Origin of the sequence: Microbacterium sp. LMI13-1-1.1 (assembly GCF_040815625.1) — a bacterium.
In the GTDB taxonomy this organism is placed as follows: domain Bacteria; phylum Actinomycetota; class Actinomycetes; order Actinomycetales; family Microbacteriaceae; genus Microbacterium; species Microbacterium forte.
Genome location: NZ_JBFPNL010000001.1, coordinates 734,259 through 845,962, shown reverse-complemented (window position 1 = coordinate 845,962; position 111,704 = coordinate 734,259). Strand labels below are relative to the sequence as shown.

111 protein-coding genes and 4 tRNA genes (1 of these 115 only partly in view) are annotated in these 111,704 nt (G+C 66.7%); 50 read left to right on the top strand and 65 right to left on the bottom strand.

The annotated features are described in order from the left end of the window. On the top strand, nt 1–169 hold the 3' portion of the coding sequence (locus MRBLMI13_RS04100) for a formylglycine-generating enzyme family protein (protein ID WP_414685947.1). It extends 572 nt beyond the left edge of the window; only the last 169 of its 741 coding nucleotides appear in the window; its start codon lies off the left edge, out of view; it ends in the stop codon at nt 167–169. A gap of 2 nt (nt 170–171) precedes the next feature. Here the strand turns inward: MRBLMI13_RS04100 and MRBLMI13_RS04095 are convergent, their stop codons facing one another. Continuing rightward, the gene (locus MRBLMI13_RS04095; protein ID WP_367820232.1) at nt 172–597 is read right to left on the bottom strand and encodes a GNAT family N-acetyltransferase; all 426 of its coding nucleotides are present in this window, start codon (nt 595–597) and stop codon (nt 172–174) included. 20 nt (nt 598–617) lie between these two features. Then, nucleotides 618–1,943 carry an MFS transporter gene (locus MRBLMI13_RS04090; protein ID WP_309688536.1) on the bottom strand — a complete coding sequence of 442 codons (1,326 nt, stop codon included), beginning with the start codon at nt 1,941–1,943 and terminating at the stop codon, nt 618–620. A 94-nt stretch (nt 1,944–2,037) separates the two neighbouring features. Here MRBLMI13_RS04090 and MRBLMI13_RS04085 point away from each other — a divergent pair, with 94 nt between their 5' ends. The 6 genes from MRBLMI13_RS04085 to MRBLMI13_RS04060 all read left to right on the top strand — a co-directional run bounded on the left by MRBLMI13_RS04085 (nt 2,038) and on the right by MRBLMI13_RS04060 (nt 6,552). Beyond that, complete coding sequence (locus tag MRBLMI13_RS04085; RefSeq protein WP_042536660.1) at nt 2,038–2,406, top strand: VOC family protein; 369 nt, start codon at nt 2,038–2,040, stop codon at nt 2,404–2,406. A 111-nt stretch (nt 2,407–2,517) separates the two neighbouring features. After that, nucleotides 2,518–2,967 carry a GNAT family N-acetyltransferase gene (locus MRBLMI13_RS04080; RefSeq protein ID WP_367820235.1) on the top strand — a complete coding sequence of 150 codons (450 nt, stop codon included), beginning with the start codon at nt 2,518–2,520 and terminating at the stop codon, nt 2,965–2,967. A 27-nt stretch (nt 2,968–2,994) separates the two neighbouring features. Then, entirely contained in the window at nt 2,995–3,327 is a 333-nt protein-coding gene (locus MRBLMI13_RS04075; protein ID WP_367820237.1) for an ArsR/SmtB family transcription factor, read from the top strand. A gap of 95 nt (nt 3,328–3,422) precedes the next feature. After that, nucleotides 3,423–3,983: a GNAT family N-acetyltransferase gene (locus MRBLMI13_RS04070; RefSeq protein WP_367820239.1), complete on the top strand. Its 561-nt coding sequence runs from the start codon at nt 3,423–3,425 to the stop codon at nt 3,981–3,983. A 250-nt stretch (nt 3,984–4,233) separates the two neighbouring features. Further along, complete coding sequence (locus MRBLMI13_RS04065; RefSeq protein ID WP_367820241.1) at nt 4,234–5,079, top strand: class I SAM-dependent methyltransferase; 846 nt, start codon at nt 4,234–4,236, stop codon at nt 5,077–5,079. 81 nt (nt 5,080–5,160) lie between these two features. Continuing rightward, a complete protein-coding gene (locus MRBLMI13_RS04060) occupies nt 5,161–6,552 on the top strand; it encodes a serine hydrolase domain-containing protein (RefSeq protein ID WP_367820243.1) in 1,392 nt (463 codons plus the stop codon). A gap of 12 nt (nt 6,553–6,564) precedes the next feature. Here MRBLMI13_RS04060 and MRBLMI13_RS04055 read toward each other — a convergent pair whose 3' ends face one another. From MRBLMI13_RS04055 to MRBLMI13_RS04045, 3 genes are read right to left on the bottom strand one after another with little or no spacing between them, the layout of a single operon-like run. Next, complete coding sequence (locus MRBLMI13_RS04055) at nt 6,565–8,916, bottom strand: ATP-binding cassette domain-containing protein (RefSeq protein WP_367820245.1); 2,352 nt, start codon at nt 8,914–8,916, stop codon at nt 6,565–6,567. Nucleotides 8,917–8,941: 25 nt separating this feature from the next. Then, a complete protein-coding gene (locus MRBLMI13_RS04050) occupies nt 8,942–9,352 on the bottom strand; it encodes a VOC family protein (protein WP_367820247.1) in 411 nt (136 codons plus the stop codon). A gap of 5 nt (nt 9,353–9,357) precedes the next feature. After that, the gene (locus MRBLMI13_RS04045; protein ID WP_367821335.1) at nt 9,358–9,756 is read right to left on the bottom strand and encodes a helix-turn-helix transcriptional regulator; all 399 of its coding nucleotides are present in this window, start codon (nt 9,754–9,756) and stop codon (nt 9,358–9,360) included. A gap of 182 nt (nt 9,757–9,938) precedes the next feature. On the opposite strand from MRBLMI13_RS04045, the gene MRBLMI13_RS04040 reads away from it, so the two are divergent. Then, on the top strand, nt 9,939–10,538 hold the full coding sequence (locus MRBLMI13_RS04040; RefSeq protein WP_367820249.1) for an HdeD family acid-resistance protein: 600 nt from the start codon (nt 9,939–9,941) through the stop codon (nt 10,536–10,538). Between the two features lie 66 nt (nt 10,539–10,604). Here the strand turns inward: MRBLMI13_RS04040 and MRBLMI13_RS04035 are convergent, their stop codons facing one another. Next, complete coding sequence (locus tag MRBLMI13_RS04035; protein ID WP_042536668.1) at nt 10,605–11,369, bottom strand: SDR family oxidoreductase; 765 nt, start codon at nt 11,367–11,369, stop codon at nt 10,605–10,607. Between the two features lie 120 nt (nt 11,370–11,489). Between MRBLMI13_RS04035 and MRBLMI13_RS04030 the strand changes: the two genes are divergently transcribed. From MRBLMI13_RS04030 to MRBLMI13_RS04015, 4 genes are all read left to right on the top strand, one after another. Next, nucleotides 11,490–11,963, top strand: a complete 474-nt coding sequence (locus tag MRBLMI13_RS04030) for an NfeD family protein (protein WP_056376841.1) — start codon at nt 11,490–11,492, stop codon at nt 11,961–11,963. Between the two features lie 9 nt (nt 11,964–11,972). After that, nucleotides 11,973–12,899: an SPFH domain-containing protein gene (locus MRBLMI13_RS04025; protein ID WP_042536670.1), complete on the top strand. Its 927-nt coding sequence runs from the start codon at nt 11,973–11,975 to the stop codon at nt 12,897–12,899. After that, entirely contained in the window at nt 12,896–13,669 is a 774-nt protein-coding gene (locus MRBLMI13_RS04020; RefSeq protein ID WP_367820252.1) for a glycerophosphodiester phosphodiesterase family protein, read from the top strand. The genes MRBLMI13_RS04025 and MRBLMI13_RS04020 overlap by 4 nt, the downstream gene beginning before the upstream one ends. A 125-nt stretch (nt 13,670–13,794) precedes the next feature. Further along, nucleotides 13,795–14,178: an RNA polymerase-binding protein RbpA gene (locus tag MRBLMI13_RS04015; RefSeq protein ID WP_042536672.1), complete on the top strand. Its 384-nt coding sequence runs from the start codon at nt 13,795–13,797 to the stop codon at nt 14,176–14,178. On the opposite strand, the gene lnt is transcribed toward MRBLMI13_RS04015, so the two are convergent. From lnt to MRBLMI13_RS03970, 9 genes are read right to left on the bottom strand one after another with little or no spacing between them, the layout of a single operon-like run. Then, nucleotides 14,175–15,698 carry an apolipoprotein N-acyltransferase gene (gene lnt / locus MRBLMI13_RS04010; protein ID WP_367820254.1) on the bottom strand — a complete coding sequence of 508 codons (1,524 nt, stop codon included), beginning with the start codon at nt 15,696–15,698 and terminating at the stop codon, nt 14,175–14,177. The two genes, MRBLMI13_RS04015 and lnt, sit on opposite strands and share 4 nt — an antisense overlap. 11 nt (nt 15,699–15,709) lie before the next feature. Next, nucleotides 15,710–18,187: a DEAD/DEAH box helicase gene (locus tag MRBLMI13_RS04005; RefSeq protein WP_367820256.1), complete on the bottom strand. Its 2,478-nt coding sequence runs from the start codon at nt 18,185–18,187 to the stop codon at nt 15,710–15,712. Further along, on the bottom strand, nt 18,184–18,942 hold the full coding sequence (tatC, locus tag MRBLMI13_RS04000) for a twin-arginine translocase subunit TatC (RefSeq protein WP_309694281.1): 759 nt from the start codon (nt 18,940–18,942) through the stop codon (nt 18,184–18,186). The genes MRBLMI13_RS04005 and tatC overlap by 4 nt, the downstream gene beginning before the upstream one ends. Before the next feature lie 54 nt (nt 18,943–18,996). Further along, complete coding sequence (gene tatA, locus MRBLMI13_RS03995) at nt 18,997–19,254, bottom strand: Sec-independent protein translocase subunit TatA (RefSeq protein ID WP_367820258.1); 258 nt, start codon at nt 19,252–19,254, stop codon at nt 18,997–18,999. 27 nt (nt 19,255–19,281) lie between these two features. After that, nucleotides 19,282–20,271 (bottom strand): helix-turn-helix transcriptional regulator, encoded by a 990-nt coding sequence (locus MRBLMI13_RS03990; RefSeq protein WP_367820260.1) that lies wholly within the window; start codon nt 20,269–20,271, stop codon nt 19,282–19,284. Then, the gene (locus MRBLMI13_RS03985; RefSeq protein WP_367820262.1) at nt 20,268–21,263 is read right to left on the bottom strand and encodes a helix-turn-helix transcriptional regulator; all 996 of its coding nucleotides are present in this window, start codon (nt 21,261–21,263) and stop codon (nt 20,268–20,270) included. Before MRBLMI13_RS03985 ends, MRBLMI13_RS03990 begins: the two co-directional genes overlap by 4 nt. Further along, on the bottom strand, nt 21,263–22,180 hold the full coding sequence (locus MRBLMI13_RS03980; RefSeq protein ID WP_367820264.1) for a hypothetical protein: 918 nt from the start codon (nt 22,178–22,180) through the stop codon (nt 21,263–21,265). Before MRBLMI13_RS03980 ends, MRBLMI13_RS03985 begins: the two co-directional genes overlap by 1 nt. 10 nt (nt 22,181–22,190) lie before the next feature. Next, the gene (locus tag MRBLMI13_RS03975; RefSeq protein WP_309688445.1) at nt 22,191–23,210 is read right to left on the bottom strand and encodes a tRNA (adenine-N1)-methyltransferase; all 1,020 of its coding nucleotides are present in this window, start codon (nt 23,208–23,210) and stop codon (nt 22,191–22,193) included. Next, complete coding sequence (locus MRBLMI13_RS03970; RefSeq protein ID WP_367820266.1) at nt 23,207–23,890, bottom strand: HAD family hydrolase; 684 nt, start codon at nt 23,888–23,890, stop codon at nt 23,207–23,209. Before MRBLMI13_RS03970 ends, MRBLMI13_RS03975 begins: the two co-directional genes overlap by 4 nt. 91 nt (nt 23,891–23,981) lie before the next feature. Between MRBLMI13_RS03970 and MRBLMI13_RS03965 the strand changes: the two genes are divergently transcribed. Next, the gene (locus MRBLMI13_RS03965) at nt 23,982–24,830 is read left to right on the top strand and encodes a PAC2 family protein (protein ID WP_042536682.1); all 849 of its coding nucleotides are present in this window, start codon (nt 23,982–23,984) and stop codon (nt 24,828–24,830) included. A 24-nt stretch (nt 24,831–24,854) separates the two neighbouring features. Here the strand turns inward: MRBLMI13_RS03965 and MRBLMI13_RS03960 are convergent, their stop codons facing one another. Further along, on the bottom strand, nt 24,855–25,679 hold the full coding sequence (locus MRBLMI13_RS03960; RefSeq protein WP_367820268.1) for an undecaprenyl-diphosphate phosphatase: 825 nt from the start codon (nt 25,677–25,679) through the stop codon (nt 24,855–24,857). 45 nt (nt 25,680–25,724) lie between these two features. Continuing rightward, nucleotides 25,725–27,020 (bottom strand): M20/M25/M40 family metallo-hydrolase, encoded by a 1,296-nt coding sequence (locus MRBLMI13_RS03955; RefSeq protein WP_042536684.1) that lies wholly within the window; start codon nt 27,018–27,020, stop codon nt 25,725–25,727. 113 nt (nt 27,021–27,133) lie between these two features. On the opposite strand from MRBLMI13_RS03955, the gene MRBLMI13_RS03950 reads away from it, so the two are divergent. After that, nucleotides 27,134–27,216: transfer RNA gene (locus tag MRBLMI13_RS03950), tRNA-Leu, on the top strand. A gap of 121 nt (nt 27,217–27,337) precedes the next feature. On the opposite strand, the gene MRBLMI13_RS03945 is transcribed toward MRBLMI13_RS03950, so the two are convergent. Then, entirely contained in the window at nt 27,338–28,435 is a 1,098-nt protein-coding gene (locus tag MRBLMI13_RS03945; RefSeq protein ID WP_367820270.1) for a VIT1/CCC1 transporter family protein, read from the bottom strand. Between the two features lie 124 nt (nt 28,436–28,559). After that, complete coding sequence (locus MRBLMI13_RS03940) at nt 28,560–30,302, bottom strand: DEAD/DEAH box helicase (protein WP_042536686.1); 1,743 nt, start codon at nt 30,300–30,302, stop codon at nt 28,560–28,562. A gap of 145 nt (nt 30,303–30,447) precedes the next feature. Between MRBLMI13_RS03940 and MRBLMI13_RS03935 the strand changes: the two genes are divergently transcribed. Then, on the top strand, nt 30,448–31,275 hold the full coding sequence (locus MRBLMI13_RS03935) for an SGNH/GDSL hydrolase family protein (protein ID WP_079112780.1): 828 nt from the start codon (nt 30,448–30,450) through the stop codon (nt 31,273–31,275). A gap of 13 nt (nt 31,276–31,288) precedes the next feature. Here MRBLMI13_RS03935 and MRBLMI13_RS03930 read toward each other — a convergent pair whose 3' ends face one another. After that, a complete protein-coding gene (locus MRBLMI13_RS03930; RefSeq protein ID WP_367820273.1) occupies nt 31,289–32,092 on the bottom strand; it encodes a TrmH family RNA methyltransferase in 804 nt (267 codons plus the stop codon). Between the two features lie 97 nt (nt 32,093–32,189). On the opposite strand from MRBLMI13_RS03930, the gene MRBLMI13_RS03925 reads away from it, so the two are divergent. Further along, nucleotides 32,190–33,029, top strand: coding sequence for a Sir2 family NAD-dependent protein deacetylase (locus MRBLMI13_RS03925; RefSeq protein ID WP_367820275.1), 840 nt, complete (start codon nt 32,190–32,192; stop codon nt 33,027–33,029). Next, complete coding sequence (locus MRBLMI13_RS03920) at nt 33,026–33,613, top strand: histidine phosphatase family protein (protein ID WP_042536690.1); 588 nt, start codon at nt 33,026–33,028, stop codon at nt 33,611–33,613. The genes MRBLMI13_RS03925 and MRBLMI13_RS03920 overlap by 4 nt, the downstream gene beginning before the upstream one ends. A 26-nt stretch (nt 33,614–33,639) precedes the next feature. Here the strand turns inward: MRBLMI13_RS03920 and MRBLMI13_RS03915 are convergent, their stop codons facing one another. Genes MRBLMI13_RS03915 through MRBLMI13_RS03895 form a run of 5 tightly spaced genes read right to left on the bottom strand, consistent with a single transcriptional unit; the run spans nt 33,640 to nt 39,568 of the window. After that, nucleotides 33,640–34,446 carry an HpcH/HpaI aldolase/citrate lyase family protein gene (locus MRBLMI13_RS03915; protein ID WP_367820277.1) on the bottom strand — a complete coding sequence of 269 codons (807 nt, stop codon included), beginning with the start codon at nt 34,444–34,446 and terminating at the stop codon, nt 33,640–33,642. Beyond that, nucleotides 34,443–34,928, bottom strand: coding sequence for a MaoC family dehydratase (locus tag MRBLMI13_RS03910; protein ID WP_367820279.1), 486 nt, complete (start codon nt 34,926–34,928; stop codon nt 34,443–34,445). The genes MRBLMI13_RS03915 and MRBLMI13_RS03910 overlap by 4 nt, the downstream gene beginning before the upstream one ends. 10 nt (nt 34,929–34,938) lie before the next feature. Further along, nucleotides 34,939–36,087: an acyl-CoA dehydrogenase family protein gene (locus MRBLMI13_RS03905; protein ID WP_367820281.1), complete on the bottom strand. Its 1,149-nt coding sequence runs from the start codon at nt 36,085–36,087 to the stop codon at nt 34,939–34,941. Nucleotides 36,088–36,089: 2 nt separating this feature from the next. Then, nucleotides 36,090–38,009 carry an acetyl/propionyl/methylcrotonyl-CoA carboxylase subunit alpha gene (locus tag MRBLMI13_RS03900; protein ID WP_367820283.1) on the bottom strand — a complete coding sequence of 640 codons (1,920 nt, stop codon included), beginning with the start codon at nt 38,007–38,009 and terminating at the stop codon, nt 36,090–36,092. A 5-nt stretch (nt 38,010–38,014) separates the two neighbouring features. Beyond that, nucleotides 38,015–39,568, bottom strand: a complete 1,554-nt coding sequence (locus MRBLMI13_RS03895) for a carboxyl transferase domain-containing protein (protein ID WP_367820285.1) — start codon at nt 39,566–39,568, stop codon at nt 38,015–38,017. Between the two features lie 112 nt (nt 39,569–39,680). On the opposite strand from MRBLMI13_RS03895, the gene MRBLMI13_RS03890 reads away from it, so the two are divergent. After that, nucleotides 39,681–40,274: a TetR/AcrR family transcriptional regulator gene (locus MRBLMI13_RS03890; RefSeq protein WP_367820287.1), complete on the top strand. Its 594-nt coding sequence runs from the start codon at nt 39,681–39,683 to the stop codon at nt 40,272–40,274. On the opposite strand, the gene MRBLMI13_RS03885 is transcribed toward MRBLMI13_RS03890, so the two are convergent. From MRBLMI13_RS03885 to pdhA, 3 genes are read right to left on the bottom strand one after another with little or no spacing between them, the layout of a single operon-like run. Beyond that, nucleotides 40,267–41,631, bottom strand: a complete 1,365-nt coding sequence (locus MRBLMI13_RS03885; protein WP_367820289.1) for a dihydrolipoamide acetyltransferase family protein — start codon at nt 41,629–41,631, stop codon at nt 40,267–40,269. The two genes, MRBLMI13_RS03890 and MRBLMI13_RS03885, sit on opposite strands and share 8 nt — an antisense overlap. Continuing rightward, complete coding sequence (locus tag MRBLMI13_RS03880; RefSeq protein ID WP_367820291.1) at nt 41,628–42,638, bottom strand: alpha-ketoacid dehydrogenase subunit beta; 1,011 nt, start codon at nt 42,636–42,638, stop codon at nt 41,628–41,630. Before MRBLMI13_RS03880 ends, MRBLMI13_RS03885 begins: the two co-directional genes overlap by 4 nt. A gap of 2 nt (nt 42,639–42,640) precedes the next feature. Continuing rightward, entirely contained in the window at nt 42,641–43,756 is a 1,116-nt protein-coding gene (gene pdhA / locus MRBLMI13_RS03875) for a pyruvate dehydrogenase (acetyl-transferring) E1 component subunit alpha (RefSeq protein WP_367821337.1), read from the bottom strand. 168 nt (nt 43,757–43,924) lie between these two features. Here pdhA and MRBLMI13_RS03870 point away from each other — a divergent pair, with 168 nt between their 5' ends. Next, nucleotides 43,925–44,398: an Lrp/AsnC family transcriptional regulator gene (locus tag MRBLMI13_RS03870; RefSeq protein WP_042536698.1), complete on the top strand. Its 474-nt coding sequence runs from the start codon at nt 43,925–43,927 to the stop codon at nt 44,396–44,398. Here the strand turns inward: MRBLMI13_RS03870 and MRBLMI13_RS03865 are convergent. Continuing rightward, nucleotides 44,370–45,269 carry an alpha/beta fold hydrolase gene (locus MRBLMI13_RS03865; protein ID WP_079112771.1) on the bottom strand — a complete coding sequence of 300 codons (900 nt, stop codon included), beginning with the start codon at nt 45,267–45,269 and terminating at the stop codon, nt 44,370–44,372. The genes MRBLMI13_RS03870 and MRBLMI13_RS03865 overlap by 29 nt on opposite strands. 80 nt (nt 45,270–45,349) lie before the next feature. Here MRBLMI13_RS03865 and MRBLMI13_RS03860 point away from each other — a divergent pair, with 80 nt between their 5' ends. The 6 genes from MRBLMI13_RS03860 (at nt 45,350) to MRBLMI13_RS03835 (ending at nt 49,821) form a co-directional block, all read left to right on the top strand. Then, entirely contained in the window at nt 45,350–46,102 is a 753-nt protein-coding gene (locus tag MRBLMI13_RS03860; protein WP_367820293.1) for an exonuclease domain-containing protein, read from the top strand. Next, nucleotides 46,083–47,021 (top strand): AraC family transcriptional regulator, encoded by a 939-nt coding sequence (locus MRBLMI13_RS03855; RefSeq protein WP_367820295.1) that lies wholly within the window; start codon nt 46,083–46,085, stop codon nt 47,019–47,021. Before MRBLMI13_RS03860 ends, MRBLMI13_RS03855 begins: the two co-directional genes overlap by 20 nt. A gap of 86 nt (nt 47,022–47,107) precedes the next feature. Continuing rightward, the gene (locus tag MRBLMI13_RS03850) at nt 47,108–47,440 is read left to right on the top strand and encodes a hypothetical protein (protein ID WP_042536702.1); all 333 of its coding nucleotides are present in this window, start codon (nt 47,108–47,110) and stop codon (nt 47,438–47,440) included. A gap of 79 nt (nt 47,441–47,519) precedes the next feature. Then, nucleotides 47,520–48,353, top strand: coding sequence for a glycosyltransferase (locus MRBLMI13_RS03845; protein WP_367820297.1), 834 nt, complete (start codon nt 47,520–47,522; stop codon nt 48,351–48,353). After that, on the top strand, nt 48,350–49,183 hold the full coding sequence (locus MRBLMI13_RS03840) for an endonuclease/exonuclease/phosphatase family protein (RefSeq protein WP_367820299.1): 834 nt from the start codon (nt 48,350–48,352) through the stop codon (nt 49,181–49,183). The genes MRBLMI13_RS03845 and MRBLMI13_RS03840 overlap by 4 nt, the downstream gene beginning before the upstream one ends. An 11-nt stretch (nt 49,184–49,194) precedes the next feature. Next, nucleotides 49,195–49,821: a hypothetical protein gene (locus MRBLMI13_RS03835; RefSeq protein WP_367820301.1), complete on the top strand. Its 627-nt coding sequence runs from the start codon at nt 49,195–49,197 to the stop codon at nt 49,819–49,821. Here MRBLMI13_RS03835 and MRBLMI13_RS03830 read toward each other — a convergent pair. Then, nucleotides 49,803–49,876 (bottom strand) — tRNA-Ile (locus tag MRBLMI13_RS03830). The genes MRBLMI13_RS03835 and MRBLMI13_RS03830 overlap by 19 nt on opposite strands. 29 nt (nt 49,877–49,905) lie before the next feature. Continuing rightward, on the bottom strand, nt 49,906–50,442 hold the full coding sequence (locus tag MRBLMI13_RS03825) for a gamma carbonic anhydrase family protein (RefSeq protein ID WP_367820303.1): 537 nt from the start codon (nt 50,440–50,442) through the stop codon (nt 49,906–49,908). Between the two features lie 140 nt (nt 50,443–50,582). Here MRBLMI13_RS03825 and MRBLMI13_RS03820 point away from each other — a divergent pair, with 140 nt between their 5' ends. Then, nucleotides 50,583–51,068 carry a Dps family protein gene (locus tag MRBLMI13_RS03820; protein ID WP_367820305.1) on the top strand — a complete coding sequence of 162 codons (486 nt, stop codon included), beginning with the start codon at nt 50,583–50,585 and terminating at the stop codon, nt 51,066–51,068. A gap of 61 nt (nt 51,069–51,129) precedes the next feature. On the opposite strand, the gene MRBLMI13_RS03815 is transcribed toward MRBLMI13_RS03820, so the two are convergent. From MRBLMI13_RS03815 to MRBLMI13_RS03795, 5 genes are read right to left on the bottom strand one after another with little or no spacing between them, the layout of a single operon-like run. Continuing rightward, nucleotides 51,130–52,626 carry an amidohydrolase gene (locus MRBLMI13_RS03815; protein ID WP_367820307.1) on the bottom strand — a complete coding sequence of 499 codons (1,497 nt, stop codon included), beginning with the start codon at nt 52,624–52,626 and terminating at the stop codon, nt 51,130–51,132. Continuing rightward, nucleotides 52,623–53,264, bottom strand: coding sequence for an FMN-binding negative transcriptional regulator (locus tag MRBLMI13_RS03810; protein WP_056376779.1), 642 nt, complete (start codon nt 53,262–53,264; stop codon nt 52,623–52,625). Before MRBLMI13_RS03810 ends, MRBLMI13_RS03815 begins: the two co-directional genes overlap by 4 nt. A 23-nt stretch (nt 53,265–53,287) precedes the next feature. Beyond that, nucleotides 53,288–54,286 (bottom strand): Fpg/Nei family DNA glycosylase, encoded by a 999-nt coding sequence (locus MRBLMI13_RS03805; RefSeq protein WP_367820309.1) that lies wholly within the window; start codon nt 54,284–54,286, stop codon nt 53,288–53,290. A gap of 1 nt (nt 54,287) precedes the next feature. Further along, nucleotides 54,288–54,773 (bottom strand): ribose-5-phosphate isomerase, encoded by a 486-nt coding sequence (locus MRBLMI13_RS03800; protein WP_367820311.1) that lies wholly within the window; start codon nt 54,771–54,773, stop codon nt 54,288–54,290. A 37-nt stretch (nt 54,774–54,810) separates the two neighbouring features. Further along, nucleotides 54,811–55,995, bottom strand: a complete 1,185-nt coding sequence (locus MRBLMI13_RS03795; protein WP_367820313.1) for a ferrochelatase — start codon at nt 55,993–55,995, stop codon at nt 54,811–54,813. Between the two features lie 124 nt (nt 55,996–56,119). Here MRBLMI13_RS03795 and pepN point away from each other — a divergent pair, with 124 nt between their 5' ends. The 4 genes from pepN (at nt 56,120) to MRBLMI13_RS03775 (ending at nt 61,920) form a co-directional block, all read left to right on the top strand. Continuing rightward, complete coding sequence (gene pepN / locus MRBLMI13_RS03790) at nt 56,120–58,672, top strand: aminopeptidase N (RefSeq protein WP_367820315.1); 2,553 nt, start codon at nt 56,120–56,122, stop codon at nt 58,670–58,672. Nucleotides 58,673–58,745: 73 nt separating this feature from the next. Further along, nucleotides 58,746–59,819 carry a mechanosensitive ion channel family protein gene (locus MRBLMI13_RS03785; protein WP_056376768.1) on the top strand — a complete coding sequence of 358 codons (1,074 nt, stop codon included), beginning with the start codon at nt 58,746–58,748 and terminating at the stop codon, nt 59,817–59,819. After that, nucleotides 59,816–60,265 carry a globin gene (locus tag MRBLMI13_RS03780; RefSeq protein ID WP_309688372.1) on the top strand — a complete coding sequence of 150 codons (450 nt, stop codon included), beginning with the start codon at nt 59,816–59,818 and terminating at the stop codon, nt 60,263–60,265. The genes MRBLMI13_RS03785 and MRBLMI13_RS03780 overlap by 4 nt, the downstream gene beginning before the upstream one ends. After that, nucleotides 60,262–61,920 carry an FAD-binding dehydrogenase gene (locus MRBLMI13_RS03775; protein WP_367820318.1) on the top strand — a complete coding sequence of 553 codons (1,659 nt, stop codon included), beginning with the start codon at nt 60,262–60,264 and terminating at the stop codon, nt 61,918–61,920. The genes MRBLMI13_RS03780 and MRBLMI13_RS03775 overlap by 4 nt, the downstream gene beginning before the upstream one ends. 14 nt (nt 61,921–61,934) lie before the next feature. Here the strand turns inward: MRBLMI13_RS03775 and MRBLMI13_RS03770 are convergent, their stop codons facing one another. Continuing rightward, nucleotides 61,935–62,600 (bottom strand): hypothetical protein, encoded by a 666-nt coding sequence (locus MRBLMI13_RS03770; RefSeq protein WP_367820320.1) that lies wholly within the window; start codon nt 62,598–62,600, stop codon nt 61,935–61,937. A gap of 51 nt (nt 62,601–62,651) precedes the next feature. Here MRBLMI13_RS03770 and MRBLMI13_RS03765 point away from each other — a divergent pair, with 51 nt between their 5' ends. Further along, the gene (locus MRBLMI13_RS03765) at nt 62,652–63,539 is read left to right on the top strand and encodes an acyl-CoA thioesterase (protein ID WP_367820322.1); all 888 of its coding nucleotides are present in this window, start codon (nt 62,652–62,654) and stop codon (nt 63,537–63,539) included. A gap of 16 nt (nt 63,540–63,555) precedes the next feature. Here the strand turns inward: MRBLMI13_RS03765 and MRBLMI13_RS03760 are convergent, their stop codons facing one another. From MRBLMI13_RS03760 to MRBLMI13_RS03745, 4 genes are all read right to left on the bottom strand, one after another. Next, nucleotides 63,556–64,044, bottom strand: coding sequence for an acyl-CoA thioesterase (locus MRBLMI13_RS03760; protein WP_042536723.1), 489 nt, complete (start codon nt 64,042–64,044; stop codon nt 63,556–63,558). Nucleotides 64,045–64,050: 6 nt separating this feature from the next. Next, a complete protein-coding gene (gene ettA, locus MRBLMI13_RS03755; protein WP_042536724.1) occupies nt 64,051–65,730 on the bottom strand; it encodes an energy-dependent translational throttle protein EttA in 1,680 nt (559 codons plus the stop codon). 136 nt (nt 65,731–65,866) lie between these two features. Next, nucleotides 65,867–66,364, bottom strand: a complete 498-nt coding sequence (locus MRBLMI13_RS03750) for a DUF6993 domain-containing protein (RefSeq protein ID WP_367820325.1) — start codon at nt 66,362–66,364, stop codon at nt 65,867–65,869. Nucleotides 66,365–66,449: 85 nt separating this feature from the next. After that, nucleotides 66,450–66,992, bottom strand: coding sequence for a single-stranded DNA-binding protein (locus MRBLMI13_RS03745; RefSeq protein ID WP_367820327.1), 543 nt, complete (start codon nt 66,990–66,992; stop codon nt 66,450–66,452). A gap of 204 nt (nt 66,993–67,196) precedes the next feature. On the opposite strand from MRBLMI13_RS03745, the gene MRBLMI13_RS03740 reads away from it, so the two are divergent. Beyond that, nucleotides 67,197–67,466: a hypothetical protein gene (locus MRBLMI13_RS03740; protein WP_367820328.1), complete on the top strand. Its 270-nt coding sequence runs from the start codon at nt 67,197–67,199 to the stop codon at nt 67,464–67,466. Between the two features lie 23 nt (nt 67,467–67,489). Here the strand turns inward: MRBLMI13_RS03740 and MRBLMI13_RS03735 are convergent. After that, nucleotides 67,490–67,562: transfer RNA gene (locus MRBLMI13_RS03735), tRNA-Arg, on the bottom strand. Nucleotides 67,563–67,621: 59 nt separating this feature from the next. Here MRBLMI13_RS03735 and orn point away from each other — a divergent pair. The 6 genes from orn (at nt 67,622) to MRBLMI13_RS03705 (ending at nt 70,267) form a co-directional block, all read left to right on the top strand. After that, complete coding sequence (orn, locus tag MRBLMI13_RS03730; RefSeq protein WP_367820329.1) at nt 67,622–68,248, top strand: oligoribonuclease; 627 nt, start codon at nt 67,622–67,624, stop codon at nt 68,246–68,248. Between the two features lie 36 nt (nt 68,249–68,284). Next, nucleotides 68,285–68,360: transfer RNA gene (locus tag MRBLMI13_RS03725), tRNA-His, on the top strand. Between the two features lie 115 nt (nt 68,361–68,475). Beyond that, entirely contained in the window at nt 68,476–69,105 is a 630-nt protein-coding gene (locus tag MRBLMI13_RS03720) for a LysE family transporter (protein WP_056376756.1), read from the top strand. A gap of 36 nt (nt 69,106–69,141) precedes the next feature. After that, nucleotides 69,142–69,489, top strand: a complete 348-nt coding sequence (locus MRBLMI13_RS03715; protein WP_056376754.1) for a metallopeptidase family protein — start codon at nt 69,142–69,144, stop codon at nt 69,487–69,489. After that, nucleotides 69,486–69,779: an ATP-dependent Clp protease adapter ClpS gene (gene clpS / locus MRBLMI13_RS03710; RefSeq protein ID WP_056376751.1), complete on the top strand. Its 294-nt coding sequence runs from the start codon at nt 69,486–69,488 to the stop codon at nt 69,777–69,779. Before MRBLMI13_RS03715 ends, clpS begins: the two co-directional genes overlap by 4 nt. Then, the gene (locus MRBLMI13_RS03705; RefSeq protein ID WP_042536734.1) at nt 69,776–70,267 is read left to right on the top strand and encodes a DUF2017 family protein; all 492 of its coding nucleotides are present in this window, start codon (nt 69,776–69,778) and stop codon (nt 70,265–70,267) included. Before clpS ends, MRBLMI13_RS03705 begins: the two co-directional genes overlap by 4 nt. A gap of 3 nt (nt 70,268–70,270) precedes the next feature. Here MRBLMI13_RS03705 and MRBLMI13_RS03700 read toward each other — a convergent pair whose 3' ends face one another. From MRBLMI13_RS03700 to gatC, 6 genes are read right to left on the bottom strand one after another with little or no spacing between them, the layout of a single operon-like run. Continuing rightward, complete coding sequence (locus tag MRBLMI13_RS03700; RefSeq protein ID WP_367820330.1) at nt 70,271–70,852, bottom strand: hypothetical protein; 582 nt, start codon at nt 70,850–70,852, stop codon at nt 70,271–70,273. Next, a complete protein-coding gene (locus MRBLMI13_RS03695) occupies nt 70,836–71,153 on the bottom strand; it encodes a hypothetical protein (RefSeq protein WP_042536738.1) in 318 nt (105 codons plus the stop codon). The genes MRBLMI13_RS03700 and MRBLMI13_RS03695 overlap by 17 nt, the downstream gene beginning before the upstream one ends. Nucleotides 71,154–71,190: 37 nt before the next feature. Beyond that, nucleotides 71,191–72,447, bottom strand: a complete 1,257-nt coding sequence (gene dinB, locus MRBLMI13_RS03690; protein WP_367820331.1) for a DNA polymerase IV — start codon at nt 72,445–72,447, stop codon at nt 71,191–71,193. 47 nt (nt 72,448–72,494) lie between these two features. Next, a complete protein-coding gene (gene gatB, locus MRBLMI13_RS03685) occupies nt 72,495–74,009 on the bottom strand; it encodes an Asp-tRNA(Asn)/Glu-tRNA(Gln) amidotransferase subunit GatB (RefSeq protein WP_367820332.1) in 1,515 nt (504 codons plus the stop codon). Next, nucleotides 74,009–75,526: an Asp-tRNA(Asn)/Glu-tRNA(Gln) amidotransferase subunit GatA gene (gatA, locus tag MRBLMI13_RS03680; protein WP_367820334.1), complete on the bottom strand. Its 1,518-nt coding sequence runs from the start codon at nt 75,524–75,526 to the stop codon at nt 74,009–74,011. Before gatA ends, gatB begins: the two co-directional genes overlap by 1 nt. Continuing rightward, nucleotides 75,523–75,822 (bottom strand): Asp-tRNA(Asn)/Glu-tRNA(Gln) amidotransferase subunit GatC, encoded by a 300-nt coding sequence (gene gatC / locus MRBLMI13_RS03675; RefSeq protein WP_042536743.1) that lies wholly within the window; start codon nt 75,820–75,822, stop codon nt 75,523–75,525. The genes gatA and gatC overlap by 4 nt, the downstream gene beginning before the upstream one ends. A gap of 68 nt (nt 75,823–75,890) precedes the next feature. Here gatC and MRBLMI13_RS03670 point away from each other — a divergent pair, with 68 nt between their 5' ends. From MRBLMI13_RS03670 to MRBLMI13_RS03660, 3 genes are all read left to right on the top strand, one after another. Continuing rightward, nucleotides 75,891–77,591, top strand: a complete 1,701-nt coding sequence (locus MRBLMI13_RS03670) for a long-chain-fatty-acid--CoA ligase (RefSeq protein WP_367820336.1) — start codon at nt 75,891–75,893, stop codon at nt 77,589–77,591. A 47-nt stretch (nt 77,592–77,638) separates the two neighbouring features. After that, a complete protein-coding gene (locus MRBLMI13_RS03665) occupies nt 77,639–79,474 on the top strand; it encodes a DEAD/DEAH box helicase (protein WP_228385696.1) in 1,836 nt (611 codons plus the stop codon). A gap of 64 nt (nt 79,475–79,538) precedes the next feature. Next, nucleotides 79,539–79,934, top strand: coding sequence for a GNAT family N-acetyltransferase (locus tag MRBLMI13_RS03660; protein ID WP_367820338.1), 396 nt, complete (start codon nt 79,539–79,541; stop codon nt 79,932–79,934). Nucleotides 79,935–79,939: 5 nt separating this feature from the next. On the opposite strand, the gene MRBLMI13_RS03655 is transcribed toward MRBLMI13_RS03660, so the two are convergent. The 4 genes from MRBLMI13_RS03655 to MRBLMI13_RS03640 are packed head-to-tail and all read right to left on the bottom strand — an operon-like array spanning nt 79,940 to nt 85,062. Further along, a complete protein-coding gene (locus tag MRBLMI13_RS03655; protein WP_367820340.1) occupies nt 79,940–80,425 on the bottom strand; it encodes a hypothetical protein in 486 nt (161 codons plus the stop codon). After that, nucleotides 80,422–82,737: an NAD-dependent DNA ligase LigA gene (gene ligA / locus MRBLMI13_RS03650; RefSeq protein WP_367820342.1), complete on the bottom strand. Its 2,316-nt coding sequence runs from the start codon at nt 82,735–82,737 to the stop codon at nt 80,422–80,424. The genes MRBLMI13_RS03655 and ligA overlap by 4 nt, the downstream gene beginning before the upstream one ends. A gap of 42 nt (nt 82,738–82,779) precedes the next feature. Continuing rightward, entirely contained in the window at nt 82,780–83,877 is a 1,098-nt protein-coding gene (mnmA, locus tag MRBLMI13_RS03645; RefSeq protein WP_082508932.1) for a tRNA 2-thiouridine(34) synthase MnmA, read from the bottom strand. Between the two features lie 9 nt (nt 83,878–83,886). Next, nucleotides 83,887–85,062, bottom strand: a complete 1,176-nt coding sequence (locus MRBLMI13_RS03640; protein ID WP_367820345.1) for a cysteine desulfurase family protein — start codon at nt 85,060–85,062, stop codon at nt 83,887–83,889. A gap of 95 nt (nt 85,063–85,157) precedes the next feature. Here MRBLMI13_RS03640 and glgX point away from each other — a divergent pair, with 95 nt between their 5' ends. The 3 genes from glgX to glgB all read left to right on the top strand — a co-directional run bounded on the left by glgX (nt 85,158) and on the right by glgB (nt 91,571). Continuing rightward, nucleotides 85,158–87,230: a glycogen debranching protein GlgX gene (glgX, locus tag MRBLMI13_RS03635; RefSeq protein ID WP_367820347.1), complete on the top strand. Its 2,073-nt coding sequence runs from the start codon at nt 85,158–85,160 to the stop codon at nt 87,228–87,230. Between the two features lie 76 nt (nt 87,231–87,306). Continuing rightward, entirely contained in the window at nt 87,307–89,370 is a 2,064-nt protein-coding gene (locus MRBLMI13_RS03630) for an alpha-1,4-glucan--maltose-1-phosphate maltosyltransferase (RefSeq protein WP_367820349.1), read from the top strand. Continuing rightward, nucleotides 89,367–91,571, top strand: coding sequence for a 1,4-alpha-glucan branching protein GlgB (gene glgB, locus MRBLMI13_RS03625; RefSeq protein ID WP_367820351.1), 2,205 nt, complete (start codon nt 89,367–89,369; stop codon nt 91,569–91,571). The genes MRBLMI13_RS03630 and glgB overlap by 4 nt, the downstream gene beginning before the upstream one ends. Before the next feature lie 46 nt (nt 91,572–91,617). On the opposite strand, the gene MRBLMI13_RS03620 is transcribed toward glgB, so the two are convergent. Together MRBLMI13_RS03620 and MRBLMI13_RS03615 are read right to left on the bottom strand one after the other, a co-directional pair. Then, entirely contained in the window at nt 91,618–92,544 is a 927-nt protein-coding gene (locus MRBLMI13_RS03620; RefSeq protein ID WP_367820353.1) for a tetratricopeptide repeat protein, read from the bottom strand. Continuing rightward, nucleotides 92,541–94,565 (bottom strand): glycosyl transferase, encoded by a 2,025-nt coding sequence (locus tag MRBLMI13_RS03615; protein ID WP_367820354.1) that lies wholly within the window; start codon nt 94,563–94,565, stop codon nt 92,541–92,543. The genes MRBLMI13_RS03620 and MRBLMI13_RS03615 overlap by 4 nt, the downstream gene beginning before the upstream one ends. Nucleotides 94,566–94,745: 180 nt before the next feature. Between MRBLMI13_RS03615 and MRBLMI13_RS03610 the strand changes: the two genes are divergently transcribed. Beyond that, the gene (locus tag MRBLMI13_RS03610; RefSeq protein ID WP_042536761.1) at nt 94,746–95,807 is read left to right on the top strand and encodes an AI-2E family transporter; all 1,062 of its coding nucleotides are present in this window, start codon (nt 94,746–94,748) and stop codon (nt 95,805–95,807) included. On the opposite strand, the gene MRBLMI13_RS03605 is transcribed toward MRBLMI13_RS03610, so the two are convergent. The 9 genes from MRBLMI13_RS03605 to rpsB all read right to left on the bottom strand — a co-directional run bounded on the left by MRBLMI13_RS03605 (nt 95,804) and on the right by rpsB (nt 102,519). After that, nucleotides 95,804–96,517: an alpha/beta hydrolase gene (locus MRBLMI13_RS03605; protein ID WP_079112751.1), complete on the bottom strand. Its 714-nt coding sequence runs from the start codon at nt 96,515–96,517 to the stop codon at nt 95,804–95,806. The two genes, MRBLMI13_RS03610 and MRBLMI13_RS03605, sit on opposite strands and share 4 nt — an antisense overlap. 2 nt (nt 96,518–96,519) lie before the next feature. After that, nucleotides 96,520–96,807: a hypothetical protein gene (locus tag MRBLMI13_RS03600; RefSeq protein WP_042536763.1), complete on the bottom strand. Its 288-nt coding sequence runs from the start codon at nt 96,805–96,807 to the stop codon at nt 96,520–96,522. A gap of 9 nt (nt 96,808–96,816) precedes the next feature. After that, entirely contained in the window at nt 96,817–97,482 is a 666-nt protein-coding gene (locus MRBLMI13_RS03595; RefSeq protein WP_079112749.1) for a transglycosylase SLT domain-containing protein, read from the bottom strand. Nucleotides 97,483–97,548: 66 nt separating this feature from the next. Then, nucleotides 97,549–98,133 carry a DivIVA domain-containing protein gene (locus MRBLMI13_RS03590; protein ID WP_367820357.1) on the bottom strand — a complete coding sequence of 195 codons (585 nt, stop codon included), beginning with the start codon at nt 98,131–98,133 and terminating at the stop codon, nt 97,549–97,551. Further along, complete coding sequence (locus tag MRBLMI13_RS03585; RefSeq protein ID WP_367820359.1) at nt 98,133–99,272, bottom strand: phosphatidate cytidylyltransferase; 1,140 nt, start codon at nt 99,270–99,272, stop codon at nt 98,133–98,135. Before MRBLMI13_RS03585 ends, MRBLMI13_RS03590 begins: the two co-directional genes overlap by 1 nt. Nucleotides 99,273–99,277: 5 nt before the next feature. Next, complete coding sequence (gene frr, locus MRBLMI13_RS03580) at nt 99,278–99,832, bottom strand: ribosome recycling factor (RefSeq protein WP_042536765.1); 555 nt, start codon at nt 99,830–99,832, stop codon at nt 99,278–99,280. Between the two features lie 66 nt (nt 99,833–99,898). Continuing rightward, entirely contained in the window at nt 99,899–100,615 is a 717-nt protein-coding gene (gene pyrH, locus MRBLMI13_RS03575; RefSeq protein WP_042536766.1) for a UMP kinase, read from the bottom strand. 90 nt (nt 100,616–100,705) lie between these two features. Then, the gene (gene tsf / locus MRBLMI13_RS03570) at nt 100,706–101,533 is read right to left on the bottom strand and encodes a translation elongation factor Ts (protein ID WP_367820362.1); all 828 of its coding nucleotides are present in this window, start codon (nt 101,531–101,533) and stop codon (nt 100,706–100,708) included. 44 nt (nt 101,534–101,577) lie between these two features. Then, a complete protein-coding gene (gene rpsB, locus MRBLMI13_RS03565) occupies nt 101,578–102,519 on the bottom strand; it encodes a 30S ribosomal protein S2 (RefSeq protein ID WP_042536769.1) in 942 nt (313 codons plus the stop codon). 305 nt (nt 102,520–102,824) lie between these two features. Between rpsB and MRBLMI13_RS03560 the strand changes: the two genes are divergently transcribed. Next, the gene (locus tag MRBLMI13_RS03560) at nt 102,825–103,358 is read left to right on the top strand and encodes a murein hydrolase activator EnvC family protein (protein WP_367820364.1); all 534 of its coding nucleotides are present in this window, start codon (nt 102,825–102,827) and stop codon (nt 103,356–103,358) included. A 19-nt stretch (nt 103,359–103,377) separates the two neighbouring features. Here the strand turns inward: MRBLMI13_RS03560 and MRBLMI13_RS03555 are convergent, their stop codons facing one another. Next, a complete protein-coding gene (locus MRBLMI13_RS03555) occupies nt 103,378–104,280 on the bottom strand; it encodes a tyrosine-type recombinase/integrase (protein WP_367820366.1) in 903 nt (300 codons plus the stop codon). Nucleotides 104,281–104,304: 24 nt separating this feature from the next. Beyond that, complete coding sequence (locus MRBLMI13_RS18410; RefSeq protein WP_414685942.1) at nt 104,305–104,478, bottom strand: hypothetical protein; 174 nt, start codon at nt 104,476–104,478, stop codon at nt 104,305–104,307. 240 nt (nt 104,479–104,718) lie between these two features. Between MRBLMI13_RS18410 and MRBLMI13_RS03545 the strand changes: the two genes are divergently transcribed. From MRBLMI13_RS03545 to MRBLMI13_RS03530, 4 genes are all read left to right on the top strand, one after another. Beyond that, nucleotides 104,719–106,224 (top strand): recombinase family protein, encoded by a 1,506-nt coding sequence (locus MRBLMI13_RS03545; RefSeq protein ID WP_367820370.1) that lies wholly within the window; start codon nt 104,719–104,721, stop codon nt 106,222–106,224. 217 nt (nt 106,225–106,441) lie between these two features. After that, nucleotides 106,442–106,795 (top strand): hypothetical protein, encoded by a 354-nt coding sequence (locus tag MRBLMI13_RS03540; protein ID WP_367820372.1) that lies wholly within the window; start codon nt 106,442–106,444, stop codon nt 106,793–106,795. Continuing rightward, nucleotides 106,792–108,570 carry a DNA primase family protein gene (locus tag MRBLMI13_RS03535; protein WP_367820374.1) on the top strand — a complete coding sequence of 593 codons (1,779 nt, stop codon included), beginning with the start codon at nt 106,792–106,794 and terminating at the stop codon, nt 108,568–108,570. Before MRBLMI13_RS03540 ends, MRBLMI13_RS03535 begins: the two co-directional genes overlap by 4 nt. Then, a complete protein-coding gene (locus MRBLMI13_RS03530) occupies nt 108,570–109,706 on the top strand; it encodes a plasmid recombination protein (protein ID WP_367820376.1) in 1,137 nt (378 codons plus the stop codon). Before MRBLMI13_RS03535 ends, MRBLMI13_RS03530 begins: the two co-directional genes overlap by 1 nt. Nucleotides 109,707–111,704: the final 1,998 nt, after the last annotated feature.

Here is a 111,704-nt window from a genome sequence, read left to right as displayed (position 1 = left end):
GGGAGGACCCCGCATGCATCACGAGGACGTCGGCATGCGTGTCGCCCGAGGAGGCTTCGACTCATCGGATGACGCCCAGGGCTGGTCAGCGCGAGCAGATCGCGAGCGTGCAGCGGTCGACGGCCCCGTGCCCTTCGGATGGACACCGTTGAGGCGACCGGGGCGCTGACATCACCCTCGGTCGATCAGCTTCACCATGTAGTGGTTCGGATCGGCAGAGGGCGCGAAGCCGTACTGCGCGTAGAGACCGCTCGCGGTACTCGTGGCGAGCATGATGCGCTTGACCGTCGATGATTCGCGAAGGTCTTCCAGCACACCCTCGACGAGTATTTTTCCGACTCCGTGCCCTCTGGCCTCCTGGTCGACGAACACGTCGCACAGCCACGCGAAGGTCACGCCGTCGGTCACGACGCGCGCATACCCCACCTGCTGATCGCGCTCGTCGCGGATCGAGTAGTTGCGCGACGCGTCGATCGCGGCGTCCTGGGTCGCGCGGCTGCGGCCCTTCGCCCAGTACGACTCCTCGCTCAGCCAGCGGTGCACCAGGTCGCGATCGATCAGGGCGCGGTCGTTCGAGAAGGTGAAGCTCGTGGGCATGAGCCCCATCCTAGAAGCAGTCAGCGCCGCCTCTCGGGATCCAAGCCCATCCTGATGCGTGTGCGCTTGCGCTCGATCAGGATGAAGGTGACGCCGAGGATCCAGAGCGGGATGGGCATGAGGAACGCGACCCGGAATGCCTCGAGTGAGTAGGTCTCCGGCGTTCCCGCCCCTTGCAGGTCGAGAGCGAGCCCGATGAGGAAGATCGCGATCAGAGCAGCGATGAACCCGCCCGCATTCGTCACTCCGGTCGCGGTGCTCAGGCGGTGCGAGGGATTGTGCGTGCGTGCGTGGTCGAAGGCGATCATGCTCGCCGGGCCTCCCGTCGCGAGAGCCACGGCGAGAAGGTAGAGCAGCCAGAGCGGAGCCGGCTCGGGCAGAGCGAGGACGGCCACCCATGCGACGACCTGCACACCGACGGCAGGCAGGACGAGTGCGAGCGAGCGCTGGTTGGGCAGACGACGAGAGAGGTCGCCGATGATGGGACCCAGCGCCATTCCGGCGACCACGTACACCGAGATGATCCCCGCGGCGTGCGCGGTGTCGAGTCCCTGAGCCGCGGTGAGGAACGGCATTCCCCACAGCAGGATGAAGGCGGTGCCGGCGAACGGCGTCGTGAAGTGCGACCAGAACGCGAGACGCGTGCCGGGGTGGGCCCAGGCCGCGCGGATGCCGACGCCCGTATCGATGGCCGAGGTGACGACGCGGATCACGCCCGTGTCGGTGTCGATCGTCACGTCAGCGCCGCGCTCGGCGGGGTGATTGCGGATGACGAGCGCGACGAGGATCGTGAACAGGACGCCGAGTCCCGCGATGCTGCCGAAGGTGACCGTCCACGTGGTCGCGTGGAGAAGAGCTGCGAGCGGTACGAGTGCGATCAGCTGGCCCGCCTGACCGATGATGCCGGTGAACTGCACCATGATCGGTCCCCGCTGCGCCGGGAACCAGGTCGCCACCAATCGCAGCACGGCGGGGAAGATCGCCGCGTCGCCTGCGCCGAGAAGGATGCGGGCGAAGATCGCGATCCCGATGCCGGGGGAGAGGGCCATCGTGAGCTGGCCCGCTGCCATGAGCAGCATGCCGATCGTCATGATGGGGCGGGAACCGAAGCGGTCGAGCAGGATTCCGATGGGGATCTGCATTCCGCCGTAGACGGCGAGCTGCACCACGGCGAACAGCGCGAGGGTCGACGCATCGGCCTGGAACCGATCAGCGGCCTCCACGCCGACGGCGCCGAGCGACGTGCGGTTGGTGATGGCGAGAACGTAGGCTGCGACACCCACGCCCCAGATGAGCCAGGCCCTCCAACCCGGGGTGGTCACGGGGGAGCGGGGAACCTGTTGCACTCCTCCCACGGTACTCCTCGTGGGAGAGTCTGCCGACGCGAGGACACTCGAGCAGGGGGTGCCGGATGTCCGACGCTCTCGCTACCGTGGCCGCATGACACCTGTACCCGTGCACCACTCCATCAACTACGTCGAGCTCGTCGTCAATGATCTCGAGACGGCAAAGCGGTTCTACCGAGACGCGTTCGGCTGGGTCTTCGTGGACTACGGTCCCGCCTACGCGGGTATCGCCTCTCTGACCGGAGACGGCACGGAGGTGGGCGGTCTGCTTCTCTCCGACCAGGGGCGTCCGCCCGGCGGGCCGCTCGTGCTGCTGTACTCCGACGATCTCGACGCCACGCAGAAGTCGATCACCGACGCGGGCGGCGCAGTGGTCCAGGGGCCGTACGAGTTCCCCGGTGGACGGCGACTGCACTTCATCGACCCGAGTGGCAACGAGCTCGGGGTCTGGGCTGCGCGGTGACGACAGAATGAGTGTGTGACGTCTCATCCTCATCCTCATCCTCCGTATGACGAGCTCCGTCGGTCGCTCCGCGTCCGTGCATCGACGTGGGATGACGCGGACACGACCGCGGTGAGTGAACTCGTCCGCACGTATCTGCTGCAGACCGAGGCGGAGAAGGTCGAGTATGCCGAGGCATCGCCGGCAGGGCTGGCAGCGTTGCCGCCGAGTTACGAGCGCGAGGTGGCCGATCCGGTCGCCGCCTACGCGGACTGCACCACTCTGCTCGCGATGACCGAGCAGGGGCCCGTCGGTGTGGTGATCGTACGGGTCGATGGGGGAGAGGCCGAGATCAAGCGACTCTGGGCAGATCCGAACCTCCGTGGACGTGGTCTGGGATCCGCGTTGCTGGATGCTGCACTGGCGCTGACAACAGGACGCGTCCGGCTGTCCGTCTGGGAGTGGCGGGCGCCGGCGATCAGGCTCTACGAATCGCGCGGTTTCGAACGCGTCGCGTCGTGGGACGACCGAGAGGGGCTCATCTGCATGGAGAGACCCGCAGAAACTTTGCCCTTGCGCTAACTGTTCCCGTGATCAATACTTATCTTCATGGCTAACGATCAGGACGAGAACGCGGTTTTCCTTGCTCTCGCGGATCCGACTCGCCGCGCGGTCATCCGAGCACTCGGACCCGGCCCGGCAAGCGTGGGCAAGCTCGCGCAGCCCTTCGCGATGACGCTTCCGTCGTTCATGAAGCACATCCATGCGTTGGAGGACAGCGGACTCATCCGCACATCCAAGAGCGGTCGCGTGCGCACCTGCACACTCGATCGCGACCGCCTCGCGGTCGTGGGGCACTGGCTCGACGAGCAACGGCGAGTCTGGGAAGACCGCACTGACCGCCTCGACTCCCTGATGGCCGATCCGGAGGAGAACCGATGACCCGCACCGCACTCGACCCGCGACTCGACCTGACTCTGGAGACGGCGCTGACTGCGACCCCCACCTCCGTCGATCCGACGCACGGGGGACTCTGAATGACTGACCACGTCGACATCGTCGAGCATGATGCCCTGTCCGAATCGCAATCGGCGGCACTGAGAGAACTCTTCGATCGTGAGTACCGAGCAGAGTATGGAGAGTGGAACCCCGATCGCCCGTACGGGTATTCGCCCGCGGATGTGCACACGATCGTGTTCCGTGGCTCCATCGCTGTCGCGCACGTCGGGTTTCAACGGCGCCTCATACGCGTCGGCGCACGCGAGGTGGCGGTCGCCGGAACCGGGGGAGTCCTCGTCCATCCGGACTGGCGCTCCGACGGAGTCGGTCGCCTCGTGATGTCGCACGCGCAGCAGGCAATGCGCGACGACGATCGTGTGAGGTTCGGCTACCTCGGGTGCCGAGAGGAGGTCGTGCCGTTCTACGAGCGCACCGGCTGGTCACGGGTGAACGCCGTAGAACGTCATGTCTCGATGATCGACTCGAACGAGACGGTGACATCTTCGGCGGGGCCGATACTCGTCTTCTCGGCCGGCTCGGGCGCTGACGCAGATCTATGGCCGGAGGGTGACATCGACCTGCGAGGCACTCCATGGTGACCGTAACGAGGCGGACAAGTGGTCCACAGCCAGATGCAGCCCGCAGACAGCCGACTCCGTTGCGGGGCGCGCTCGGAGGCGCCTTCACCGCTGCGGGCGCGGGTTGGTCGTGACAGCTATGGGAGTGTGACTGGCTTCGACACCGCGGGTCCATAAGCGACGGGGAGGCCGACTCTGACTTGTTCTGACATAATGTACATTATCGGCGTTACTACGTTGCCGCGATCGGAGCGCTCGATAGGCTCGTGACGTGAACGGAAGCAACGTCGAGATCGACTGGGAACTGGCGCGAAACGCCAACCGACAGAACTGGGATGATCGCGTGCCGTTGCACGAAGCGGCATACGGTCTGGACGCGTACGACGAGCCGACTCACATCAGCGACGTCGTGAGCGAAGACCTGCCGGTGCTCAACCGCTTCGTGCGCGGCGGAACGCTCGCGGAATTGGACGTGTGCCACCTCCAGTGCCACATCGGCACGGATACGATCTCGTTGGCGCGTGCCGGGGCGATCGTGACCGGCGTCGATTTCTCGGAGCCGGCGCTGCAAGCCGCAGAGGCACTCGCGAACCGCGCCGGGGTCTCGGCCACGTGGGTCCAGACCGACGTCCTCGATGCGAGCAACGTGGTGTCAGGCGACTTCGACATCGTCTACACGAGCATCGGGACGATCTGCTGGCTCGAGGATCTCGACCGATGGGCGGCCCAGATCGTCGCTCTGCTGCGTCCGGGTGGGACGTTCTTCATCCGCGACGGCCATCCTGCGCTGCTGGCTCTCGACGAGGGCGCGCAAGAACTCACGACCCGCTACCCGTACTTCGGCGACGGCCGTGCGCAGCAATGGGACGACGAGTCGACCTACGCCGGAGACGGCAAGGTCGCTCACCCGCGCACCTACGAGTGGCCGCACCCCCTCTCCGAGATCCTCGGATCGCTGTTGAGAGCCGGTCTCCGCCTCCTGCACTTCGATGAGGGACGAACACTCCCCTGGCAGTTCAGCCCGCGGATGGTCGAGGTGTCCGGCGGCTACGCGTGGCCAGAGGCGGAACGGAACCTCATCCCCTGCACCTTCACCATCGTCGCGCGCCGGGACTGAGGCTTTTCTGCAGCGGTGCTGCGCGAACAGTGCGACCTGTAGGGTGACCGAGTGCTTCTGCCCCGCGCCACTCCTTCGTCGATGCAATTCTCAGCATCGGCGATCAGTTCGTTGCTCGACCATCTGGAGGAACGGGGTATCGAGTGCCATTCGCTCATGGTGTTGCACCGAGGCCGCATCATCGCGGAAGGGTGGTGGGCGCCGTACTCCGCTGATCAACCGCACCTGCTGTACTCGCTGACGAAGTCCTTCACGTCAGTCGCGGTCGGCATCGCGGTGAACGACGGGCTGTTGCGACTCGATGACCGCGTCGTCGACATTCTGCCGGATCACGTTCCCGACGACGCGTCCGAGCAGGCGCGTGCACTCACCGTGCAGCACCTGCTGACCATGACCACCGGTCATGCCGAAGACACTCTGGGCGACGCCTGGGCACTCGAACCGACGGATCTGGTGCGAGGTTTCCTCAGGATGCCGGCAACTGCCGCGTCGGGTTCACACCACACCTACGACAACTCGTCGACCTTCGTTCTGGCGCGAATGGTCGAACGTGTCACAGGAACGCCTCTCCCGACGCTTCTGGATGAGCGACTGTTCGCTCCGCTCGGGATCACTGACATTGAGTGGGATCGCGTAGGCGACGGTGCGGTGTACGGGTTTCACGGTTTGCATCTGACTACCGAGTCTGTCGCGGCGTTCGGCGAGCTGATGCTGCGCGGCGGGGAATGGCAGGGACGCCCGATCCTGTCGCAGGACTGGATGGCGGAAGCCACCCGGAAGCAGGTTGACAGCCGCCACTACTCCCCCGGCGCCCCGGGTGTGGACTTCCATGCCGGATACGGGTATCAGATCTGGTCATCGACCTATGGCTTCCACGGCAACGGCGCCTTTGGGCAGCAGTGCATCGTGGTCCCCGACCAGGAGCTCGTGGTCGTGCTGACAGCCGCGCACAGCGAGGTCCGCCATGCGCAGGATGTGCTCGACGCGGTCAGACGCTTCGTCGTGCCCGGGGTCGGTGGCGCACGAGACGACGACCAGGATGCAGCACTGGCTCGGCGGATGAGTGACCTCTCTCTTCCGATGGTGGAAGGCACGCTCGGGGGTGCATCGTCAGCGATCTGCGCGACGCTGGATGCCTCCCCAGCGGGCTCGGCACTCGCCGAGGGCACGCCGGTGGTGGTCGAACAGCGGGCTCGCGGATGGATCATCCGCCTGGGGCTGGACATCGAGATCGCGGTGGGCTTCGACTCGTGGCGGGAGAGCCGCCCGCTGGGACGACCGGTGGTGTCAAGCGGCGCCTGGCAACGCGACATCTTCGTCGCTGATCTGCACCTGGTCACCTCGCCGCACCGCGTACGGCTGACTGTCCGAAAAAGCACGGCACACCTGGTCTGGGTGACGGTGCCTCTCACGACCTCAGATCTGACCCTGCACCTGAAGTCGCCGCTCATGACGCGCCCCGACATGGCCTGAGCGTCCCCTCCCCTACGCGCCGACGTATTCCGCCAGGTGCTCCCCCGTGACCGTCGACTTGGCCGCGACGAGATCCGCCGGGCTTCCCTCGAAGACGACCCGACCTCCGTCATGGCCCGCGCCCGGTCCGATGTCGATGATCCAGTCGGCGTGAGCCATCACCGCCTGGTGATGCTCGATCACGATGACGGTCTTGCCGGATTCGACGAGTCGATCGAGAAGGCCGAGGATGTTCTGGACGTCCGCGAGGTGCAGGCCCGTGGTCGGTTCGTCGAGCACGTACGTGTCGCCCTTCTCCCCCATCTGGATGGCCAGCTTGATGCGCTGACGCTCGCCGCCCGACAGTGTCGACAACGGCTGCCCGAGGGAGAGATAACCCAGGCCGACGTCTTCGAGGCGACCGAGGATCGTGGCGGCGGCGGGCAGCTTCGCTTCCCCTTCGGAGAAGAACACCCTCGCCTCGGCGACAGGCAGATCCAGCACCTCGGTGATGTCCTTGCCTGCGAGCTTGTACTCGAGGACGGCAGCCTGGAACCGCTTGCCGCCGCAGTCCTCGCACGGCGTCTCGATCGTGTCCATGAACCCGAGCTCGGTGATGATCACACCGGCACCCTTGCATGTCGGGCACGCTCCTTCGGAGTTCGCACTGAACAGCGCGGGCTTGACGCCGTTGGCTTTCGCGAACGCCTTGCGAATGGGCTCGAGCATGCCGGTGTACGTGGCGGGGTTGCTCCGTCGTGACCCCTTGATCGCGCCCTGGTCGATCGCGACGACGCCCTCGAGCTTCGACACCGATCCGTGGATCAGCGAGCTCTTGCCCGAACCGGCGACCCCGGTGACCACCGTGAGAATGCCCGTGGGGATGTCGACGTCGACGTCCTGCAGGTTGTTGGCGTTGGCACCGCGGATCTCGATCGCACCGGTGCTGCTGCGCACCGATTCCTTGAGCACTGCTCGATCGTCGAGATGATCACCCGTGCGCGTGCCACTGGCCTTCAAGCCTTCTACGGTTCCCTCGAAGCAGATCTCGCCTCCCGCGCTTCCCGCGCCGGGACCGAGGTCGACCACATGATCACCGATCACGATGGTCTCGGGCTTGTGCTCCACGACCAGCACCGTGTTGCCCTTGTCGCGCAGGCGCAGAAGCAGCGTGTTCATGCGCTGGATGTCGTGCGGATGAAGGCCGATGGTCGGCTCGTCGAACACATAGGTGACGTCGGTGAGAGACGACCCCAGATGGCGCAGCATCTTGATGCGCTGCGCCTCTCCGCCGGACAACGTACCGGAGGGCCGTTCGAGGCTCAGGTACCCCAGGCCGAGCGTGACGAATGCGTCGAGGTTGGCACGCAGCGCCTCGAGCAGCGGAGCTGCGCCAGGAAGCTCCAGACCGCGCACCCAGTCGGCCAGATCCGTGACCTGCATGCGGCACGCATCCGCGATGCTGATGCCGTCGATCTTCGACGACCGAGCACCTTCGGTGAGACGCGTGCCGTCGCACTCCGGGCAGGTCGCGAACGTCGCCACGCGCTCGACGAAGGCGCGGATGTGCGGCTGCAGGGCGTCGAGGTCCTTCGACAGCATCGATTTCGTGATCTTGGGGATGAGCCCCTCGTAGGTCATGTTGATTCCCGAGATCTTGACCTTGGTGACTTCGCCGTAGAGGAACAGGTGGCGCTGCTTCTCGGTGAACTCGGCGACCGGCTTGTCGGCCGGGTAGAACCCCGACGCGGAGAAGCCCTTCACCATCCAGCCGTCCGCGGTGTACCCCGGGACCATGATGGCCCCCTCATCGAGGGACTTCGACTCGTCGACGATCTGAGTGAGGTCGAGGTCGGACACCGCTCCCCTGCCCTCGCACCGAGGGCACATGCCACCGAGGTAGATCGCGTCCTTGACGATCTTCTTCTCGCCCCCCGGACCTGTCATCACCCCGCTGGCCCTCTGGGTGGGGATGTTGAAGGAGAAGGCTGTAGGCCCCCCGATGTAGGGCTGACCCAGTTTGCTGAAGAGGATCCGCAGCATCGCGTTCGCATCGGTGACCGTGCCGACCGTCGACCGCGGATTCGCCCCGAGGCGCTCCTGATCGACGATGATCGAGGTCGTGAGTCCCTCGAGCACGTCGACGTCGGGGCGAGGCACCGACGGCATGAATCCCTGCACGAACGCACTGTAGGTCTCATCGATCATGCGCCGGGACTCGGCGGCGATCGTGTCGAAGACCAGCGAGCTCTTGCCCGACCCCGAGACGCCGGTGAACACCGTGAGACGACGCTTGGGGATGTCGACGCTCACTTCTTTCAGATTGTTCTCGCGCGCACCCTGCACGCGGATGATGTCGTGGCCGTCAGCGGGGTGCGTCGTCATGAGGATCCTCGAGTAGCGACCGGGGTCAGCCGGCCTGGTTGATTCGGAGAAGGTTGCCCGCAGGGTCGCGGAACGCGCAGTCGCGCACGCCGTACGGCTGGTCCATGGGCTCCTGGACCACGTCCGCGCCGCTCTCGACGAGACGCTCGAACACGGTGTCGAGATCGTCGCTCGCAAGCGTCAGCGCGCCGTAGCTGCCCTTGGCGATGAGTTCGAGGATCGTCTGTCGCTCGGCGTCGGTGATCCCGGGGTCTGTGGCCGGCGGGTGCAGCACGATCGACGTCTCCGGTTGCCCTTGCGGACCGACCGTGAGCCATCGGAGACCGTCGTAGCCGACGTCGTTGCGCACCTCGAACCCGAGGGCGTCACGATAGAAGCCGAGGGCCGCATCGGCGTCGGTGTGCGGAAGGAATGTGTAGTGGATGCTGATTCTCATGGGATTCACGTTAGGTGCGCGCCCGTGCGCGGCGCTTCTTGATTCCTGATCGGTCTGATCACGTGCTTCGCCTGGAAGGTGGGGATGCCGTCGACATCCGCTGCGCGCTCACGATACACGCGGGGTGAGACACCGACGAGCTCGGTGAATCGTGTGCTGAAGGTGCCGAGCGATGAGCACCCCACTTCGAAGCACACCTCGGTGACGCTGAGGTCGCCGCGGCGCAGCAATGCCATGGCCCGCTCGATCCGCCGCGTCATCAGATAGGAGTACGGCGATTCGCCGTAGGTCTGTTTGAACTGCCTGCTGAGATGCCCCGCCGACATGTGCGCGCCGCGCGCCAGAGCCTCGACATCGAGAGGCGTCGCGTACTCGCGATCGATGCGATCCCGCACTCTGCGCATCACGACGAGATCGCGGAGCCGCGCATCGTCGTCCGGGGTCACCCCCCGATTTTCGCATGACCTCGCGTAACAGCGTGTGAACGTCCGCGACATATCGATATCGACCTACCCCCATCCCGCCCCGGACAGCGCTACTCTGTGACCATCCCTCACAGGATTTTCTCAGAAAGGGGTCCCCAACCATGTCTGATCCACTCGCAACCGAAGCGAAGTCACTGTTCAAGTCCATTCGCGTGGTGCTGGCGGTCTCGGGCGCCATCGCCCTCATCGCCGGCATCGTCCTGCTCGTCTGGCCGCTCAAGTCCGCCGTGATCGTCACAGGCATCTTCGCCACTTACCTCGTGATCGCAGGTCTCGTCTACATCGGCCTGGGCATCTTCTCCAAGGTCAAGGGCGGATGGGCTCGAGTCGGCCACATCGTGCTGGGCCTCGTCTACATCGTCGCCGGCGTGATCGCGTTCGCGAACCTCGGAGTCGCCGCGGCGACCCTCGCGCTCGTCGTCGTCATCTTCATCGGCATCAGCTGGATCGTCGACGGAGTGGTGGCGCTGTCCCTCCTCGGACAGGACGGCTCGCGGGTCTGGACGCTGCTCTACGCACTGCTCAGCATCATCGCCGGTATCGTCGTGCTCTTCTCCCCGCTGTACGCGGCGGCGGTGCTCTGGCTGGTGCTCGGCATCTCGCTCGTCGTTCTCGGAATCGTGCAGATCGTCCGCGCGATCACCCTCGGCAAGGACGCGAAGGAGTTCGTGGCCTCGGCGAAGTCCGACTCCGCGATCTGACTCGCCTCGTAACGCAGAGAGAGCCCCGTCCATCCGGACGGGGCTCTCTCTGTTGGTCTCAGAGACTCACTCGGCCTCGAAGGCGCTGACGTCGCCGACCAACCGGGTGTTGTCTGCAGGAACGGCGTCGACTGCCGCACGTGCGATCTCCGCCGCGAACTCCGACACGTTGTAGAGCTTGCCTGCGGACTCGCGGCGCTCGGCGATCGCGCCGGGGTTGGCGCGCTCGAGCAGCGTCGCCGTGATGGTGCCCTCGATCATGTCGCCGGAGACGACGGTGAACCCGATGCCCTTCTCGGCGAGACCGGGGATGCGCTCGCGGAGCGCATCCTCACCTGCACGCTTCGACAGCGCGACCGGCTCGTACTCCGGCATCGTCGGCGTGGTGCGGATGAAGTGGGCCTGGTGGCTCGTCACGAAGACGACCCGCGACCCATCGCCGAGCAGAGGGGCAGCGGCGTCGAGGACGTTCAGCTGCGCGTCGCGGTTGAGCGTCAGCGCGTAGTCCTCAGCCATCCCGGATTCCATGCCCCCTGATGCGTTCAGCACGAGCACATCGAGGCGACCGAACTCGGCCTTCACCGCATCGAACATCTCGCCGACCGACGAGGGGTCGGTGAGGTCGGCGCCGACGACGAGCACGCGTCGCCCCAGCTCGCGCAGCTGCGCGGCGAGCTTCTCGGCGCGCGGCGCCTTGTTGCGGAAGTTGATGACCACGTCGGCCCCCGCCTCGGCGAGGTAGCGCACGGTGTCTGCCCCGATTCCTCGAGACGAGCCGGTGACGAGGGCGACCTTGCCCTCGAGAGAACCTGCGGGAAGAACGTCGGTCACGGTGACTCCTCTGATGCGTGAATCGCCGTGATGACACGGCGCTTTCAGACTATCAAGCCGGCCCCTTCGAACCGGGAACCGCCTCGTGCCGCGTGATAGGTTGACCGCAAAGGAGGCCGCATGGACAACTTCGCGACATTCGTACAGTTCATCGACCAATGGGCATGGATCGGGTGGCTGATCCTGATCGCCATCTTCCTCGTGATCGAGATGCTCACTCTCGACTTCACCTTCCTGATGCTGAGCTTCGGCAGCGCAGTCGGCCTCGTCACCGATTTCCTCGGCATCCCGGTGTGGGTCCAGGTGCTGATCGCCGCGGCGGCGGCCGCACTGTTCATCCTCTTCCTGCGTCCGCCGCTGATCAAGCGTCTGCATCGCGGCGAAGACCCGACCAAGTCCAACGTCGAAGCCCTGCTGAACCTGCGAGGCACGGCCCTGCAGGACATCACCCAGATCTCCGGACAGGTGAAGCTGAGCAACGGCGACACCTGGACCGCCCGCACCGCAGGTGCCGTGCCGATCCCCCAGGGCTCACCGATCGCAGTGATCGCGATCAACGGCGCGACCGCGACCGTCCGTCCCGTCAACGACTAGGAGAACCTCTTGGACGATGCATCGTTCATCCCCGCCGCGATCGGGTGGATACTCGTCATCGCGATCATCATCTTCGTGGTGGTCACGCTGGCTCGCTCCATCCGCATCATCCCGCAGGCCACAGCCGGCGTGGTCGAGCGCCTGGGCCGCTATCACAAGACGTTGATGCCCGGACTCAACATCCTGGTGCCCTTCATCGATCGCCTCCGGCCCCTCATCGACATGCGCGAACAGGTGGTCTCGTTCCCGCCGCAGCCTGTGATCACCGAGGACAACCTCGTGGTCTCGATCGACACCGTCGTCTACTTCCAGGTGACCGACGCTCGCGCCGCGACGTACGAGATCGCGAACTACCTCGGTGCGGTCGAGCAGCTCACGACGACGACCCTCCGAAACGTGGTCGGTGGCCTCAACCTCGAAGAGGCTCTGACGAGCCGCGACAACATCAACGGCCAGCTCCGCGTCGTTCTCGACGAGGCGACCGGCAAATGGGGCATCCGCGTCGGGCGAGTGGAGCTGAAGGCGATCGACCCGCCCATCTCCATCCAGGATTCGATGGAGAAGCAGATGCGCGCAGAGCGTGACCGCCGTGCGGCCATCCTCACGGCCGAGGGAACCAAGCAGTCCGCGATCCTCGAGGCGGAGGGCGCACGGCAGGCGGAGATTCTCCGCGCAGAGGGTGACAAGCAGGCGGCTGTGCTGCGCGCCCAGGGCGAGGCCGAGGCGATCCAGAATGTCTTCACCGCCATCCACCAGGGTGAGCCGGACGACAAGCTGCTGGCCTACCAGTACCTGCAGATGCTGCCGAAGATCAGCGAGGGACAGTCGAACAAGCTCTGGATCATCCCGAGCGAGTTGACCGAGGCGCTCAAGGGCATCGGCACCGCGTTCACGCCGAAGCCCGGACAGCCTCCGACGAACCACCCGGGCGCGTGACGCACCCCTACTTCGAGAAGGCAGCCCACCCCCGAGTCCTCGCTCACCGCGGTCTGATCACCACGGCGGGCGAGGACTCCGGCGTCTGGGAGAACTCGGCAGCGGCCTTCGCCGCGGCCCACGCCGCCGGCGCCGAGTACATCGAGACGGACTGCCGGATGACGGCCGACGGTGACGTCGTTCTCTTCCACGATGCGACGCTGCAGCGACTTGTCGGCGACCCCCGACCCGTGCGGGATGTACGCACCCGTGAGCTCGCCGCGATCTTCGCCGATCACGGCGGTCTCCTCACCGTCGCCGAGGCCCTGTCGGCATTCCCGACAACGCGCTTCAACATCGATGTGAAGACCACCGAGGCCGCCGAGCCCCTGGGCCCGATTCTCGAAGATCACACGCACCGTGTGCTCGTCACCAGCTTCTCGGATTCCGACCGTCGCGCCACGATCGCATCGGTGCTCCGTGCAGGTGCCGCTCTCAGACCGGCCACATCGGGTGGCAGTCGCACCATCGCCGCAGTTCGCGCCCTCTCGGCTGTCCGCGTCTCCCCCGGCCGCGCGCTGCGCGACATCGACGTCCTCCAGATCCCCGAGCGTCACCGCGGTGTGAAGGTTCTCACTCCCCCTCTGATCAGCGCCGCGCACCGACGCGGCGTCGAGGTCCACGTGTGGACGGTGAACGACGCCGACTCCATGCGACGGCTGGTCGATGCAGGTGTCGACGGGCTCGTCACGGACCGCGCGGACCTCGCGCTGGCGACGATCGGCCGCTGATCGCGCCACGCCGCCTCTACGCTGTGGCGCTGGGATTCCGCTGTGAATCGCGCCGAGATTCCGCCCGCGTGGATGAAGCGCACAGGCTGGAGCGTTATACCTGACAGCGACGAGAGGACCACACAATGGCAGATCGCAGCCTACGCGGCATCCGACTCGGCGCCCAGAGCCTACAGAGCGAAGAGGGCGTCGTTTTCATGGAGCGCCGTGAAACCACCTACATCTGTGACACCTGCGGCCATGTCACGAACCTGATGTTCTCGGCGGACGCAGAACCGCCCCAGACCTGGGAATGCCGTGCCTGCGGAGCGGACGCCCGCCTGAACGTCGACGGCCAGGCCGTCACGCTCGACGCGACCGACGAGAAGGCAGCGCGAACGCACTGGGACATGCTTCTCGAGCGTCGTACACGCGCAGAACTCGAAGAGCTGCTCGAAGAGCGACTCGCCTTCATCCGCGCGCGCCGCGGTGCAGGTGAAGACCCGACCCGCGAGAAGATCGGCGCCTAGCGCCGACGGGCGCGCAACCACCCGAAGGCCAGCGCGCCCAGCCCGCCCCACAGCAGCAGCATCTGGATCCAGGGGCCGGTGACGACACCGGCTGTCAGGCCGGAGCGAAGCTCGACATCCTCGAGCAGCGCTCCGGCCTTTCCTGCGTCGAGGCTCGATACGGTGGACCCATCCGGGCGGATGATCTGGCTCGTGCCCACCGTCGAGATGTTCACGACGCTGCGGCCGGTCTCGATCGCCCGCATCCTCGCGAATGCCAGCTGCTGCAGATTCTCGTTGGTGCCTCGGAAGTCGGCGTTGTTGGTCTGGAAGACGAGAACCTCGGCTCCTTCGGCCATTCCCTCGCTGATCACGTCGTCGTAGATGACGTCGAAGCAGATCGCCAATCCGACCCTCACGCCGTCGACATCGATGACCGGCGGGTTCGTTCCCGGGGTGTATTCGCGTTGGATGAGTCCGATCAGATCGGGCGCGAGTGCATTGAAGAAGGCACGGTCGGGCACGTACTCGCCGAAGGGAACCGGGTGCCGCTTGTCGTGCACTTGCCCGTCCCCGCCGTCTTCCGTCCACAGCAGTGAGGTGTTGTAGAACAGGCCCTCTCGTTCCGTCGCGGCGTTGGCAAGCAGCGGCGCGCCGATTCGCGAGGTGATCGCGCTCATCCTCCGCGCCAACGAATCCGACTGGAACGGGTCGAAGTCGAGCGATCCCTCGGGCCAGACCAGCAGATCGACGTCTTCGCCGTAGAGCGGTTCGGTCGCGTCCGTCTGAGCGTCGATGAGCGAGTAGGGCTGGCGCTCGTCGAAATACCCGCTCGGCCCGTTCCCCTGCACCGCGGCGATGCGCATCGACCCGGTGACGGTCGTGGGGAACAGCGGCGTGATGAGCAGGGCCACCGTCACGATGACCGGTGCGATCAGCGCGGTCGGGCGTCGCCAGGCACGTTCGCGAATCACCTGGATGAGGAGGGCGACGAGGAACACCATCAGGAAGCTGAGACCGCTGACGCCGATCCACGAGGTGACCGGGGCCAGCGGGCTCTCGGCCTGGCTCATGCCCAGACGGGCCCACGGGAAGCCTCCGTACGGCCAGGAGCCGACGAACACCTCGCGCCCGACCCACAGCGCAGCCACGACGGCCGGAAGAAGCAGGAGGCGCGCCCAGGCGCCAGGGAAAGCTGTGGGGATCCATCGATAGGCGAGCGTGATCAGGATCAGCGCCACCGCCGTGAGGACGCCTTCGAGGACGCTCAGTGCGGCCCAGGGCAGCGGGCCGAGGTAGCGCGAGGTGAACGACACGAGCAGTCCGAAGAAGATCACCCCGTAGACCAGCCCCACCGCGAGCGCGCCTCCGACCCGACGGCCGATGAGCGCGACGAGCAGCAACGCGGTTGCCGGGAACGCCAGTGCCCACACCGCGGCATCCGGGTAGGAGAGATTCATCAGGAGCGCAGCCAGGGCCGCAACGGGAAGGGCGAGCGAAAGCGGCAGAAGAGGGCGCTGTCGCGCTGGGGAATCAGGCATCGGTCCCGTTCTCACATCGAGGAGTAGGCAACGATGCCGCGGCGCACGCCGTCGAGAGCGACGCGGGCATTGCGCGCCAGGGCGCCGTCCTCCGCGACGATCGAGAGCTGGTCGAGCAGGTCGATCGTCTGCTTGGCCCACCGGACGAAGTCGCCCGCGGCCATGTCGGCGTCGATCAGGACGCGATCGAGCATCCCGCCCCGGGCCCACGAGTGCATTGCGCCCGCGAGACCGGCAGCCAAGGGCTCGGACCCCGGAAGATGGTGATCCTTCTCGAGGTCGTCGAGCTCGGCCCAGAGAGTCGTGGTCTTCTCGTAGGCTGCGCGGAAAGCCCCTCTCGGCAGATCGCGCTCGCCCGCGTTCGCCTCGTCGCGACGCGGCTCGTAGACGAGGCAGCAGGCCATGGCGGCGAGCGACGGAGCGTCCAGGCCGCTCCAGAGACCCTGCCGCAGGGATTCTGCGACCAGGAGATCACGCTCTCCGTAGATGCGACGCATCGTCCGACCGGCCTCGGTGAGAGTGGTCTCGTCGTTCTCGTCTCGGTGGAGGTAGTCGAGCGTCTCGAGCACCTCGACGACACGATCGAAGACGCGAGCCACCGTTCCGGTCCTCGTCTCGATCTGACGACGGATGCGGTCGTTCTGCCTCTTGAGCTTCCAGTACCGCTCCGCCCAGCGGGCGTGGGCCTCGCGATCGGGGCAGCGGTGGCAGCCGTGCCGCTGCATCCGGGTGCGCAGGCTCTGGATCTGCTTCATGCGCTTGTCGCGCGATGCCCGCGGAGCGTTCGAGTCCTGACGGTTCTTCTTCTCGAGGTCGCTGAGCTCTCGGCGGATCGAGGCATAGTCCAAGAAGTCGCCGTGGTCGCAGACCATCGCCGCCTTGTAGCCGTCGAGGGATTCCTCGGCCTCACGCACCTGCCTGGCGAGTCCGACCACTGCGCGATCGGCCTGGAACTGAGCGAAGGACGATTCGAGCACCTCGCGCGCCCGCTGTTTGCCGAACAGGTCGATCAGGTTGACCGCCATGTTGTACGTCGGACGGAAACTGGAGTTGAGCGGGTAGGTGCGACGTGAGGCGAGTGCGGCGACCGCCTGCGGATCCATCCCCTCGGTCCACTGCACCACGGCGTGGCCTTCGACGTCGATGCCCCGTCGCCCGGCTCGCCCGGTGAGCTGGGTGTACTCCCCCGAAGTGATCGCCACCCGGGCCTCACCGTTGAACTTCTCCATCTTCTCGAGCACCACGGTGCGTGCGGGCATGTTGATGCCCAGCGCCAGGGTCTCGGTCGCGAACACGACCTTCACGAGCTTGCGCTTGTAGAGCTCCTCGACGACCTCTTTGAATGCGGGCAGGAGCCCGGCGTGGTGGGCGGCCACGCCGCGTTCGAGGTTCTCCAGCCAATCCCAGTATCCGAGAACACCGAGATCCTCGTCCTGCAGGGTCCGCGTCCTGTCTTCGACGATCGCGCGGATCTCGGCCCGCTCCTCGGTCGAGGTCAGACGGACACCCGATCTGCGGACCTGCTGCACCGCAGCGTCGCAGCCGACCCTGCTGAAGATGAAGAAGATCGCCGGCAGCAGGTTGGCCGCCTCGAGCAGCCGCACCACGTCGGGGCGGTCCATGCGCTCGATCCGCTGCACGTTCGCCGAGCGGACCGCACGGCGTCCTCCGCGTGGCGGACGCTGCGCCTGCCGTCCCGCATGACGATTGCTGCGGTAGGACTGCGCCTCACGGTTGTTGTCGTAGTTCGAACCGGTGGACGAGCGGATTCGCATCAGCTCCTGATTCACCAGAGCCGTCGCGATGCCAGCGCGGTCGTCGAACAGCGGGAGCAGATCATCACGCACCAGCACGTGCTGCTCGAGCGGCACCGGTCGGATCTCCGAGACGATCACCTCGGTGTTTCCGCGCACCGTGTCGAGCCAATCGCCGAACTCCTCGGCGTTCGACACCGTGGCGCTCAGCGACACCAGCCGCACCTGCTGCGGGAGGTGGATGATCACCTCTTCCCACACCGCCCCGCGGAATCGATCGGCGAGGTAGTGCACCTCATCCATCACCACGTACCGAAGGTCGCGCAGCGCTGCGGAATCGGCGTAGATCATGTTGCGCAGCACCTCGGTCGTCATGACGACGATCCGAGCGTTGCCGTTGATATTGGTGTCACCCGTGAGCAGACCCACGTCGTCGGCGCCGTAGACGTCGACCAGCTCGCGGAACTTCTGATTGGAGAGGGCCTTCATCGGCGTCGTGTAGAACGCCTTGTCGCGCGGCGTCTGCATCGCGAGATGGATCGCGAACTCTCCGACGATGGTCTTTCCCGCCCCGGTGGGAGCGGCGACCAGCACGCTGCTCCCGTCTTCGAGCGCGTGGCACCCTTCGATCTGGAACGGGTCGAGCTCGAACTTCTGGTTCGCGGCGAAGGCGACCGTCGCCGGGTGCCCTGCGGCTTCGCGAGCCGCGGCGTATCGCTCTGCCGGCGAGCTCATGCGCTCACGGGTTCGATGCCCGCGGCCGCATCAGCCTTGCGCTTGCGCCGATCGAAGAGCATCGAGATCAATGTTGCCGCGAAGTACAGCACGATCATGGAACCCATCAGCAGCAGCATCGAGAAGACATCGGCGGGCGGTGTGGTGACGGCCGCGAAGATCGTGCACACGAGTATGGCGACGCGCCATCCCTTGAGGATCTCCTTGCCCGAGACGACCCCCGCGAGGTTGAGCGCGACGAGGAAGACCGGGAGCACGAAGGCGATGCCGAGCACGAGCAGGAACTTGAAGACGAAGTCGTAATAGGTCGCATAGTCGAAGAACTGCGCCATTCCCGTCGGCACGAAGCCCGCCATGATCTCGATCACGTGCGGGAGGACGAAGAATGCGACGGTGCATCCGCCGAAGAACAGCGGGATGGCAGCTCCCAGAAACCCCCAGGTGTACTGGGTCTCCTTCTTCGTGAGTCCAGGCATCACGAACGCCCAGACCTGCCAGAGCCAGACCGGGGCTGAGATCAGCAGACCGATCGCGAACGCGATGCGCATACGGAGATCGAACCCGCTCGTCACGGTCGTGAAGTTGAGGCCGACGTACTCGCGACCTTCTTCTTCGGCGATCGCAGCGATCGGAATCGACAGGAGATCGATGACCGGTCCGGTGATGATGAACGCGATGATCATGCCGACCACGAGCGCGCCGGCCGCGATGAAAAGTCGCCGACGCAGCTCGACCAGATGCGCGCCGAGAGACATCCGCCTGTCGCGGCCCGGCGTCCCCGGATCGGCGGATTCGAGAGCGGACACGAACTATGCGGATCGAGGAGGCTGACCCGGATCCGTGTCGCGAGCCGTCACCGTGGTCTCCGCGGTGGTGGCCGCGGGAGTCGGGGATGCCGGATCCGCGGCGTCAGTCGCGTCCTCGTTCTTCATCGCCTTCATCTCGCCCTTGAAAACCCGGGCGGACTGCCCGAGGCTCTTCGCGAGTGCCGGCAGCTTCGCCGCACCGAAGAGCAGCAGGATGACGGCGAGGATGATCAGCAGATGTGGCCAACCGAAAGCGCCCATGATTCTCCTTCGTCGTTTAGTAGCAGTCTAACCGGCGTTGTCGCCGTCTGGTCGGCGATACAGCGCGAGTCCTGCGGCGGCCCACTCGCGAGCAGCTGTGCGGGCGACACCGGGATCCACGACTTCGAGGGCTCCGCCGAACCTCGCCGCCAGTCGTTTCACACCCCGAGGGTCGGCCAGGTGCAGCCGCACGGTGACGATCCCGTCACTGACGTCGGCGTTGTCCGCGGTGAGGAAGTCACCGAGCAGAGGCGCCATCCGCTCGGGCACGCGCACTCTGACCTCGCCCTCGTCCTCGACGGCGGTGAACGCCTCCGGGACGTGGTCACCGGCATGTGTGATCGGAATGTCCGTCAGACGCGCATCGCTCACCCGATCGAGGTGGAACGTCCGCATCGCCTGTCGCATGTGGCACCACCCCTGCAGATACCACTGTGCGTTCGTGATCAGCACCTGCACAGGATCCACGGTTCGCGTGGTGGGTGCGGCATCGGGCGCCTGGTACGTGAACGACACGGCGACACCGTTCTGCACACCGCGCGACACGACCTGGCGCACCTCGTCGACAGCGCTCGGCGCGACGACGACCTCTGCCGGGGCGTCTGCCGCACCGCGCGACAGCTTCGAGATGAGACCGCTGACGAGTCCGGAGTCGGAGACCGCCGGCACGGCGGCGACCATCTGCAGACCGGCGAGCAGCGCTGCGGCCTCGCGGGCGGTGAAGCGCGGAACCCGCCGCAGGGCGACATCGTTGGTGATCTCGATGACGTCCTCTTCGTCGAGGAGGTCCCAGTTGATGTCGAACATCTCCTGCGGCTGCTGCCAGAAGCCGGAATCACCGGGCAGGCCGATGACGGTCAGCTTCTCGACCATCTGTCGCATCTCTGCCGGAGTCACCCCGAACTCCGCAGCCGCCTCAGCGAGAGAGACCTGGCCGTGCTCGAGAAGGTAAGGCACGAGCGTCAGGTAGACGCGGACGCGGTCGGCGGCGAGCAGCGGCTTCGCCTGAGCGCTCATCGTGACTCCCCTGCGTCGGAGTTGGTCGCGACGACCGCGCTCAGGCGATCGACGACTGCGGTGCGGAGCGCGACGGGCTCGACCACCCGTACCTCGGGGCCGTACGAGGCGAGTTCGTCGGCGAAGATATGCAGGTCGACGAACGGCACGAGGATTCCCTGTGTCGCCGCAGGCGTCGCACGGCGGCCCAGACGCAGCGAGGCCTCGGTGCCAGGGGTGACCTCGAGCAGCGCCGAGTTCTGAGAGGCCACGCGCTCGAGACCGCTCAGTGCACGCTCCCCCGCTCCCTCGCGCAGGGCTGAGTCGAAGGCCCTCGTCGTGATCCTCACGTCCCCGACGATCCTGCTGAGCAGGAACATGCGGTCCTCCTCGATGTCCACGTCGACGCCGAAGACATGCCATCTCGCCTCGTAGTCGACAAGAGCCAGCGGACGGATGCTGCGGCGGCGCGGCGCGTCCTCCCCCGGCTTGAGGTAGTCGAAGACGACGACGCGGCTCTTCTCGATCGCGTCCTGCAGCTGCGGGAACGCCGCATCGCGAGCGGTGATCCGTGGCGCGAAGCCGATGATCGGCTCGTCGCCGTCGATCCCGAGTGCCCGGATCTTGCGCACGCCGGCCTTGGCGTCGCCCGACGCGGATTCGGCACTCCACACACTGCCGGCGAGTTGCAGCACAGCGAGCTCAGCAGCGGTGAACTCGATGTCGCTGGGCAGGTCGTATTCCGCCTGCGGAATGCGATAGCGGGCTTCGCGGAGGTCATTGGGATCAGCCTGGTCGCCGATCGTCTCGACGGGGACGCCGAGAGTGCGCAGCTCGTCCTTGTCGCGCTCGAACATCTTCTCGAGCGCATCCGAGCGCACGCCCGCATCGGCACGCTGACGGTAGCCCGACACGTTGTCGAGGATCTGCTGCTTGGTGAGCCCGATCTCCGTGGCCATGAGCGCCACGACGAGGTTCGTCAGACGCTCTTCCGCGGGAATACGGGCGGCCATCACTGCTCCGGAACGGGAACGATGCCCAGGATGTCGACCACGATGGCGGTCGCCGGGTTTCCGTCGGCTTCGGGCACGACGACGAGCAGCTGCGACCCGACGGTCGCGCCGACGAGCTCCTCCGCCGCCGGACCGATGTTGGGCTCCGCGCCCCAGCTGCTCGATGTGACGGTCTTGTCATCCCAGCCCAGAGCCATGATGTTGGTCACGATCGTCGAATCCTTCTCGACTTTCGCACCGTCGCCCTTGATGAGCGTCTGAGTCACAGCCTCCGTCGGAGCATCGCTGTCGGGGATGATCACGCCAGGGGTGCCGTCAGGAGCGCGCACCACGGTCGGCAGGCCACGGGCGTCGTTGAACTGGGATGCGCCTTCGGCGTGGGCCAGGTAGACATCCTGCAGGTCGACGATCGCGACGACGTTCTCGTCCTTCTCGAGTCCGAATGCCTCGGCATTGGCTTCACCGAAGTCCTCGGGGGTCAGCACGGCGACGATCCGGCTTCCGCCGGTGGCGCACTCGAGCACCGTCTCGAGTCCGGCGGACCGCTCGGCCCAGTACGAGATGCTGTGCACGCGGCTCGGGTCGCCGTTGAATTCGGACTCGTACAGCTTCTCGCCGCTCTCTCCGCCATAGAAGGCGATGTCGAGCACCATGGGCTGAGAAGTCGAGGTTAGGGTGTTCCCCTCGCCGGTGATCACGTCGGCGAACGAGGTCTCGTCCGCCTTCACGGGGCTGTAGACCGTGACGTCGGGCGCCTCACCCAGATCGCCCTCCACGGACACCGAATCCTTGATGGATGGGGTAGACGCGGCCGCACGATCGCAGACATCACCGGCGAACGACGGCGCCGAAGCGCATCCGGTCAGAGTGAGGACGGCGAGGCTGAGGGTGGCCAGAACGGCGGACGTTTTACGCACGCGCTCCAGTCTATTCCGTCGGTGGCTCGGATTCGCGCGAACCAGACGCCAGACGTGCCCCTTCGGCGGCCTTCGCGGCCTCCCTGGCACGCTTGCGCAGGTTCTTGTCGTTGATCTCCCGATCGCCTACGGCGCCGGGCGTCCACGCGTCGACATCCGCATCGCCATAGCTGCTCTTCGAGGCCCTGCGCTTCACCTGCGGCGCCACGGCACCCGGTGCCAGCCGGCGCGCCGTGAGGAGGAAGCCGGTGTGCGCCACCATGCGGTGATCGGGCCTGACGGCGAGGCCTTCGACGTGCCACCCTCGAACCATCGTCTCGGACGCCTCGGGGTCGGTGAACAGCCCGGTGCCGCGGATGTACTCGGCGACGCGCGAGAGCTGTGTGGCCGTCGCGACGTAGCAGAGGACGACGCCGCCGGGTGTGAGTGCGTCGGCGACGACGTCCATGCATTCCCACGGTGCGAGCATGTCGAGCACGACGCGATCGACCGTGCCGGCCGGGAACTCGGCTGGAAGCGCATCGGCGAGATCCCCGACGACCACGTTCCAGGTGTCCGGCGTCTCGCCGAAGAATGTCTCGACGTTGCCGCGGGCGACCTGGGCGAAGTCCTCACGACGTTCGAACGACACCAGTCGACCGACCGGACCGATGGCCCGGAGCAGCGAGAGCGAGAGGGCACCCGAACCGACGCCCGCCTCGACGACGACCGCACCCGGGAAGATGTCGGCCTGCATCACGATCTGCGCCGCATCCTTCGGGTAGACGATCGCCGCGCCGCGCGGCATCGACATCGCGAAGTCGCGCAGCAGCGGCCGCAGCGCGAGGTACTCGTGCCCCGAGCTGTTCGCGGCGACCGAACCGTCGGGAAGACCGATGAGGTCACGATGCCGCAGCACTCCCTGATGGGTGTGCAGCTCGCCGTCCTCGCGGAGGGTCACGGTGTGCAGACGACCCTTGGGGCCGGTCAGCTGCACCCGATCGCCCTCCCGGAACGGCCCGCTCGGCCGCTGTGAGGTGATGTCGGTCATCGGGTGGCTCCCGTCATGGAGGTCTTGCGGTCGAAGAGTTCGATCAGGTCTGCGGCGGTGCGGCCTTCGAGGGTCGGCCAGAGCTCGTGAGCGCCGACGTCGTCGAGGGAGACGATGTGCGGCACGCCGAGAGCGACGGCGCCGGAGGCGATGCCTGCACGGAGTCCGGTCGGCGAGTCCTCGATGACCACGGCCTCGGCGATGTCGATCTCGAGCAGCGACGCCGCGTGCAGGTACGGCTCGGGGTGAGGCTTGGGGTGGATCACGTCATCGCCGGCGACGACGATGTCGAAGGCGTCGAACTCGATCAGGTCGACGACGCTCAACGCCATGCGGCGCAGCGACATCGTGACGAGGCCGGTGGGGATCCCCGCCGACTTCAGGTCCTGCAGCAGCTCGCGGGCACCGGGGCGGAAAGGCACTCCCTGCGTGCGCAGCGCCTCCTGCACTCCATCGGTGAGGAGCGAGATGATCGCCTCCGCGTCCATGTCCACCCCCGCGTGCTGGAGGATGATCGCACTGTCGATGAGACCGTTGCCGACCAGCTGAAGGGCGTCCTCGTGGGTCCATGACCCGCCGAAGGATTCGACCAGCGCCGTCTCGGCTGCCATCCAATACGGCTCGGTGTCGACGAGGGTTCCGTCCATGTCCCAGAGGATCGCGCGGGGCTGTCTGCTCACCGAACCATGTTACCCGTGGCTCCGCCCGGTCCCCGCGCGGTCGGACTAGCCTGGAGGGATACCGATCGGGAATTGGCGAAGGGAGCCCACGATGGATGTCCTCGGTTCACGCATCGTCATCGTCGCCTTCGATGGCTGGAACGACGCGGGTGAGGCCGCGAGCGGTGCGATCGCCGCGCTGCGTTCCGCGAACGACTACGACCTCGTGCACTCCATCGACCCGGAGCTGTACTTCGACTATCAGTACACCCGCCCGGCTACGAAGACGGACGCCGAAGGCCGCCGCCAGCTCACCTGGCCCGAGGCCGGTCTGTGGCGCCCGCGCGACCCGGGGCCCGGTCCCGAGTTCTGGGTGCTGACGGGAGTCGAGCCCGCGCGCACCTGGCAGTCGTTCGCTGCGGAGTTCATCGACGTCGCTCTTCGCGACGACATCACCGGGTTCGTGACCCTCGGCGCGATGCTCTCGGATGTGCCCCACACGCGACCGATCTCGATCTTCGCCTCGAGCCAGAACGAGCAGGTCCGCGCAGCGCATGGCCTCGAGCGGTCTCTCTATGAGGGCCCCGTCGGCATCCTCAGCGTGTTCGAGCACTTCGCCGAGAGCGCCGGCATCCCGACCGCGAGCCTGTGGGCCAGCGTGCCGCACTACGTCGCCTCCGCCACTCCGTCACCGAAGGTCACCCTCGCTCTTCTGGACAGGCTCGAGGAGCTGACCGGCGTCGACGTCCCGCGCGATCACCTTCGCACCGAGGCCGCCGCGTGGGAGGCGTCGATCGACGCCGCCGCCGCCGATGACGAGGACATGACGGAGTACATCCGCCAGCTCGAGCAGACCCGCGACACGTGGGACTCCCCCGATGCGTCCGGCGATGCGATCGCTCAGGCCTTCGAGCGCTATCTGAAGCGCAGAGGCGACGGCCCCGGAGACCACAAGCGCTGAGCCAGGAGGTCTCCGGTGCCGCGGCTATGCTGCGATGACGCCGGTGCCGAGAAGGACCAGGAGCACCGTGCCCAACAGGATGCGGTAGATCACGAACGGCAGGAAACTGCGCTTCGAGATGTAGTTCATGAAGAACGCGATCACGCCCAGTGCCACGACGAACGCGATGCCGGTCGCTGCGAGCGTGTCGCCGAACGAGAAGAACGAAGGCTCGTCCCAGCTCTTGAACAGCTGGTAGAAGCCACTGCCGAACACCGCGGGGATCGCCAGGAGGAACGCGTAACGCGCGGCTGCCGCGCGCTCATAACCGAGGAACAGTCCCATCGTGATCGTCCCGCCTGAGCGCGACACACCCGGGATCAGCGCGAGCGCCTGCGCGAAGCCGTATGCGATGCCATGCGGATACGTGAGCTGATCGAGCTTGCGTCGCTTCGCGCCCACATGGTCGGCGACGCCGAGCAGGATGCCGAACACGATCAGCATGATCGCGACGATCCAGAGCGACCGGAAGACGGTCTCGATCTGATCCTGGAAGAGCAGACCGAGCACCACGATCGGGATGCTGCCGATGATGATCATCCAGCCCATCCGGGCATCCGGATCGCTGCGCGGCACTCTGCCCGTCAGCGAGCGGAACCACTGCGCGATGATGCGGACGATGTCGCGCCAGAAGAACACCACGACCGCCGCCTCCGTGCCGATCTGCGTGATCGCGGTGAACGCGGCACCAGGGTCCTCGCCGGACGGCAGGAACGTGCCGAGGATGCGCAGATGGGCGCTGGAGGAGATCGGGAGGAACTCGGTGAGTCCCTGGACGATGCCAAGGATGAGCGCTTCGAACAAGTGCATGGAGGAGCTTTCTGATTCGTGGTGCGCGGACGTGGAGCAGAGAGCTCAATACGTGCGCAGCAGATCGGCCAGCACCCGCTGACCGAAGACAAGCGATTCTACGGGCACTCGCTCATCGACACCGTGGAACATCCCCGTGAAGTCGAGGTCGGCAGGGAGGCGGAGTGGCGCGAATCCGTACCCGGTGATCCCCAGATAGGCCAGCGCCTTGTTGTCGGTTCCGGCGCCGAGCAGATACGGGATGACCGGCACTCCCGGGTCGTGCCGCCCCAGACTCGCCACCATCGCCTCGACGAGTTCGCCCTCGAACGGCGTCTCCATGCCGATGTCGCGAACGACGGTCTGGATCTCGATGTCATCGCCGACGATCTGCTGCAGCTCGGCGAGCACCTCGTCCTCGGTTCCCGGGATCACCCGCACGTCGATCAGCGCTTCGGCTCGTTCGGGGATCACATTGTGCTTGTACCCCGCGGTGAGCGCCGTGGGGTTCGTCGTCGTGCGGAACGATGAGCGGAGGAACGCCTCAGCGGGGCCGGCGGCGGCAGCAAGGGCGTCCGGGTCGTCGATGGAGCGGCCTGTGAGGGCGCTCAGGCCCTGCAACAGCGCCTCCGTGGTGGGAGTGAGACGAAGGGGCCACCGAGTGCGCCCGAGGGCCGCCACAGCTTCTGCGAGCTTCGTGACGGCGTTGTCGTCGTGCAGTCGGCTTCCGTGGCCGGCACGCCCCCGCGCGACGAGGCGGATCCAGATGAGCGCCTTCTCCCCCACCTGCAGCAGGTAGGCGCGGCGATCGTCGACCGTGATCGAATAGCCTCCCACCTCGCTGATGGCCTCGGTCGCTCCCGCGAACCACTCCGGGTGGTTCTGGACGACGAGCGCCGAGCCCTCGACGCCGCCGTTCTCCTCGTCGGCGAAGAAGGCGAGCACCAGATCGCGCTCCGGCTGCTCCCCCGCACGCAGGAGGTCTGCGACGGCCGTGAGGATCATCGCGTTCATGTTCTTCATGTCGACCGCTCCACGCCCCCAGAGCATGCCGTCCTTCACGATGCCCGCGAACGGGTCGACGCTCCAGTCCTCGGCCATCGCCGGGACGACGTCGAGGTGTCCGTGCACGACGAGAGCCGGCTTGCTCCGATCGCGCCCCGGCACGCGCGCCATCACGTTCGTGCGCCGCGGGATCGGCTCGTAGTATTCGACATCCAGACCCAGGTCCTGCAGATAGGCGCCGACATATTCGGCTGCCTCACGCTCACCCTTCGCGTTGCCTCCGCCGAAGTTCGAGGTGTCGAATCGGATCAGGTCGCTCGCGATGCGAACCACCTCGGGGAGAGCCACGTCAGTCATGAGGTCCAGGCTATCGAAACGTCGTGGCGCGCCCGGGCGTCACCGCCGGTTTCTGAGTGCCTCGAAGCTCGTGCTAATGTAAATCTTCGTTCGGCAACGAACATCCAGCACCTGCGCGGGTGGCGGAATGGTAGACGCGCTACGTTGAGGTCGTAGTGCCCGTAAGGGCGTGGGGGTTCAAGTCCCCCTCCGCGCACAGACAGGCCTCGGATATCCATACGATATCCGAGGCCTTCTTCGTACCTTCGGCGTCGACGTGTCGTCCGGCAGGACCCGAGGTGAATTCCCCGAGCCCTGCCCACGGGCCGGAGCGCGCGTCAGAGCGCGCTCACGCCGAACACCAGCCCGAGCACGTACGTGACGGCCGCAGCGCCGAAGCCGATCGCCAGCTGCCGCAGCGCGCGACGCAGGGGCGGTCCCCCCGACAGGATGCCGACCATCGCTCCGGTCGACAGCAGAGCGACCCCCACCAGCACGAGCGCGACGACCACCGCAGTTGTCCCCTCGAGTCCGAAGATCCACGGGAGCACAGGGATGATCGCGCCGGACGCGAAGAGCAGGAAGCTCGAGATGGCCGCCGTCCAGTCGCTGCCGACGATCTCGTGGTCGTCTCCGGCGTGGAGGTGGATCGGCCCGGTCGTCGTGCGCTCGACGCCGGCACGTGCGGCGTCCACTATCCGCCGTGCGCGCTCGAGCGCCTCCTGCTGGCCGATTCCGCGCGCGCGGTAGACCAGAGCGAGTTCGTTCTCGTCGATGTCGAGATCGGCGGCGGATGCCGCGGCATCCTCGTTGGCTTCCGTGGACGCCAGCAGCTCGCGTTGGGAGCGCACGGAGACGAACTCCCCCGCGCCCATCGACAGAGCCCCGGCGAGCAGACCCGCGATCCCGCTGAACAGGACGAAGGCGGAGCTGACACCCGTGGCGCCGATGCCGAGCACGAGTGCGAGGTTGCTCACCAGGCCGTCGTTCGCTCCGAAGACGGCAGCACGGAACGACCCGGACAGACGGCGCCTTCCACGAGCGGCGAGACCGCGGACGACTTCGGAGTGCACCTTCTCGTCTGCGCGCATGGCAGGAGTCGCGTACTGCTCGGAATCGTACGGAGATCTGTCCTCGGCGCTCTGCGCGAGTGCGAGGACGAAGATGGATCCGAACCGCCCGGCCATCCAGCCCAGCAGTCGAGACCGGATGCCGGCTCGCGGCAGTCGCGCCGGTTCGGCGCCCAGCAGATCGAGCCAGTGCTGCTCGTGGCGACGCTCGGCGTCGGCGAGGCTGAGCAGGATCTCGCGCTCCTCGCCCGTGCGACGGTTCGCGAGCTTCTGGTAGACGAGCCCTTCGGCGCGTTCTTCCACCAGGTAGCGAGCCCAGCGGCGACGGTCTGCGGCGGTCGGCTCGGCGGCAGCGGGGGCTGTCATGAAGTCTCCTGATCGACGATCCCCGGGAACGGGGCAACCGTTCAACGCTAGCTTCGAGCCACTCTCTCGGCGGCACTGGGAGCAGGATTGCCAGCTTTTCGGGCCTCCGAACCGAAGGCGCGATTCAGGATCGGACGCGCTTGCGGAGCACGTCGATGCGCGACTGCAGCTGCGTGACGGTCGCCTGCGCGACAGCAGGCCCGCCGCAGATCCGGCGCAGCTCCGCGTGCACGGCCCCGTGTGGCTCGCCCTTCTGTCGGGCGTACAGGCCGACGAGGCTGTTCAGCAGCTGGCGCTGCTCGCGAAGCGTGCGGTGCAGCGGCGCCGGGAGCGTGGTCGTCTCGGTCGGCCCCGCCTCGGCCTCCCGTGTCTCTCGCAGGCGAGTCTGACGTGCCTGGCGTTGCATCAGCAGCTCGTGCACGTGCTCCGGCTCGAGAAGACCGGGGAACCCGATGAACTCCTCCTCCTCGGGAGTGCCCGGCTCGGCGAGCTGGCCGAACTCCTGTCCCTCGAACACGACCCGGTCGAAGTGCGCAACAGACGAGAGCGCCTGATAGCTGAACTCCTGTGTCAACGCATCCGAGGCGTCGTCTTCGCGGTTCGCCGACTCGAGCAGCGAGTCCTCGAGCCCGTCGTCGTCCTTCGACTGACGATCGAGAGCGTGGTCGCGCTGCTTGTCCATCTCGTTCGCGAGTCCCATGAGCACCGGAACCTGCGGAAGGAAGACACTCGCCGCCTCACCCCGTCGACGCGCCCGCACGAAGCGACCGATCGCCTGGGCGAAGAAGAGCGGCGTCGACGACGACGTCGCGTAGACCCCGACGGCGAGTCGGGGCACATCGACGCCTTCCGACACCATGCGCACCGCGACCATCCAGCGATCCTCGCTGTTGCTGAACTTCTCGATCCGCTCCGAGGCTGTCGCGTCGTCGGACAGGACGATCGTCGGCTGCTGTCCCGTGATGCTGTGCAGGATCTTGGCGTAGGCGCGTGCCACCGTCTGGTCGGTCGCGAGCACCAGCCCTCCGGCATCGGGCACGTGGTGCCTGATCTCGGTCAGACGACGATCCGCAGCCGAGAGCACGGCAGGCATCCACTCGCCCTCGGGGTCGAGGGCGGTGCGCCATGCCTGCGACGTGACGTCTTTCGTGTTGTCCTGACCGAGATGTGTCTCGAGCTCGTCGCCGCTGCTCGTGCGCCACCGCATCTTGCCCGCGTACATGTGGAAGAGCACGGGCCTGACTACGCCGTCTGCCAGCGCCCGGCCGTAGCCGTAGTTGTAGTCGGTGCGGGAGATGCGCGCGCCGGACTCGTCAGGGTGGTACTCGACGAACGGGATCGGTGCGGTGTCGCTGCGGAACGGGGTGCCGGAGAGCAGCAGTCGGCGCTTCGCCGGTCCGTAGGCGTCGCGGATCGCGTCGCCCCAGCTGAGAGCGTCGCCGCCGTGATGCACCTCGTCGAGCACGACGAGCGTCTTCGCGTCTTCGGTCAGATGACGGTGGACCGACGACTTCGCCGCCACCTGCGCGTAGGTGACCACAGCGCCGTGGTAATGCCGTGCGGGCGCCCAATGACTGTTGCGGAACCGGGGGTCGAGACGGATGTGCACGCGAGCGGCGGCATCGGCCCACTGCGTCTTCAGATGCTCGGTCGGGGCGACCACGATGATGCGGTTGACCTCGCCCATGCGCATGAGCTCGACCGCGAGCGTGAGGGCGAACGTGGTTTTCCCTGCACCCGGTGTCGCCGCCACGAGGAAGTCTCGCTGATCTGCCTGGAAGTACTGCTCCAGCGCTTCCTGTTGCCAGGCGCGCAGCTTGTTCGCGGTTCCCCAAGGGGCACGCTGAGGAAAGGACGGAGAGAGCATCGAGACAACGATAATCGCTGCCGCCGACACTCGGCACGCTCACGAGTTCCGCCGCGCGCGTCTCGCCCGGACGCTCGTACCCGGGTAGGCTCGGTCACTGCGCGGCCTCCACCGCACGGCTGCGCTCGTCGTGAAGGAGAGCTGGATGACAGATCAGGATTCGATCCGAACCCCGGAGCTCGACAACGAGAATCCCCATCCCTGGCGGAGATTCGTCGCGATCGGCGACTCGTTCACCGAGGGCATCGGCGACCCGGACCCGTCGCAGCCGGGCAGCCACCGTGGCTGGGCAGACCGTGTCGCCGAGGTGCTCTCGCGCCAGGTCGACGACTTCGCCTATGCGAACCTCGCCGTGCGGGGCAAGCTGATCTCCCAGATCGTGCGCGATCAGATCGAGCCCGCCGTGGCGCTGCATCCTGACCTCATCTCGATCTGCGCCGGGGGCAACGATGTGATCCGACCGGGAACCGACCCCGACGCGATCGCCGCCCAGCTCGAGGACGCCGTCGCGCGTCTGTCGTCGACGGGCGCCGCGATTCTGCTCTTCACCGGAGTCGACACGGCCTTCACCCCGGTCTTCCGGGCTTTCCGCGGCAAGGTCGCCATATACAACGAGAACGTGCGCGCGATCGCCGAGCGACACGACTGCATCGTCGCCGATCAGTGGGCGCTCAAGGTCGTGCAGGACATGCGGTTCTTCGACGACGACCGCCTGCACTACAACTCGCTGGGCCACCACGAGGTCGCCCGCATGGTTCTGCGCGCGCTCAACGTGCCCAACGACCTCGAGGCCATGCAGCCCGAGACGATCCCGCTCCGCACCTGGCGCGAGGCCCGCACCGAGGACTTCGGCTGGGCACGAGAGCATCTCGTGCCCTGGGTCCTGCGTCGTCTGCGCCACCAGTCATCCGGCGATCACATCGTGGCCAAGCGCCCCGAGCCCTCCCCGATCATCCTCCCGAAGTCAGACTGACGACGGCCAGCGGTCAGGGCGAGGTGAGCGCCCACAGCGCCACTGCGGCGGCAGACGCGACGTTCAAGGAATCCACGCCACCGGACATCGGAATCGTCACGACCGTGTCGGCGTGGTCGAGGACCGTGCGGGAGAGCCCGTCGCCCTCCGACCCCATGACGATGGCGACTCGCTCGGGCCGGCTCGCGACATAGGCATCGAGCGTCACGGCGTCATCGCTGAGAGCGAGAGCTGCGATGTCGAACCGCGCCGCGTGGAGGTCCGCCACGGCCGACTCCCAATCCGTGATGCGAGTCCATGGCACCTGGAACACCGTGCCCATGCTCACGCGCACGCTGCGTCGGTACAGCGGGTCCGCTCCCCCGGGCGACACCAGCACCGCGTCCGCCCCGAGGCCCGCGGCCGCACGGAACGCCGCACCGACGTTGGTGTGATCGCCGACGTTCTCGAGGATCAGCACGAGGTTCGCGGCGTCGAGGACCTCGCGCACGGTCGGGAGCACGGGGCGATGCATCGACGCGATCGTGCCCCGGTGAACGGCGAAACCGGTCACCGATTCAGCCACCTCGTCGGGGACGACGTACACCGGCACGTCGAGGTCGCCGACGATCGCCCGGATGTCGTCCAGCCGGCGCTCCTGCACCAGCACGGAACGCGGACGATGACCCGCCCCGACCGCCCGAGCGATCACCTTCGTCGATTCGGCGATGTAGAGCCCACCCGCCGGTTCTCTCACGGTCCGGAGCGCGGTGTCGGTGAGCCCGCGGTAGTCGTCGAGTCGTCGGTCGTCCGGATCGGTCACGCGCAGCAGTTCCACGCGGCCCAGTCTGCCATCGCTTGGTCCACCGGCTCCGCGGTCAGCCGCGACGCGTCGACCACGCTGCGCACGTCGTAGACTCGCACAGGGAGGTCCTGTGAGCGCATCGAGTCCGGTCGAACTGTCGGCCACCATCGCTCGCACCGCTGAACTCCTGCGTGGTCGCAAGATCGCACTGCTCACGGGCGCCGGCATCTCCACGGACTCGGGAATCCCCGCCTACCGCGGCGAAGGATCCCGCAACCGGTCCGATCCGATGACGATCCAGCGGTACCTCGCCGACGAGGCTGCACGGCGCCGCTACTGGGTCGGCGGCCATCTCGGGTGGCGGGCGTTCGCTCGGGCCGAGCCGAATCCGGGTCATCTGTCGCTCGCCGACATGGAGTCGTCGGGTCACGTCAGCGGCGTCATCACCCAGAACGTCGACGGCCTGCATCTGCGTGCAGGCAGCTCTCATGTGATCGAAGTGCACGGAACGATGCGCAGGGTCCTCTGCCTGAAATGCGGTCAGGTGTTCGATCGCCGCGACGTCGCGGTGCAGATCGAAGAGCGCAACCCCTGGATCACCGTCCCCGAGAACGTGGCATTGAACCCCGACGGCGATGTGCTCCCGGAGAGCACCGACGGCTTCGTCGTCCCCGTGTGCACTGTCTGCGAAGGGATGCTGAAGCCTGACGTCGTGTTCTTCGGCGAGTATGTCCCGCAAGACCGCTTCAAGGCTGCCGAGTCCCTGCTCCGTGCCAGCGACGCTCTGATCGTCGCCGGCTCGTCTCTCGTCGTCAACTCCGGCGTGCGGCTCGTCGAACGCGCACGACGACGCAGCATCCCGCTCGTCATCATCAACCGTGAGCCCACGCGCGCGGACGTCTGGGCCGATGCCACCATCGCCGCAGGCACCAGCGATGTGCTCCCCGCGATCCAGGAGCTCCTCGAATGACTCTGCTCACGCTCATCCGCCATGGCCAGACGGACTGGAACCTGGCACGCCGGATCCAGGGCTCCACCGACATCCCGCTGAACGAGAAGGGCCGCGAGGATGCACGGACCGCCGCAGGTCTCCTCGAGGGCACCACGCACCATTCGATCTACGCCAGCCCGCTGAAACGCGCGCGGGAGACGGCCGAGATCATCTCCGGGAGTCTCGGCCTCGGCTCACCGGTGCTGGTGCCGGACATGCGCGAGCGCGAGTTCGGCGAGGGCGAGGGCATGCTCGTGTCGGACTACATCGAGAAGTACGGCGACTGGCTGTCTCCGGTCCCCGGGGCGGAGACATTGGAGGGGGTCGCAGAGAGAGCGCTCATCGCACTCGACACGATCGCTCGTGACGCTCGGCGTCGTTCCGCACCGGTGGCGGAGTCCGTCATCGTCGTGACGCACGGAGGCGTGATCCGGTCGCTGATCGACCATGTCTCCGGTGGCACGCTGCCGCGCGTCGGCGAGGTCCTCGCGAACGGCTCGGTCCACCGTTTCGAGGCCTCCCCCGGCTCGCTGCGCCTGATCGACCAGGGCATGCTCGTCTGACCCGGGAACCCGTGCAGCACGTCTGATCAGCGGACGCGGCTGAGCACCGATCGCGCGTGCCTCAGCACGGGCTCGTCGATCATGCGTCCTCTGAAGCGGAAGACGCCTCGTTCGCGCCCGGCGGCTTCGAGCACTCCGCGGGCCCACTCGACGCTGGCTTCATCCGGTGCGTACGCGGCGCGGATCACCGCCACCTGACTCGGGTGGATGCACGCGGTGGCGACGAACCCCGAAGCGGCCGCATCGACCGCCTCTGATTCGAGACCGGAGACGTCCTCGATGTCGACGTGCACCGCGTCGATGGCTCCCTTGCCCTGGGCTCCGGCCTCGAGGAGCACCCGTGAGCGCGCATAGCGGGCGACGTCGCGATAGCCGCCCGTCGCCGTGCGACTCGACGTGCCGCCGAGGGAGGCGACCAGGTCCTCCGCGCCCCACATCATCGCGACGACCTGAGGGTGGGCGGCGATTCGATCTGCGGCGTGAACGCCCCTCGCCGTTTCGCACAGGGCGACCAGCGAGAAGCTCTGGTCGAAGGCGGAGAGACTCTCCGCGCTCTCCGTCTTCGCGACCATGACGGTGCGGAAATCGGTCTGGGCGAGGGTCGCGAGATCGGCGGTGAAGGCGGCGGAATCCGGCGCGTTGACGCGGACGATCACCCGATCGGGGTCGAGGTCGGCCTCGATGAGATTCTGCCGGGCGCCGGCCTTCGCCTCTGGCAGCACGGCATCCTCGAGGTCGATGATGACCGCATCCGCCTTCTCGAGGGCTCCGCGGAATCGCTCGGGTCGGTCGGCAGGACAGAAGAGCAGCGCGGGTCCCAGGCTGAAGGTCATCGTCCCCCCTCCGGCAGGCAATGGACGAGGACGGTGCGGGTCGCCGTCGCGACGACTGTGGCGTCCTGGTTGCGTCCGGTATGGGCGATGGTCACGATTCCCTGACCCGGGCGTGATGTCGAGAGCCTCTTCTCGACGACGATGCTCTCGGTGTACAGCGTGTCGCCGGCGAACAGCGGGTGAGGGAACGCGATCTCCCCGAATCCGAGCTGAGCCACCAGCGTGCCCTGGGTCAACTGCGCCACAGATGCCCCGACCATCGTCGAGAGCGTCCACATCGAGTTGATCAGACGCGCACCGAAGGGGCGCTGCGCATCGGCGAAGGCCGCATCCAGGTGGAGCGCCTGGGTGTTCATGGTGAGCGTCGTGAAGAGGACGTTGTCGGCCTCGGTCGCGGTGCGTCCAGGACGATGCAGGTAGCGCGCGTCTGTGACGAACTCCTCGAAGAAGAGTCCCCGCTGGACGATGTCATGCACGGTCATGCCTGCCACGCTACCCGGCGAGTCCCAGCGCCCGCGCGATCACGAGCAGCTGCACCTCCGTGGTGCCTTCACCGATCTCGAGGATCTTCGAGTCGCGGTAGTGACGGGCCACCGGGAACTCGTTCATGAAGCCGTTCCCGCCGAAGATCTGCGTCGCATCCCTCGCGTTGTCCATGGCCGCTTCTCCAGCGACGAGCTTCGCGATCGCGGCCTGCTCGGCGAACGGTCGTCCCGCGTCGCGCAGACGCGCAGCGTGGTGCCAGGCGAGTCGCGCGGTGTGCACTCGGGCGCGCATGCGCGCGAGGGTGAACTGCGCGTTCTGTCGCGTGCTGAGGGCGCTGCCGAAGATCGTGCGACTCTTCGCATAATCGACGGCGGCTTCGAGACATCCTTCCGCCGCACCGGTCGAGAGCGCGGCGATCGCGATGCGTCCCTCGTCGAGGATGCTGAGGAAGTTGCCGAAGCCGCTGCCCTGCTCCCCCAGCAGGTTGCCCGCGGGCACGCGTGCACCGGCGAAGCTGAGCGGATGCGTGTCGGACGCGTTCCATCCGACCTTGTCGTACGGGGCCTCCACGGTGAATCCAGGGGTGCCGTTGGGGACGATGATGGTCGAGATCTGCTTGCGTCCGCCTTCGTTTCCGGTGACGGCCGTCACGGTGACGAAGCGGGTGATCGGCGTCCCTGAGTTCGTGATGAACTGCTTCGAGCCGTCGATGACCCAGTCGTCCCCGTCGAGGCGAGCGGTCGTGCGGGTCGCTCCGGCGTCGCTGCCCGCCTCCGGCTCTGTGAGACCGAAGCCCGCGAGGGCGCGGCCGGCGAGCAGGTCGGGCAGGTACTCCTGCTTCTGCTCTTCCGTGCCGAACCGGAACACGGGCATCGCCCCGAGGCTGACTCCGGCCTCGAGCGTGATGGCGATGGACTGATCGACGCGTCCGAGGGCCTCGATCGCGATGCCCAGGGCCATGTAGTCGCCCCCCTGGCCGCCGTACTCCTCGGGGAACGGCAGACCGAACAGCCCGAGATCACCCATCTGCGCCACGACGTCCATCGAGAGGGTGTGCGTGCGGTCCGCTTCGTAGGACTGCGGTGCGACGACCGTCTCGGCGAAGTCACGCACCATCGCGGCGAGCTCGCGTTCCTCATCGGTCAGCTCGAACATGCTCAGTTCTCCTCTGTCGTCATGTGCGCGACCTGTTGATCGCGTCGTACCTGATCGCCGACGGCGACCGTCAGGTGCACCGTCCCGTCGTGCGGTGCCAGCACCGGATGCTCCATCTTCATCGCCTCGATCGAGATGAGAGGGGTGCCGGCGGTCACCACGTCGCCGTCTCGGACGTGCACGGCGACGACGCTTCCCGGCATCGGGGCCCGCGCCTCCGGCCCGCTCTCGGTCTCGCGCTGTTCCCGCGCCTGCAGGCGGTGCAGCATGCGGGCCCGGCGATCCAGCGGCCGCAAGTGCACCGTGCGTCCGTCCTCGCTCACCCAGACACCGCCGTCGACGTCCGTCGCGACAGCCGCGCGGGATCGAGGACCGTCGGTCCCAGGGGCACAGATCACCTCGCCCCGGTCGGTGAGGAACCACACTTCGCGTCGGTCGTGCCTGGTGAGAGACTCCCACACCCGGCCCGCTCGTCGAGCCCTCCTGGCTTCGCCGAGGGAGTCATCGACGTGAGACACAGCGCGACTCGCCGCCTTCAGCATCGTCGGCGACGGCGGCTCGTCGTCGAGCGGCAGAAGCGTCTCGATGAGTCCGGTGTCGAGGTCTCCGGCCCTCACCCGCTCATCGCGGCAGAGCAACCGGAGGAAGGCGATGTTCGTGTCCACGCCCAGCACGACGGTTCTGCCCAGGGCCTCGTCGAGGCGGCGGAGGGCAGTGCTCCGGTCATCCGCGAAAGCGATGACCTTGGCGATCATCGGGTCGTAGAAGCCGGTCACCTCGCTGCCGGTCTCGACCGCCGCATCGACTCTCACCCCCTGAGGGGGGTCGAAGAGCAGAATGCGGCCGGTCGACGGAAGGAACCCGCGCTCGGGCGACTCGGCGTACACGCGCGCCTCGACTGCGTGCCCGCGCACCGTGGGTGCAGAGTCGAGGCGTCCTCCTGCGGCGACAGCGATCTGGAGGGCGACGAGGTCGAGTCCGGTCACCTCCTCCGTGACGGGGTGCTCGACCTGCAGGCGGGTGTTCATCTCGATGAAGAAGACCTGGTCGGGAGCATCTGCATCGATGAGGAACTCCACCGTGCCGGCGCCGACGTACGAGACACTCGCCGCGGCCTGGGTCGCGGCCTCGAGAAGACGGTCCCTTGTCGTTTCAGGGATGCCTGCAGACGGAGCCTCTTCGATGACCTTCTGGTGGCGGCGCTGGAGCGTGCACTCGCGCTCGCCGAGGGCGATCACCGTGCCGTGCGTGTCGCCGAAGACCTGCACCTCGATATGTCGTGGCCGCCGGATGAGCCTCTCCAGGATCAACGAGTCGTCACCGAATGCCGATAGCGCAACGCGGCGCGCAGAGGCCAGGGCGGCGCTCAGTCCGGCCGGCGTCTCGACGACCTCCATCCCCTTGCCGCCACCCCCCGCGCTCGGCTTCACGAGCAGGGGGTAGCCGACAGCGTCCGCCTCCTCGGCGATCTCCGCGTCCGACAGTCCTCTCGCGTCGAACCCGGGCACCACGGGGACTCCTGATCGGACGACGTGATCGCGGGCCTTGGCCTTGTCGCCCATGATCTGGAGCGCGTCGATCGGCGGCCCGATGAAGACGACACCGCTCTCGGCACATGCTTCCGCCAGCCCGACGCTCTCGGAGAGGAAGCCGTACCCGGGGTGGATGGCCTGCGCCCCGGTCGCACGCGCGGCCGCGATGACGGCGTCGATGTCGAGGTAGGACTCGGCGACCGGCGCCGGACCGATCCGCACGGCGTCGTCGGCCTCGCGCACATGGGGTGCATCGGCATCCGCATCGCTGTAGACGGCGACGCTGCGGATGCCCATGGTCTGCAGCGTGCGGATGATGCGGCGTGCGATCTCGCCCCTGTTGGCGACGAGCACCGTGTCGAATTCGCGGGAGGCAGAGGGGGTCGTCATCGCGGTCACATCCTGAAGAGGCCGAAGTGCGGCTCGGGAAGGGGGGTTCGGGCGACCACGTCGAGGGCGAGCCCCAGCAGGTCGCGAGTCTGGGCCGGATCGATGATGCCGTCGTCCCACAGGCGGGCAGTGGCGTAATACGGTTCGCCCTGGGTCTCGTACTGCTCACGGATGGGCTGCTCGAAGGCCGCCCGCTCCTCCGAGCTCCAGGCCTGCCCGCGTGCTGCGAGCTGGTCGTCCTTGACCGTCCCGAGCACGGAGGCCGCCTGGGCGCCGCCCATCACCGAGATGCGGCTGGCCGGCCACGTCCACAGGAATCTCGGCGAGTAGGCCCGTCCGCACATCGAGTAGTTGCCTGCGCCGAAGGATCCGCCGATGATCACGGTGAGCTTCGGCACGCGCGTGCTGGCAACGGCGGTGACCATCTTGGCTCCGTCCTTCGCGATGCCCCCCGCCTCTGCGTCCGCCCCGACCATGAACCCCGAGATGTTCTGCAGGAAGACCAAGGGGATGCCGCGCTGGTCGCACAGCTCGATGAAGTGCGCGCCCTTCAGAGCGGACTCGCTGAACAGCACGCCGTTGTTCGCCACGATCCCGACCGGATGCCCGTGCAGTCGCGCGAACCCGGTGACGAGGGTCGTGCCGTACTCCGCCTTGAACTCCCGGAACGTGTCGCCGTCGATCAACCTCGCGATGACCTCGTGCACGTCGTATGCGGCGTTGACGTCGACGGGGACGACGTCGTAGAGCGATCCGGACTCCGCGGGCTCACGAGTGTCGTGCACCTCCCACACCGGCTGGAGGGGCGCCGGCAGAGTGGCCACGATGTCACGCAGGATCTCCAGTGCGTGCTCGTCATCTTCGGCCAGGTGGTCGACCACACCGCTGCGACGGGCGTGCAGTTCACCGCCGCCGAGCTCTTCCGCGGAGACGACCTCGCCGATCGCCGCCTTGACGAGCGGCGGGCCACCGAGGAAGATCGTGCCCTGGTCCCGGACGATCACGGTCTCATCGCTCATCGCGGGGACGTAGGCGCCGCCTGCCGTGCAGGATCCCAGCACCGCCGCGAGCTGCGGGATGCCCTCCGCCGACATCCGCGCCTGGTTGAAGAAGATGCGACCGAAGTGCTCCCGGTCTGGGAACACCTCGTCCTGCTTGGGAAGGAATGCTCCGCCCGAATCGACGAGGTACAGGCAGGGCAGTCTGTTCTCGAGCGCGATCTCCTGCGCGCGCAGGTGCTTCTTGACCGTGAGCGGGTAGTAGGTTCCCCCTTTCACGGTGGCATCGTTGCAGACGACCATCACGTGGCGTCCGTGCACGAGGCCGATACCGGCGATCACTCCGGCGGCCGGCGCGTCTCCCCCGTACAGCCCGTCTGCGGCCAGAGGGGCGATCTCGACGAAGGGACTGCCCTCGTCGAGGAGCCTGGTCACCCGGTCTCGCGGAAGCAGCTTGCCCCGAGCGATGTGCCTCTCACGAGACGCTTCGGGACCGCCCCTGGAGGCGACCGCCAGTCGTTCGTGCAGCTCGGCGGCAAGGGCCTGCTGGGTTGCGGGCATCGTGACGTCCTCCTCGACCACACGGCGCCGGCGTCATCGCTCTGGCGCACTGGATGCTTTCTCGGTTAGTGTTCACTAACCGATCGCATCAGGTTAGCGAGGATTAACTGAGATGACAAGCCCCCCGACTGCGCGAGATCGCGCGAAGGCAGAGAGGTCGGACGCGATCCTCCGAGAGGCGGCCCGGCTCTTCGCCGAGAGCGGGTACAACGGGGTGAGCCTCGAGGACATCGGCGCCGCCGTGGGCGTATCCGGCCCTGCGGTCTACCGTCATTTCGCCGGAAAGCAGGCACTGCTCGGCGCCGTGCTGATCAAGGTGAGCGACGATCTCGTCTCCGGAGGAACCCGGGTCGCGGCCGACGGGTCCACGCCCGAAGAGCGTATCCACGCACTCGTCGCCTTCCACGTCGAATTCGCCCTCGGCAACGCCGACGTGATCCGCGTGCACGATCGAGATGTCGTGCACCTTTCATCGCAGGATCACTCCGCAGTCCGACGCCTGCAACGCGCCTACATCGAGCTCTGGATCGACACGCTGCACCCTCTCGTCGAGGCCGATGCCGACGAACTCCGCCTGCGGGTGCAGGCGTGCTTCGGGTTGATCAACTCGACTCCGCACAGCACGCGGGCAGCAGCCAGACACCACTCCGCCACCGCGGCAGTGCTCGCCGCGATGGCGGAATCGGCGCTCCGAGCGACTATCTGAGAAGCATCGCCCGGCCGGGTTCCTCCAGCACATCGGCGACGTCCTTGAGGAACCTCGCGCCCTCCGCTCCGTCGACGATCCGGTGATCGAAGGAGAGGCTGAGCGTCATCACGTGGCGAAGGGCGATCTCGCCGCGGTGCTCCCACGGAAGACGCCGGACCGCGCCGACCGCGAGGATCCCCGATTGCCCGGGCGGGAGGATCGGGGTGCCTGCATCGACGCCGAACACCCCGATGTTCGAGATCGAGAACGTGCCGCCGGACAGCTCCACCGGAGACGTCCTGCCCTCACGCGCCGTGGCGGCGAGAGACCTCACGGCATCCGCGAGCTCGATGAGGCTCATGGTCTCGGCGTCACGGATGTGCGGCACGATGAGTCCGCGGTCGGTCGCGGCCGCGATTCCGAGATCGACGTACCCGAACTGCACGATCTCTCCCGCGGATTCGTCCCACCGCGCGTTCAAGCCGGGGGCGCGGGTCAGCGCGAGACACACCGCCTTCGCCACGACGGCGAGTGGGCCGATCCGGTGCTCGGACAGCGACCGGTCGCCACGCAGCGACTCGAGAAGGTCCATGGTCGCTGTCACATCGACGGTGTGGAAGACCGTGACGTGCGGAGCGGTGAAGGCGCTCTCGACCATCGCTGCGGCGGTGTGCTTGCGGACTCCGCGAATGGGGATGCGCGTCTCGCGCGAATGCTCCCGGAGCCCGGTCGCGTCGTCCGGAACAGCAGTGCGTCGTGGCGTGGGGTCCGCCTGCTCGACAGTCACCCCGGTGCGGGAGACGTAGTCGTCGATGTCGGCGCGTGTGATCACGCGATCTCCGACCGACGCGGCGACCAGGGCGAGGTCGACGCCGAGACGCTTCGCATACGCGCGCACGGGAGGGGTGGACCGAGGCCGTTCGATGACGACCTCGACGCTCACAGTCGGCGAGGCGTCATGCGGTGCCGCCTCGAGCACCGCCGTGTCGGTCGTCGCTCTGGCTCCGGCCGCACGCCTGGCGCGCCGAGCGGGCCGCCCGGATGCCGTAGGGGCGGCTCCGTAGCCCACCAGGTTGGGCTGCGCCTTCTCCTGCCCATCGACTCCGCTCGAGCCTGCGGTGGACGGGCCATCGGCTCCCTCCACGTCGAACTCGATCAGCGGAGCACCGACCGCTATCGTCTGTCCCGCCTCGGCATGCAGGGCGGCGACGACGCCTTCGTAGGGAGACGGCAGCTCGACGATCGCCTTGGCCGTCTCGACCTCCGCCAGAGTCTGGTTGAGCGTCACCGTGTCGCCGGGTGCGACGAGCCACTGGACGACCTCCGCCTCTGTCAGCCCCTCGCCGAGATCCGGCAGTCGGAACTCCGCGTTCATGCGTCTGCTCCCGTCAGGCTGTTCGGACGGTCGAGAACGCGATCGACAGCATCCAGCAGCCGGTCGAGGTCCGGCAGGTGGTACTTCTCGAGCTTCGCCGGCGGATAGGGGACATCGTGTCCGGTCACACGCAGTGGAGCAGACTCGAGGTATTCGAAGCATCGCTCCGTGACGCTCGCGATCACCTCGGCGGCCATGCCTGCCTCGCGTGAGGCCTCGTGCGCCACGACGACCCGCCCGGTCTTGCGGACCGACGTCGCGACCGTGTCGTAGTCGACGGGCGACAGCGAACGCAGATCGATGACCTCCAGCGAGATGCCCTCGTCCTCCGCAGCCTCGGCCGCCTGCAACGCCGTCGTGACCATCGCCCCGTAGGTGATGAGGGTCGCATCGTCACCTGCTCGGACGACACGTGCGAGTCCCATCGGCGCAGCATCCGCCAGCGGTGCGTCGAGGTCGACCTCGCCCTTGTGGTGGTAGAGCCGCTTGGGCTCGAAGAAGATCACCGGGTCGTCCGACGCGATGGCCTGGCGCAGGCTCCGGTACGCATCCTCGGGATTCGACACGGCGATCACGCGCAGTCCTGCCGTGTGCACGAAATACGCCTCGGGCGATTCCGAGTGATGCTCGGCCGCGCCGATCCCGCCGGCCCAGGGGATGCGTATCGTGATCGGCATCCGTACCCGACCCTGCGTGCGGTAGTGCAGCTTGGCGACCTGGGCGACGATCTGATCGAACGCGGGGTACACGAAGCCGTCGAACTGGATCTCGACGACCGGCCGATAGCCACGGAACGCCAATCCGACAGCCATTCCGACGATGCCGGACTCTGCGAGAGGCGTGTCGATCACGCGCTTCGCACCGAACTCGTCGAGGAGTCCGTCCGTGATGCGGAAGACGCCGCCGAGTCTGCCGATGTCCTCGCCCAGCAGCACGACCTTGTCGTCGTCGCGCATCGCCTGGCGGAGACCCGCGCCGAGCGCCTTCCCGAGAGTGATCTGAGCCATCTTCACACCTCCCCGTCGAAGGATGCCAGGTACGCGGCGTACTCATCGCGCTGACGATCGAGCCCGGCGTGCGGCTCGGCGTAGACGCCGTCGAAGACGGCGAGCGGAGGGCGGGTCACCATGCTCAGGCACTCGGCGCGCATCTCCCGTGCCGCGACGTCGGCGGCCTTCTGAGTGTCGGCGATCTGCTCGTCGCTCAGCTCGCCCAGCGACCGCAGATGCGTTTCCAGCCGAGCGATGGGGTCGCGACGACGCCATGCCTCGAGCTCGTCATCCCTGCGGTAGCGAGTCGGATCGTCGGCTGTCGTGTGCGGGCCCATCCGGTAGGTGACGGCTTCGATGTAGGCGGGGCCCTTTCCTGATCGGGCGTGTGTAAGGGCCCAGCGCATCGCAGCCACGCATGCGAGGACATCGTTGCCGTCGACCCGGAGGCTCGGGATGCCGAAGCCGGGCGCCCGCCCGGCGATCGGATACTTCGACTGCACCGACACGGGCTCCGAGATCGCCCAGTGGTTGTTCTGGCAGACGAAGACGACCGGTGCCTGATAGGAGGAGGCGAAGATCATCGCCTCGTTGACGTCGCCCTGACTCGTGGCGCCGTCGCCGAAGTAGGTGACGGCGACTTCGTCCGCTCCTTCATGACGGATGCCGAGCGCGTAGCCGACGGCATGGAGCGTCTGCGCTCCGATGATGATCTGCAGCGGAGCGACCCGGAGTGCTGCAGGGTCGTGACCCGCGCCCTCCTCGCCGCGCCACATGCGGACGAAGTCGCCGGGCTCAGCGCCACGCGCGTAGATGACCCCCGTCTCCCGATAGCTCGGGAAGACGTAGTCCTGAGGAGCGAGCGCCCTCGCTGTGCCGATCTGGGTCGCTTCCTGTCCCTGGCACGGAGCCCAGAGCCCGAGCTGCCCCTGACGCTGGAGCGCGACGCCCTCGGCGTCGATACGACGGAGGATGACCATGTCGCGATGCAGCGCCCGCAGCTGTGCTGCGTCGACGTCATCGACATAGGAGTCGAGCAGCGGGTTCGAGATCCGCTCGCCCTCCGGTGAGAGGATGCGCTCGGCGAGTTCGAGATCCTGCGCCGTATCGACGATCGGGGTGATCTGCGGTGACATCATCGTCCTCCTCATTCGTGGCCGTCGTCACGGGTTCTACGCTCGGCCCCGGCCTCATCGCCGGTTGAGTCGAGCGTACGTCCGCTCATCACCTCGCTCAAGCAACCACGATCGGCTTGAGCATGTTGCCAAATCCGGGCATCCCCCACCCTGCTATCGTTTGGCACTATGGCCGGACTTGACCGCATTGATCTCGAACTGCTCGCCGCGCTCGCCGATGATCCCCGCGTCACGATCGTCGCGCTCGCGGAGAACCTCGGGCTGTCCCGCAACACCATTCAGGCGCGGATGGCGAGACTCGAGCAGACCGGGATATTCCAGTCGTACGAGCGATCGTTCTCGACAGACGTGCTCGGATTCCCGCTTCAGGCGTTCGTGAGCATCGGGGTGCGTCAGACCGAGCTGCCCCGCATCATCAACGAGCTGGCCCGCATCCCCGAAGTCGTGCAGGCGCATGGACTCAGCGGGTCGATCGACCTGCTCGCGCGCGTCGCGTGCAGAGACGCCAGACACCTCTTCGACACCGACGCGCGCATCCTGTCGATCGAAGGCGTGGAGCGCACCGAGACCTCTCTCGCGATGGGCGAGGTGATCCCGTTCCGTGTCGCCGGCCTCATCGGCCTCGCGCGACGGGAATCCTGAGGAATCGGCGAACGGCACCTGCGGCTTCGGCGGGCGTCTCGTAGTGGATCAGGTGTCCGACCTCGGCGATCTCGACCAGAGTGGCGTCGTCGAAGCGCTCCGCAAGCTGTCGCTCGACCTCGATGGGGGTGATGTCGTCTCGCTGGGCGGCGATGAGAAGCGTGGGCGTCGAGATCGAGGAGGCGAACTCGCTCACGTCATGCGACACGCTCGTCACGAACGCATCCCGGAGGACGTCGCGGTCGGCGAACCGCGAGAAGTAGGTGTCGTGCTGGTCGTGGATGAACCGCCGCAGCTGCGGGTCCGACGTCTTGGCCATCGTGATGCTCATGACCCTGACGATCAGGCGGTTGCGCAGGAGCGCCGTTCCCGCTCGTTCGGGCAGGCGCGCTCCGAGTGAGTAGTACAGGACCGCGAGACGCGTCATGATGCCCTTGGGTCCCTCGAGTGCGGGCGCTCCGATGGGGTTGATCAGGATCAGCCGCGGGGTCTCGAGACCCGCTGCGACCGCCGCAGAGGCGACGATCGATCCGAAGGAGTGCCCGAGTATCACCGCCCCGGGAGCCACCGTCGCCGCGAACTCCTTCAGCCACGCGACGTATTCGTCGAGATCGTAGGAACGGCCGGCGACTGGCGCCGTCTCGCCGAATCCCGGGAGATCGGGAGAGATCACGCGAACCTCCGGAAGGAACGCGAGGATCGGCTCGAGGCCGTGGTGCTCCCCTCGGAATCCGTGCACCGCGACGATCGTCACGTCAGCGTCGGCGGGTCCGTACTCCCAGAACACGGTGGTCCCACCTCGAACATCGACCTCGTGGCGCACGACCGGCAGTCGGCTCAGGCGGTCTGCATAGGGAGAGGGCGCGGTCATGGACCAAGTCTAGAGTCGGCGGATGCATGCTCTCCGTGTGCCTCCGTCCGGATGTCGGAGCCCGGATCTACGGTGAAAGCATGCCCCCGCCCCCCTCGCTCCCGCACTGGATCACTCGTGTAGGCGTGTTCGACCTCGAGACCACGGGGATCGACGTGGAGAAAGACCGCGTCGTCACCGCGCATGTGGGGCTGCTCGACGCAGACGGACGTGAGATCGCCGCGAGGGACTGGCTGTCTGATCCTGGAGTGCCGATACCCGAGGGGGCCACGGCCGTGCATGGAGTCACCACCGAGCATGCCCGCCGGCACGGGCGTCCGGGCGCTGAGGTGGTCGGAGAAGTGACCGCTGCCCTGCGGTCGCTGCTCTCACAGGGGGTTCCGATCGTCGCGTACAACGCGGCGTACGACTTCTCCCTCCTGGCTCACGAGGCGCATCGCCACGGAATCGCACCGCTGGAGGATCCCTCCCCGATCATCGACCCTCTCGTGATCGACAAGGCCTACGACCGGTACCGCCCCGGCAAGCGCACTCTCGAGGTGGTCGCCGCCCTCTACGCGGTGCGACTCGAGGATGCCCACGAGGCGGCCGCGGACGCGGTGGCCGCAGGCCGGGTCGCGCAGGCCCTGGCGCGCCAGTTCGTGCTTCCCGAGACGCTCGAAGAGCTGCATACGCGCCAGATCGGGTGGGCGCGTTCTCAGGCGGCGAGCCTGACGGAGTACTTCATCCGGATCGGCCGTCTCGAGCCGGAGGAACGCCTCGACGGCACCTGGCCTGTGCGCGCACACCGCACCCGAGGGGAGGAGCCTCGCGATGCGGTTCCGAACCAGTGACGTCTCACGCGTCGAGAGCACCTGGAAGCAGTTCGTCCCGTCTGCGGTCCTGCACGACGTCGACCCCGAGCGCTTCCACTTCGATTGGCACTCTGCGGATCTCGGCGGCGTGAGCCTCGTTCGCTACGACCTGGCAGCGGAGGTGCGTTCGACCGCGGAACCACTCGACCAGGTTCTGGTGTGCCGGGTGGACGGTCCGGATGCGCGGGTGTACTCCGATCGGGGCGATCTCGATGCGAGCCGCCCGTGGATCTCGGACGGACCCCGAGTGCATGCACGATGGGACGCGGGGGCACGAGTGGCGGCGCTCGTGTTCGACCGCGACACTCTGTCGCGCCTCGCGCGGCGGATAAGCGGTGACGACGACCTCTCCATACGTGTCGAGGACCTCTCCCCTCGCTCCGCGTACGCGGCCGCGGCATGGGATCGCATGTTCGCGTATCTCGAGCAGAGCGCCGCACCGCTCGGTGACACCACGGACGATCTCGAACTCCTGCGCAGCGAGTTGGCGCGCCATGCGGCGGCCACGACGGTCGCCGCGTTCGCGACGACGAGCCGCCTCGAACGCCATCGCCCGGCACAGACCACAGCCGCTCCGGCGACCGTGCGCCGTGCTCTCGATTTCATCGCCGAGAACTCGCACCGGCCGATCACCGTCGATGATGTCGCCGCGGCCGTGCACATCTCGACGCGGGGATTGCAGTACGCCTTCCGACGAGCGCTCGACACGACGCCGGCCGAGTCGCTGCGACGGGCGCGGCTGGACGGCGCCCATCGCGACCTGCAGTCCGGGGCGCCCTCGACCGTCGCCGCGGTGGCCCGCCGATGGGGTTTCTCACATCCTTCGCGATTCGCCGCCGCGTATCGCGACAGCTTCGGTGTGCTTCCCTCTGTGACGGCCGCGACGCATCGCCGATGACATTATGCGAACAGATTGTTCGCTCCCCTCGCGCGCCGAGGGTGGCCGGTGCGATGGTTCGCCCCCCGGCGCATATATTCCGAGATATGGGTTCTCTCTACTACGGCGCCTCCGAGCCGATCCATATCGACGATCGTGCACTCGCGCACCTCAAGGTCGTCGTTGCGACGAAGCTGCGTCGCAACGAGAGCTTCACACTGACCTGGAAGCACCCGGACGGAGACCCTGAAGGCCGCTCGACGGTCTGGCTGCATCCGTCGATCCCCCTGAGGTTCGTCTTCGACGAGAGCGAGGCGCCCGAGCTCAGCCGTCGATGGATCGAGGATCTCGCCCATTCGGCCAACTCGAGCGGCGGCATCACGCTCGTGGAGGAGCTGATCGAGCCTTCGTCCGACCTGCAGGCTGCAGACGCTCGCTGATCCGGGCGCGGAGGGTCGGGCGGGCTCCGCAGTGTCAAGTCCCTCGTTCTATCCGTCGATCGATGACATGATCGCGCCGATGACGGAACGCAGCGAAGGGCATGTGGTCGACAGTGCCGCCACGGTCCGGTCACGGATAGGGCCCGCCCACTCCCCCACCATCTCGGTGGTCGTGCCTGTCAAGGACGACGCAGCTCTGCTGGCACGGTGTCTGCGGGCCCTGCACGCCCAGGAGTCGCCGGCGGACGAGATCATCGTGGTCGACAATGATTCGTCCGATTCGTCGGCCTCGGTGGCTCGAGCCTCGGGCGCGCGCGTGCTCACCTGCATCGAGCCGGGCATCCCCGCTGCGGCGTCCACCGGATACGATGCCGCACGCGGTGATCTGATCCTCAGACTCGACGCGGACTGCGAACCGGATGCCGACTGGATCTCCGCGGTCGTCTCGGCCTTCGGGCAGGACGAGCTCATCGGGGCCGTCACCGGAGGTGCGCGCTTCACCGACGGCCCTGTGGCGCTCCGTGTCCCGCTCGCTCGGCTCTATCTCGGCGCGTACACGAGCCTCTTGAGCGTGACTCTCGGTCATAGACCGCTGTTCGGCTCGAATCTCGCGTTCCGCAGGGAAGCATGGCATGCGGTGCGAGCGGACGTGCATCGCGGCGATGCACACATCCACGATGACCTCGACCTCGCCTTCCACCTCGGCGAGAACCACCGCATCGCTCGGCTCCCCGACGAGTCGATGGGGATGTCGATGAGACCGTTCACCGCAGGGCAGTTCGGCCGGCGCGTGCAGCGAGGCTTCCGCAGCGTGCTCGTGCACTGGCCGCGCGACTTCCCCCCTGTGCGGTGGGCACGCCTGGTGGTCCGCCGTCGCCTACGCGGCCCCGCAGCACGGCGGACACGACGATGACCGTGCCCGCGCTGATCGGCCCTGTGGTCGCACCGGAGCTGCACGCGATGTCGTTCAACATCCGCCGGGCCATGGAGGGCTTCGCGCGTCCGAAGCAGGACCGCTGGAGTGTGCGCGCCCCGGCAGTCGCTGAGATGCTGCGCTCGGAGCGTCCGACGATCCTCGGGCTGCAAGAGGTGCTTCCCGGCGCGATGACGGTCGTCACCCGAGCGCTCGGCCCCACTCACCGGTTCATCGGCAGAGGACGAGGCCGCGAAGGCACGGGCGAGGGCACCCCGCTCGTCTACGACGCCGAACGCCTGGAACTTCGCGGATGGGAGCAGCAGGCCCTTTCAGCGCGCCCAGACGAACGGGGCAGTCGATCCTGGGGCAACCTCATCCCCCGCATTCTCGTGACGGCGGAGTTCGCCGACACGTCGACGGGCATCCGGTTCCTCGTCGTCAACACCCATCTCGACCACCTGTCCTCTCGTTCACGACGACGATCGACCGAGGCCATCTCCGCGCTGGTCCGGAAGCGTGCTCTTCCGACGATCGTGATGGGTGATCTCAATGCCGGTGCCCGCTCCCGCGCCGTACGCACGCTTCTGTCGTGCGCGGAGCTCACCGACTCCTGGAGCGCTGCCGAAGACCGGCTGACACCGCTGTGGAGCACGCTCAACGGATATCGACGACCGCGGCTCACAGGGCGGCGCGTCGACTGGATGCTCGTCAGCCGAGACGTCCGGGTGCGTGCTGCCGGCATCAACGCAGGTGTCTTCGATGGGATCAGACCCTCGGATCACCTGGCAGTGCAGGCGCTGCTGCGTCTGGACGGGAAGACACAGTGAAAGAGGACACAGTGAAAGAAGACTTCCTCCGTCCGCCTCGGTCCCTCGCGGAGTGGTCCGCAGACTCTCTGCGCGTTCTGGGGATCGTCGGCGTCGGCGTGGCGCTGATCTGGCTCGCGCCGACGGACGCCGGCATCGCCGCACTCGCTCTTCCGGCCCTGATGCTGCCTCGAGTGCTGGGACTGCGCGGGTGGTTCGATCTGGCGGTCTGCGCGACCGTGCTCGTGGCCGCGTGGAGCAACATATTCGACCTGTACCGGACGATCCCGGGCTGGGATCTGGTCGTGCACCTGATCTGCACGGGGATTCTGACGATCGTCGCTGCGCTGATCCTCACGCGGGCGGAGGTCGTCACGATGACTCGCGACCACGGCGCCCGGCCGCGAACTCCGCTCGTCCTGGCACCGCTCCTGGCCCTCGCACTCAGCGCCATGTGGGAGATGGTCGAGTGGCTGGGCTGGGCCTACCTCAGCGACGAGATCTTCGTCACGTATCAGGACACGATCGGCGACATGGTCTTCGGCGGACTCGGCGGTATCGCTGCCGGCGTCATCCTCGCGACGTCATCTCTGAGACGACCGCGCTCGACAGATGGCGTGGGCGGCTCAGCGAACAGGAGTAGGGCGGGCGGGACTTGAACCCGCGATCGTTGGGTTATGAGCCCACTGCCTTAACCAGCTTGGCCACCGCCCCGTGATGACAAGCCTATCGGGCCGAACCGGTCAGATCGGTGTCGCGGCGACGTGCGTCTCGAGGTGCACCAGATAGATGTCGGCGTTGGCGATCAGGTCGGCACGCTCGTCGTCGCTGAGGGACCGACGCACCTTCGCAGGAACCCCCGCCACCAGTGAGCCGTCCGGCACCTCGGTTCCTCCGAGCACGACTGCTCCGCCGGCGATGAGGCAACCCGCACCGATGACCGCGCCGCTGAGCACGACAGCCCCCATGCCGATGAGCGAGCCGTCTCCGATCGTGCATCCGTGCACCACGGCGTTGTGACCGATGGACACCTTGTCACCGATGGTGACGGGATGAGCCGCATCGACGTGGACCGAGACGTTGTCCTGCACATTGCTGCCTCGACCGATCACGATGGATGCCGAGTCGCCTCGGAGCACGGCGTTGTACCAGACGCTCGCGCCTTCAGCCAGCGAGACGTCGCCGACGATGCGCGCTCCCTCGGCGACGAACGCGTCTTCGGGTACCGACGGGGTCTTCCCCGGGAGCGCGAGGACAGAGGCTCCGGCTGCGATGCTCATGAGGTGAGACTATCCTCCCAAGGCCGGATTTCCGCATGATTCCGGGGCACTAAGCCGAGCCTTCGCTTGCTTGCGGAATGTTTTCAGACGAGTAGCGTTGTCATCATCAGGCACGAAGAGACAACTCCGGAGGAGTCAAGATGAGCAAGGTACAGACCGTTTCCACCACCGCCAGCGACCCGACAGTGGCAGCTGCAGCGGCTCAGTTCCTCTCCCCCGTCGTGCTCGGACTCCAGGCACTGACGATCGATGGCAAGCAGGCGCACTGGCACGTGCGCGGCGCCAACTTCGTCGGCGTCCACGAGCTTCTCGACACGATCGTCGCGCACGCAGGAGACTTCGCCGACACCGCCGCCGAGCGGATCGTCGCCCTCGGCCTGCCGATCGACGCGCGTATCGGCGCCGTGGCCGCCAAGGGCAGCGCTACGTCGGTTCCCGCCGGCTTCACCCAGTCCGACGAGCTCGTGCGCGCTGTCATCTCCGACATCGACGCGATCCTCATCGACGTGAAGGCTGCGATCGATGGGCTCGACGAGGTCGACCTCACGAGCCAGGACGTCGCGATCGAGATCATGCGCGGACTCGAGAAGGACCGCTGGTTCCTCGTGTCGCACATCGCCGCATAAGCATCCGTCTGACGAAGAAGGGCACCGGGTTTTCCCGGTGCCCTTCTTCGTGCTCCGGATGTCAGGCGCCGTAGGTCAGACGCCCCGCCACCATCGTCGCCGTCACCGGCATCCCTCGCAGATCCGCACCGGAGGCGGTCAGCGGGTCGTAGCCGCACAGGGCGACATCGGCCAGCTCGCCCGGGCGCACAGAGCTGCGGACGCTCGCCTGGAGCGCCTGCTCGCGTGTCAGCCGCTCCTCGGGGTGCCACGGATCACGGTCGTCGTCGGTGCGGGTGACGGCAGCGGCGATCGCCTGCCACGGATCGAGCGGTGCCACAGGCGCGTCCGATCCGAAGCGCAGCTCGACACCGGCGTCCCGCAGGGCGCCGAGCGGATAGCCGATCGAGGTCTGCCCTGCCCAGTGCCGGCCGACGAGATCTCTGTCGTCGAGAGCGTGCTGCGGCTGCACGCTCGCGATGATGCCGAGTCTGCCGAACCGCGCGAGATCTGCGTGACGCACCAGCTGGGCGTGCTCGATGGTGCCCACCGCACCAGACGCGGTGAAGGCATCGAGCGCGCCGGTGACGGCGCGGTCGCCGATCGCGTGCACGGCGACCGCGAGTCCTGCTCCGGTCGCGACGGTGAGCAGCTCTGCGAGCTCGGCCGGAGGCACGGTGAGCACCCCGAAATTCTCGGGATCACCCGGATACGCGTGTGAGCACGCGGCGGTGCGGGTGCCCAGCGAACCGTCGCTGATGATCTTCAGCGGCCCGACATGGATCAGGTCGCGCCCGGCTTCCGGCGCGTCCTCGTCCTGGTGCAGCTCACCCGACCTCAGGCCGGCACGGATGGCTCGCTCGAGGTCGAACGGATAGATCGCGAACTCGACGCGATGCGCGGCGAACCCCGCCGCGACTCGGCGTGGCCACGCATCGGCATTCCATGCCATGTCGAAGTCGACCAGCCCCGTGACGCCGCGGGACGCTGCTCGCTCCCCCGCGTCCCGGACCGCCGCATCGCCGCGAACAGGATCCACGGCATTCAGTCGACGAGAGATCTCGAACGCGTCCTGCTCGCGCAGCATCCCGTCGGCGCTGGCGAACCCCTCGAGTCGCAAGGCAGCCGAGTTGAGCCACGTGCTGTGCACGTCTGCGTTTATGAGGTAGGTGGGGACCTCTCCGGTGACGCTGTCGAGCAGAGCGAGCGTCGGGTGATCCGGCCACATCGCATCGCGGAATCCGCTGCCCACCTTCCGTCCATCCGGCAGGGGTGCCGCGGCCGCCATGATCGCAGCTGCCTCAGACGCGGAGGCCGCGCTGCCGAGTGCGACTCGCTCCGCCGCCAGCGCCCACTGGACCGTGTGAACATGGTTGTCCCACAGGCCGGGCACTGCCCAGGCCCCGTTGCCCTCGAGGATCTCGCCCTGCGGCGCGACAGCTCCGGTGGGAGCGATGTCGCTGATGCGACCGTCTTCGATGAAGATGTCCACAGGCTCGTCGTCGATCAGGAACTCTCTTCCAGGGCCGGAGACGCGCACGCCGACGAGGGTGCCGACCCGCTCTCCGATCCCGATCACGAGCGACCTCCGACGCGCGCCTGCTGAGCACGGCGCATCTCGGCCGCGAGGGCGGGCTGCCTGTACGGCCCGTCGGCCTCGAGCTCGGCGATGACCGTCTCCACGGTCTCGGCCGGCTTGTTCTGACTGAGCTTGCGCTTGGCGACGACCCTGGTCGGGGTGAGTCTGAAGCCCACCGTCCCTGTGGCCAGGCGAGTGACGAACGCGGGATCGTTCGGCCGTTCCCACATGCGCCGTGGCTCCGGCATCCGTCCCTCGAAACGGTCGACCAGCCGGTCGAGCACGGCGAGGTTCTCTTCGTCGCTGAGGATCTCGGGAATCCCTGCGAGATGCACGGCCGTGTAGTTCCAGGTCGGAACCGACGGCACATCGCCGTACCAACCGGGCGAGATATAGCCGTGCGGTCCCTGGAAGACGACGAGCAGCTCCCCATCCCCCAGGCCGTGAATCAGGTCGTCCGGCCGCCCGACATGCCCCACGACCGTCAAGTCGTCATGGTCGTCATCGAGAAGAACGACGTAGTGCGAAGAGACCAGGCCGTCGGGACCGTGGCTCACGATCGTCGCCCAGGGATTGGCATCGACGATCCGACGGATCTCGGCCACATCCGCGAGCGTGAAACTGGGGTTCTGACGCATCCCCTCAGCCTATGGCCGACGGGTCACGCTTGGCAGCGCGGGCACCAGTACAGCTTGCGCGCGCCGATCTCCTCGAGAGCGATCTCGGTGCCGCAGATACGGCACGGCAGACCTGCGCGATGGTAGACCCAGTGCCGGTCGTCGCGGCTCGCCATCGCGGCGCGGTACGAATCGGGCGAGAGATCATCCATGGTCATCATCTGACCGGTCTCGACGCCGACGGCGAGGAGACGCACCCAGTCATGCCACAGGGCTCGCACGACGTCCTCGGGAACCTCTCGGCCGGGGGTATGCGGGTTCAACCGCTGGCGGAACAGCATCTCGGCCCGATACACGTTGCCGATGCCGCTCACCACGGCCTGATCCATGAGCAGGAGAGCGATCACCGTCTGCTTCTTGCGGACCGCCGCGACGAAGCGCTCCTCGTTCTGCACCGGATCGCCCACGAGCGGATCGGGACCGAGCTTCGCGACGCTGGCGAGCATCTCCTCAGGAGTCTGCAGCACGCATGCCGTGGGACCGCGAAGGTCAGCGGCGGTGATGTCGGTCATCAGACGCAGCCGAACCTGCCCGACGACCGGCGGCGGCCACTCGAGCCCCTCGTCAGCGAGACCCTTCGTCTGCTCCGACATGCGAACGTGCACACGGGTTCGACGGGGCGCGCCGATCGACGCCAGCGAGTTCTCTCCGGCATCGTCGAGGATCTCCTCATCCACCACCGTGCCCCTCTGGTTGGTCTGCCCCATGCGACCGTTCGCAGACGCGATGGTGGGGTCCACCAGGATGTCGCCGGCGAAGTCCCAGGCTCCGTAGAGACCGAGGTGCACGCGCAACCACACATCGCCTTCAGCCTCGAGGAACATCTGCTTGCCCACAGCCTGCACGCTGATCGCCTCGCGTCCGTTCAGGACGGCCGCCCCCTCGGCGAATCGTCCCTGCGGGCTCGAGGCGAGCATCGGCTTGCCGACGAAGTTCCGATCGAACTGACGAGCGATGCGATGGACGGAGTGGCCCTCGGGCATGTCAGGCTCGCGGGTCCGGAAGCAGCGAGCCGTCGCGCTCGAAGTCCGCGATCTGACCGATGCGGCGGATATGACGCTCGTCTCCCGAGAACGGCGTGGCGATGAAGGTGTCGATGAACGAGGTGACCTCGTCGAAGGAGTGCTGACGCGCCCCGATCGAGATCACGTTCGCATCGTTGTGCTCACGGGCGAGCTCTGCGGTGGACGTGTTCCACACCAGCGCGGCGCGGACACCGGCGACTTTGTTCGCGGCGATCTGCTCGCCGTTCCCCGAACCGCCGAACACCACGCCGAGCGTCTCGACCCCGGCCCTCTGGTCCGCCACGACCGCCTGCGCAGCGCGGATGCAGAACGCGGGGTAGTCGTCGAGCGCGTCATAATCGACCGGCCCGTGGTCGACGACTTCATGGCCTGCGCTGCGCAGATGGTCCTGCAGCTGCGTCGAGAAGTCGAGACCGGCGTGATCGGTGGCGATATGGATGCGCATGGCATCCATCCTAGAAGCGCAGACGGTCAGCGGGTGCTCACGGAGCCACGCCGGCCGCAGCCGGCTTGAATCCCGCCCGGACGTTCTCGCAGCAGCCGGGGCGGCACACATCGAACGCACCGGGCAGAGAGGTGACATGGGGGCGATCCTCGTTCGGACGACCCTCCAGGCGCTCGACGATCAGGTCGACGATTCCGCTGACGAACGACGGGGCGACTCCGGGCGTCGGAGTACGCGTGAAGGCGAGTCCCGCCTCCTCGGCGGCTTCGGCGGCCTCGGTGTCGAGGTCCCAGAGCACCTCCATGTGATCGCTCATGAACCCGACGGGCACCACCGCCACGGCCTTCCGGCCGCGTTCGGGCAGCTCGCCGATGACGTCGCACACATCAGGCTCGAGCCACGGCTGCGAGGCGGGGCCCGACCGGGACTGGTAGACCAGCTCCCACGAGACGTCAGCCGCTGCCGGGATGCTCTCACGGACGCGATCCATCACCCACGCGGCGACGGCGAGATGCTGCGCGGCATACGCGCCGCCCTCGCCCCAGTCGATGTCCCGCGCGCCCGAGCGCTCGGCATCCGCGGTCGGGATGCTGTGGGTGGAGAAGAGGATCTGGATGTCGGCCGGGGCGATTCCCTGACCGAGGAAGGTCTCCACGGCCTCGCGGACACCCGTCTCGAACGACTCGACGAACCCGGGGTGGTCGTAGAAGGGTCGGATCTTGTCGATCGTCACCGTCTCGCCGAGCTTCGTCTCCTCGAGCACTCGCGCGAAGTCCTCGCGATACTGCCGGCAGCTCGAGAAGGAGCTGTAGGCGCTCGTGGCGAAGGCGAGGAGCGTCGTCTTGCCGTCGGCTGCGGCTTCGGTGACGACCTCTTCGAGGTAAGGACTCCAGTTGCGGTTACCCCAGTACACCGGAAGATCGATGCCGCGGCGCGCGAGCTCGCCCTCGAGCGCCTCCTTGAGGATGCGGTTCTGTCCGTTGATGGGGCTCACGCCGCCGAAATGGCGGTAGTGGTGCGCCACCTCTTCAAGGCGCTCGTCCGGGATCCCCCGCCCCCGCGTGACATTGCGCAGGAAAGGTATGACGTCCTCCTGCCCTTCAGGGCCACCGAACCCGGCGAGCAGGATGCCGTCGTAGGCCACCGGGGTGGTCATATACGGCGCGCCGGAGGCAGCGGCATCGGAGGCAAAGAGGACGGTGTTCTGCTCGATCGCGGTCACCCGTCCATTCTTTCATCTCCTGGAAGTGAGTCAGGCCGCCGTGCTGGCGTAGGCTGTCATGGTTGCCGTGGGCGCCAACTGCGCTGGGTTGCGGCAGCATCCCCTCACCCCTGGGAGTACAGCTGTGCCTGGAGAGAACCTCACCCGCATCGAAGCGCAGGAGCGCCGCGACGTCATCGACACCCAGTCGTACGAAGTCTCGCTCGACCTGACGAAGGGTGCGGAGGTCTTCGGCTCCCGCAGCGTCGTCCGGTTCACCGCGACGCCGGAGAGCATCACCTTCATCGACCTGATCGCACGCGACGTGCGCGAGATCTCGTTGAACGGAGAGCAGCTGGACCCCGACGAGGTCTTCGCCGACTCGCGCATCGCGCTCGCCGGCCTGCAGGCCGAGAACGTCCTCGTGGTCGATGCGGACTGCCTCTACACCAACACCGGCGAGGGACTGCACCGCTTCGTCGACCCTGTCGACGGCGAGGTCTACCTCTACTCCCAGTTCGAGGTCCCCGACTCGCGGCGCGTGTTCGCCGTGTTCGAGCAGCCCGATCTGAAGGCGACGTTCCAGTTCACGGTGACGGCACCGGCGTCCTGGAAGGTCGTGTCGAACTCCCCCACGCCCGAGCCCATCGTCCACGACGACCACTCGGTCGCGACGTGGGGCTTCGAGCCCACGCCGCGCATCTCGTCGTACATCACGGCTCTGGTCGCAGGCCCCTACGAGGCGACGTTCTCCGAGCTCACCAGCGCCTCGGGCCGGGTCATCCCGCTCGGCGTCTACGGACGCAAGAGCCTGTGGCAGCACCTCGACGCCGACTACATCTTCGACAAGACGCGCGAGGGCTTCGCGTACTTCGAGTCGAAGTTCGGCGTTCCCTACCCGTTCGCGAAGTACGACCAGCTCTTCGTCCCCGAGTTCAACGCCGGTGCGATGGAGAACGCGGGAGCGGTCACCTTCACCGAGACGTACGTGTTCCGCAGCAAGGTCACCGACGCCGTCAAGGAGCGCCGCGTCGTCACGATCCTGCATGAGCTCGCGCACATGTGGTTCGGCGACCTCGTGACCATGAAGTGGTGGAACGACCTCTGGCTGAACGAGTCGTTCGCCGAGTGGGCGTCGACGATCGCGACCGCGGAGGCCACCGAGTGGACCGAGGCGTGGACCACCTTCAACGCGATGGAGAAGACCTGGGCCTACCGCCAGGATCAGCTTCCCTCGACCCACCCCATCGTGGCTGAGATCAACGACCTCGAAGACGTGCAGGTGAACTTCGACGGGATCACGTACGCGAAGGGCGGCTCGGTTCTCAAGCAGCTCGCCGCCTGGGTGGGCATCGAGGCGTTCTTCGCCGGCGTCTCGCAGTACTTCCAGAAGCACTCGTGGGGGAACACCGAGCTGAGCGACCTTCTCACCGAGCTCGAAGCCACCAGCGGACGCGATCTGAGCACCTGGTCGAAGAAGTGGCTCGAGACCGCGGGCGTGAACACGCTCGAACCGGTGATCGCAGACGACTCGGACGGCACGATCACACGATTCGCCGTGACGCAGACCGCTCCGGCCGACTACCCGACCATCCGTCCGCACCGGCTCGGCATCGGGTTCTACAACCTCCAGGACGGCGCACTCGTGCGCTCGCACTACGCCGAGGTCGACGTCGACGGAGACCGCACCGAGGTTCCCGAGCTGCATGGCCTCGCGCGTCCCGACCTCGTGCTGCTCAACGACAATGACCTCGCCTACGCGAAGATCCGCCTCGACGAGCGCTCCCTCGCCACCGCGATCGCGCACCTCGCCGACATCAGCGACCCCCTCGCGCGCTCCCTCGTCTGGGGCGCCGCCTGGGACCAGACCCGCGACGCCGAGACCGCGGCCTCCGATTACATCGACCTGGTGCTCGGCAACATCGGCCGCGAGACCGAGTCGACCACGGTCCGCACGACGCTCGCGCAGCTGCGCAGCGCCGCGACGCTCTACGTCAGGCCAGAGGCTCGTCTCGCCGCTCGCCAGAAGGTCGCAGACGGACTCTGGGCTCTTGCAGAAGCCGCCGAATCGGGCAGCGACAGTCAGCTCCAGTTCGTGACGGCCTTCGCCAACGCCCTGGTCACTCCCGAGCACGCGGGCATCGTGGGGCGCCTGCGCTCCGGCGAGGAGACACTCCCTGGCCTCGAGATCGACGCGGACCTCAGCTGGCAGCTGCTCGTCGGACTCGCCACGATCGGCGCGACGGATGCTGCATCCATCGACGCCGCGCTCGCGTCTGACAACACGTCGAAGGGCGGCGAGTTCGCCGCGCAGGCACGTGCGGCGCTGCCCGACTCCGCCTCGAAGAAGGCGGCCTGGGCGTCGCTGATCGAACGCGACGACGCTCCGAACACGATCGTGCGGTCCGCCGCGCTCGGCTTCGTGCACCCGGCCGGCGCCGAGGCTCTTCGCGAGTTCGTGCCCGCGTACTTCGACATGCTGGTGCCGATCTGGGAGTCCCGCAGCTACCAGATCGCGCAGTATCTGATCGTGGGCCTGTTCCCCACGGCCATCGCCGATGTCGAACTGCGCGACGCGACACGCGCGTGGCTGTCGGCCAACCAGGACGCGGCACCGGCGCTGCGCCGTCTGGTGCTCGAGAACCTCGCCGACGTCGAGCGCTCGCTCGCTGCGCAGTCCCGCGACGCGGAGGACTGAGCCCGCTTCTCCGATCAGGCCTCTGCGCGGTGCGTCCAGCCCGCGCAGAGGCCTGATCGCTACTCTGGAGGGGATGATGCAGCCATTCGACACGACGCCCGACCCCGCAGAGACCGTTCTCCCCTCCTGGTGGATGGACGTCGTCACGGTGCTGCGCGATGTGGGCCTGCAGGCGCTCGGAGTGGTCGCGATCATCGCCGGCTGCGTTCTCATCGCTCTCTTGCTCCGCGTGGTCATCCGCCGCGTCGTGCATCGCATCGTCGACAGCGCGAAGAACAAAGCGGCCGTCGACGACACTCAGGCCTTGGAACGCTCGCCGCTCGCTGACATGCGTCTCGTGCAACGCACGCGGACTCTCGGCACCATCCTGCAGAACATCGTCAACGTGATGCTGGTGGTCATCGCGATCGTGCTCGTGGTCAATCACCTCGCGCCGACGCTCCTGGGCTCGCTGACACTCCTCACTGCGGCTGTGGGCGCGGGTCTCGGTTTCGGCGCTCAGAACATCGTCAAGGACGTGCTCAACGGCATGTTCATCGTGGCGGAGGATCAGATCGGAATCGGCGATGTCGTCGATCTCGGCCTCGCCTCGGGCGTGGTCGAATACGTGAGCGTGCGCATCACGCAGGTGCGCGACGTGAACGGCACGCTCTGGTACGTCCGCAACGGCGAGGTGCTTCGCATCGGCAACATGTCGCAGGGCTGGGCCAGGGCGATCATCGATCTCGGCGTGCCGGTGGACGCCGATCTCGAGAAGGTCGAGCAGATCATGCTCGACACGGCTCAGGCTCTCGCGAAGGATCCGAAGTGGCGCACCCGCATCATCGAGAAGCCCGAGCTCTGGGGCCTCGAGTCGATAGACGGCGACGCCCTCGTCGTGCGGCTCGTCATCAAGGCTCGTGCCAACGCCAAGGACGACGTCGCGCAGGAGCTGCGTAAGCGCCTGCGGGCCGCGATGCTCGAGAACGAGATCTTCCTCCCGAGCATGACCACCGTCGTCCCCACCGGCCTCGAGGGCGCCCGTCGCGTTCGGGGTGCCAATCCGCCCAAGACACGTCCGAACGCCGTCACCGGCGTTCCCGTCATCCCGGATCGTGGAATCTGGCGGCGCAAGAAGACGAACGATGACGGGAGCTCCCAGAAGTGACGTTCTACGACGAGGTCGGCGGGCGCGACACCTTCGCGAAGATCGTGTCGGTCTTCTATCGCGAGGTCGCACTGGACCCGGTCCTGAAGCCGATGTACCCCGAAGAGGATCTCGGCCCTGCCGAGGAGCGACTGCTGATGTTCCTGGAGCAGTACTGGGGTGGCCCCACGACCTATGGGGAGACGCGCGGACACCCACGCCTGCGGATGCGTCACATGCCGTTCCACGTCGATCCCGACGCTCGTGACAGGTGGCTCCGGCACATGCGAACGGCTTTGGACGAGGCGCAATTGTCGCCACTCCACGAATCGACGCTGTGGGACTACCTCGAACGCGCCGCGTATGCCATGGTGAACACATTCGAGCCGTCCGGCATCGGCGCACCCTCGGCCGGGCGCCCCACGCTCGAGACGCGATCGCGTCAGGAATCAACGGAGAGCACATGACGAACACGCCCCTGTCTGCAGACGTACTGGTCATCGGATGGGGGCTCGCCGGTCTTGTCGCAGCGGGTGAGGCGCTGGATGCCGGTCGTCGTGTGATCCTGGTCGACCAGGAGCCGCGCACCAACCTCGGCGGGCAGGCATGGTGGTCGTTCGGTGGCCTGTTCTTCATCGACTCTCCCGAGCAGAGGCGGATGGGCATTCGCGATTCGCTGGCCCTCGCCACGCAGGACTGGTTCGGGACCGCATCGTTCGACCGCCCCGAGGATCACTGGCCGCGTCGGTGGGCCGAGGCCTATCTGCAGTTCGCGGCCGGAGAGAAGCGCTCGTGGTTGCGCGAACGCGGAGTGGGTTTCTTCCCGGTGGTCGGCTGGGCCGAACGCGGAGGCTACGGTGCGCTCGGTCCCGGCAACTCCGTCCCTCGATTCCACATCACCTGGGGCACCGGGCCGGGTGTCGTCGCGCCGTTCGCCGCCGCGGTCGAGCAGGGCGAACGCGAGGGACGGATCACGATCCTCCCCCGCCATCGCGTGACGGAGCTGATCACCACCGACGGAGCCGTCACCGGCGCGCGCGGCACGATCCTGGAGTCGAGCCCTGCCGCTCGCGGCGTCGAATCGACGCGGCGCGCGATCGGCGACTTCGAGATCAGCGCCGGCGCCACGATCGTCTCCTCCGGCGGTATCGGAGGAAATCACGACCTCGTGCGCGCTGCCTGGCCGGCAACCTTGGGCGCGCCTCCTGAGCACATGCTCACGGGAGTGCCCGCATATGTGGACGGATCGATGCACGCCGTCTCGGAGTCTGCCGGTGCGCGTCTCGTCAACGGCGACCGCATGTGGCACTACGTCGAGGGAATCACGAACTGGAACCCCGTGTGGCCGTCGCACGGCATCCGCATCCTCCCCGGCCCGTCGTCGCTGTGGCTGGACGCGACGGGCAAGAGACTGCCCGTGCCGCTCTTCCCCGGCTTCGACACGCTGGGCACACTCGCCCACCTCCGCAGCACCGGCTACGACCACTCGTGGTTCGTCACCTCTCGCCAGATCGTCGAGAAGGAGTTCGCCCTCTCCGGAAGCGAACAGAACCCCGATCTCACCGGCAAGGATGTCGGGCTCCTCGTGAAGTCCCGACTCGCCAAGGGCCCGACGGGGCCGGTGCAGGCGTTCCTCGACGAGGGAGAGGACTTCATCGTCGAGAACGACCTCGAATCGCTGCTCGAGCAGATGCAGCGGCACCCCGGCGGAGAGTCACTCGACATCGATCATGTGCGACGAGAGGTGATCGCGCGTGACCTCGAGATGGAGAACGAGTTCACGAAAGACGCCCAGATCGGCATGCTGCGTTCGATGCGCGGCTACCGTGGCGACAAGCTGATCCGCACCGCAGCTCCGCATCGTCTTCAGGACCCGGCAGCCGGCCCTCTCGTCGCCGTCAAGCTGCACGTTCTCACCAGGAAGTCACTCGGCGGGATCAACACCGATCTCGACGGCCGCGCTCTCGGAGCCGACGGCGAACCGATCGTCGGTCTGTATGCCGCCGGCGAGGCGAGCGGATTCGGGGGCGGCGGTGTGCACGGTTACCGGGCGCTCGAGGGCACGTTCCTCGGTGGGTGTCTCTTCTCGGGACGCCAGGCCGGGCGCGCCGCCGCCCGCTGAGCTCGTGGTCCGCGCTACTGGGCGGAGCCGGTGCCCCTGACGGCTGTGAGACCGGTCGCGACGGGTCCTCGAGCGAGAACGTGACCGCGCCGGAAGGCGAGTCGAGTCCACCGCCCCGACTGCATCACCGGAACGTCTTCCTCACCGGAGATGAAGCCGAACGCGTCGGCCGCGAATGCGACTCCGCGAGGCAGGCCGCCGAGATCCTCGTCGGGCTCCCCCCAGATGGCTGCACGAAGCGCTCTGACGGCTTCCTCCCCGGACCCGGGCGTCACTCCGCGCGCAACTGCGCTGATCCCCCACTGCGCGCGTCGAGCGATGACGGATGCCGCCAGGGTCGACGTCGGCTGCCAGTGGCCGCGCGGTGGAGCGACTCCGGCCCACGCGGGTGAGAGCCCTGTCTCCGGCAGGGTCAGCGCGCTGTCATCGTCTGTCGCGGTGAGCGAGGAGACGACGACATCGCACTCGAGCTCAGGATCCGCCTGCACGACGCGCATCGCCAGCACCGTCGGGGTCTGATCGAACAGACCGTGGGGCGCTAGAGCGGCTCCTGTGAGCGCGAGAACACCTCCGGCCGCCTGCAGCCGAACCCCCTCATCGGAGATTCGGGTCGCTCGCCCGAGGAAGGTCAGTACGTCCTTCGCGGTCTCGGCGTCTGCAAGAAGAAGCTGGTGGGGCACACCCTCTAAACTAGCAACGCCAGCGGCATCCGCCGTCGCGGGAAGGAACTCATGACCGCCGACGCCCACGCGATTCGCACCGTCGAACAACTCCTCGACGTACTGGACCTCGATTCCACTCAGGCCCGCACCACCGAGGACATCTTCACCGGATCTTCGCATCCGATGCCGTCCGGGCGGATCTACGGTGGTCAAGTGCTCGCTCAGAGCCTCCTCGCCGCGGAACGGACGCTCCCCGAGGATCGTGCGGTGCACTCCATGCACGGGTACTTTCTGCGGCCGGGCGACGCAAGCCAGGGCATCACGATCGCCGTCGACCGCATCCACGACGGCCGATCCTTCTCCACCCGTCGTTCACAGGCGTATCAGAACGGTGTGCCGATCTTCTCGATGATCGCCTCCTTCCAGGACGACGATCCGGGCATCGAGCACGCGGTGCCCATGCCTGAAGGAATTCCGGGTCCGGACTCTCTGCTGCCCGACGAGCAGCGCGTCGACGGGCTGCCGCCCGGCGTTGTTCGGATGCTCAGCGATCGCGCTGCTGACGTGCGCCACATCGACTCGCCGATGTTCCTGCCGAGCGAGGATTCCCGCGTTCCTCAGCAGGGCGTCTGGATGCGCATGAAGGCACCGCTTCCCGACGACCAGCGCATTCACCGGGCGGCTCTCGCATATCTCAGCGATATGACGATCCAGGAATCGATCCTTCGCGCCCACGGCGTGTACTGGGGGCTCCCGGGGTTGAAGGTGGCGAGCCTCGACCATGCGATGTGGTGGCACCGGCCTGCGCGCGTCGACGAGTGGCTGCTCTACCTGCAGGAATCGCCGAACGCGCGCGGGGGCCGCGGCCTCGCTCAGGGACGCATCTACACGCAGTCGGGCGATCTGGTCGCCTCTGTCGCCCAGGAGATCATGGTCAGGGTGCCGTCCCCGGCCTGATGCCGCGCCATTCGGCTCAGCGGTGGGTGTACTCGATGGAGGGGCCGACGTACGGCTCCCACGCGTCGCGCATCTCCTGCGTGAGCCGTGTGGGACGGCCCGACTTGGCGTCGACGAGCACGATGATCGCGGTCGACCGCGCATAGATCGTGCGGGGCTCGGCTGCGGGGTCGTTGTGCACCTCGTAGCAGACCTCGACGCTGGAGCCGCCGAGCTTGCCGAACCACATCTGCACTTCGAGAGGTCGACGCTGGTAGGGCACCGGAGCGAGGTACTCGATCTCCTGCCGCGCGATGAGCGTCAGCGTGCCCTCGTCGATGCCTGAATCGAGCACAGCGGTCGATGGTGCCTGCTCACCGGGACCCGCACGCCAGAACGCGCGTACGCGCGCCTCCTCGAGGAGCTTCAGCATCGAGGTGTTGTTGACGTGATTGAATGCGTCCAGATCGCCCCAGCGGAGGTGGATCGGGATGTGCAGCCGGGGCCCCGGTGTCAGGTCGGACATCGGCGATCAGTCGCGCGTGAGCTTGCGGTGCGTCGACCGGTGCGGCTTGGCCGCGTCGGCGCCGAGGCGCTGGACCTTGTTCTCCTCGTAGGACTCGAAGTTACCCTCGAACCAGTACCACTGAGCGGGCTTCTCGTCGGTGCCCTCGTACGCGAGGATGTGGGTCGCGATGCGGTCGAGGAACCACCGGTCGTGAGTGATGACCACTGCGCAGCCCGGGAACTCGAGAAGCGCGTTCTCGAGAGAACTCAGCGTCTCGACGTCCAGGTCGTTGGTCGGCTCGTCGAGCAGGAGTAGGTTGCCGCCCTCCTTGAGCGTGAGGGCCAGGTTCAGACGGTTGCGCTCACCACCGGAGAGCACGCCTGCCTTCTTCTGCTGGTCCGGGCCCTTGAAACCGAACTTCGAGACGTACGCGCGTGAGGGGATCTCCGTCTTGCCCACCGTGATGACGTCGAGACCATCGGACACGACCTCCCACAGCGTCTTGTCGGGGTCGATGTTCGAGCGCGACTGGTCGACGTAGCTGATCTTGACCGTCTCGCCGATCTTGAGGTCTCCGCCGTCGAGCGGCTCCAGGCCGACGATCGTCTTGAACAGGGTCGTCTTACCGACACCGTTGGGGCCGATCACACCGACGATGCCGTTCGGCGGCAGGTTGAAGCTGAGCCCATCGATGAGCACCCGGCCGTCGAAGCCCTTCTGGAGCTTCTTCGCATCGATCACGATGCTTCCGAGACGCGGTCCCGCAGGAATCGAGATCTCCTCGAAGTCCAGCTTCCTGGTGCGTTCGGCCTCTGTCGCCATCTCCTCGTACCGCGCGAGTCGCGCCTTCGACTTCGTCTGACGGCCCTTTGCGCTGGACCTGACCCACTCCAGCTCCTCCTTGAGGCGCTTGGCGAGCTTCGCGTCCTTCTTGCCCTGGACCTCGAGGCGTTCGCCCTTCTTCTCCAGGTAGGTCGAGTAGTTGCCCTCGTAGCCGATCAGGCGGCCACGGTCGACCTCGGCGATCCATTCGGCGACGTGGTCGAGGAAGTACCGGTCGTGAGTGATGGCGATGACCGCGCCCTTGTATGCCTGAAGGTGCTGCTCGAGCCAGAGCACGCTTTCCGCGTCGAGGTGGTTGGTCGGCTCGTCGAGCAGGAGCAGATCGGGCTTCTGCAGGAGCAGCTTCGCGAGTGCGACGCGTCGCTTCTCACCTCCGGAGAGCGGAGCGATCGCCGCGTCTCCGGGAGGCGTGCGCAGGGCGTCCATGGCCTGTTCGAGCTGCGAATCGAGGTCCCAGCCGTCCGCCGCGTCGATCTCCTCCTGCAGGGTTCCCATCTCGGAGAGCAGGGAGTCGAAGTCGGCATCGGGATCTGCCATCAGCATGGAGATCTCGTTGAACCGGTCGACCTTCGCCTTGATGGCGATGCCGTCCTGGATGTTCTCGATCACCGTCTTGGTCTCGTCGAGCTCCGGCTCCTGCATCAGGATTCCGACCGAGAAACCGGGAGACAGCTTCGCCTCGCCGTTCGACGGCGTGTCCATGCCGGCCATGATCTTGAGGATCGTCGACTTACCGGCGCCGTTGGGACCCACCATGCCGATCTTGGCACCGGGGAGGAACGCCATCGTGACGTCATCGAGGATGAGCTTCTCACCCACCGCCTTACGTGCACGAACCATCGAGTAGATGTACTCAGCCACCGAAAACCGCTCCTTCTGTTGGCGTCGAAGATCGACACTCCAGCCTACCGGCGATCTCGGTGGCCGCTACCGAAGCCGGATGCCAGCTCCACGACGCGGTTGCGCGCTTTGCCGCACGTGCCACGCACGTGGCGGGTTACCAGTCGATCGCTCGCGTCGTCCCGACGAGACAACGTCCCTCGGCCAGTTGCGGCATGACGACCGTGACGGGCTCGCCCGTCGACGGGCCCACCTGCCCTATGAGGCACTCCGTGTCTCCCCACCGCACGGCGAACATGAGGCTCTCCACCGGGTTGCCGACGGTCGAGACGTCCTGTGTGACCTGCATGGCTGCCCGGTCGAACCCGGCGGCGATCAGGGCGTCGATGTAGGCACGACCCGACACCTTCTGGTCTGACGCCCACACCGCGGCGGTCACGGCCGCGAAGAGCGGCAGGTTGTCATCGGCGGTGCCGTCCGGAACATACGCGGGACCCGAAGGAGACGCCGACGGACTGGGGCTCACTCCGGCATCCGTCGGCTTCGGTGTGGGCGTTGCGGGCGCACCGCACGAGGTCAGCATCAGCGCGAGCGTCGTGGCGACGCCGGTCGCGATCGCCGCACGCGATGCGGAGGAGTCCGGTCGTCGAAGCACGAACTGAGTCTAAGGGCGTCCTCCCCCGCAGCGCCCGAGCGCGCTCACGGATGCCATGTGCGCCGGCGTCGATCGGCCAGGGATCTCAGAGCGTGCTCGCCCCTGCGGCAGCAGAATCCGCGAGGCCGTCTTTGGCACCCAAGAGCGCGCCGTCCTTCGCCGCCCACGACGTGTCGATGTCCGGACCGTCACCACGCGAGTGCGCAGAGTGCTCGGCGTCATCGTGCGGGTCCGATGTCGCAGTGGTTCTGGGCGGGGCATCGACCCCCGATCGCGCGCTGCGGCGATACGCCGTCGTCCCCCATCGGAGATCGTGGCCGATCGCATCGGCGTCGATGTCGACGCTCGTGCCCTGCTTGCCGTTGTTCTCCCAGGCACGGATCTTCATCCTCCCCGTGACGATCACGCTGTCACCGGACCGCAGAGAGGCCTTCGCATGTTCGCCCAGCTGACGGAAGGCCGCGACCGAGTACCAGTTCGTCGTCACATCGACCCACGTCTGGGTCGCATCATCGAATCGTCGGTGCGTGCTCGCGAGTCGGAAGTTCGTGACGGGAACTCCACCTGTCGTTCGCCCCTGAGTGGGATCGGTGGCGACGTTGCCGACGATGGTCACTGTGTCATGCATGTTCTCTCCTCTGTGCCCGGAGCGTGCGTCCGGATCACTTCAGAGTGCGCCCTCTCTCCACCTCGCCGATGCCGAGAACACGGGCTTCCTGAACAACTCGGAGCGGCGCGCGAATGTGCAGAACTACTCAGTCGCCGGCAGTCGTCACGTCTGGCCAGCAATGTCGGTGGTCGGTCATACGTTCGAATCATGAAAGGAGATTCGATGTCTGCAACCCTGATCACGTCCACGCCCGAGGTTCCCTACGCGACACCGCAGCTGTCGACCAACAAGGAGCATCTCGTGCGCGCGTCCGCCCACCTATGGCGGGTTCAAGACGCGCGAGAGAGGGTCCTCGGGCACCTGCGCCTCATCCCGGATCCACTCGGGGTTCGCTACCGGGCGGAGCGCCTGCACCTCGCCACGGCGTCGTTCCGACTCGTCGGCGACTTCTGGAGCGCGGATGACGCGGTCGCCGCTCTCCGCAACGGATGAGCACTGCCCGGCTCAGGTGATCGTGCCCCCGGCAGGATTCGAACCTGCGACCAAGAGATTAGAAGGCTCCTGCTCTATCCCCTGAGCTACGGAGGCGCACACATCTACCGTACCGCGCCAGACTCGGATGTCGGAGCCGTCGATAGGATGGCGAAATGGTATCTGCCTCAGAGAATGACCGCCTCGTATGGATCGATTGTGAGATGACCGGTCTCGATCTGGCCGTCGACGAACTCGTCGAGATCGCCGTCGTCGTCACTGATTTCGAGCTCCGTCCGGTGGACCCCGGCTTCCAGGTCGTCATCCGCCCGAGCGACGCGGCACTCGAGAACATGAATGACTTCGTGACGAAGATGCACGAGACGTCGGGGTTGATCAACGAGATCCCCCACGGCGTATCGCTGGCCGAGGCCGAAGCGCAGACCCTCGCCTACATCAAGCGGTTCGCTCCGGTCGAGCGCAAGGCTCCTCTCGCCGGCAACACCATCGGCACAGACCGGATGTTCCTGGCCAAGTACATGAGTCAGGTCGATCAGTGGCTCCACTATCGCAACGTCGATGTCTCGAGCATCAAAGAGCTCTCGCGGCGGTGGTACCCGCGGGTGTTCTTCCAGGCGCCGGCGAAAGACGGCGGACACCGCGCCCTCGCCGACATCCTCGAGTCCATCCGCGAGCTGCGGTACTACCGCGAGGCGGTCTTCGTCGCCGAACCGGGGCCCTCGAGTGACGATGCTCGCGACATCGCCGCACGCACGGTGTCAGAGTTCACTCCGAACATGTAATAGACTCGTCTGGTTGCCGATCGCGATCGGCACATGGTGGGTATAGCTCAGCTGGTAGAGCGCTGGCTTGTGGTGCCGGATGTCGCGGGTTCGAGTCCCGTTACTCACCCCACTCTGAGAAGGTCCGAGTCGAAAGGCTCGGACCTTCTCTGCGTCACGAAGCGCTTCCTGCTCCGGGCCCGAACCACGGTGATCGACGCACGGTGAGGCCCCCGTAGGATTGCGGGGTGTCGCTCGCCGTGTGGTTCTCACTTCTGACCGCCTGCGTGGTTATCAGCTTCACGCCGGGGGCCGGCGCCATCAACACGATGTCGAACGCCCTGAGCCAGGGCTGGCGCCGTTCGATCTGGGGAATCCTCGGGCAGCAGCTCGCTCTCATCGTGCATGTCGTGATCGTCGCGGCAGGCCTCGGACTCGTCGTGTCGCAGTCTGAGGTGCTGTTCAACGTGATCCGATACGCCGGCGCGGCATACCTGGTCTTCCTCGGCATCCGTCTGATCCTCACCAAGCCGAAGCTTCCTGCGGCTGACGAGGGGACCACGGTCGACCTCTACGAGGGCCACTGGTCGATGATCAGACGAGGGTTCTGGGTGAATCTCCTCAACCCGAAGGCGATCGTGTTCTTCCTCGCGTTCATCCCGCAGTTCATCCGCCTCGATCAGCCACAGCTCCCTCAATACCTCACTCTCATCGTCACGGTCATCATCGTCGACATCGTGGTGATGTGGGGGTTCTTCGCCACCGCGGCTCGGCCTTTCCGAAGGCTCACACGATCAGCGCGCGGACAGCGGACGCTCAACAGCGTCTTCGGCGTCCTCTTCATCGCCGTCGCCGGTCTCCTCGTCTTCCTCCACTGACGCTTCGCTCCCAGGCCCGGCAATAGGCTGGACCTGATGGAAATGGATGCTGCGGACTTCGAAGAACTCGTGATCGACGAGCTCGATCGGCTGCCCGACGAGATGGTCGACGGGCTGGAGAACGTGGTGTTCGTCGTCGAGGATCGGCCGGAGGACGGCAGCCTGGACCTGCTCGGGCTCTACGACGGGCTGGCCCTGACCGAGCGCACGCAGTACGGCTCCGGCGAGCTCCCCGACCGGATCGTCGTCTACCGCGAGCCGCATCTGGCAGCGTGCGAGACGGACGACGAACTGCGCGACGAGGTGCACACGACCCTGGTGCACGAGATCGCGCACTTCTACGGCATCGACGACGAGCAGCTCCACACGCTGGGGTGGGCATGAGCCCCCTCGCCACGCCCGACATCGAAGAGTCGGTCGATCTCTCAGCAGCTCCGCTCGAACCATGGGAGGTCGTCGTGTGGAACGACCCTGTCAACCTGATGAGCTACGTCGTGCGAGTCTTCCGCACCTACTTCGGCTACTCGCTGGAGCGCGCGACGGTGCTCATGCGACAGGTGCACCACGACGGCCAGGCGATCGTCGCGACAGGGCCGCGAGAGACGATGGAGGTGCACGCGCAGGCGATGCACGACTACGGCCTGTGGGCGACCGTCCGAAAGGCCACGAGATGAGCGAGCCGATGGTGCGGATACGTATGGCTCGGGTCGAGGGCGCGCAGCTCGCGCAGCTGGTCGACGACTTCCGCGATCTCGTGGGAGCGACCCGCGACGTCGAGGATCCCGCGATCGGCCGCCTGGTTCCCGATGCCTACCCCGAGGACGAGGAGTCGTCTCGCGCGTTCCGGGATGCGACTCGAGAAGACCTGCTCGATCGACGCGCTCTGGACGCGGACATCGTCCGCACCGCACTCGCAGGCATGCGCGGTGACCTCGCCGAGATGTCACACAGCGAGGCCTTCGCGGAGCACGACCTCGACATACCTCCGTCCGACATCGACGCATGGCTGCGCACGCTCACCGCATTGCGCCTCGTGATCGCGGAGCGCCTCGGCATCGAGAGCGACGATGACCACGACCCCGACGACCCGCGGTTCGGCGTCTACGACTGGCTCGGGTACCGCCTCGAACTCACGATCGACGCGGCCGACGAGCTCCTCTGAGACCTACGGCACCTCGATGACCCTGGTCGCGAGCGCACGCGGATCGTCACGCACGATGTGATCGCTTTCCTGCTGCGCCCAGCGATCCCAGTGCGGACGGTACGTATCGCCATCGCGCGCCAGCGCTCGGGCCTTGCGACCGACCTCCGCGGACTCGACCCAGACCCGCACATCCGCAATCGCCGCCGTGGCGGGCGTGAGTATCCCGCTCCCTTCGATCAGCACCCCGAGCGCCGGGTCGACCGCGTGAATCTCGGCCTCGCTGCCGCTCCCCCAGTCCCATCGTCGCCACTCGCCCAGATACCCTCGTCCGTGCGGGCGGAGGATGCCGTCCAGAGCGCGTTCGACTCCGTCTCTGAGCCCGTCCCACCCCGGATAGATCGAATCCAGTGCGACGAGCTGCACCCGTCCTGCGATCGGCCAGCGTTCGACGAGCATGCGCGCGAGGGTCGTCTTCCCCGCTCCGCTGCGACCGTCGATCAGGACGACCGGGTTCGCCGCCGCGAGCATGTGGATGTCGTCGACGATCAGGGCCGCAGCGCGCTCGAGGGCGTCAGCGACCGGGTCACTACTTCTTGAGGGCACGGATGATGCGAGAGAGCGCGCGTCCGGTCACCCAGATGAACGGCACAGCGACGACGAGCAGCGTCACGATGTTGGGCTCGAACCGGAGCCCCTCCTCGCGACGGACGTAGACGCCGACCGGGACCGACACGCCTCCGCCTCCGCCGCCCTCGGCGCCGTCACCGCTTCCTCCGCCGAAGCCGGAGTAGGTGAACGCCACCGGAGTGATGCTCACGCCGTCGATATCCTGCGGCTCGCCGTACGCGCTCTTCACGCCGAACGAGGCGGCCTGCTGTCCGAGTTCCAGTGCAATGTTGGGCATGGCTCCACGCTAGCCCAGGAAGCGGCCGTGGGAAGGGTCAATCGAGCCCGTGCGCCCTGGGATGCTGCGCGGCACCACGGCCGTCACCCCGCCCGATGTGTCTCGCTCGCCTGATCGTGGCAGTGCCGAAACGTGCGACGGCATCGTCGACCGCGCCCTCGACGCGCCTCCAGTCCTCGTCGTCGTCCCAGAGGCCGAAGCCGCCGCCGCCGGCCGGCCGCAGCTTCTCAGCGCGCACTCCGACCAGACGCACGGGATCCCGTCGATCGATCTGGTCGAAGAGCGCTTGGGCGGCCTCGCCGATGCGCTGGCCCACCGCGGTGGGTTCCGGGAGCGTCTGCGAACGGCTGATGGTGCGGAAGTCGTCGAACCTGATCTTGATGGCGACCGTCGACGTCTCCCATTCCGCCTTCCGCAGGCGCGCTGCGACGCGGTCGGCGAGGCGCAGGAGCTCTGCTCTCAGGAAGGACCTGTCTGAGATGTCGGTGTCGAAGGTCTCCTCGTGCCCGACGCTCTTCTCGACGCGCTCCGTCTCGACTGCGCGGGGATCCTCGCCGCGAGCGAGCTCCGCGAGTCGCGCGCTGAGAGCCGGCCCCACGGCGCGGTCGAGCATCGCCGGAGACGAGGTGCGGATGTCGCGCACCGTGCGGATTCCGCGCCCCTCCAATGCCTCGGCCGCCTTCGGCCCCACACCCCACATGGCGCGCACCGGACGCGGGTCGAGGAAGTCCTGCGTGCCGGATGCCGAGACGACGAGCATCCCATCGGGTTTCGAGATCGTCGAGGCCATCTTCGCCACATGCTTCGTGGCTGCGACGCCGACACTGCAGGTGATGCCCACCTCATCTCTGACGCGCTGACGAACGAGGTGCGCGATCTGTGCAGGGCTGCCCCAGAGCCGTCGGACGCCGCGCACATCGAGGAAGGCCTCATCGACCGACAGCGGCTCGACCAACGGCGTGAACGACTCGAAGATCGCCATCACCTTACGTGAGACCGCCTGGTAGCGATGGAAGTGCGGAGGAACGACGCGCGCCGACGGGCACAAGCGCAGCGCCTGAGACACCGGCATCGCCGCACGCACGCCGTAGCGGCGCGCCTCGTAGGAGGCACTGGACACCACCGATCGGCCGTCGGGTGACCCGATGATCAGCGGGAGACCGCGCAAGCTGGGATCATCGAGCACCTCGACACCGGCGTAGAACGCATCCATGTCGACGTGCAGGATGCTCGTGCCGGTGTCGTCGGCATCGGCTGACGACACGATGCGCCCTCTGCCGTCACCGTGTCCCATGAGACCATTCTCCCCCGGACCTCAGACATGAGGTCCGGGGGATCCGATCACTGCGCAGCGCGCTCGAGAACGAGTTCGCGGACCCGGGCTGCGTCGGCCTGGCCCTTCATGGCCTTCATCACAGCGCCGATGACGGCGCCGGCTGCCTGGACCTTGCCGTCCTTGATCTTCGCGAGAACGTCGGGCTGAGCTGCCAGGGCCTCGTCGATCGCGGCGATCAGCGCGCCGTCATCCGAGACGACGGCGAGTCCGCGGCCGTCGACGACCTCCTGCGGCGTCCCCTCACCGGCGATGACTCCCTCGAGCACCTGGCGGGCCAGCTTGTCGGTGAGGGTCCCGGCGTCGACGAGCTTCTGCAGCGCCACGACGTTCTCAGGAGAGATCAGCTCCGCGGCATCCTTCTCCTGCGTGTTCGCGAGACGGCTGATCTCGCCCGTCCACCACTTGCGGGCCGTGGCAGGAGTCGCTCCGGCCGAGATCGTCGCCTCGACGACCTCCAGCAGGCCGCCGTTCCGCACGTCCTGGAACTCCAGGTCGGTGAACCCCCACTCGCCCATCAGGCGGCGCCGACGCGCCACGGGCTGTTCGGGCAGCTGCGCTCGGAGCTCCTCGATCAGCTCGGCCGCAGGCTCCACCGGAACCAGGTCGGGCTCGGGGAAGTACCGGTAGTCATCGGCATCCGACTTGGGACGACCGGGCGAGGTCGTGCCCGTGTCCTCGTGCCAGTGCCGGGTCTCCTGAGTGATCGTGCCGCCGTCGGCGAGGATCTGCGCCTGACGCTGGATCTCGTAACGCACGGCGCGTTCGACCGACCGCATCGAGTTGACGTTCTTCGTCTCGGTGCGCGTGCCGAGCTTCTCCTGGCCGCGAGGGCGCAGCGAGATGTTGGCGTCGCAGCGGAGGTTGCCGCGCTCCAGGCGGGCTTCGGAGATCCCGAGGCTGCGGACGATGTCACGGATGGTCGCGACATAGGCCTTGGCGACCTCCGGGGCACGGTGCTCAGTGCCGAAGATGACCTTCGTGACGATCTCGACGAGCGGAACACCGGCGCGGTTGTAGTCGACCAGCGAGTACTCGGCACCCTGGATGCGTCCGGTGGATCCGCCCATGTGGGTGAGCTTGCCGGCGTCCTCCTCCATGTGCGCGCGCTCGATCGGGATCTGCACGATGGTTCCGTCTTCGAGCTCGACCTCGACTTCACCCTCGAACGCGATCGGCTCGTCGTACTGCGAGATCTGGTAGTTCTTGCCGAGGTCGGGGTAGAAGTAGTTCTTCCGTGCGAAGCGGCTCGACGGTGCGATCGAGCAGCCGAGTGCGAGACCGAGGCTGATCGACGAGCGAATCGCCGCCTCGTTCACGACGGGCAGCGATCCGGGTAGACCGAGGTCGACCGGGGCGATCAGCGTGTTCGGCGCAGCCGCGTGATAGGCCTCGTTCGCCGGGTTCGGCGCGTCCGAGAACATCTTCGTGTTGGTGTTGAGTTCGACGTGCACCTCGAATCCGAGAACGGGCTCGAACAGCTCGAGCGCTTTGTCGAAGTCCATGAGCTTGGCAGTGGCCATCAGCGGGTCCCTCCCACGAGCTGGGGTGCACGCGTGAGGAGCGGTGCTCCCCACGAATCGACGAGGAGCGTCTCGACCGCAGCGCCGACCTTGTAGAGTCGCGCGTCCTCCCTCGCCGGTGCGATGAACTGGATGCCGACGGGCAGTCCGTCCTCTGCCGCGAGGCCGCTCGGGATCGAGATGCCCGGGACGCCGGCGAGGTTGACCGGGATCGTCGTGATGTCGTTGAGGTACATCTGCAGCGGATCGTCGATCTTCTCGCCGATCTTGAACGCGGTGGTCGGTGCCGACGGCGTCGCGATGATGTCCACCTCCGCGAAGGCGTTCGCGAAGTCCTGCTGGATGAGCGTGCGGACCTTCTGTGCACTGCCGTAGTAGGCGTCGTAGTACCCCGCCGACAGTGCGTACGTGCCGAGGATGATGCGTCGTTTGACCTCGTCGCCGAAGCCGGCGTCGCGCGTCGCGGACATGACGTCCTCGACGGTCGGGTTGCCATCCGGAGTCACACGGAGACCGAAGCGCACGGAGTCGAACTTCGCGAGGTTGCTGGATGCCTCGGCGGGGAGGATCAGATAGTACGCGGCGACGCCGTACTCGAAGTGGGGCGCTCCGATCTCGACGATCTCTGCACCCTGAGCCTCCATGAGCGCGAGAGCGCTGCGGAACGACTCGGCGACGCCCGGCTGGAACCCGCTGTCGGGCAATTCCCTGATGACACCGACTCTGAGGCCTTTGAGCACATCTCCGCGCGCGCCCTCACGGGCGGCATCCGCGAACGAAGGCCACTCGTCGCGCAGCGATGTGGAGTCCTTCGGGTCGTGACCGCCGATCGCATCATGCAGCAGACCTGCGTCGAGCACGGTACGCGTCACCGGTCCGACCTGGTCGAGACTGGAAGCGAGTGCGATCGCGCCGTAGCGGCTGACACCGCCGTAGGTGGGCTTGACGCCGACCGTGCCGGTCACATGCGCGGGCTGACGAATGGATCCACCGGTGTCTGAGCCGAGCGCCAGCGGAGCCTCGAAGGCGGCGACAGCCGCGGCCGATCCACCGCCGGAGCCACCGGGAATCCGATCGAGGTCCCACGGGTTGCGGGTGGGGCCGTATGCGGAATGCTCGGTGGACGACCCCATGGCGAACTCGTCCATGTTGGTCTTGCCGAGCGGGATCAGCCCTACCGCGCGCGATCGAGCGACGACGGTGGCGTCGTACGGCGAGCGGTAGCCCTCGAGTATCCGCGAGCCGCTGGTGGTCGGCTGGTCGGTCGTGACCAGCACGTCCTTGATGGCGAGCGGCACACCGGCGATCGGGCCGAGCTCCTCGCCCGCAGCCCGCCTGGCGTCCACAGCTGCGGCGGCATCGAGCGCGCCCTCGTTCACGTGGAGGAAGGCATGGACGTCGCCGTCGACGGCGGCAATGCGGTCGAGGTGTGCGCGCGTCGCTTCGACGCTGGAGATCTCGCGGCTGGCGAGCTTGTCCGCAAGCTCGGCTGCGGTCATCCGGATGATGTCGCTCACTGTTCTTCTCCCAGGATCGCGGTGACGCGGAACCGGCCATCGGCCTGGTCCGGCGCGTTCTGGAGCACCTGTTCGTGCGTGAGCGTCTCGCCCACCACATCGGGACGGTAGACGTTGCTCAGCGGGATCGGGTGACTCGTCGCGGCGACGTCGGGGCTTGCGACCTCAGACACCTTCGCGATGTTGTCGACGATGGCATCGAGCTGGCCCGTCAGCCGGGTCACCTCGTCGTCATTGAGCTGGATGCGCGCGAGCACGCCGAGATGGCGCACAAGATCAGGGGTGATTTCAGACACGTCCCAAGTCTAGTTGCCGTGCTCGTCGTCTCCCCGCAGACGGGCGGTGCCGGTCCTATGCTGGGCGGGTGAGCCCGTACCATCCTCCCCGCCCGTGGATCGCCAGCTATGCGGAAGGCGTCCCCGACGACCTCGCCCCCGTCTCGGGATCGCTGATCGACATCGTCGCGGCATCCGCTCGCGATTACCCCGACGCCCCTGCACTGCAGTTCTTCGGACGTGAGACGACCTATGCGCAACTGCAGGATGCGATCGACCGCGCCGCCGAGGGTCTGCGCGATCTGGGCGTGCGCGCAGGGGATCCGGTCGCGATCGTGCTGCCGAACTGCCCGCAGCACATCGTGGCGTTCTACGCCGTGCTCCGTCTGGGCGCCGTGGTCGTCGAGCACAACCCGCTCTACACGCCTCGCGAGCTCCGCAAGCAGTTCGAGGACCACGGCGCGAAGCACGCGATCGTCTGGAACAAGGTCGTATCGACAGTGCAGGAGTTCCCGGCCGATCTCGCGGTGACGAACCTCATCTCCGTGGACGTCACCCGGGCGATGCCCTTTCTGACCCGCGTGGCTCTGCGACTGCCTGTGGCGAAAGCGCGAGAGTCGCGCGCGGCGCTCACCGAGCGCGTCCGCGGGACCGTCGCCTGGGACTCGCTGGTGCAGTCGGCTCCGATCTCGGCGACGCACCCGAAGCCGGCCACCCGCGACCTCGCCATCATCCAGTACACGTCGGGCACCACGGGAACCCCCAAGGGTGCGGCACTGACGCACGGCAACCTTCTCGCGAACGCCGCCCAGTCGCAGGCGTGGGTGCCGTCCATCCAGCGCGGCAAGGGCTGCGTCGTCTACGCGGCGCTGCCGATGTTCCACGCTTACGGCCTCACGCTGTGTCTGACGTTCGCGATGTCGATGGGAGCACGACTCGTGCTCTTCCCGAAGTTCGATCCGGACCTCGTGCTCGGTGTGATGAAGAAGCACCCGGCGACGTTCCTCCCGCTCGTGCCCCCGATCGCTGATCGACTGCTCGCCGCGGCGAACGCCGAGGGCGTGTCCCTCGACGGGATCGAGGTCGCGATCTCCGGCGCCATGGCGCTCCCGCACGAGCTGGTGGTGCCGTTCGAGGCTGCCACGAACGGCTTCCTCGTCGAGGGATACGGACTCAGCGAATGCTCCCCCGTTCTGATGGCGAATCCGGTCGCAGACAACCGCGTTCCGGGAACAGTGGGACTTCCTTTGCCCGGCACCGAATGCCGGGTGGTCGATCCCGACAACCCGACCGTCGATGTCGAACCCGGCGCGGCGGGCGAACTCCTCGTGCGCGGTCCACAGGTGTTCTCCGGGTACTACGGCAAGCCGGAGGAGACCGAGGCCGTCTTCGTCGACGGCTGGTTCCGCACCGGAGACATCGTGACGGTCGACGATGCGGGCTTCATCAGAATCGTCGACCGCATCAAGGAACTCATCATCACCGGCGGCTTCAATGTCGCACCGACGGAGGTGGAGAACGCACTGCGTCAGCACCCGCAGGTGGCCGACGCCGCGGTGGTCGGCCTGCCGAGCGATCACTCCGGCGAGGAGGTGGTCGCGGCGATCGTCATCGACTCCGGAACCGAGGTGGACGTCGAGGCGATCCGCGAGTATGCGCGCAGCATCCTCACCCCCTACAAGGTGCCCCGTCGCATCTTCGTCGTGGATGAGCTTCCGAAATCGTTGATCGGCAAGGTCCTGCGTCGGCAGGTCAGGGAGAAGCTCCTGGCGCTGACCTCCGGCGCCTGAGGGCGCCCTCACAGGCGCGGGAACCCGGGACGCGCTACCCTTGATCAGTGACCCCTGAAGACGCTGTGCCCACCGACGCCCCCGAGACCCCTGGATTCGAGGAGCTCGGCATCACCGGCCCCGTCCTCAAGGCGATCAAGGACCTCGGCTACGAGACCCCCTCCCCCATCCAGGCCGCGACGATCCCGACTCTCCTGTCGGGCCGCGACGTCGTCGGCATGGCGCAGACAGGAACGGGAAAGACCGCGGCCTTCGCGCTCCCCGTCCTGGAGCGCCTCGACGTCTCGCAGAAGACTCCGCAGGCGCTGGTGCTCGCTCCGACCCGCGAGCTCGCACTGCAGGTCTGCGAGGCCTTCGAGTCCTACGCCTCGAAGATGAAGGGTGTGCACATGCTGCCGGTCTACGGCGGCCAGGCCTACGGCGTGCAGCTCTCCGCGCTGCGCCGCGGCGTCCACGTGATCGTCGGAACGCCCGGCCGCATCATGGATCACCTCGCCAAGGGCACTCTCGACCTCTCGCAGCTGCAGTACCTGGTGCTCGACGAGGCCGACGAGATGCTCAAGATGGGCTTTGCGGAAGACGTCGAGCAGATCCTCGCTCAGACGCCCGTCGAGAAGCAGGTCGCACTGTTCTCCGCGACGATGCCCCCGCAGATCCGCCGCCTCGCTCAGAAGTACCTGCGCGATCCCGAAGAGATCAGCATCAAGTCGAAGACCGCAACGGGCACCAACATCACGCAGCGCTACCTCGTGGTGTCGTACGCACAGAAGGTCGATGCGCTGACCCGCATCCTCGAGGTCGAGAACTTCGACGGCATGATCGTGTTCGTCCGCACCAAGAACGAGACCGAGACGCTCGCCGAGAAGCTGCGCGCCCGTGGATACTCGGCCGCTGCGATCAACGGCGATGTGGCGCAGGTGCAACGTGAGCGCAGCGTCAACCAGCTCAAGGACGGCAAGCTCGACATCCTCGTCGCGACGGACGTCGCCGCTCGAGGTCTCGACGTCGAGCGCATCAGCCACGTCATCAACTTCGACATCCCCACCGACACCGAGTCCTACGTGCACCGCATCGGACGCACCGGACGCGCCGGTCGCAAGGGCGACGCGATCAGCTTCATCACCCCGCGCGAGCGTTACCTGCTCAAGTCGATCGAGAAGGCGACCCGCCAGCAGCCGACGCAGATGCAGCTGCCCAGCATGGACGACGTCAACACCACGCGTCTCGCGCGATTCGACGACGCGATCACGACCGCGCTCGGCGACAGCCCGCGGATCGAGAAGTTCCGTGACATCATCGCTCACTACGTGCGCAACCATGATGTGCCTGAAGCCGATGTGGCCGCTGCGCTCGCGGTCGTCGCGCAGGGCGACACTCCGCTGCTGCTCGACCCGTCGGATGACCCGCTGACGAAGGCCGTCGAGTTCGACAACCGTCCGCCGCGGGAACGCAACACCCGCGATCAGCGGGAGCCCCGCGAGCCTCGCGAGCGCCGTGGACGGGGCGACTACAAGCCCTACCGCATCGAGGTCGGTCGACGTCACCGGGTCGAGCCGCGTCAGATCGTCGGCGCGCTCGCGAACGAGGGCGGCCTCGGCCGTGACGATTTCGGCGCCATCAACATCCGTCCGGACTTCACGGTCGTCGAGCTTCCCGCGAACCTCGACTCCTCGGTGCTCGACAAGCTCAGGGACACCCGCATCTCTGGTCGACTGATCGAGATCAAGCCCGACCGTGGTCCGGCAGCCCGACGCAACGACGGCCCGCGCGACGCCGGCGCTCGAGGCGGCTTCGACCGCCCCCGCTACGATCGCGAGGACCGTCCGGCCCGCTCCGATGAGCGCGGCGAGAAGCCGTTCCGCAAGCCGCGGCACAAGGACTGATCGACATATGCACATCGAGCGCGCAGGCCCCGAGGATGTTCGGGGCCTGGCGCGCTTGAAGTGGATGGACAGAGCCGCTGACGACGCCGACACCGCGGAGTTCGATTCGTTCGTGGACGCGCTCGGGGCGTGGTGGGAAGCCCATCGGGCCACCCACTTCGCGTTCGTGGCCCTCACCGAGGACACGACGGTGGGCGCCGCATGGGTCGCGCTGCTCCCGCGCGTGCCCAGCCCTGGTGCGAACAACCGCCTGTCGGCGGACATCCAGAGCGTCTTCGTGATGCCCGAGCACCGTGGGGGCGGCGTGGGCGCCGCACTCGTCGACGCAGCGGCCACCCATGCGCACAGAGCCGGCGCCTCCAGGGTCACCGTGCACTCGAGCGAGCGCGCGGTTTCGGTCTATCAGCGGCTCGGGTTCACCGGATCGCCGAAGCTGCTCCAGCGGATCGCCGAGGCATAGTCGCGTCAGGCGCCTGAGGCTCCGGACGCCGCGCTGCGTGCCAGGCGCGCGGCGACGTCGAGCAGGGACTCCGGCCGCGCGAGCAGCGATCGCTGTTCCGGGTGGTCGATGAGGTGCTGCAACAGCCTGTGGGCGCCATCGACTGTCGGAGCCCAGTATCCGCCGACATGGTGACGGCTCAAGGGTGCGGTGGTGGATTCTCCGTCGATCTGCACGTCGACTGTGCCGTCATCCGGGTCCATTCCGAGATCGGAGACGGCGAGGAACGTCAGCGCACCGATGACGATCGTGCTGACGAGCCCCGGCAGCCGGAATCTCGTCACGGGTACGTCGATCAGCACTCGTTCGACCTGAATCCACGGGACGATGCCGCAATTCTCACTGCCGTCGCGGAAGAGGACCGCGTCGGGTGTCAGGCGCAGGTGATGCCTCCCCGAATCACCCACCGCCAGCGCGCCCGGAACGACGATCAACGGCCCGTAGCGCTTCATCCGAGCGCGTCCGGCCCCTGGGTCACGAGGATGTGGAACTGAGCAGCGTCGAGGATGCGGATACCGAGCTCCTCCGCCTTGCCCAACTTCGACCCCGCACCAGGACCGGCGGCGACGAAGTCGGTCTTCTTCGACACGCTGGACGCGGCCTTGCCGCCCGCCTTGATGATGGCCTCCTGGGCACCGTCGCGTGTGTACCCGTCGAGCGATCCGGTCGCGACGATGGTGAGGCCGTCGAGTACGCCGCCCTCGACCACCGCAGCACCCGGACCCGGGTGACCGGGAGTCGCCCACTGGACCCCGGCCTCGGCCCACCGCTGCACGATCTCTCTGTGCCAGTCGACGTCGAACCACGCGAGCAGCGAGTCGGCGATGATGCCGCCGACCCCCTCGACCGCAGCGAGCTCGTCGCGGGAGGCCGCGCGGATCGCATCGAGCGAGCCGAACCACTGCGCGAGCGCTCGTGCAGCGACGGGGCCGACATGACGGATGTTGAGCGACACGAGAAGTCGCCACAGGTCCTTCGTCTTCGCCTTCTCGAGTTCGGCCAGGAGGGTGAGGGCCTGCGACGACGGCTGCGGCCCCTCGAGGCCGGACTTCTTCTCTGCGGCCGTGGGATTGCGGCGGAACGGCGCTCGTGTCTTCACCAGCCCGTCGTCGTCCTCCTTCGGCAGGCCCGTCTCCGCGTCGCGGACGAACAGCTCGATCGGCACGATCTCTTCGAGCGTGAGCGCGAAGAGTCCTGCCTCGGTCTCGAGGGGCGGAACGGCCGGCGACGTCGGCTGGGTGAGCGCCGCTGCAGTGACCTCGCCGAGAGCCTCGATGTCGAGCGCGCCCCGTGATCCGATGTGCTCGACGCGACCGCGCACCTGCGCAGGGCACGATCGCGCATTCGGACACCGCAGATCGATGTCGCCCTCCTTCATCGGGCGCAGCGGGGTGCCGCACTCGGGGCACTCCACGGGCATGACGAACTCGCGCTCCGTGCCGTCGCGCTTGTCGACCACGGGACCGAGCACCTCGGGGATGACGTCGCCCGCTTTACGCAGCACGACGGTGTCGCCGATGAGTACGCCCTTCGCCTTCACGACGTCCTTGTTGTGGAGCGTCGCCTGCCTCACCACCGAGCCCGCCACCTGGGCGGGAGCCATCACCGCGAACGGCGTGGCCCTGCCTGTGCGACCCACCGACACGACGATGTCGAGGAGTTTCGTCTGCACCTCTTCGGGCGGGTACTTGTAGGCGATCGCCCAGCGCGGAGCGCGGCTGGTGGCTCCGAGCTCATCGTGCAGGGAGAGCTCATCGACCTTCACCACGATGCCGTCGAGTTCGTGCTCGATGTCGTGCCGGTGCTGGCCGAAATACTCGACGAACGCCGCAACTTCGTCGATGCTCGTGCAGACCTTGGTGTGCGGGCTCGTCGGCAAACCCCACTCTGCGAGCTGCTCGTACACCTGGCTCTGCGCTGCGACGGGTGGGTTCTGCCAGGCGCCTATGCCGTGCACGTAGAGAGCGAGCGATTCGATGCGCAGCATCCCCGCCTCGAGCTCGAGACCGTTCTTCTTGTCGATCTGCTGCCGCAGGCCCCCGCTCGCCGCGTTCCGCGGGTTGGCGAAGGAGGGGAACCGCCGGGCGGCGGCCGTTCGGGCCTTCTCCTCGTCGAAAGGCTTCTTCGCACCCGATCGTGCCTCCCATCGCGCATACGCGTCGTCGTAGGCACGCTCGCGGAACTCCGCCTGCGCCGCGTTCAGGCGTTCGAACGCCGCAACCGGGATGAACACCTCACCGCGGACCTCGACGATCGCAGGGTGGCCCGTGCCCGAGAGCTCGAACGGTATCTCGGGCAGTCGCAGCGCGTTCTCGGTGACGATCTCCCCGACGCGCCCATCTCCTCGCGTCGCGGCGGACGTCAGCCGGCCGTTCTCGTAGCGGAGATTGATGGCGAGTCCGTCGATCTTCAGTTCGGTGAGCCAGTCGACGTCGCGCCCCGCCGAGGCCCGCGTCTTCGCTGCCCACTCCCGCAGTTCGTCGATCGAGAACACATTGTCGAGACTCAGCATCCGCTCGGCGTGCTCGATCGTCGCCAGACCCGTCGCTTCGGCGGCGCCCACCATCTGGGTGGGTGAATCCTGCCCCTGGAGCTCGGGGTGCAGCCGTTCGAGTTCTTCGAGCCGGCGCATCCATCCGTCATACGTGGCGTCGTCGACGAGCGAGGTGTCACGCCCGTAGTACGCGTCCTTCGCCTCGAGGATGCGAGTGGTCAGCTCGTCCGCTTCGATACGGGCGTCTTCCAACGAGATGTTCTCCGGCACCCCGCCAGTCTACGAGCGAGCACCGACATCCCGAGCGCGGGTCTAGGCGTCGACAGGCACGGCCGACACCGTGCGATCGATCGTGAACTGGCCGAGCACTCTCGTTCCCACGTACAGCACAGCAGTCTGTCCGGGGGCGACGCCGTCGAGGGGGCGATCCGGCACCACTCTCACTTCGTCCGCCGAGACGAAAGCCCTCGCAGGTTCCGGTTCCGAATGAGCGCGGATCTGCACGTCACAGCTGAACTCCGCCTCTTCGGGTGCTGCACCTGCCCAGCTGAACCGACCGCCGGAGATCTCGCGCGTCGCGAGCGCCTCCTTCGGCCCGACGACCACGGTGTTCGAGACCGGACGCACTTCGAGCACGAATCGGGGCTTGCCGTCCGCGGCGGGAACCCCGAGCTTGAGCCCGCGGCGCTGGCCGACCGTGAACGCGTGCGCGCCCTCGTGGGACCCGACGACGGCTCCGCTGCGGTCGACGACCTCGCCTGTCGCCGTGCCCACCTTCTCGGCGAGCCAGCCACGGGTGTCGCCGTCAGGGATGAAGCAGATGTCGTGGCTGTCGGGCTTCTGCGCCACGCTCAGACCGCGCGCTTCGGCTTCCGCACGCACGACGGCCTTGGACGGCGTGGTTCCGAGCGGGAAATAGGTGTGCGCGAGCTGGTCGGCCGTCAGCACACCCAGCACGTAGGACTGATCCTTCGCGTTGTCCGCAGCCCTGTGCAGCTCGAGGCCGGCATCCGTGGGGATCAGCGTCGCATAGTGTCCCGTGCAGACGGCATCGAAGCCGAGCTCGATCGCTCGATCGAGCAGGGCGGCGAACTTGATCTTCTCGTTGCACCGCATGCACGGATTGGGAGTGCGCCCCGCCTGGTACTCCGACACGAAGTCGGCGATCACGTCTTCGCGGAACCGCTCGGAGAAGTCCCAGACGTAGAAGGGGATGCCGAGCAGATCTGCTGCGCGTCGGGCGTCGAGAGCGTCCTCGATGGTGCAGCAGCCCCGGCTCCCGGTGCGCAGGGTGCCGCCCGCGCGGGAGAGCGCGAGATGCACTCCGACGACGTCGTGCCCCGCCTCCACGGCCCTCGCGGCCGCGACTGCGGAGTCCACTCCGCCACTCATGGCCGCAAGAATCCTCATGGAGCCAGTCTACGAGCGCGCAGCTGAGCCGGAGCCGGAAGCTCTCGCATAGGCGTCGGCGATAGCGGCGAGAACCGCGTCGATGTCGGCGTCTGTGGAGGTGCGGCCCAGCGAGAACCGGAGCACGCTGCGGGCATCCTGCTCGCTGCGCCCCATCGCCATCACCACATGCGACGGCTCTGCGACTCCTGCCTGGCACGCCGATCCGGTCGACGCGGCGATCCCTGCCGTATCGAGCAGGAAGAGCAGGCTCTCCCCCACCGCACCGGGGAAGAGAATGTGGGCGTTGCCGGGGAGGCGTCGCGAACTGTCACCGAGCAGCTCAGCCTGCGGCACTCGTGTCAGGATGCCGTCGACCAGCCGGTCGCGCATCGCTGCGAGTCGAGTCGTCTCCGACTCCCGCTCAGACTCCGCGAGTTCGAGCGCGGTGGCGAATGCGGCTGCGCCCGCCACATCCTGCGTCCCGGCGCGGAGCCCTCTCTGCTGCGCGCCACCGCGAAGCAGCGCCGAGAGCCGAGCGGTGCGAGCGACGACCAACGCGCCGACGCCGACCGGCGCTCCGATCTTGTGTCCCGCGACGCTCATCGCGACCAGACCCAGCGCATCCGGGGCATCGCCTCTCAGCCCTCGGAAGGACAGTGGGAGATGACCGAGCGCCGACACCGCATCGAGGTGAAGGGGCACGAGAGCCTGCGCGGCCGACGAGGCCAGCTCAGCGGCGTCGTTGATCGTCCCCGCCTCGTTGTTGGCGACCAGGGCGGTTGCCAACGCTGCTCCGGGAAGCTGGTCGGCGAACTCTCGCCCGTCGATCGCCGCCGTGCGAAATACCGGTACAGCGCGCAGGACCGCTCCCGCTGCGACCAGAGCCTCGATCGTGTCCACGGTCGCGTGATGCTCGGCATCCGGCATCACGATCGCATCCGTCCCCACGGGCCGCGCCCGCCAGAGTCCCTGCAGCGCGAGATTGATCGACTCCGTGCCGCCCGAGGTGAAGACGACCTCGATGGGATCGCAGTCGAGCACTGCAGCTGAGCGCTCGCGCGCCTCCTCGAGCAGGCGCCTCGCATCCTGCCCCGCGCCGTGGGTCGACGATGCGTTCCCGACCATCTCGCTCGCAGCGAGCCATGCATCCCGCGCCTCAGGGCGCAGGGGTGTCGTGGCCGCGTGGTCGAGATAGTGCCGCATTCCTCCACTCTCCCCCATTTTCCCGGTGGTGGCGTGCACATGGAACTGAGTGCATGCGGTCCTGAGACCCGAGTGCAGACCTCTAGTGTGTATTCATGCCCGCGATCCGAGACATCACCGTGCCCGGCGGTACTGCACTCGACAACCTCGGTGTGCGCCTTCACGACGGCGTCGGAACCCTCCGCGTCTGGTCGCAGAACGCGTCCTCCATCGAGCTCGTCGTCTTCGATGCCACCGACCTCGACTGGGTGATCGATCAGGTCGACCTCGCCCGCCTTCCCGGCGGCATCTGGGAAGTGACCACGGAGCTGCTCCAGCCGGGAACCCGGTACGCGATCCGCGTGGGAGGGCCGCACGGTCCGGGCAACACGTTCAACCCCGAGACCCTCCTGCTCGATCCCTATGCCCGTGGTCTCGCGCAGGGGGACGGCTATGAGGAGTGGCGCTCCGTCGTGATCGTCGACGGGTTCGATTGGGGAGAGTCCGTCAAGCCGCAGATCCCGCTCGACCGGACCGTGATCTACGAAGGGCACCTGAAGGGTCTGACCAAACGCCAGCCCGACGTGCCGCCTGCTCTGCACGGCACCTACGCCGGGCTCGCGCACCCGGCCATGATCGAGTACTTCCACTCTCTCGGCATCACCTCGATCGAGCTGCTTCCCGTTCAGGCCTTCGTGCCGGAGCCGCGGTTGCTCGAGCGCGGCCTCACCAACTACTGGGGCTACAACACCCTCAACTTCTTCACGCCGCACAACGCCTACGCGACAGAGGATGCCCGCAAGGGCGGCCCTGAGGCCGTTCTCGCCGAGTTCAAGGGCATGGTGCGACTGCTGCACGAAGCCGGACTCGAGGTCATCCTGGACGTCGTGTACAACCACACGTCTGAGGAGGGCCTCGGCGGTCCTCGCTCGAGTCTTCGCGGCATCGACAACGCGAGCTACTACCGACAGGACGCGTCCGGCGCGTACATCGACACGACGGGGTGCGGCAACACGCTCGACACCTCGACCGATGCCGGCGCCCGACTCGTGCTCGACTCGCTGCGCTACTGGGCGCAGGAGATGCAGATCGACGGGTTCCGGTTCGACCTCGCCGCCGCGATCGCGCGCGACGACTCGCACACCTACACACCGGAGCATCCGCTGCTCACCGCGATCGCCAACGATCCGATCCTCAGCGAGACCAAGCTCATCGCGGAGCCGTGGGACGTCGGCATGGGCGGGTGGCAGACGGGCAACTTCCCGAACGGCTGGATGGAGTGGAACGACCGCTACCGCGACCGGGTGCGGAACTTCTGGCTGAGCGACATCGATTACGCGCGTCGTGCCTCCGCCCCGGTCGGCATCGGCGGCTTCGCCACGCGTCTCGCCGGCTCCTCGAACACCTTCGCCGCTGAGCGGGGCCCGCTCGCGAGCATCAACTTCGTCACGGCGCACGACGGGTTCACGCTGCACGACCTCGTGTCGTACGACGTCAAGCACAACGAGGCGAACGGCGAGCAGAACCGCGACGGTGCCGACATGAACCGTGCGTTCAACCATGGCATCGAGGGGCCGACCGACGACCCGACCATCCTCGCCGCCCGTCGAAAAGCGATGCGCAACCTGCTCGGCACCCTGTTGCTGTCTGCGGGCATCCCGATGCTCACCGCAGGCGACGAGGTCGGGCGCACTCAGCGCGGCAACAACAACGCCTATGCGCAGGATTCGTCGCTGACATGGCTCGGATGGGACGCGGAGCCGTGGCAGGAAGACCTGCGCGCGCACGTCGCTCGACTGATCCAGCTCCGTTCGGAGAACCCCGCCCTGCGCCCGAGCCGGTACGCCCGACTCGGCGAGCACATCCCCAACGCCTCGGTCATGGACTGGTTCGACCAGAACGGCGAGACGATGGAGAGCGAGCAGTGGACGGACCCCGGTAACCGAACGCTCCAGTACGTCGCGGCCTCGACACCCGACCGTGAGGCGGCCAACCGGATCCTCCTCATCGTGCACGGTACGGAGTCGCCCATCGACGTGCGCCTCCCGGAGGAACTCGAGGATGCGACGCGCTTCGTCTCGCTGTGGTCGAGTGCCGACGAGCGCCCGGATGCCGGTGGTGAGGTGTTCGCCCCGGGCGACGTCCTGCCCATCCCCGGCACCTCCATGCGACTCTTCCGCGTGGAATGACGGGCGGCGCGCCGGTGCCTTCCGCGAGCTACCCGCTCACCGTCCGGAGCGGTACATTCGGGAGGTGGCCGCACGAATGAGCAGCACCAGTCCGAAGGCTCTCCGAAGCCCCGCACAGATCCCGTCGCGCCCGTTGGGGCCCGTCTCGGACGGCGACGGGCTCGTCGCGACTCGCATCCCTTTGGTCGGCGGCACGCCCGCCGTGCCTGGCGGTTTCGCACCCAAAGCCTTCGTCGGCGAAGTGGTGCCGTTCAGCGTGGTCGCCTTCCGCGAAGGGCACGACCTCATCGGCGTGCAGCTCCGGCTGACCTCACCCGACGGCGAGGAGACGCTCCACCGCCTGACCCCTTTCCTGGACGGGACCGATCGCTGGGGTACCGAGATCGCGATCGACCTTCAGGGTCGCTGGTCGTTTCGCTTCGAGGCGTTCTCCGATGACTTCGCGACCTGGGCGCACGCCGCCGAGGTGAAGGTCGCCGTTGGCGTCGATGTACCGGTGATGGCGGCGCTCGGCGCCGAGCTGCTCACGCGCGCAGCGGCCGAGAAGGACCGTCCCGCCGCTCAGCGCCGACGTCTCAGAGACATCGCCGCAGCGCTGGCCGGCGGCGATGCGGCGACGACGATCGCTGCCTCGACCGATGCCGAGCTCGCGGGATTCTTCCGTGACCGGCCGCTCACGACACTGCGTTCGGCGTCGGCCGTGCACACGCTGCTGGTCGAGCGGACTGCAGCGGGCGTCGGCGCATGGTACGAGTTCTTCCCGCGCTCAGAGGGGGCGAAGCGCCTCAAAGACGGCACTGTCAAGAGCGGAACGTTCAGGACGGCCGCCAAACGCCTTCCCGCGGTCGCCGCGATGGGATTCGACGTCATCTATCTGGTGCCCGTCCATCCGATCGGTACGACGAACCGCAAGGGCCGGAACAACACTCTGACGACCGAACCAGGGGACCCGGGTTCGCCGTATGCGATCGGCTCTGCCGACGGCGGACACGACGCGATCCACCCCGAGCTCGGCAAGCCCGCCGACTTCCGCGCGTTCGTGCGAGCCGCGAAGAACGAGGGTCTGGAGGTCGCTCTCGATCTCGCGCTGCAGGCATCTCCGGATCACCCCTGGGTCGATGAGCACCCGGAGTGGTTCACGACCCTCCCCGACGGCACCATCGCATACGCCGAGAACCCTCCGAAGAAGTACCAGGACATCTACCCCCTGAACTTCGACAACGACCCTGCCGGCATCTACCGGGAGATGCTGCGCATCGTCCAGCACTGGGTGCGCGAGGGCGTCAAGATCTTCCGGGTCGACAATCCGCACACGAAGCCGCTGCAGTTCTGGGAGTGGCTCATCGCCACGGTGAATGCCCAGGACCCGGACGTGATCTTCCTCGCCGAGGCGTTCACTCGCCCTGCCGTGATGCGCGCGCTCGCTGCCGTGGGGTTTCAGCAGAGCTACAGCTACTTCACCTGGCGCAACACCAAGGCGGAGCTCGAGGAGTTCCTCACCAGCGTCGCGCACGAGACCAGCGACTACATGCGACCGAACCTCTTCGTGAACACGCATGACATCCTCACCGAGTACCTGCAGTTCGGCGGACGCGCGGCATACCGGATCCGGGCATGCATCGCGGCGACAGCTGCTCCCGTGTACGGGGTCTACGCGGGCTACGAACTCTTCGAGAATGTCGCGCGCCCCGGTTCCGAGGAGAACATCGACAACGAGAAGTACGAGTTCAAGTTCCGTGACTGGGAGGGTGCGGAGGAGGCCGGCGACTCGTTGGCGCCCCTCCTGCGCCGTCTGAACGCGATCCGTCGTGCGCACCCGGCTCTGCGACAGCTCCGCAACCTCGCCGTGCACTGGAGCGATGACGACTCCGTGCTCGTCTACAGCAAGCACCTCGATGCGGCCTTCACCGGCACCGGCGAATCCGACACGCTTCTCGTGATCGCCAACGTCGATCCGCATTCCGTTCGCGAGACCACAGTGCATCTCGACACCACGATCTGGGGTGTGCCCCTGGGCGAGCAGTTCGAGGTGGAGGACCTGCTGACCGGTGCCGTCTGGACCTGGGCCGATCACAACTACGTGCGCCTCGACGCCTTCGCCGAACCGGTGCACATACTGAAGGTGAGGAGACGATCATGAGCTACGTCGAGGATGCAGCTACGTCATCGGACTGGGCTGCGGTGGCGGCCGGTGCCCACCACGACCCGCACGCCGTGCTCGGCTCGCACCCGTTCACCGACGCGAGCGATCGCACCGTCACGGTGATCCGCGCCCGTCGCCCTCTCGCCTCCTCGGTCGCGGCGGTCTTCCGGGACGGTAGCCGACTCGAGCTCGACCACGTCGCGCACGGTATCTGGGAGGCGCAGCACGACGGAGCCCCGGTTCCGTATCGGATCGCCACCGCGTACGGCGACGACGATGAGACGATCGCCGGCGACCCCTACCGCCACCTGCCCACCCTCGGCGACGTCGACCTGCATCTGATCGCAGAAGGGCGACATGAGCGGCTCTGGCAGGTGCTGGGAGCTCATGCACAGACCGTGGGAGGCGAGACCGGCGTCGCGTTCGCCGTGTGGGCACCCAACGCGACGGCGGTTCGAGTAGCGGGCGAGCACAACGGCTGGAACGGCGAAGCACACGCGATGCGCTCGATGGGCGTGAGCGGCATCTGGGAGCTGTTCATCCCCGATCTCGCGATCGGAACGACCTACAAGTACGAGATCCGCACCCGCGGAGGGTCATGGATCTTCAAGGCCGACCCGATGGCGCAGGCGGCGCAGATCCCCCCCGAGACCGCATCGGTGATCACGCAATCGACCTACGACTGGTCGGACGGCGCGTGGATGACCCGCCGTGCCGCGACCCATGCGGTCGCGCAGCCCTTGTCGGTCTATGAGGTGCACCTCGGATCCTGGCGCGGAGGCCTGAGCTACCGCGACGCCGCAGAGCCGCTCATCGCCCATGTCAACGAGGCCGGTTTCACGCACGTCGAGTTCATGCCGCTCGCGGAGCACCCCTTCGGTGGCTCCTGGGGCTATCAGGTGAGCGGGTACTACGCGGCGACGAGTCGTTTCGGCAGCCCCGATGATCTGCGATACCTGATCGATCGATTGCACCAGGCCGGGATCGGCGTGATCATGGACTGGGTGCCCGGGCACTTCCCCAAAGATGCCTTCGCCCTCGCGAAGTTCGACGGCCAGCCGCTCTACGAGCACCCCGACCCTCGGCGCGGCGAGCACCAGGACTGGGGAACCCTCATCTTCGACTACGGTCGCCCCGAGGTGCGCGGCTTCCTGGTCGCCAACGCCCTCTTCTGGCTGAGCGAGTTCCATGTCGACGGTCTGCGGGTCGACGCAGTCGCCTCGATGCTCTATCTCGACTACTCCCGCAACGAGGGCGAGTGGGAACCGAACATCCACGGAGGCAGGGAGAACCTCGAGGCGATCCGCTTCCTGCAGGAGGTGAATGCGACCGCCTATCGCCTTCACCCCGGCGTGCTGATGATCGCGGAGGAGTCGACGAGCTTCCCCGGCGTCACCGCACCGACCGATCACGCCGGACTCGGCTTCGGGTTCAAATGGAACATGGGCTGGATGAACGACTCGCTCCAGTACATCGAACGCGACCCGATGTACCGCGCGCACCACGAAGGCGAGATGACCTTCTCCTTCGTCTACGCGTTCGGTGAGAACTATCTGCTTCCGATCAGCCACGACGAGGTCGTGCATGGCAAGGGCAGTCTTCTCGCGAAGATGCCGGGCGACCACTGGCACAAGCTCGCGAACGTCCGCGCGTACCTGGCATACATGTGGGGGCACCCCGGGAAGAAGCTCCTGTTCATGGGGCAGGAGTTCGGGCAGCTCGCGGAGTGGTCCGAATCCCGCGAACTCGACTGGTGGCTGCTGGACCAGCCATCGCATGCGCAGCTGCAGAGTTTCGTCGGCCAGCTCAACCGCACTTATCGTGCCCAGGCGCCCCTCTGGGAGCGAGACAACGACGGCTCGTCGTTCGCACGTCTCGGCGCTCCCAGCTGGGACCCGAACGTGATCGCCTTCGAGCGCCGTGACGCCCACGGTGGCCGTGTCGTCGTGATCAGCAACTTCGCCGGCGTGGAGCGCAGCGGCCACCGCCTCGCTCTGCCCATCGCAGGCGTGTGGCAGGAGATCCTCAACACGGATGCGTCAGAATACGGCGGTCGAGGATCGGGCAACCTCGGCATGGTCATCGCGCACTCCGACGATGACGGACCCGCCGTGGCGACCCTGACGATTCCCGCGCTGTCCACCATCTGGCTGCGCCACGAGGGCGAGCCTCACGTACCCACGATCAGCCACGGCTGAGCGGCTGCGGCTGACCGGCATCGGGCCGCTCAGCCGCAGCACAGCGTCAGAAGAGCAGCGAGGAAAGCCTGTTGCGCGCGGTGATGACGCGAGGGTCCGCGGCGCCGATCAGTCCGAAGAGCTCGATCAGACGCTCTCTGACCGGCGTCCGCTCGTCTGAGGGAAGCTGAGCGAAGAGGTCGAGCAGCCGTCCGAACGCATCCTCGACGTGACCACCGGCGAGGTCGAGGTCGGCGACGTCGAACTGCGCCTGGACATCTCGTGGCTGGGCCGCAGCGGCAGCCCGCGCATCCTGCAGGTCGAGATGCTGCACACGGTCGAGCAGACGAACCTGGCCCAGGCCCGCGATCGCATCCTCATCGCGAGGATTCTCTGCGAGAGCCTTCTCATACGCCACGATCGCCGCAGCGTAGTCGCCCGCCTCGATGGCAGCGAATGCCTCGGCGTGCAGCGGCGGCATCGGCGGTTCCTCCGGAGCCTCCTGCCCCTCGGAGATCTCGCCGACATTCAATGTGCCCGTCACACCGTTCTGAGCCGCGAGCTGGAGCAGCTGCGCGAAGACCTCTCTGACCTGCTGCCCGGGAACCGCACCCGTGAACATCGGGACTGGCTGGCCGGCGATGAGTGCGACGACCATCGGGATCGACTGCGCACGAAAACCCTGAGCGAGTTGGGGGTTCGCATCGACGTCGACCTTGGCGAGCAAGACCTTGCCGCCGAGTTCGCGCGCCACCTTCTCGATGATCGGGCTCAGCTGCTTGCACGGGCCGCACCATTCCGCCCAGAGGTCGACGACCACCGGCACAGTGCGAGAGAGCTCCAGGATCTGGCCGAACGACTCATCGGTCGCATCGACCACGATGTCAGTCCCGGTAGCGGGACTCTGCGCGCCTGCCGCCGGTGCTGCAGGGCGGTTTCGCAGAGAAGAGAGGTCGACAGCTCCGCGGAGCGCGGCGGGAGAGATATCGGTCATTTGATCACCTCGACGGAGAGAAGGTCCTGTCGGACAGCCAGGAGACGGATCTGCTCGGTCGACCCCTGGGAGGGAACCGAGAAGAACAGTTGGAATTCGTACTTGGTCGTCACACCCTTGGCGGACTCGGACACGCCCGTCAGGGCTTTCGCCTGCGCGTTGTCGCCGAAGCGGATCACGGCGTCCGCCGACGTCGGCGTCACCGACTCGGTGTCGACGAGCGAGACCGCCACGATCGCGCCGCTGTCGAGCGTGGCCATCGAGACCGGTGCGGAATCCGCCGGGACGATGTCGAACGCCGTCTGCGAGGTCTCGGCGGCACCATTGTCCGCGAGGTTCTGCACCACGGCCTGGCGGCTGTCGCGAATCGACTGGGCGAGTTTCTGAGATATCTCGTCGAAGAGCCCGTAGGAGGCGCTGGTCTCTCCCGCGTCGACGATGTCGGCGAATGTGGTGGCGAGCTCACTCGGCGGGATGCTGAGGAACGCGGAGTCGTCCGGCACGAGTGAAGTACCGAGCCACGGTGCGGCCACCTCGGGGAAGACTGCGTCAGCCGACATCTCGGCCATGTTCGTCACCTTGTAGTTCGACCACGGGTCCTGCTGAGTCATGGTGAGGATCACGGGCGGCACGGTGTCGTCGCCCGCGTTCTTCGAGAGCAGCAGAACCGTGCGCGGCCAACGGTCGGTGGCTTCGGGCAGCACGACCTCGACGTCATCCGTCGGGATCGCGGCAGGCACCGGGGTTTCCGGAAGAGCGGTCCGAAGCGCGTACTCGGTCGTCCGAGCCGTCAGCGCCGGACCATCGAGTCGGGTCCCGGCGAGAGCGATGTCCATCGCCGCGTCCGCGTCCGAGAGGGTCGTCGACACCTCCTGCAGGATCCGTCTCGCCTGCGCCTCGGTCACGGCCGGCGGTTTCTGGTTCTCCGGGGCGATCACGGTCGCACTGGGCGACGGTGACGGTGTCCCTTCTCCGAACTGCGGCCAGGAGTCGGGCGAGCAACCGCTCGCGAGCAGGGCCGTCACCGCGAGCGCGGGCAGGGCGAGCAGGCGGCGTCTGCGGTCGGTGGTCGTCGCACGCCTCTCGGTCTTCCGATCGCGGTCGGAGCTGCGCTCGCCAGCCGCGTCATCCGTGCCTTCGCGGCCCACTCCCGCCGTGTCCGGGCCCTCAGCGGGCGCACCCCCAGAGGCCTCATCCGCATCGCCGGGTGCGGGCGCCGAGCCCTCGATCACCGCGCGTTCCGAGGGCGGAAGCTGAGCCACATCGATCGGCTCGGTCGCCGGGAGGGGGCCAGGGCCCTTGCGCCGCGGACCTCGCCCGCGGCGCTGGTGACGGATTGCGAGGACATAGAGCACGAGTCCGACGAGGAGCAGGGCCGCGCCTGCGGCCATGAGCGGTCCCGCGAGCGGCGTCGACGTGTCGAGCGGCCACGAGATCACGATGTCGTCGGGAGCATCTGCGGTGCCGTCGTACGCGATGATCAGACTGACTCCTTCGGGGAGCTGCATCTTGTCGACGATGAGAGCGTCGGTCTCGGTGAACGAATCCAGCCAGAGATCGGAGCCCGCCGGATTGCGTCCCGGCTCTGCGGCCGCGCCGCCCTCGGTCGGAGTCGCGGAAGGCACCGGAGTCTCCGCGGGAGCAGGGCTCTCGGTCGGTGCCGGGGTCGCGGTGGCGTCATCGCCGTCGGCCGCGGCTCCGGCGGGAATCAGCTCGGCCTCGAGCTCGCCACCCTTGCCGGCGGTCACGTGGTTGTACGAGGCGTCGGCCAGCCATGCCTCCATGTCGGCCGTCCGACCGTATGCCGCGAAGATCTCACCTTCACCCCGCACGAGCAGCGTCTGAGAGCCCGGGTGCTCGCGCAGGACGTCGCCGTCCAGCAGCACATAAGGGGCGGGTTCTTCCACAGCGACTGAGACCTCCTGGGTCGACGGACCCATGAAGATGGTTCGCTGCGCGATGCCCGCAGCGATCAGTCCCGCAGCCAGCACGAAGGCCACGACGGCCCATACGAAACGCACGAATAGTCTCCTCACACGGCCCGGACGCATGCCCGAGTCGCAACACTCGACATTTCAGACTAGCGAAATCAGCTGTGTGTTGCCCACGAGGGGGGCGCCGGAGTCGCGTGCGGCACGTCGTCGCGGCCAGTCGCGGTGCGGTGGATACGCTTGCATGGTCCCGCATTCCGAGGAGCACCGATGAAGATCCACAACCCGTTCCGTACCGCTCTCGTGGCGACGCTCGGCGTGGGGTTGGGCATCCTGCTGATCGGCAGCGTGGAGAGCCTCTCGACGGTGCTGCTCTACGTCGGAACAGCGCTCTTCCTCAGCCTCGGTCTCGACCCGCTCGTCTCGTTCCTCGAACGCAGACGGCTCCCCCGCTGGCTCGCCGTGCTCATCACCATCCTCGCGGTTCTCGGCGTGTTCGCGGGCATCATCCTGATCGTCATCCCGGTGCTCGTCGATCAGATCTCACAGCTCATCGCCGAGATCACGGCCATCGTCCAGCGAGGCACATTCCTTTCCGACCTGCGCCAGTGGATGGTCGACACCTTCCCCAATCTCAAGGTCGACGAGGTCTTCGCATACGTCACGAACTGGCTCGAGACGAACCTCGCCCAGATCGGCGGGTCGATCGGCCAGAGCGTCCTCGCGGCCGGCGGCGCCGTGGTGAGCGGGCTGTTCGGCGCGTTCATCATCCTCATCCTCACGATCTACCTCACCGCCTCCACACCATCGCTCAAGCGCGCGGTCTATCAGCTCGCCCCCGCGTCGAAGCGCGAGCGGTTCATCGACCTGGCCGAACAGATCACCGATTCGGTCGGCTACTACGTCATGGGGCAGGTCACCCAGGGCGTCATCAACGGCGTCCTGAGCATGATCTTCCTCACGATCATCGACGCGCCGTTCCCCGCCGTGCTCGCCGTCGTGGCCTTCTTCTTCTCGCTGATTCCGCTCGTGGGCACTCTGACGGGGTCGACGATCATCGTCCTCGTGTGCCTGATCCCCGGACTCGGCTCTCCGGCGACAGCGATCGCCGCGGCCATCTACTACCTCATCTACATGCAGATCGAGGCGTACATCATCTCCCCGCGAATCATGAGCCGCGCCGTGTCGGTACCGGGCGCGGTCGTCGTCGTGGCGGCGCTGGCCGGTGGCAGTCTGCTGGGCCTGCTCGGTGCGCTGATCGCGATCCCCGTGGCGGCCAGCATCCTGATCCTCTACCGACAGGTGCTGATCCCCCGGATGAACGAGCTCTAGACGGCGGACCATTCGGTCGGCAGCGGGAGAGCCGCCGGATTCACCGCAGCGACGATCTCGGTCAGGACGCGTCGCGTCTGGCTCTCCCCCACCCAGAGGTGCTTGCCGCCCTCGACGGCGATCAGCTTCGCGTGAGGGATCGCTGCGAAGCGCTCTCGCGCTTCGGCCGGGCGAAGGTAGTCGTCGAGCTCGGGAACGAGCACCACCACTTCGACATCGACGCCCGCCCACGCCGCGACGTCGGAATCCGTCGCCCGGTGGAGCGGCGGAGAGAGCAGGATGATGCCTTCGACGTCGTGCTCCCGCCCGTACTTCAGGGCGAGCTCGGTGCCGAACGACCAGCCGAGGAGCCATGGGCGAGGAAGACCTCGCTCACGCACGAACTCCATCGCCGCTGCGACGTCGAATTGCTCTGCTGCTCCCCCGTCGAACGCGCCACCGCTGGTGCCACGGGGTGAGGTCGTGCCCCGGGTGTTGAATCGCAGCACTGCAAGATCGGCCAGCGCAGGCAGCCGCGCGGCGGCCTTGCGGATGATGTGCGAGTCCATGAAGCCGCCGGCCGTCGGAAGCGGGTGCAGCGTGACCAGGGTGGCCGCAGGTGCAGATGACTCGGGCATCGCCAACTCGCCGACAAGCGTCAGCTCATCAGCGGTCTCCAAGACGATGTCCTCGCGCAGCGCCGGCAGCTCGATCGGTCCACGGATCTCCATGCTCATGCAATCCTCCAACAGTGTGTGTGCCAATGCCGTCGGGCGGCGAGATCCGCGGCGTCGCCGAGAACCCCGTCTGCTCGCCAGACAACGAGGTGGGCCGTTCCCGGCGCGACGATGCGCCCGCATCCGGGGCAGATGTACTCCTTCAGAGCCTGCACCGCCGACACGGGCTGCACGGTCCACTCCGAGCCGCGACGCACTTCCGTGCGCTTCCATGACGCGAGGAGACGATCGAGCGAGTCGTCGGTGTCAGGGCGCGCCGGACGGCGTCTGCGAGAGCGGGCCATGACGCCGGCTCACCACCAGTGGTTGTTCGTCCAGAAGGCGTGAGCGCCGGCCCAGCTGCCGTATCGGCCCGTGGCGTATCCCGTCGCCCAGCGCAGGTTGTCGACCGGATCGTAGCCGTTGCCGGGAACCTTGCTGCAGGGCAGGGCCTGAACGAGACCGCACGCGCCCGAGGACTTGTTCGTCGCGTTCGGGTTCCACCCGCTCTCGCGGGAGACGATGTAATCGACGTAGCCCCAATCGGACTCCGCGATGCCCGCTGCCGCCATCCACTCGGCAGGGGCTCCCCCGCCGGTGTAGAAGAGAGGACCACTGGGGCCGGGCTTCGACGAACCGGAGGATCCCTCGGAGGCAGTGGTCGGCGTCGGTGTCGGCGTCGGCTTGGGCGTGACGTAGACCGAGAACGTCCCTCGCTGAACGGGAGCGATCGCCGCGCCCTCTGCCGTGACAGTGAGATTCTGCGTATCGCCGAGCGCCGCCGAGTATGCCGACTCCGGGGCGACCTCTTCGGGTTGCTGGGCGAGTGCGACACCGGTCGGTGCCACCATGGCCGCAGCGAAGCCGACGACCGCGAGGCCGCTGAAGAATCCCGCGACGCCTCGTCGGCGACTGCCGGTGCGCGCCGAAAGAGTCGCCGATGCGGGCACAGGCGTGACGTCTTTTCGATGAGGTGTCATGTCGTTTCGGGAGTTCACGATGAGTGGCAGTCTACCCGGTGAGGCACGAGTCGGCCATCGGAACGCTCAGCGAACAGCCAGGATCACGTCGACGGTCGCGTCGAGCAGTGCGTCCACCTGCTCTTCTCGATATCCTCCGCGCTGCATGCGGAACGCGGCCGAGCGCAGCTGCTCGGCCGTCAGCGGCTCGCCATCCCGCAGATAACGGGCGATCCGGGTGCCGACATGGTCTACCTCATCGATCCGGTAGCCGAAGGTGAGAATGCCCGTACGTGCGAAACGGTGCCGCTTCGGACGCGCGAGGTGGTCGAGGATGACCTGGGCTTCACCTCGGGCCTGCTCCACCCACGCCCCCGCGCCCTGCGAACGGACGACCCGGTCGCGCGCACGCGCAGCCAGCGCATCCTCCACGCGCCCGAGTGCCGCGTCAACCTCAGCCACGACGTAGCCGTTCTTGACGAGCGGGAAGGATGCCACGCGGACGTCAGCTGCGCTGAGGTCGTCGGCATCTCCTTCGAAAGCCGCCCTGGCGGCCGCGAGAAACGTGTCGACCGCGGCACGGTGATAGCCGCGCACTCGCCCCGTGGTCAACGAGAACGCGGGCGGAGCCTGCGTCGCGGCGTCCGCAGTCTGTACGTCGTCGGAGAGCATCACAGCACCACCCAGGAGGAGAAGAGGAAATACAGGCACAGTGCGGGAATCGTCGACGGCAGGATGCTGTCGAGCCGGTCGAGGAGCCCCCCGTGCCCAGGAAGCCAGGAGCTCATGTCCTTGATCCCGAGATCACGCTTGAGCATGGACTCGCCGAGATCGCCCAGCGTCGCAGACAGGAGGATCGCCACGCCGAAGATCACGCCGGTCCACCACGGCAGGTCGAGCAGGAAGAGCGCGAGAAGCACGCCGGCTGTGATCGAACCCACGACGGCTCCGCCGAAGCCCTCCCAGGTCTTCTTGGGGCTGATCTTCGGCGCCATGGGGTGCCGCCCGAACGCGAGCCCTGCGGCATACGCACCGGTGTCGGCCACGACGGCGATCGCGATGAAGCTCAGGACCCACCACTGACCCCCCTCCTGCTTGAGCAGGATCAGTGCGACGGCCGCGAGGAACGGCACGTAGATCTGGACGAATCCGCCGATGACCGCATCCGTCAGCACATCGCCGTAGGTTCTGCCGTCCTTGGCGATCATCTGGCCGACCAGTCGCCAGACGATCACGAATGCGACGGCGAAGAACAGCATGACCCAGACGAACCACAGGTCGAGGAAGAACGCCGACAGCACGAGCAGAGTCGCGGCGATGAACTGTGGGATCACATCGATCCGCCGCCCCGATGCACGCAACGCCAGCGAGAGTTCGTAGACGCCGAGCAACGCGGCAGCCAGTGCGAACGGCACGAAGAGGACCTTGATGAACAACAACGACGCGAGCAGCGCAGCGCCGAACGCGAGCCCGATCAGGGTCGCGAGGATCAGGTCGCGGCCCGTCCGCTCCTTGATGCGCTCGTTCGCCTGGTCGAGCTGACCTCGCGCATGAGTGACATGCGTGCCGAACTCGTCGCGCTTCGCCCGCCACTGCTCTCTGATCGCATTGTGTTCAGCGGTGTCCAGTGGGGACTCCGTCATCGCACGTTCGTCGGCAGGGAGGGGTGGCCGTGGCGGGATGCTCGTCCCGTCGAACGCCACGAGGGCGCCGTCGACCAGCGGGATGGCGCCGGTCGAGGTCGACGAGTCGCGCGCCTCGCGGCGCGTCTGCGGCTTGTCGGCGCCGTCATCAGTGCGTTCGTCGGACATGCCGCCTATACCTCGAGGAGTTCAGCCTCTTTGCGCTTGAGTGCGTCGTCGATGAGATCGACGTGCTGGCGCGTGAGGGCGTCGAGTTCCTTTTCTGCCCGGGCGATCTCGTCTTCGCCGAGTTCGCTCTTGAGGCCGTCGAGTTCGTCCTTCGCCTTGCGACGGATGCCGCGCACATGCACCTTGGCGTCTTCGGCCTTGGTCTTGACCAGCTTGACGTACTCCTTGCGACGCTCAGCCGTGAGCTCCGGCATGGTCACGCGAACGAGGTTGCCGTCGTTCGTGGGGTTCGCGCCGAGGTTCGGCATGTCCCGAATCGCCTGCTCGATGCCCTTGAGAGCCGACTTGTCGTAGGGCGTGATGATGAGCGTACGCGCCTCCTGGTTCGCCAGCGAGGCGAGCTGAGCGAGCGGCGTGGGCGTGCCGTAGTAGTCGACGAGCACCTTCTGGAACAGCTGCGGGTTGGCGCGACCGGTGCGCACCGTGGAGAAGTCCTCCTTGGCGGCCTCGACCGCGCGTGCCATACGGGAGGTGGTTTCAGCGAGGACATCCGCGATCACGGTGACTCCTATCGTCGGGGTGTTCTGAAATTCTATCGGGCGTGACCCGTGAGCACCGTCAGGCGCTCAGGCAGTGACGAGAGTGCCGATCGGCTCTCCCAGAAGCGCACGCGTGACGTTGCCGGCAGGTTCCATGCCGAACACGCGCATGTCCATGTTGTTGTCCATGCAGAGACTGAATGCCGTGGAGTCCACCACCTTGAGTCCGCGCTGAAGGGCGTCGCGATACGTGACGCGCTCGATGCGCTCCGCATCGGCGTGCTTGTTCGGGTCGGCGGTGTAGATCGCGTCCACGCCGTTCTTGGCGACGAGGACTTCCTGCGCGCCGATCTCGAGGGCACGCTGTGCGGCGACCGTATCGGTGGAGAAGTACGGCAGTCCGGCACCTGCGCCGAAGATGACCACACGGCCCTTCTCCATGTGCCGCTCGGCGCGGAGCGGAATGTACGGCTCAGCGACCTGGGTCATGGAGATGGCCGACTGCACGCGGGTGGGCGCACCCGCCTGCTCGAGGAAGTCCTGAAGGGCCAGGGCGTTCATGACCGTGCCGAGCATTCCCATGTAGTCGGCTCGCCCGCGATCCATCCCGCGCTGGCTGAGCTCCGCTCCGCGGAAGAAGTTGCCACCGCCGACGACGATGGCGACCTCGACCCGATCGACCGCCGCAGCGATGTCACGTGCGATCTGACTGACGATGTCGGGGTTGACGCCGAGCTGGCCGGCGCCGAACGCCTCACCGGAGAGCTTCAGAAGGACGCGACGGCGTCCTGTGCGTTCGGTCATGGGGTGATCCTCTCGTCCCGATTCAAGATAGTGCCTTCTGGGCATGAAGAAGGGGTTCGGATCGCGTTGATCCGAACCCCTTCGACGGTGTTACGCGCCGACCTTGAAGCGCGCGAAGTCCGTCACGGTGATACCGGCGTCCTTCGCCACCTGGGCGACGGACAGCTTGCTGTCCTTCGCGTAGTCCTGCTCGAGCAGGGCGACCTGCTTGATGAACGCGGAGACACGGCCCTCGACGATCTTGGGCAGCGCCGCCTCCGGCTTGCCCTCGTTGCGAGAGATCTCGGTCACGATCTGGCGCTCCTTCTCCACGGCGTCGGACGGAACGTCCTCGCGGGAGAGGTAAGACGGGTTCGCGAACGAGATGTGCTGCGCGATGCTGCGGGCGGTCTCGGCGTCATCACCCGTGTAGGCGACGACGACACCGATCTGCGGAGGCAGGTCCTTGCTCGTGCGGTGCAGGTAGACCTCGACCTTGTCGCCCGAGATCGTGCGCACGCGGCGCAGCTCGACCTTCTCGCCGATGATCGCGGCCTCTTCCGAGATGACCTGCTCGACGCTCTTGTCGCCCGCCTGGGCGGCGAGTGCGGCCTCGACCGAATCGGCCTTGACAGCTGCGACAGCGTCGGCGACCTTGTCGGCCAGCGCGATGAAGCGCTCGTTCTTCGCGACGAAGTCCGTCTCGCAGGCGAGCTCGATCAGCGTCACTGCGCTGTCCTGCTCGCGAGCGACGATGAGGCCCTCGCTGGTAGAGCGGTCAGCGCGCTTCGCGTTGCCCTTGGCACCCTTGAGACGCAGGATCTCGGTGGCCTTCTCGACGTTGCCGTCAGCCTCCTCGAGCGCCTTCTTGGTGTCGACCATTCCCGTGCCGAGCTGCTCACGGAGCGCCTTGAGATCGGCGATGGTGAAGTTGGCCATGTGTGGTGGCTCCTTGCTTCGTGATGTGTGTGGTGGTCGCGGAATTACTTGGCGTCTGCAGCCTCGGCGTCGGCGACCTCAGCGGTCTCCTCGCCCGAAGCGTCGGCGATGGCCTCGTCGTGCGCCTCGGCACCGGCCTCGTCGGCAGCGGTCTCGTCAGCGGCGGGCGTCTCGACGACGGCAGCCTCGTCGGCGGGCGTCTCGACGGCAGCGGCATCAGCAGACTCCTGGACGGGGGCCTCGAGAAGCTCCTTCTCCCAGTCGGCGAGCGGCTCAGCGTCGCCCGTCTCGGGGTTGTGCTTCTGCTGGAGACCCTCAGCCGCGGCGTCCGCGATGATGCGGGTGAGCAGCGAGACCGAGCGGATCGCGTCGTCGTTGCCGGGGATCGGGTACTGGAAGTCGTCGGGGTCGGCGTTGGTGTCGAGGATGCCGATCACCGGGATGCCGAGCTTCTTCGCCTCGTCGATGGCGAGGTGCTCACGCTTGGCGTCGACGACCCAGAGGGCGGACGGCGTCTTGGTGAGGTTGCGGATACCGCCGAGCGACTTGTGCAGCTTGTCGAGCTCGCGCTTCTTGAGAAGGAGCTCCTTCTTCGTGAAGCCCGAAGCGGATGGGTTCTCGTAGTCGAGCTCCTCGAGCTCCTTCATACGAGCGAGACGCTTCGCGATCGTCTGGAAGTTCGTGAGGAGTCCACCGAGCCAGCGCTGGTTGACGTAGGGCTGGCCCACACGGGTCGCCTGCTCGGCGAGGATCTCCTGCGCCTGCTTCTTGGTGCCGACGAAGAGGATCGTGCCGCCGTGCGCGACGGTCTCCTTGACGAAGTCGTAGGCCTTGTCGATGTACCCGAGCGACTGCTGCAGGTCGATGATGTGGATGCCGCTGCGCTCGGTGAGGATGAAGCGCTTGACCTTCGGGTTCCACCGACGCGTCTGGTGTCCGAAGTGCACGCCGCTGTCGAGCAGCTGGCGGATGGTGACCACAGCCATGGTCGTCTCCTTGTTCTGGCGCGGATATGCGCCGTTGAGGTTGTCAAGTCGATCGGATGATCGAACTTCCTGGTGCCCGGCGCACCCCCGCCTGAGTGGAAACAGGACCTGTGGGAGTGGATGCCACGACTGAAGTCGCTCTGGGCACGCGTAGTCACCCCGAGATCGAGGTGCCTCCTCAGCATACAGGATGCGCGGGCCTCACTCACCCTGCACATCGCGCCTGTTTCGGGCATTCTGCACGCGCTCCGCGCAGGCGTCAGTCCGACGGGGAGCCAATCGCACACAGGAAGGAGCATTGCCTCATGAGCACCCGCACACGCCGGACGATCGTTCTCCTACTGCTGATCGTCATCGCTCTCGCACCGCCCACCGCACCGAGCGCGAGAGCGTCATCGTCATCCTCAGACGGCGCTGCGCATCCACTCTGGAGATGGCCGATCGATGCACCCCGCTCGGTCGCAACGCCGTATCGCGCTCCGGCACACGCGTTCGGCGCCGGCCATCGAGGCATCGATCTCGCGAGCGCGCAGGGGGTGATCGTCCGCGCACCCGCCGATGGGGCGATCGCATTCCGTGGGACAGTCGTCGACCGCCCCCTGATCACGATCGCGCATCCCGGCAGCTATGTGTCGACGTTCGAGCCGGTCTCCTCCACACTCGCCCCCGGCGATCTCGTCTCGGCCGGCGACGAGATCGGCACGGTCGCGGCCGGCGGTCACACGATGCTCGGCGCACTGCATCTCGGAGTTCGGCTGGATGGTGCGTACATCAACCCGATGCTGCTCTTCGGGCCGGTGCCTCGAGCGGTGCTGCTTCCCTGCTGCGACGCGCCGTGACGCGCGACCCGTCTGCGGCTCACGCCCGGGGGTGTGCGAGACGGTACGTCGCAGTGAGACGCTCAGCGGAGACGTGAGTGTAGATCTGGGTCGTGCCGAGGCTGGCATGACCCAGGATCTCCTGGACCGCGCGCAGGTCTGCTCCGCCGTCCAGGAGATGAGTCGCTGCGGTGTGCCTGAGCGCATGCGGTCCGACAGTCTCTTCGCCGACGAAGGGCGCGAGCACCTCGGCGACGAGTGAGTACACCGCGCGCGGTCCGATCCGCGCACCACGACTGCCGAGGAACAGAGCGGGAGTCGGCCGCGCTGTGCGGGCGGCGAGTGCGGGACGCCCTCTGGTCAGGTACGCGCCGGCCGCATCGCGGGCGGGAACCCCGAAGGGCACCACTCTCTCCTTCGAACCCTTTCCCAGAACGCGCGCGGTGCCTCGATCGAGATCGAGGTCGTCGACATCGAGGCCGCACAGCTCGGAGACGCGGATCCCGGCGCCGTAGAGCAGTTCGAGGATCGCGTGGTCTCGGAGCACTATCGGATCACCGGCGCCGGCGGCTCGGCGTTGCGCATCGAGCAGGGTCGTCATCGCATCCTGAGAAGCGATGGTGGGGAGGGTTCGCCCCCGCTTGGGAGCGACCAGGCGCAGGCTCGGATCGTGATCGACGAGCTGCTGCTCGTGCGCCCAGCTGAAGAAGGAGCGCGCCGCCGCCGCTCGCCGCGCGAGCGTCGACCGCGCGTCCCCACGCTGAGTCGCCCGCCAGAGCCAGTCTCGGAGAGTCTCCAGCGTGACCTGGTCGACCTCGAGCTCACCGACGGTCTCCGCGAGGTCCCGGAGGTCTGATCGGTAAGCGCGCACGGTGGCGGGAGACAGCCGACGCACCTGAGCAAGGTGGTCGGCGAAGGCAAGTGCGGCCGCCGCGAACTCCATGGATCAAGTGTGCAGGAACGCCGATCACCGTCGCGTCAGCCGCGCCGCTCGCTGACCCGCGCCCTCTGCCACCCCCCCTTCGACTCGTCTCACCGCACCCTCGAGCTCGAGCAACCCGAGCAGGGCATTGACTCGTTCTGGCGCGAGCCCTGACCGTCGAGACAGCTCGTCAGCGGCTCGCGCATCGCGGCTGCTCATGGCATCGAGCACGCGAGACTGGTCGGGATCCGTGCCTCGACCGGGTGACGTACCCGGCGGCCCGTCGCCCCAGAGCTCGCGTATCTCGGCAGTCGTGGTGACGCACCGCGCGTCGTACTCGCGCAGGAGCCGATGACAGCCGGCTGACGAAGCGGATGTCACCGGCCCGGGCACCGCGCCGAGCGGTCGACCCAGTGCAGCTGCGTGCCCCGCGGGTGTGAAAACAGATACCCTCAATCTGTGGCATTTTCTGCTGAGGCAACCTGCGCAATCTACGTACGCATCTCTCAAGACCGTAGTGGCGAAGAACTCGGGGTTGAGCGCCAGCAGCGGGAGTGTCAGGAACTGGCTACGCGCCTGGGCCTCCATGTCGTGCGCGTGTATGTCGATAACGACATCAGCGCGACGAGCGGCGCTCGACGACCCGCGTTCGAAGAGATGCTGATGGATCGTCCCCGTTCAGTCGTCGCCTGGCACCAGGATCGCCTGCTTCGGCTCACGAGCGACCTTGAGAAGGTCATACAACTGGAAATTCCGGTGCACATGGTGACAGCCGGATCATTGGATCTGAGCACACCCTCGGGGCGAGCCGTTGCCCGCACCGTCGCCGCGTGGTCTCAGTTCGAAACCGAGCAGAAGGCGCTGCGTCAGAGGGCATCCAACCGCCAGGCCGCAGCCAACGGCTACTGGCAGTTCAGCTTGCGTCCTTTTGGCTATGAGCGAGTCAACGGTGACATCGTCGCGATGGACGCAGAAGCGAAGCTAGTTCGTGACGGTTACCGGTGCGTGCTTCGGGGAGACAGCTACCGGTCGGTCGCAAGGCGGTGGAACCGTCTCATCGAGCGCTGGGATACGCCCGGGTTCAGACCCGTCATGGGCGGCACCTGGGCGAGCTCAAGAGTCCAGAGGCTTCTGGAGAACTCTCATTACGCCGGCATCGTGACATATCAAGGTGAAGTAGTCGAGCTAGCGCCGGGGAAATCTCCTCAGTGGACTCCGCTCATCACCGAGGAGACCTGGCGGGCCTTCAGAGAGTTGAAACTGGCTCGGAAGACGAAGCGATCGTGGGCGGTTTCGCCGAAGCACCTTCTTTCGGGACTGCTTGAGTGTGGCGTCTGCGGAGGCACTCTTTACTCGCACGCCCAAGATCAGACAACACGGAAGGGCGCAGCTGACGCAGGGAAAGCCCGGCTCCCGGTATTTGACGCCGCGGGAAGACGCGTCAAGCACACAACATACGTCTGCGTGGACAAGCACTGTGTATCGATCCGAGCCGAGTACGTCGACGCTCTTGTCGGAGAGGTCATCTCTCTCAAGCTCTCGGACCCGCGAGTAGTCCAGGCGTTGCGAACCACCGAAGATAGTGCTCCTCTCGAGGCGGAGATCGCAGACCTTCACAAGCGGCGCGACGATCTCACGGACATGATCGGTGACGGCCTCATCCCCCGAGAGCGCGCGCGAGAGAAGTTGAACGAGATTGCGGAGCGGTTGCAGAGCGCGCTCTCGCGAATGGAACGACTTCGATCCGATTCACCCATCACGGACCTCATGCTGTCCAGCTCGATACCAGAACGATGGTCAGCGCTCCCCGTACTCGCGCGAAGGAGGGCCATCGTCAGACTTGGCCTCAAGCTCACCATCAATGCTGCCGATAAGGGGAAGCGCACCAGAGATCCGATCACCGGGCTCGTTCAATCCGAACGCGCATGGGCTATGCGCCGCGTCGCCTGGAACTGGGACGGGTGATTCTGGACTTAAGTCCATACTGCTTCGGCAATACCTGCTTCACCAGTGTGGTAAATTAGGTTATCTAATAGACGAAAATGACGAAGCCCCACCTGTAATCCGGGTCAGCCGGAATAGAGTTGCGTCATAGGAACCACGTGCGTTCCACCGGATCGAAGATTCGGACACCAACCCGGCGATAGAGCGTGGCAGAAGTCGGTCCTACAAAGGACCGCTCATGCCCAAAACTAGCTCGCAACCGCTGAACGCCGCCGAAAGGCTTCTGGACCTCTATGAAGCCGCGGAGATCCGAAACCCTGACGGATCCCGTCGCTTCGGCAGCGTGTTCACTCTGCGCCGTCGCCTCAAGGATGGCTCGCTCCCCCATCAACTCAGCGAGGGCAACCGCAAGTATCTCGTCACGCTCGCCGACCTCGAGCAGCTTGAGCTCGCAGATTCCCCTGTCGCGGCCGACTCAGCGAGAGCTGAGCTCCGTCTAGCCGCGAACCGGGTCCTAGCTACTAGCGGACCGCTCACGAATGACGAGTGCGCACACTTCGCAGCTCTTCTCCGCGGAGGTGCCGCGGCGTGAGCAAAAACGAAATCCGCCCCAGCGCGGTGAACAATGAAGCGGATCAGACGTTTGGCGGCGTCATCCCTGATCTTAACAGCGCTACTGCTGCGAGCGATACTTCTGCGGCTGGCCGGGGTACTACGCCGAAGCAGGTTCGCGTATCCGTCGAGACTCTCGTTGACAAGACCATCAGGCGCTACCTGAAGGAGATTAGTGGCGACGTTGATGTTTCGTCCGAACAACTCCGGGACACCGCCCTGACAAGGGTCAGTGCGGAGATCTGGCTTGAAAATGCTGAAAGAAAAGGCACACCTGCACCTGTGCTGAAACCGCTGTACGCGCTGGAAGAACACTCGGTGGTCCAGATGCTGCTAGCGCGCCATCGCATCGTCAAGATCGACCTCACCGATGGCCATGGGAGTGAAGATGCCGGCGTGCTTGCGATCTATGAGTCATCGGGATCGCTTGAAGGGATCTACAACCCGAGTGTGTCGCGCATCAAAGCGCTGATCAGCGAACTGCGACCATCATTTAAAGACTCCGCGCTCGATTCCGCGCTGAACCGCATGAGAACACATGCACCGGTGGTGAGTCGCACGGTGCTGCCGCATCTCATTCCCGTGGCGAACGGAGTGTTCGATCATGCACGTCAAGTCTTGCGCCCGTTCACGCCGCATTGGGTGTTCTTGTCAAAGACCGGATCGAGCTACGACCCGGCAGCGCAGAGTCCTCGAATCGCTCAGCCCGACGGCACCGAGTGGGAAGTCGAAGAGTGGTTCCGCAGTTTGTCGGACGACGTCGGGGTTCCGGAGTTGCTCTGGCAGATCGTTAGCGCAGCCGTCCGTCCGTTCTGCGCATGGAACCAGTCGGCGTTGCTGGTTGGCCCGAAAGGCATGGGCGGGAAGGGCACGGTACTCGGCCTCATCCGGAGCCTCCTCGGGCCGCGCGCACACGCGTCTATCCCGCTAGCAGCTTTCGGCAACAGGTTCGCTCTTACGGCTCTCATCAGCAAGAGCGTCAATTTGGTCGATGAGAACGAGGTCGGCGCCTTCGCTACCAAACTCGGCGACTGGAAGTCGACCGTGACCGGGGACGTGATCAGCGTCGAAGCTAAGTACAAGGACCCAATAGAAATGCGGTGGAATGGCTTCGAGGTGCAGTGCTACAACGAGATGACCCCGCGCATGAAAGACAAGTCGGAGTCGCTGATGCGCCGAATGCTCATCGTTCCGATGGTGAAGAACTTCAAGGGTTCTGAGAACAAAGAGATCAAGGAGAAGTACCTCGCCGATCCGGCCGTGCTCAGCTACGTACTCAAGCGCGCCCTCCACATGCAACACACTGCGTTCACGGTGCCTGAAGTCTCCCGCGTTGCACTAGAACGATGGTTCGCTGCAAACAACAAGGTCGTCGGCTGGTGGGAAGAGCATAAGGATCAGTTCGTCTGGGACCTCCTTCCTTGGGCGTTCCTCTACGACGCGTACAAGGCCTGGTACGCGAACGTCGAGCCCAGCGGAACTGTCGAAGGGTTCAATCAATTCAGTGAATCTCTCAAGGACCACCTGCAGGCTTCGAAGTCCTGGTCGGTGACCTCTTCGTCAATGCGGCCCGGGTCGCGGATGTCGGCACCAGAGCCCCTTGTCAACGAACACAAGCTGACCGCTTGGATGAATCAGACTTACTCGGGTTCAGGCCCGCTCAAGCGAACCTTCCCATATCCTCTCAAGACGAACTACAAGGGGATCCTGCGGCTACAGGCGCCGGCCACAATCACAGTTGGAGGGGAGAACTGATGGCCTTCACCATGACATTCGATGCATCCGTCAAGGTGAAACGTGGCGCGCACGCAAAGAATCTCTTCCGGCATATCGCGAGGGATGTCGATCAGGCTGCTGGGTTCAACTTCCCACAGCTGAACGTCAATATCGATGCCGCGCGCACCCCCTTGAACGTGACGGTCGTCAATGACGGTCACGGAGGATTTCGTTCGCCAGCTTCAGTCGACGGTCGTCCGCCGTCCGATGAGTTGAACGACTATCTACAGAAGCGCCTCGCAAGCGTTCACAGACCGCTTCGCCGCGATGCAGTCCTGATGCGGCCGATCGTCCTGCAACTCGACCCGGCCTGGTTCGCTTCGAACAACGCTGACTGGCGTCAGAGTCGCCTCAATCCTGAAGCCCGCCGCTACATGGGAGCGTCCCTGGACTGGCTGTGCGGGGAGTTTGGCCGAACGAATGTCGTCGGCTGGTCGCTGCACCTAGATGAATATCACCCTCAGTTGCAAGTATTGATGACCCCCGTTACCAACGATGGTCGACTGTCACAGAAGGATTTCTTCAAGGGGCCGCACGATCTCAAGCGTCAGCATCGTGAATTGCGCGAGGCAGTCGCCGCAAGCGGCTACGAGGTTGAATATCGGGTGACCGAACGGTCTCGAGAGCACTTGAGCAGTAGCGACTTTCAGACCCGCGCGGAGAGACTTCGCGCGGAAGCGAAGATGTTGGCGGATGCACGTGAAGACACTGAGCTGCTCAAAATGAGGATGCATGCGCGGCTGTCAGCTGTGGACGATCGCGAAACCGAGCTGGCAGAGCGCGAACGCGAGATCGAATCACTGAGGTCCTCGTCTCTACAGACACAACGGGATGCCCGGGAGCTTGAACAGAGCGCACGGTTGGCACGCGCGACCGCTCTCCGAGCTCGCGAAGACGCCGAGACGGAGCGCGCGCGCCTGGAGCACGCCACTGCTCGGCTCGAGGCCCTACCGCCCTTCTTCGAGCGCTGGCTTGATAGGTCCTCCAACAAGGGGAGGCCGCTTCGTGAACGGTTCGAGGCCGACCGAGCGAGTATGCGGCGGCAAGTCTTTGGCTCAACTTATGGGGAGCCCCGACTAACAGTCGATGGCCCCGAGGAGCCGGGCCTTCCATAAGCGGGCGTGAGGTGGCTGCTCGAAGCGGAACCGAGTAGCCACTTCACACGTCGCCGCTGCCGTCAGGCCGATCGAATGGGGTCATCACACTCACGCTCAAGCAGCACGGTTGGTAGGCAGGCAGGTGGCAATCACCAAACGGCCACTCGTCCCCGGCTGGGGCCGCCGGCGCCACCGCTCCGCCCCGACTACATCGGCGTCTCGCGCTCACTCCTAGATGTCGCGGTCGCGGCCACCCTGCCGAGACTTCGCAGAAAACCCCCGTCCTGCCCCACGATGACCCGGCGCGTCATCTTGTGCGCCCCTCCGCTATCCGATCGTGGAGGTACGGCGAGAAAGTGACCGGAGTGCGGCCAGAAAGTGGTCACTTCGCCAACTTCGCGGACAGAGGCGACCAGCGATGACCAGAAAGTGACCCGATAGTGGCCACTTCACGGACGCCCGTCTCAAGACTCGCTGCGCCGGACCGGGAAGTGACCAGAAAGAGGCCACTTCACGGACACCCGTCTCAAGACTCGCTGCGCCTGACCGGGAAGTGACCAGAAAGAGGCCACCTCACGCCCACCCTCCTGGCGACTCCCCTACGCCTGACCGGGAAGTGACCAGAAAGGAGCCACCTCACGCCCACCCTCCTGCCGACTCCCCTACGCCTGACCGGCAAGTGACCAGAAAGAGGCCACTTCGCGGCCCCGCCCTCATGTGCGTTCAGCTTGAGTTACCGGCTCAGCAGCTCGGACACGAGGTTGCCCGCATCGCAGTCTGGACTTCATCGCGGCGATTGGTACGCCCCATGGGTCCGGGGCCTACGTGCCTGCCGAACGAATGCCTCGCCCGGGCGACCAGCTTCGCCCTGGGGTACAGCCGGTACTCCGCGCTCACCGCTGGAGCTCATCGCGTTCGTAGCCGCGCACACGGAGCACATCAGACGCTGTCATGACGAAGCTCACCCTAGTTCGAACGCGAAATTGAACTTGCCGAACGAAGTTGATGTAGCTGGAGCGATCCGCCTGGCTACGCCGTCGCTACTCCTTATGCCATAGAGCCCCTGCGGAGTTGGCGGCTTGTAGCGCTGTAGCTCATTTTTGAGAAGTCTGTTGCGATCCCGTTTACGTACGTCTGCCTACCGCAGACGACTATCGAAGGTTGATCCGCAGGGTTGCCTGATTTGAGAGCTACCGAGCTACAGGAGCACAAAAATCCCGTTCAGATTTGCTTTCTGCCGTATTCGAGCCGAGCTACACGACCAGCGAACTTCCCTACGCCAGATGCTCGCTCGTCTCGACTCCTCATGAGAGGGGAAAGACACAATGATCAGCGAGCCCGCTGTCTTCTCCCCCTGTGCAAGAACGTGCGTCCCCTTGCAAGGTGATTGATTGAACCCGGCCACCGGCTACTACGAGGGGGCGATAGCGCTGACTCCGCGGGCAGGTCGAGACCATTCACAAACGTACGGGACCGTTCGCAAAGGTGTAGCCCCATACACTTCGCAAGACTTCGCGATGCCGTCCACGCGTGCTGAGCATCCGCGAGCCCAGCTGCAGGCAATGCCGCCGCCGGATGTCAGTCGGCTCGTTGACGTCTGCGTTGTGGTTGAGTTGCGTCGCGCGGGGCTTCGAGACGCTGACGAGCGCGCAAGTAGTTGTGCACGCCGTCGCGGTGACCCCAGCATCGCCGTTCGAGCGTCTGCCCACGACCACCACCTCCGAGCGCGTTCGGCCTCTCGGCCGGCGCATGGCATGGGAAAACTGACAGCGGAAATCGCGCTGCTCCGGGATGCAAGCGCGTGTGCATCACCGCACTCTTCGTCGGGCTGCAAGCGTTACGCTCCGCGAACTTCCGCCATCTCGACCCTCGGAGGAACACGGGCGAGCGACACCGCCTGGGTTCCTCCACCCGATCAGAAGCTTGGCTCCAGCCTCGCGCGACGATGCTCGGAAGGTCGCGGCCGGTTCTCGGACGTCCGTATCATCTTCTTCTGTCCCATGCCGCGTCTACCCT

Coding starts and splice junctions, on each gene's coding strand:
- MRBLMI13_RS04095 (WP_367820232.1), bottom strand. CDS start 597: ATGCCCACGAGCTTCACCTTCTCGAACGACCGCGCCCTGATCGATCGC.
- MRBLMI13_RS04085 (WP_042536660.1), top strand. CDS start 2,038: ATGACACCTGTACCCGTGCACCACTCCATCAACTACGTCGAGCTCGTC.
- MRBLMI13_RS04075 (WP_367820237.1), top strand. CDS start 2,995: ATGGCTAACGATCAGGACGAGAACGCGGTTTTCCTTGCTCTCGCGGAT.
- MRBLMI13_RS04070 (WP_367820239.1), top strand. CDS start 3,423: ATGACTGACCACGTCGACATCGTCGAGCATGATGCCCTGTCCGAATCG.
- MRBLMI13_RS04060 (WP_367820243.1), top strand. CDS start 5,161: ATGCAATTCTCAGCATCGGCGATCAGTTCGTTGCTCGACCATCTGGAG.
- MRBLMI13_RS04055 (WP_367820245.1), bottom strand. CDS start 8,916: ATGACGACGCACCCCGCTGACGGCCACGACATCATCCGCGTGCAGGGT.
- MRBLMI13_RS04050 (WP_367820247.1), bottom strand. CDS start 9,352: ATGAGAATCAGCATCCACTACACATTCCTTCCGCACACCGACGCCGAT.
- MRBLMI13_RS04045 (WP_367821335.1), bottom strand. CDS start 9,756: ATGCGCAGAGTGCGGGATCGCATCGATCGCGAGTACGCGACGCCTCTC.
- MRBLMI13_RS04040 (WP_367820249.1), top strand. CDS start 9,939: ATGTCTGATCCACTCGCAACCGAAGCGAAGTCACTGTTCAAGTCCATT.
- MRBLMI13_RS04030 (WP_056376841.1), top strand. CDS start 11,490: ATGGACAACTTCGCGACATTCGTACAGTTCATCGACCAATGGGCATGG.
- MRBLMI13_RS04015 (WP_042536672.1), top strand. CDS start 13,795: ATGGCAGATCGCAGCCTACGCGGCATCCGACTCGGCGCCCAGAGCCTA.
- lnt (WP_367820254.1), bottom strand. CDS start 15,698: ATGCCTGATTCCCCAGCGCGACAGCGCCCTCTTCTGCCGCTTTCGCTC.
- MRBLMI13_RS04005 (WP_367820256.1), bottom strand. CDS start 18,187: ATGAGCTCGCCGGCAGAGCGATACGCCGCGGCTCGCGAAGCCGCAGGG.
- tatC (WP_309694281.1), bottom strand. CDS start 18,942: ATGTCTCTCGGCGCGCATCTGGTCGAGCTGCGTCGGCGACTTTTCATC.
- tatA (WP_367820258.1), bottom strand. CDS start 19,254: ATGGGCGCTTTCGGTTGGCCACATCTGCTGATCATCCTCGCCGTCATC.
- MRBLMI13_RS03990 (WP_367820260.1), bottom strand. CDS start 20,271: ATGAGCGCTCAGGCGAAGCCGCTGCTCGCCGCCGACCGCGTCCGCGTC.
- MRBLMI13_RS03985 (WP_367820262.1), bottom strand. CDS start 21,263: ATGGCCGCCCGTATTCCCGCGGAAGAGCGTCTGACGAACCTCGTCGTG.
- MRBLMI13_RS03975 (WP_309688445.1), bottom strand. CDS start 23,210: ATGACCGACATCACCTCACAGCGGCCGAGCGGGCCGTTCCGGGAGGGC.
- MRBLMI13_RS03965 (WP_042536682.1), top strand. CDS start 23,982: ATGGATGTCCTCGGTTCACGCATCGTCATCGTCGCCTTCGATGGCTGG.
- MRBLMI13_RS03960 (WP_367820268.1), bottom strand. CDS start 25,679: ATGCACTTGTTCGAAGCGCTCATCCTTGGCATCGTCCAGGGACTCACC.
- MRBLMI13_RS03955 (WP_042536684.1), bottom strand. CDS start 27,020: ATGACTGACGTGGCTCTCCCCGAGGTGGTTCGCATCGCGAGCGACCTG.
- MRBLMI13_RS03945 (WP_367820270.1), bottom strand. CDS start 28,435: ATGACAGCCCCCGCTGCCGCCGAGCCGACCGCCGCAGACCGTCGCCGC.
- MRBLMI13_RS03940 (WP_042536686.1), bottom strand. CDS start 30,302: ATGCTCTCTCCGTCCTTTCCTCAGCGTGCCCCTTGGGGAACCGCGAAC.
- MRBLMI13_RS03935 (WP_079112780.1), top strand. CDS start 30,448: ATGACAGATCAGGATTCGATCCGAACCCCGGAGCTCGACAACGAGAAT.
- MRBLMI13_RS03920 (WP_042536690.1), top strand. CDS start 33,026: ATGACTCTGCTCACGCTCATCCGCCATGGCCAGACGGACTGGAACCTG.
- MRBLMI13_RS03915 (WP_367820277.1), bottom strand. CDS start 34,446: ATGACCTTCAGCCTGGGACCCGCGCTGCTCTTCTGTCCTGCCGACCGA.
- MRBLMI13_RS03910 (WP_367820279.1), bottom strand. CDS start 34,928: ATGACCGTGCATGACATCGTCCAGCGGGGACTCTTCTTCGAGGAGTTC.
- MRBLMI13_RS03905 (WP_367820281.1), bottom strand. CDS start 36,087: ATGTTCGAGCTGACCGATGAGGAACGCGAGCTCGCCGCGATGGTGCGT.
- MRBLMI13_RS03900 (WP_367820283.1), bottom strand. CDS start 38,009: ATGACGACCCCCTCTGCCTCCCGCGAATTCGACACGGTGCTCGTCGCC.
- MRBLMI13_RS03895 (WP_367820285.1), bottom strand. CDS start 39,568: ATGCCCGCAACCCAGCAGGCCCTTGCCGCCGAGCTGCACGAACGACTG.
- MRBLMI13_RS03890 (WP_367820287.1), top strand. CDS start 39,681: ATGACAAGCCCCCCGACTGCGCGAGATCGCGCGAAGGCAGAGAGGTCG.
- MRBLMI13_RS03885 (WP_367820289.1), bottom strand. CDS start 41,631: ATGAACGCGGAGTTCCGACTGCCGGATCTCGGCGAGGGGCTGACAGAG.
- MRBLMI13_RS03880 (WP_367820291.1), bottom strand. CDS start 42,638: ATGGCTCAGATCACTCTCGGGAAGGCGCTCGGCGCGGGTCTCCGCCAG.
- pdhA (WP_367821337.1), bottom strand. CDS start 43,756: ATGTCACCGCAGATCACCCCGATCGTCGATACGGCGCAGGATCTCGAA.
- MRBLMI13_RS03870 (WP_042536698.1), top strand. CDS start 43,925: ATGGCCGGACTTGACCGCATTGATCTCGAACTGCTCGCCGCGCTCGCC.
- MRBLMI13_RS03865 (WP_079112771.1), bottom strand. CDS start 45,269: ATGACCGCGCCCTCTCCCTATGCAGACCGCCTGAGCCGACTGCCGGTC.
- MRBLMI13_RS03860 (WP_367820293.1), top strand. CDS start 45,350: ATGCCCCCGCCCCCCTCGCTCCCGCACTGGATCACTCGTGTAGGCGTG.
- MRBLMI13_RS03855 (WP_367820295.1), top strand. CDS start 46,083: ATGCGGTTCCGAACCAGTGACGTCTCACGCGTCGAGAGCACCTGGAAG.
- MRBLMI13_RS03850 (WP_042536702.1), top strand. CDS start 47,108: ATGGGTTCTCTCTACTACGGCGCCTCCGAGCCGATCCATATCGACGAT.
- MRBLMI13_RS03845 (WP_367820297.1), top strand. CDS start 47,520: ATGACGGAACGCAGCGAAGGGCATGTGGTCGACAGTGCCGCCACGGTC.
- MRBLMI13_RS03840 (WP_367820299.1), top strand. CDS start 48,350: ATGACCGTGCCCGCGCTGATCGGCCCTGTGGTCGCACCGGAGCTGCAC.
- MRBLMI13_RS03825 (WP_367820303.1), bottom strand. CDS start 50,442: ATGAGCATCGCAGCCGGAGCCTCTGTCCTCGCGCTCCCGGGGAAGACC.
- MRBLMI13_RS03820 (WP_367820305.1), top strand. CDS start 50,583: ATGAGCAAGGTACAGACCGTTTCCACCACCGCCAGCGACCCGACAGTG.
- MRBLMI13_RS03810 (WP_056376779.1), bottom strand. CDS start 53,264: ATGCGTCAGAACCCCAGTTTCACGCTCGCGGATGTGGCCGAGATCCGT.
- MRBLMI13_RS03805 (WP_367820309.1), bottom strand. CDS start 54,286: ATGCCCGAGGGCCACTCCGTCCATCGCATCGCTCGTCAGTTCGATCGG.
- MRBLMI13_RS03800 (WP_367820311.1), bottom strand. CDS start 54,773: ATGCGCATCCATATCGCCACCGATCACGCCGGTCTCGACTTCTCGACG.
- MRBLMI13_RS03785 (WP_056376768.1), top strand. CDS start 58,746: ATGATGCAGCCATTCGACACGACGCCCGACCCCGCAGAGACCGTTCTC.
- MRBLMI13_RS03775 (WP_367820318.1), top strand. CDS start 60,262: ATGACGAACACGCCCCTGTCTGCAGACGTACTGGTCATCGGATGGGGG.
- MRBLMI13_RS03765 (WP_367820322.1), top strand. CDS start 62,652: ATGACCGCCGACGCCCACGCGATTCGCACCGTCGAACAACTCCTCGAC.
- MRBLMI13_RS03760 (WP_042536723.1), bottom strand. CDS start 64,044: ATGTCCGACCTGACACCGGGGCCCCGGCTGCACATCCCGATCCACCTC.
- MRBLMI13_RS03745 (WP_367820327.1), bottom strand. CDS start 66,992: ATGCATGACACAGTGACCATCGTCGGCAACGTCGCCACCGATCCCACT.
- MRBLMI13_RS03740 (WP_367820328.1), top strand. CDS start 67,197: ATGTCTGCAACCCTGATCACGTCCACGCCCGAGGTTCCCTACGCGACA.
- orn (WP_367820329.1), top strand. CDS start 67,622: ATGGTATCTGCCTCAGAGAATGACCGCCTCGTATGGATCGATTGTGAG.
- MRBLMI13_RS03715 (WP_056376754.1), top strand. CDS start 69,142: ATGGAAATGGATGCTGCGGACTTCGAAGAACTCGTGATCGACGAGCTC.
- clpS (WP_056376751.1), top strand. CDS start 69,486: ATGAGCCCCCTCGCCACGCCCGACATCGAAGAGTCGGTCGATCTCTCA.
- MRBLMI13_RS03705 (WP_042536734.1), top strand. CDS start 69,776: ATGAGCGAGCCGATGGTGCGGATACGTATGGCTCGGGTCGAGGGCGCG.
- MRBLMI13_RS03695 (WP_042536738.1), bottom strand. CDS start 71,153: ATGCCCAACATTGCACTGGAACTCGGACAGCAGGCCGCCTCGTTCGGC.
- dinB (WP_367820331.1), bottom strand. CDS start 72,447: ATGGGACACGGTGACGGCAGAGGGCGCATCGTGTCGTCAGCCGATGCC.
- gatB (WP_367820332.1), bottom strand. CDS start 74,009: ATGGCCACTGCCAAGCTCATGGACTTCGACAAAGCGCTCGAGCTGTTC.
- MRBLMI13_RS03660 (WP_367820338.1), top strand. CDS start 79,539: ATGGACAGAGCCGCTGACGACGCCGACACCGCGGAGTTCGATTCGTTC.
- MRBLMI13_RS03655 (WP_367820340.1), bottom strand. CDS start 80,425: ATGAAGCGCTACGGGCCGTTGATCGTCGTTCCGGGCGCGCTGGCGGTG.
- mnmA (WP_082508932.1), bottom strand. CDS start 83,877: ATGAGGATTCTTGCGGCCATGAGTGGCGGAGTGGACTCCGCAGTCGCG.
- MRBLMI13_RS03640 (WP_367820345.1), bottom strand. CDS start 85,062: ATGCGGCACTATCTCGACCACGCGGCCACGACACCCCTGCGCCCTGAG.
- glgX (WP_367820347.1), top strand. CDS start 85,158: ATGCCCGCGATCCGAGACATCACCGTGCCCGGCGGTACTGCACTCGAC.
- MRBLMI13_RS03630 (WP_367820349.1), top strand. CDS start 87,307: ATGAGCAGCACCAGTCCGAAGGCTCTCCGAAGCCCCGCACAGATCCCG.
- glgB (WP_367820351.1), top strand. CDS start 89,367: ATGAGCTACGTCGAGGATGCAGCTACGTCATCGGACTGGGCTGCGGTG.
- MRBLMI13_RS03620 (WP_367820353.1), bottom strand. CDS start 92,544: ATGACCGATATCTCTCCCGCCGCGCTCCGCGGAGCTGTCGACCTCTCT.
- MRBLMI13_RS03610 (WP_042536761.1), top strand. CDS start 94,746: ATGAAGATCCACAACCCGTTCCGTACCGCTCTCGTGGCGACGCTCGGC.
- MRBLMI13_RS03605 (WP_079112751.1), bottom strand. CDS start 96,517: ATGGAGATCCGTGGACCGATCGAGCTGCCGGCGCTGCGCGAGGACATC.
- MRBLMI13_RS03600 (WP_042536763.1), bottom strand. CDS start 96,807: ATGGCCCGCTCTCGCAGACGCCGTCCGGCGCGCCCTGACACCGACGAC.
- MRBLMI13_RS03595 (WP_079112749.1), bottom strand. CDS start 97,482: ATGACACCTCATCGAAAAGACGTCACGCCTGTGCCCGCATCGGCGACT.
- MRBLMI13_RS03590 (WP_367820357.1), bottom strand. CDS start 98,133: ATGCTCTCCGACGACGTACAGACTGCGGACGCCGCGACGCAGGCTCCG.
- MRBLMI13_RS03585 (WP_367820359.1), bottom strand. CDS start 99,272: ATGTCCGACGAACGCACTGATGACGGCGCCGACAAGCCGCAGACGCGC.
- pyrH (WP_042536766.1), bottom strand. CDS start 100,615: ATGACCGAACGCACAGGACGCCGTCGCGTCCTTCTGAAGCTCTCCGGT.
- tsf (WP_367820362.1), bottom strand. CDS start 101,533: ATGGCCAACTTCACCATCGCCGATCTCAAGGCGCTCCGTGAGCAGCTC.
- rpsB (WP_042536769.1), bottom strand. CDS start 102,519: ATGGCTGTGGTCACCATCCGCCAGCTGCTCGACAGCGGCGTGCACTTC.
- MRBLMI13_RS03560 (WP_367820364.1), top strand. CDS start 102,825: ATGAGCACCCGCACACGCCGGACGATCGTTCTCCTACTGCTGATCGTC.
- MRBLMI13_RS03555 (WP_367820366.1), bottom strand. CDS start 104,280: ATGGAGTTCGCGGCGGCCGCACTTGCCTTCGCCGACCACCTTGCTCAG.
- MRBLMI13_RS18410 (WP_414685942.1), bottom strand. CDS start 104,478: ATGAGCAGCCGCGATGCGCGAGCCGCTGACGAGCTGTCTCGACGGTCA.
- MRBLMI13_RS03540 (WP_367820372.1), top strand. CDS start 106,442: ATGCCCAAAACTAGCTCGCAACCGCTGAACGCCGCCGAAAGGCTTCTG.
- MRBLMI13_RS03530 (WP_367820376.1), top strand. CDS start 108,570: ATGGCCTTCACCATGACATTCGATGCATCCGTCAAGGTGAAACGTGGC.